The 108,216-nt window shown below is 64.8% G+C and carries 103 protein-coding genes and 2 tRNA genes; 42 read left to right on the top strand and 63 right to left on the bottom strand.

Annotated features, from left to right (window positions below; all coding sequences use genetic code 11):
• The 3 genes from B1C78_RS17735 to B1C78_RS03425 all read right to left on the bottom strand — a co-directional run.
• On the bottom strand, nucleotides 1-736 hold a 736-nt coding region (locus B1C78_RS17735; protein WP_217697991.1), incomplete at its 3' end, for a helix-turn-helix domain-containing protein.
• A gap of 384 nt (nucleotides 737-1,120) precedes the next feature.
• Nucleotides 1,121-1,867: a rhodanese-like domain-containing protein gene (locus B1C78_RS03430; RefSeq protein WP_077277737.1), complete on the bottom strand. Its 747-nt coding sequence runs from the start codon at nucleotides 1,865-1,867 to the stop codon at nucleotides 1,121-1,123.
• A 47-nt stretch (nucleotides 1,868-1,914) separates the two neighbouring features.
• Complete coding sequence (locus B1C78_RS03425) at nucleotides 1,915-2,271, bottom strand: hypothetical protein (RefSeq protein ID WP_077277736.1); 357 nt, start codon at nucleotides 2,269-2,271, stop codon at nucleotides 1,915-1,917.
• A 451-nt stretch (nucleotides 2,272-2,722) separates the two neighbouring features.
• Between B1C78_RS03425 and B1C78_RS03420 the strand changes: the two genes are divergently transcribed.
• From B1C78_RS03420 to B1C78_RS03405, 4 genes are all read left to right on the top strand, one after another.
• Nucleotides 2,723-5,002, top strand: a complete 2,280-nt coding sequence (locus B1C78_RS03420; protein ID WP_077277735.1) for an NADP-dependent malic enzyme — start codon at nucleotides 2,723-2,725, stop codon at nucleotides 5,000-5,002.
• A gap of 241 nt (nucleotides 5,003-5,243) precedes the next feature.
• On the top strand, nucleotides 5,244-6,452 hold the full coding sequence (locus tag B1C78_RS03415) for an efflux RND transporter periplasmic adaptor subunit (RefSeq protein ID WP_077277734.1): 1,209 nt from the start codon (nucleotides 5,244-5,246) through the stop codon (nucleotides 6,450-6,452).
• On the top strand, nucleotides 6,452-9,556 hold the full coding sequence (locus tag B1C78_RS03410) for an efflux RND transporter permease subunit (RefSeq protein WP_077277733.1): 3,105 nt from the start codon (nucleotides 6,452-6,454) through the stop codon (nucleotides 9,554-9,556). Before B1C78_RS03415 ends, B1C78_RS03410 begins: the two co-directional genes overlap by 1 nt.
• Before the next feature lie 167 nt (nucleotides 9,557-9,723).
• Nucleotides 9,724-11,220, top strand: coding sequence for a TolC family protein (locus tag B1C78_RS03405; RefSeq protein WP_425443950.1), 1,497 nt, complete (start codon nucleotides 9,724-9,726; stop codon nucleotides 11,218-11,220).
• Between the two features lie 171 nt (nucleotides 11,221-11,391).
• Here the strand turns inward: B1C78_RS03405 and B1C78_RS03400 are convergent, their stop codons facing one another.
• From B1C78_RS03400 to B1C78_RS03365, 8 genes are all read right to left on the bottom strand, one after another.
• Nucleotides 11,392-11,748 carry a hypothetical protein gene (locus B1C78_RS03400; RefSeq protein ID WP_077277731.1) on the bottom strand — a complete coding sequence of 119 codons (357 nt, stop codon included), beginning with the start codon at nucleotides 11,746-11,748 and terminating at the stop codon, nucleotides 11,392-11,394.
• Nucleotides 11,749-12,146: 398 nt separating this feature from the next.
• A complete protein-coding gene (locus tag B1C78_RS03395) occupies nucleotides 12,147-12,497 on the bottom strand; it encodes a hypothetical protein (RefSeq protein ID WP_139349787.1) in 351 nt (116 codons plus the stop codon).
• Nucleotides 12,498-12,998: 501 nt separating this feature from the next.
• The gene (locus B1C78_RS03390; protein ID WP_175628222.1) at nucleotides 12,999-14,057 is read right to left on the bottom strand and encodes an ethylbenzene dehydrogenase-related protein; all 1,059 of its coding nucleotides are present in this window, start codon (nucleotides 14,055-14,057) and stop codon (nucleotides 12,999-13,001) included.
• 145 nt (nucleotides 14,058-14,202) lie between these two features.
• Nucleotides 14,203-15,207 carry a 4Fe-4S dicluster domain-containing protein gene (locus B1C78_RS03385; RefSeq protein WP_077277728.1) on the bottom strand — a complete coding sequence of 335 codons (1,005 nt, stop codon included), beginning with the start codon at nucleotides 15,205-15,207 and terminating at the stop codon, nucleotides 14,203-14,205.
• Nucleotides 15,207-17,984 (bottom strand): molybdopterin-dependent oxidoreductase, encoded by a 2,778-nt coding sequence (locus B1C78_RS03380; protein WP_077277727.1) that lies wholly within the window; start codon nucleotides 17,982-17,984, stop codon nucleotides 15,207-15,209. Before B1C78_RS03380 ends, B1C78_RS03385 begins: the two co-directional genes overlap by 1 nt.
• 4 nt (nucleotides 17,985-17,988) lie before the next feature.
• Nucleotides 17,989-18,867, bottom strand: coding sequence for a sulfurtransferase (locus B1C78_RS03375; protein WP_077277726.1), 879 nt, complete (start codon nucleotides 18,865-18,867; stop codon nucleotides 17,989-17,991).
• Nucleotides 18,864-19,427 carry a TlpA family protein disulfide reductase gene (locus B1C78_RS03370; RefSeq protein ID WP_077277725.1) on the bottom strand — a complete coding sequence of 188 codons (564 nt, stop codon included), beginning with the start codon at nucleotides 19,425-19,427 and terminating at the stop codon, nucleotides 18,864-18,866. Before B1C78_RS03370 ends, B1C78_RS03375 begins: the two co-directional genes overlap by 4 nt.
• 2 nt (nucleotides 19,428-19,429) lie before the next feature.
• A complete protein-coding gene (locus tag B1C78_RS03365) occupies nucleotides 19,430-19,891 on the bottom strand; it encodes a hypothetical protein (protein ID WP_139349786.1) in 462 nt (153 codons plus the stop codon).
• 161 nt (nucleotides 19,892-20,052) lie between these two features.
• Here B1C78_RS03365 and B1C78_RS03360 point away from each other — a divergent pair, with 161 nt between their 5' ends.
• A complete protein-coding gene (locus tag B1C78_RS03360; protein ID WP_077277723.1) occupies nucleotides 20,053-20,403 on the top strand; it encodes a DsrE/DsrF/TusD sulfur relay family protein in 351 nt (116 codons plus the stop codon).
• A 191-nt stretch (nucleotides 20,404-20,594) separates the two neighbouring features.
• Here B1C78_RS03360 and B1C78_RS03355 read toward each other — a convergent pair.
• The 5 genes from B1C78_RS03355 to B1C78_RS03335 all read right to left on the bottom strand — a co-directional run bounded on the left by B1C78_RS03355 (nucleotide 20,595) and on the right by B1C78_RS03335 (nucleotide 25,433).
• A tRNA-Sec gene (locus B1C78_RS03355) sits at nucleotides 20,595-20,690 on the bottom strand.
• Nucleotides 20,691-20,707: 17 nt separating this feature from the next.
• Nucleotides 20,708-21,730, bottom strand: coding sequence for a selenide, water dikinase SelD (selD, locus tag B1C78_RS03350; protein ID WP_077277722.1), 1,023 nt, complete (start codon nucleotides 21,728-21,730; stop codon nucleotides 20,708-20,710).
• A complete protein-coding gene (selB, locus tag B1C78_RS03345) occupies nucleotides 21,727-23,628 on the bottom strand; it encodes a selenocysteine-specific translation elongation factor (RefSeq protein WP_077277721.1) in 1,902 nt (633 codons plus the stop codon). The genes selD and selB overlap by 4 nt, the downstream gene beginning before the upstream one ends.
• Complete coding sequence (gene selA, locus B1C78_RS03340; RefSeq protein WP_245795284.1) at nucleotides 23,625-25,019, bottom strand: L-seryl-tRNA(Sec) selenium transferase; 1,395 nt, start codon at nucleotides 25,017-25,019, stop codon at nucleotides 23,625-23,627. The genes selB and selA overlap by 4 nt, the downstream gene beginning before the upstream one ends.
• A 51-nt stretch (nucleotides 25,020-25,070) precedes the next feature.
• The gene (locus B1C78_RS03335; protein ID WP_139349785.1) at nucleotides 25,071-25,433 is read right to left on the bottom strand and encodes a hypothetical protein; all 363 of its coding nucleotides are present in this window, start codon (nucleotides 25,431-25,433) and stop codon (nucleotides 25,071-25,073) included.
• Nucleotides 25,434-25,617: 184 nt separating this feature from the next.
• On the opposite strand from B1C78_RS03335, the gene B1C78_RS03330 reads away from it, so the two are divergent.
• Both B1C78_RS03330 and B1C78_RS03325 read left to right on the top strand, forming a co-directional pair.
• Complete coding sequence (locus B1C78_RS03330) at nucleotides 25,618-26,811, top strand: MFS transporter (RefSeq protein ID WP_077277719.1); 1,194 nt, start codon at nucleotides 25,618-25,620, stop codon at nucleotides 26,809-26,811.
• Between the two features lie 117 nt (nucleotides 26,812-26,928).
• Nucleotides 26,929-27,606 carry an ArsR/SmtB family transcription factor gene (locus B1C78_RS03325; RefSeq protein ID WP_077277718.1) on the top strand — a complete coding sequence of 226 codons (678 nt, stop codon included), beginning with the start codon at nucleotides 26,929-26,931 and terminating at the stop codon, nucleotides 27,604-27,606.
• Between the two features lie 279 nt (nucleotides 27,607-27,885).
• On the opposite strand, the gene B1C78_RS03320 is transcribed toward B1C78_RS03325, so the two are convergent.
• From B1C78_RS03320 to B1C78_RS03270, 11 genes are all read right to left on the bottom strand, one after another.
• Entirely contained in the window at nucleotides 27,886-28,890 is a 1,005-nt protein-coding gene (locus B1C78_RS03320; RefSeq protein WP_077277717.1) for an Ldh family oxidoreductase, read from the bottom strand.
• Between the two features lie 180 nt (nucleotides 28,891-29,070).
• Complete coding sequence (locus B1C78_RS03315) at nucleotides 29,071-29,997, bottom strand: hydroxyacid dehydrogenase (RefSeq protein WP_077277716.1); 927 nt, start codon at nucleotides 29,995-29,997, stop codon at nucleotides 29,071-29,073.
• Between the two features lie 3 nt (nucleotides 29,998-30,000).
• Nucleotides 30,001-31,731, bottom strand: a complete 1,731-nt coding sequence (locus B1C78_RS03310) for an L-aspartate oxidase (RefSeq protein WP_077277715.1) — start codon at nucleotides 31,729-31,731, stop codon at nucleotides 30,001-30,003.
• Between the two features lie 42 nt (nucleotides 31,732-31,773).
• A complete protein-coding gene (locus tag B1C78_RS03305; RefSeq protein ID WP_077277714.1) occupies nucleotides 31,774-32,388 on the bottom strand; it encodes a FumA C-terminus/TtdB family hydratase beta subunit in 615 nt (204 codons plus the stop codon).
• 19 nt (nucleotides 32,389-32,407) lie between these two features.
• Entirely contained in the window at nucleotides 32,408-33,283 is an 876-nt protein-coding gene (locus B1C78_RS03300; RefSeq protein ID WP_077277713.1) for a fumarate hydratase, read from the bottom strand.
• Nucleotides 33,284-33,397: 114 nt separating this feature from the next.
• Nucleotides 33,398-34,129, bottom strand: a complete 732-nt coding sequence (locus B1C78_RS03295) for a sulfite exporter TauE/SafE family protein (protein ID WP_077277712.1) — start codon at nucleotides 34,127-34,129, stop codon at nucleotides 33,398-33,400.
• On the bottom strand, nucleotides 34,119-34,463 hold the full coding sequence (locus tag B1C78_RS03290) for a succinate dehydrogenase/fumarate reductase transmembrane subunit (protein ID WP_077277711.1): 345 nt from the start codon (nucleotides 34,461-34,463) through the stop codon (nucleotides 34,119-34,121). Before B1C78_RS03290 ends, B1C78_RS03295 begins: the two co-directional genes overlap by 11 nt.
• A complete protein-coding gene (locus B1C78_RS03285) occupies nucleotides 34,460-34,798 on the bottom strand; it encodes a succinate dehydrogenase (RefSeq protein ID WP_077277710.1) in 339 nt (112 codons plus the stop codon). Before B1C78_RS03285 ends, B1C78_RS03290 begins: the two co-directional genes overlap by 4 nt.
• A complete protein-coding gene (locus B1C78_RS03280) occupies nucleotides 34,795-35,511 on the bottom strand; it encodes a succinate dehydrogenase/fumarate reductase iron-sulfur subunit (RefSeq protein WP_077277709.1) in 717 nt (238 codons plus the stop codon). The genes B1C78_RS03285 and B1C78_RS03280 overlap by 4 nt, the downstream gene beginning before the upstream one ends.
• A gap of 86 nt (nucleotides 35,512-35,597) precedes the next feature.
• A complete protein-coding gene (locus B1C78_RS03275) occupies nucleotides 35,598-36,764 on the bottom strand; it encodes a UxaA family hydrolase (RefSeq protein ID WP_077277708.1) in 1,167 nt (388 codons plus the stop codon).
• A gap of 5 nt (nucleotides 36,765-36,769) precedes the next feature.
• A complete protein-coding gene (locus tag B1C78_RS03270) occupies nucleotides 36,770-37,051 on the bottom strand; it encodes a UxaA family hydrolase (RefSeq protein WP_077277707.1) in 282 nt (93 codons plus the stop codon).
• Between the two features lie 527 nt (nucleotides 37,052-37,578).
• Between B1C78_RS03270 and B1C78_RS03265 the strand changes: the two genes are divergently transcribed.
• The 6 genes from B1C78_RS03265 (at nucleotide 37,579) to B1C78_RS03240 (ending at nucleotide 43,564) form a co-directional block, all read left to right on the top strand.
• Nucleotides 37,579-38,538: a Bug family tripartite tricarboxylate transporter substrate binding protein gene (locus tag B1C78_RS03265; protein WP_175628221.1), complete on the top strand. Its 960-nt coding sequence runs from the start codon at nucleotides 37,579-37,581 to the stop codon at nucleotides 38,536-38,538.
• A gap of 148 nt (nucleotides 38,539-38,686) precedes the next feature.
• Nucleotides 38,687-40,213 carry a tripartite tricarboxylate transporter permease gene (locus B1C78_RS03260; protein ID WP_077277705.1) on the top strand — a complete coding sequence of 509 codons (1,527 nt, stop codon included), beginning with the start codon at nucleotides 38,687-38,689 and terminating at the stop codon, nucleotides 40,211-40,213.
• Nucleotides 40,214-40,220: 7 nt separating this feature from the next.
• Nucleotides 40,221-40,700, top strand: a complete 480-nt coding sequence (locus tag B1C78_RS03255; protein WP_077277704.1) for a tripartite tricarboxylate transporter TctB family protein — start codon at nucleotides 40,221-40,223, stop codon at nucleotides 40,698-40,700.
• A 36-nt stretch (nucleotides 40,701-40,736) separates the two neighbouring features.
• On the top strand, nucleotides 40,737-41,732 hold the full coding sequence (gene cuyA / locus B1C78_RS03250) for a D-cysteate sulfo-lyase (protein WP_077277703.1): 996 nt from the start codon (nucleotides 40,737-40,739) through the stop codon (nucleotides 41,730-41,732).
• A 146-nt stretch (nucleotides 41,733-41,878) separates the two neighbouring features.
• A complete protein-coding gene (locus tag B1C78_RS03245) occupies nucleotides 41,879-42,628 on the top strand; it encodes a GntR family transcriptional regulator (protein ID WP_077277702.1) in 750 nt (249 codons plus the stop codon).
• 36 nt (nucleotides 42,629-42,664) lie between these two features.
• Nucleotides 42,665-43,564 carry an AEC family transporter gene (locus B1C78_RS03240; RefSeq protein ID WP_245795283.1) on the top strand — a complete coding sequence of 300 codons (900 nt, stop codon included), beginning with the start codon at nucleotides 42,665-42,667 and terminating at the stop codon, nucleotides 43,562-43,564.
• A 166-nt stretch (nucleotides 43,565-43,730) separates the two neighbouring features.
• Here B1C78_RS03240 and B1C78_RS03235 read toward each other — a convergent pair whose 3' ends face one another.
• The 4 genes from B1C78_RS03235 to nagZ form a co-directional block, all read right to left on the bottom strand.
• Entirely contained in the window at nucleotides 43,731-44,477 is a 747-nt protein-coding gene (locus tag B1C78_RS03235; RefSeq protein ID WP_077277701.1) for an S-methyl-5'-thioinosine phosphorylase, read from the bottom strand.
• Between the two features lie 96 nt (nucleotides 44,478-44,573).
• Nucleotides 44,574-45,131, bottom strand: coding sequence for a hypoxanthine-guanine phosphoribosyltransferase (locus B1C78_RS03230; protein ID WP_077277746.1), 558 nt, complete (start codon nucleotides 45,129-45,131; stop codon nucleotides 44,574-44,576).
• A 58-nt stretch (nucleotides 45,132-45,189) separates the two neighbouring features.
• Nucleotides 45,190-45,558: a DsrE family protein gene (locus tag B1C78_RS03225; RefSeq protein ID WP_077277700.1), complete on the bottom strand. Its 369-nt coding sequence runs from the start codon at nucleotides 45,556-45,558 to the stop codon at nucleotides 45,190-45,192.
• Between the two features lie 186 nt (nucleotides 45,559-45,744).
• Nucleotides 45,745-46,788 (bottom strand): beta-N-acetylhexosaminidase, encoded by a 1,044-nt coding sequence (gene nagZ, locus B1C78_RS03220; protein WP_077277699.1) that lies wholly within the window; start codon nucleotides 46,786-46,788, stop codon nucleotides 45,745-45,747.
• A gap of 771 nt (nucleotides 46,789-47,559) precedes the next feature.
• On the opposite strand from nagZ, the gene B1C78_RS03210 reads away from it, so the two are divergent.
• Nucleotides 47,560-47,871 carry an Lpp/OprI family alanine-zipper lipoprotein gene (locus B1C78_RS03210; RefSeq protein WP_077277697.1) on the top strand — a complete coding sequence of 104 codons (312 nt, stop codon included), beginning with the start codon at nucleotides 47,560-47,562 and terminating at the stop codon, nucleotides 47,869-47,871.
• Nucleotides 47,872-48,009: 138 nt separating this feature from the next.
• Here B1C78_RS03210 and B1C78_RS03205 read toward each other — a convergent pair whose 3' ends face one another.
• Nucleotides 48,010-49,233 carry a L,D-transpeptidase family protein gene (locus tag B1C78_RS03205; protein ID WP_245795282.1) on the bottom strand — a complete coding sequence of 408 codons (1,224 nt, stop codon included), beginning with the start codon at nucleotides 49,231-49,233 and terminating at the stop codon, nucleotides 48,010-48,012.
• Nucleotides 49,234-49,256: 23 nt separating this feature from the next.
• Nucleotides 49,257-51,278: an excinuclease ABC subunit UvrB gene (uvrB, locus tag B1C78_RS03200; protein WP_077277696.1), complete on the bottom strand. Its 2,022-nt coding sequence runs from the start codon at nucleotides 51,276-51,278 to the stop codon at nucleotides 49,257-49,259.
• Nucleotides 51,279-51,398: 120 nt separating this feature from the next.
• On the opposite strand from uvrB, the gene B1C78_RS03195 reads away from it, so the two are divergent.
• A complete protein-coding gene (locus B1C78_RS03195; RefSeq protein ID WP_077277695.1) occupies nucleotides 51,399-52,580 on the top strand; it encodes a pyridoxal phosphate-dependent aminotransferase in 1,182 nt (393 codons plus the stop codon).
• Between the two features lie 192 nt (nucleotides 52,581-52,772).
• Nucleotides 52,773-52,848, top strand: a tRNA-Asn gene (locus B1C78_RS03190).
• A gap of 150 nt (nucleotides 52,849-52,998) precedes the next feature.
• Here the strand turns inward: B1C78_RS03190 and B1C78_RS03185 are convergent.
• From B1C78_RS03185 to B1C78_RS03120, 12 genes are all read right to left on the bottom strand, one after another.
• Complete coding sequence (locus tag B1C78_RS03185; protein ID WP_077277694.1) at nucleotides 52,999-53,259, bottom strand: hypothetical protein; 261 nt, start codon at nucleotides 53,257-53,259, stop codon at nucleotides 52,999-53,001.
• A 125-nt stretch (nucleotides 53,260-53,384) separates the two neighbouring features.
• Complete coding sequence (locus B1C78_RS03180; protein ID WP_139349784.1) at nucleotides 53,385-55,526, bottom strand: phage tail tape measure protein; 2,142 nt, start codon at nucleotides 55,524-55,526, stop codon at nucleotides 53,385-53,387.
• A gap of 15 nt (nucleotides 55,527-55,541) precedes the next feature.
• The gene (locus B1C78_RS03175; RefSeq protein ID WP_077277692.1) at nucleotides 55,542-55,811 is read right to left on the bottom strand and encodes a hypothetical protein; all 270 of its coding nucleotides are present in this window, start codon (nucleotides 55,809-55,811) and stop codon (nucleotides 55,542-55,544) included.
• 693 nt (nucleotides 55,812-56,504) lie between these two features.
• Complete coding sequence (locus B1C78_RS03165; RefSeq protein WP_077277690.1) at nucleotides 56,505-56,924, bottom strand: hypothetical protein; 420 nt, start codon at nucleotides 56,922-56,924, stop codon at nucleotides 56,505-56,507.
• Nucleotides 56,921-57,952 (bottom strand): phage major capsid protein, encoded by a 1,032-nt coding sequence (locus B1C78_RS03160; RefSeq protein WP_077277689.1) that lies wholly within the window; start codon nucleotides 57,950-57,952, stop codon nucleotides 56,921-56,923. The genes B1C78_RS03165 and B1C78_RS03160 overlap by 4 nt, the downstream gene beginning before the upstream one ends.
• A 68-nt stretch (nucleotides 57,953-58,020) precedes the next feature.
• Nucleotides 58,021-58,404 (bottom strand): hypothetical protein, encoded by a 384-nt coding sequence (locus tag B1C78_RS03155; RefSeq protein WP_077277688.1) that lies wholly within the window; start codon nucleotides 58,402-58,404, stop codon nucleotides 58,021-58,023.
• An 842-nt stretch (nucleotides 58,405-59,246) separates the two neighbouring features.
• Entirely contained in the window at nucleotides 59,247-60,719 is a 1,473-nt protein-coding gene (locus B1C78_RS03150; RefSeq protein ID WP_077277687.1) for a DNA primase family protein, read from the bottom strand.
• Nucleotides 60,720-60,730: 11 nt separating this feature from the next.
• Nucleotides 60,731-60,934 carry a helix-turn-helix domain-containing protein gene (locus B1C78_RS03145; RefSeq protein ID WP_077277686.1) on the bottom strand — a complete coding sequence of 68 codons (204 nt, stop codon included), beginning with the start codon at nucleotides 60,932-60,934 and terminating at the stop codon, nucleotides 60,731-60,733.
• An 84-nt stretch (nucleotides 60,935-61,018) separates the two neighbouring features.
• Entirely contained in the window at nucleotides 61,019-61,528 is a 510-nt protein-coding gene (locus tag B1C78_RS03140; protein WP_077277685.1) for a hypothetical protein, read from the bottom strand.
• Nucleotides 61,525-62,844, bottom strand: coding sequence for a tyrosine-type recombinase/integrase (locus tag B1C78_RS03135; RefSeq protein WP_077277684.1), 1,320 nt, complete (start codon nucleotides 62,842-62,844; stop codon nucleotides 61,525-61,527). The genes B1C78_RS03140 and B1C78_RS03135 overlap by 4 nt, the downstream gene beginning before the upstream one ends.
• A 657-nt stretch (nucleotides 62,845-63,501) precedes the next feature.
• Nucleotides 63,502-64,005 carry a copper chaperone PCu(A)C gene (locus tag B1C78_RS03125; RefSeq protein WP_077277683.1) on the bottom strand — a complete coding sequence of 168 codons (504 nt, stop codon included), beginning with the start codon at nucleotides 64,003-64,005 and terminating at the stop codon, nucleotides 63,502-63,504.
• 118 nt (nucleotides 64,006-64,123) lie between these two features.
• Nucleotides 64,124-64,531 carry a hypothetical protein gene (locus B1C78_RS03120; RefSeq protein ID WP_077277682.1) on the bottom strand — a complete coding sequence of 136 codons (408 nt, stop codon included), beginning with the start codon at nucleotides 64,529-64,531 and terminating at the stop codon, nucleotides 64,124-64,126.
• 301 nt (nucleotides 64,532-64,832) lie between these two features.
• Between B1C78_RS03120 and B1C78_RS03115 the strand changes: the two genes are divergently transcribed.
• A complete protein-coding gene (locus B1C78_RS03115; RefSeq protein WP_245795281.1) occupies nucleotides 64,833-65,579 on the top strand; it encodes an N-acetylmuramoyl-L-alanine amidase in 747 nt (248 codons plus the stop codon).
• On the opposite strand, the gene B1C78_RS03110 is transcribed toward B1C78_RS03115, so the two are convergent.
• Complete coding sequence (locus tag B1C78_RS03110) at nucleotides 65,569-66,957, bottom strand: leucyl aminopeptidase family protein (protein ID WP_077277680.1); 1,389 nt, start codon at nucleotides 66,955-66,957, stop codon at nucleotides 65,569-65,571. The genes B1C78_RS03115 and B1C78_RS03110 overlap by 11 nt on opposite strands.
• A gap of 152 nt (nucleotides 66,958-67,109) precedes the next feature.
• Here B1C78_RS03110 and B1C78_RS03105 point away from each other — a divergent pair, with 152 nt between their 5' ends.
• Genes B1C78_RS03105 through mnmC form a run of 3 tightly spaced genes read left to right on the top strand, consistent with a single transcriptional unit; the run spans nucleotide 67,110 to nucleotide 70,769 of the window.
• Entirely contained in the window at nucleotides 67,110-68,033 is a 924-nt protein-coding gene (locus tag B1C78_RS03105; protein WP_077277679.1) for an ABC transporter ATP-binding protein, read from the top strand.
• Complete coding sequence (locus tag B1C78_RS03100; RefSeq protein WP_077277678.1) at nucleotides 68,030-68,803, top strand: ABC transporter permease; 774 nt, start codon at nucleotides 68,030-68,032, stop codon at nucleotides 68,801-68,803. The genes B1C78_RS03105 and B1C78_RS03100 overlap by 4 nt, the downstream gene beginning before the upstream one ends.
• Nucleotides 68,787-70,769 carry a bifunctional tRNA (5-methylaminomethyl-2-thiouridine)(34)-methyltransferase MnmC2/FAD-dependent 5-carboxymethylaminomethyl-2-thiouridine(34) oxidoreductase MnmC1 gene (gene mnmC, locus B1C78_RS03095; protein ID WP_077277677.1) on the top strand — a complete coding sequence of 661 codons (1,983 nt, stop codon included), beginning with the start codon at nucleotides 68,787-68,789 and terminating at the stop codon, nucleotides 70,767-70,769. The genes B1C78_RS03100 and mnmC overlap by 17 nt, the downstream gene beginning before the upstream one ends.
• Nucleotides 70,770-70,826: 57 nt before the next feature.
• Here mnmC and B1C78_RS03090 read toward each other — a convergent pair whose 3' ends face one another.
• Nucleotides 70,827-71,102, bottom strand: coding sequence for a hypothetical protein (locus tag B1C78_RS03090; protein ID WP_077277676.1), 276 nt, complete (start codon nucleotides 71,100-71,102; stop codon nucleotides 70,827-70,829).
• Between the two features lie 252 nt (nucleotides 71,103-71,354).
• Between B1C78_RS03090 and B1C78_RS03085 the strand changes: the two genes are divergently transcribed.
• Entirely contained in the window at nucleotides 71,355-71,588 is a 234-nt protein-coding gene (locus B1C78_RS03085; protein ID WP_077277675.1) for a DUF1496 domain-containing protein, read from the top strand.
• Nucleotides 71,589-71,719: 131 nt separating this feature from the next.
• On the opposite strand, the gene B1C78_RS03080 is transcribed toward B1C78_RS03085, so the two are convergent.
• Nucleotides 71,720-72,544 (bottom strand): LOG family protein, encoded by an 825-nt coding sequence (locus B1C78_RS03080; RefSeq protein WP_077277674.1) that lies wholly within the window; start codon nucleotides 72,542-72,544, stop codon nucleotides 71,720-71,722.
• A gap of 789 nt (nucleotides 72,545-73,333) precedes the next feature.
• Between B1C78_RS03080 and B1C78_RS03070 the strand changes: the two genes are divergently transcribed.
• The 3 genes from B1C78_RS03070 to B1C78_RS03060 all read left to right on the top strand — a co-directional run bounded on the left by B1C78_RS03070 (nucleotide 73,334) and on the right by B1C78_RS03060 (nucleotide 77,956).
• Nucleotides 73,334-74,935 (top strand): rhodanese-related sulfurtransferase, encoded by a 1,602-nt coding sequence (locus B1C78_RS03070; RefSeq protein ID WP_077277672.1) that lies wholly within the window; start codon nucleotides 73,334-73,336, stop codon nucleotides 74,933-74,935.
• A gap of 211 nt (nucleotides 74,936-75,146) precedes the next feature.
• Nucleotides 75,147-76,031, top strand: a complete 885-nt coding sequence (locus B1C78_RS03065; protein WP_077277744.1) for a diguanylate cyclase — start codon at nucleotides 75,147-75,149, stop codon at nucleotides 76,029-76,031.
• A 203-nt stretch (nucleotides 76,032-76,234) separates the two neighbouring features.
• Entirely contained in the window at nucleotides 76,235-77,956 is a 1,722-nt protein-coding gene (locus B1C78_RS03060; protein WP_077277671.1) for a putative bifunctional diguanylate cyclase/phosphodiesterase, read from the top strand.
• A 273-nt stretch (nucleotides 77,957-78,229) separates the two neighbouring features.
• Here the strand turns inward: B1C78_RS03060 and B1C78_RS03055 are convergent, their stop codons facing one another.
• From B1C78_RS03055 to B1C78_RS03035, 5 genes are all read right to left on the bottom strand, one after another.
• Nucleotides 78,230-78,511 (bottom strand): type II toxin-antitoxin system Phd/YefM family antitoxin, encoded by a 282-nt coding sequence (locus B1C78_RS03055; RefSeq protein ID WP_077277670.1) that lies wholly within the window; start codon nucleotides 78,509-78,511, stop codon nucleotides 78,230-78,232.
• A gap of 585 nt (nucleotides 78,512-79,096) precedes the next feature.
• Nucleotides 79,097-79,447, bottom strand: a complete 351-nt coding sequence (locus tag B1C78_RS03050) for a hypothetical protein (protein WP_077277669.1) — start codon at nucleotides 79,445-79,447, stop codon at nucleotides 79,097-79,099.
• 75 nt (nucleotides 79,448-79,522) lie between these two features.
• A complete protein-coding gene (locus B1C78_RS17730; RefSeq protein WP_077277668.1) occupies nucleotides 79,523-79,753 on the bottom strand; it encodes a hypothetical protein in 231 nt (76 codons plus the stop codon).
• Nucleotides 79,754-79,761: 8 nt separating this feature from the next.
• Nucleotides 79,762-79,995, bottom strand: coding sequence for a hypothetical protein (locus B1C78_RS03040; protein ID WP_077277667.1), 234 nt, complete (start codon nucleotides 79,993-79,995; stop codon nucleotides 79,762-79,764).
• Between the two features lie 43 nt (nucleotides 79,996-80,038).
• Nucleotides 80,039-80,452 carry a hypothetical protein gene (locus tag B1C78_RS03035; RefSeq protein ID WP_077277666.1) on the bottom strand — a complete coding sequence of 138 codons (414 nt, stop codon included), beginning with the start codon at nucleotides 80,450-80,452 and terminating at the stop codon, nucleotides 80,039-80,041.
• Between the two features lie 642 nt (nucleotides 80,453-81,094).
• Here B1C78_RS03035 and queG point away from each other — a divergent pair.
• The 15 genes from queG (at nucleotide 81,095) to B1C78_RS02965 (ending at nucleotide 97,766) form a co-directional block, all read left to right on the top strand.
• On the top strand, nucleotides 81,095-82,165 hold the full coding sequence (gene queG / locus B1C78_RS03030; RefSeq protein WP_077277743.1) for a tRNA epoxyqueuosine(34) reductase QueG: 1,071 nt from the start codon (nucleotides 81,095-81,097) through the stop codon (nucleotides 82,163-82,165).
• 138 nt (nucleotides 82,166-82,303) lie between these two features.
• Nucleotides 82,304-84,934, top strand: a complete 2,631-nt coding sequence (locus B1C78_RS03025) for an EAL domain-containing protein (protein WP_175628220.1) — start codon at nucleotides 82,304-82,306, stop codon at nucleotides 84,932-84,934.
• Nucleotides 84,935-85,199: 265 nt separating this feature from the next.
• Nucleotides 85,200-86,684: an SLC13 family permease gene (locus B1C78_RS03020; RefSeq protein ID WP_077277665.1), complete on the top strand. Its 1,485-nt coding sequence runs from the start codon at nucleotides 85,200-85,202 to the stop codon at nucleotides 86,682-86,684.
• Nucleotides 86,685-87,268: 584 nt separating this feature from the next.
• The gene (locus B1C78_RS03015; protein WP_077277664.1) at nucleotides 87,269-88,501 is read left to right on the top strand and encodes a multicopper oxidase family protein; all 1,233 of its coding nucleotides are present in this window, start codon (nucleotides 87,269-87,271) and stop codon (nucleotides 88,499-88,501) included.
• Nucleotides 88,502-88,569: 68 nt separating this feature from the next.
• A complete protein-coding gene (locus tag B1C78_RS03010; protein WP_077277663.1) occupies nucleotides 88,570-89,034 on the top strand; it encodes a c-type cytochrome in 465 nt (154 codons plus the stop codon).
• A 111-nt stretch (nucleotides 89,035-89,145) separates the two neighbouring features.
• Nucleotides 89,146-89,310, top strand: coding sequence for a hypothetical protein (locus tag B1C78_RS17575; protein ID WP_175628219.1), 165 nt, complete (start codon nucleotides 89,146-89,148; stop codon nucleotides 89,308-89,310).
• Complete coding sequence (locus B1C78_RS03000) at nucleotides 89,307-89,750, top strand: hypothetical protein (RefSeq protein ID WP_077277661.1); 444 nt, start codon at nucleotides 89,307-89,309, stop codon at nucleotides 89,748-89,750. The genes B1C78_RS17575 and B1C78_RS03000 overlap by 4 nt, the downstream gene beginning before the upstream one ends.
• A 278-nt stretch (nucleotides 89,751-90,028) precedes the next feature.
• A complete protein-coding gene (gene cls / locus B1C78_RS02995; RefSeq protein WP_077277660.1) occupies nucleotides 90,029-91,501 on the top strand; it encodes a cardiolipin synthase in 1,473 nt (490 codons plus the stop codon).
• A 387-nt stretch (nucleotides 91,502-91,888) separates the two neighbouring features.
• The gene (locus B1C78_RS02990; RefSeq protein WP_077277659.1) at nucleotides 91,889-92,254 is read left to right on the top strand and encodes a hypothetical protein; all 366 of its coding nucleotides are present in this window, start codon (nucleotides 91,889-91,891) and stop codon (nucleotides 92,252-92,254) included.
• A 129-nt stretch (nucleotides 92,255-92,383) separates the two neighbouring features.
• Nucleotides 92,384-92,515, top strand: a complete 132-nt coding sequence (locus B1C78_RS17925; protein ID WP_281250593.1) for a hypothetical protein — start codon at nucleotides 92,384-92,386, stop codon at nucleotides 92,513-92,515.
• Nucleotides 92,516-92,541: 26 nt separating this feature from the next.
• Nucleotides 92,542-93,531 carry a YncE family protein gene (locus tag B1C78_RS02985; RefSeq protein WP_077277741.1) on the top strand — a complete coding sequence of 330 codons (990 nt, stop codon included), beginning with the start codon at nucleotides 92,542-92,544 and terminating at the stop codon, nucleotides 93,529-93,531.
• Between the two features lie 68 nt (nucleotides 93,532-93,599).
• Nucleotides 93,600-96,137 (top strand): heavy metal translocating P-type ATPase, encoded by a 2,538-nt coding sequence (locus tag B1C78_RS02980; protein ID WP_077277658.1) that lies wholly within the window; start codon nucleotides 93,600-93,602, stop codon nucleotides 96,135-96,137.
• Between the two features lie 5 nt (nucleotides 96,138-96,142).
• Complete coding sequence (locus B1C78_RS02975; RefSeq protein ID WP_077277657.1) at nucleotides 96,143-96,406, top strand: hypothetical protein; 264 nt, start codon at nucleotides 96,143-96,145, stop codon at nucleotides 96,404-96,406.
• A complete protein-coding gene (locus B1C78_RS02970; RefSeq protein WP_077277656.1) occupies nucleotides 96,403-96,879 on the top strand; it encodes a hypothetical protein in 477 nt (158 codons plus the stop codon). Before B1C78_RS02975 ends, B1C78_RS02970 begins: the two co-directional genes overlap by 4 nt.
• A gap of 68 nt (nucleotides 96,880-96,947) precedes the next feature.
• On the top strand, nucleotides 96,948-97,766 hold the full coding sequence (locus B1C78_RS02965; RefSeq protein WP_077277655.1) for a Spy/CpxP family protein refolding chaperone: 819 nt from the start codon (nucleotides 96,948-96,950) through the stop codon (nucleotides 97,764-97,766).
• A 142-nt stretch (nucleotides 97,767-97,908) separates the two neighbouring features.
• Here B1C78_RS02965 and amrS read toward each other — a convergent pair whose 3' ends face one another.
• The gene (gene amrS / locus B1C78_RS02960; protein ID WP_077277654.1) at nucleotides 97,909-99,048 is read right to left on the bottom strand and encodes an AmmeMemoRadiSam system radical SAM enzyme; all 1,140 of its coding nucleotides are present in this window, start codon (nucleotides 99,046-99,048) and stop codon (nucleotides 97,909-97,911) included.
• An 84-nt stretch (nucleotides 99,049-99,132) separates the two neighbouring features.
• On the opposite strand from amrS, the gene amrB reads away from it, so the two are divergent.
• Both amrB and amrA read left to right on the top strand, forming a co-directional pair.
• Complete coding sequence (gene amrB / locus B1C78_RS02955; RefSeq protein WP_077277653.1) at nucleotides 99,133-99,918, top strand: AmmeMemoRadiSam system protein B; 786 nt, start codon at nucleotides 99,133-99,135, stop codon at nucleotides 99,916-99,918.
• The gene (gene amrA / locus B1C78_RS02950) at nucleotides 99,919-100,488 is read left to right on the top strand and encodes an AmmeMemoRadiSam system protein A (RefSeq protein WP_077277652.1); all 570 of its coding nucleotides are present in this window, start codon (nucleotides 99,919-99,921) and stop codon (nucleotides 100,486-100,488) included.
• A gap of 185 nt (nucleotides 100,489-100,673) precedes the next feature.
• Here the strand turns inward: amrA and B1C78_RS02945 are convergent, their stop codons facing one another.
• From B1C78_RS02945 to B1C78_RS02935, 3 genes are all read right to left on the bottom strand, one after another.
• Entirely contained in the window at nucleotides 100,674-101,930 is a 1,257-nt protein-coding gene (locus tag B1C78_RS02945) for an adenosylhomocysteinase (RefSeq protein ID WP_245795280.1), read from the bottom strand.
• Nucleotides 101,931-102,149: 219 nt separating this feature from the next.
• Complete coding sequence (locus B1C78_RS02940) at nucleotides 102,150-102,443, bottom strand: hypothetical protein (protein WP_077277650.1); 294 nt, start codon at nucleotides 102,441-102,443, stop codon at nucleotides 102,150-102,152.
• 382 nt (nucleotides 102,444-102,825) lie between these two features.
• Nucleotides 102,826-104,007 carry an MFS transporter gene (locus B1C78_RS02935; protein WP_245795285.1) on the bottom strand — a complete coding sequence of 394 codons (1,182 nt, stop codon included), beginning with the start codon at nucleotides 104,005-104,007 and terminating at the stop codon, nucleotides 102,826-102,828.
• 192 nt (nucleotides 104,008-104,199) lie between these two features.
• Between B1C78_RS02935 and B1C78_RS02930 the strand changes: the two genes are divergently transcribed.
• A complete protein-coding gene (locus tag B1C78_RS02930; RefSeq protein ID WP_077277740.1) occupies nucleotides 104,200-104,673 on the top strand; it encodes an OsmC family protein in 474 nt (157 codons plus the stop codon).
• A 100-nt stretch (nucleotides 104,674-104,773) separates the two neighbouring features.
• Here the strand turns inward: B1C78_RS02930 and mnhG are convergent, their stop codons facing one another.
• From mnhG to B1C78_RS02900, 6 genes are read right to left on the bottom strand one after another with little or no spacing between them, the layout of a single operon-like run.
• Nucleotides 104,774-105,160 carry a monovalent cation/H(+) antiporter subunit G gene (gene mnhG / locus B1C78_RS02925; protein ID WP_077277648.1) on the bottom strand — a complete coding sequence of 129 codons (387 nt, stop codon included), beginning with the start codon at nucleotides 105,158-105,160 and terminating at the stop codon, nucleotides 104,774-104,776.
• Nucleotides 105,153-105,428, bottom strand: a complete 276-nt coding sequence (locus B1C78_RS02920; RefSeq protein ID WP_077277647.1) for a monovalent cation/H+ antiporter complex subunit F — start codon at nucleotides 105,426-105,428, stop codon at nucleotides 105,153-105,155. Before B1C78_RS02920 ends, mnhG begins: the two co-directional genes overlap by 8 nt.
• A gap of 12 nt (nucleotides 105,429-105,440) precedes the next feature.
• The gene (locus tag B1C78_RS02915) at nucleotides 105,441-105,914 is read right to left on the bottom strand and encodes a Na+/H+ antiporter subunit E (RefSeq protein ID WP_077277646.1); all 474 of its coding nucleotides are present in this window, start codon (nucleotides 105,912-105,914) and stop codon (nucleotides 105,441-105,443) included.
• On the bottom strand, nucleotides 105,911-107,422 hold the full coding sequence (locus B1C78_RS02910) for a Na+/H+ antiporter subunit D (protein WP_077277645.1): 1,512 nt from the start codon (nucleotides 107,420-107,422) through the stop codon (nucleotides 105,911-105,913). The genes B1C78_RS02915 and B1C78_RS02910 overlap by 4 nt, the downstream gene beginning before the upstream one ends.
• A complete protein-coding gene (locus B1C78_RS02905) occupies nucleotides 107,419-107,766 on the bottom strand; it encodes a Na+/H+ antiporter subunit C (RefSeq protein ID WP_077277644.1) in 348 nt (115 codons plus the stop codon). The genes B1C78_RS02910 and B1C78_RS02905 overlap by 4 nt, the downstream gene beginning before the upstream one ends.
• 46 nt (nucleotides 107,767-107,812) lie before the next feature.
• On the bottom strand, nucleotides 107,813-108,187 hold the full coding sequence (locus tag B1C78_RS02900) for a four helix bundle protein (RefSeq protein WP_077277739.1): 375 nt from the start codon (nucleotides 108,185-108,187) through the stop codon (nucleotides 107,813-107,815).
• Nucleotides 108,188-108,216: the final 29 nt, after the last annotated feature.

Below are 108,216 nucleotides of genomic sequence, written 5' to 3'. Positions count from 1 at the left end.
CAGATTTAATTACAGTCCCCAACGGAATCCCCGCAAGGCCAACAGCAACCCATTGCATGGGATCCGGCACCGCGGCGTGCCTGGGCGCAATGCCCCGGTCTGTGCCTGAACCAGCGGGGGATCGGGTGCCGTCAGCCCCGGAGTATATTTCGCATAATGTATAGGCAGTGTTAAGCACGTTCGGCCCGCGTTCCCCGACTTTCGCGGCAGCTTGTCCCTTCGAGGACGCCCGGGCATGGGCTCGGTCTCCAAGGGGGGTCGGCGTGGACTGGCCGACCAGACTCCAGTTCGATCGTGGCCACGAGTCCGATGGTGACTCCGGAGAGGAGGGTGGTAGCCCGTCAGAAGCCTCGGGGGCGGGGGTTGGCGGCAGGGCCTTGCCAATCCCCGCCCCGCAGCCCTTCCGCCGTTCAGCCGCCGTCACAGCCCGATCCGCCAGCAATGAGGACAGCAGCGCCACATGACCCGGCTCATAGCCCCGGGGGTCCTCGCCGTAGAACAGCCGCCCGCGCACAAGGTGGAAGTCCCGCCAGGCCGGATCGATCAGGCCCAGCTCCCCGCCCAGGAGGCGCAGCAGGCGCAATGCCAGCTCGGGAGCCTTGTTCTGCCGCTCCCAGCGCTGGAACACCCGGGGAGACACCCCGCAGCGCTCGGCCGCCTGTTCGAGGTTGAGCCCGAGGTGTCGCCAGCGCAGATCCTTGAGATCCCGGTACTCGGGATGCTGCAGGGCCCGCATCGGCACCCCGCGCAGGCTTTCCGGTCCCCCTGAATTTCCCCTTTGTTTAAATATAGACAAGCCCAGAAGATCGGTGCCGCAAGCGCCTGAAATCCCGGGGGATCGGGTGGCGTCAGCCCCATCGTCTAGTTCGCATAATGTATATTATGTTAAATCGGATATTAAACCAGACAGGTGAGTCGGCAGGCCTCCCCCTCCTCAATGCACGCTCCGTGCTTCATCCGCATTCACTTAACCACTAGGGTTAATAACTTCTCATAGCCTATTGATTAATATTGCACTCTATTTGGTAATTGCTACCAAAACGTGCGCCCCTCCAGCCATGTGGCTGGAGGGGCGCAGCAGGTCATGGGGTTGATGAAAGCGGGTCCCCTGCGTGGGGCTTCACCACTGCGCCACTTCGCTGACATCCGGCAGGATGACGCTCAGACCAAGCATCTGCCAGTTCTGCATCCCGCCACGGTAGTAGTGGAGCTTCTCGGGTGGGTAGCCCAGGTCGACCAGCGCCTTGATCGCCCGTGGAGACTGATCGCACCAGGGACCGTTGCACCACAGGGCCAGTTCCTTGGCCTCGCTGAAGTCCCAGGCACCCTGCTCCGACGCCTCGGCGGACCCGATGATGTTTCGCACCCTGGCCCACAGGCCATTCCACCACGATCGGCTCTGCTCGCTGACGGGTTTCGCCCCCAGCTTGATGAGCAGATCGCGCATTCCGTCGGATTCCGGATCTTCTTCGAAGCGGGTGAAGGGAATGCTGACTGACCCCGGTATGGTGCCGCGTTCGAAGAAGCTGGAGGTGCGGGCGTCAACGAGCAGTCCGCGGCCGGCGTCCACCGTGAAACGGAGGAACTCGAACAGTTCCAACTCGCCCATTGCGTTGACCCCGGGTGCGGGGATCTTCGGGGTGATGCAGAACGGTGGGCACTTTCGTGATGTCCTTGCGAAACCACCGGACAGCTCGTGCTGCTCATCCTGGATACGCTGTACGCGCACCAGGCGATCATTATGTGTTACGTAAATGTAGGGTCTGTCCTCGGTGATGCGCACCTGGTTTCCGGCATGGGTGGCCCCCGAGACACCCAGAATCAGGACAGCTGCAACTACCGGTACGTGCTTCCAAAGCCTTTTCATCGTTCAAGATCCTCTAGTTATCAGTCGCTCCGCCATCAGCCTGTGGCCTACAGGGAGAACGCGACGTTCCTCCGAATGACGGATATCCTGTTATCGTCCTGGTAATCGTTGTAGATGGACTGCTTGGCCTCATCCGACAGCCTTTGATAGATCATGCTGGTCCCGCCGAAGCGCTGATCGAGTTCCCGTTCAAACTCCTCCATGGTCAGGCCGGGCGTCACATACTTGCGCTCCATCACGGCCTCGGATCGGGTTCCTCCTGACGTATCGAGGCGCTCCGCGTTCTCCAGGTGCGTGATGGCCCGGGCCTCGGTCTCGAGTGCATCGAGATACGCATCGCCGGTTCCCTGGGCGTTCACGGCCGTGACGGCCAAAAGCCAAAGGATGAGGATGGCGGATGGCACCCGGGTTCCGGGTCTGTTCCATTTTCTGTAAAGCGTCATCATCATTGTCGTCTCCTACTCCCCTGCTGACGGGCTCCCTTTCCGCCCACCGCCGCTCATACTCCCGTGATTCCCCGACGAACACGCGGCAAGACGGTCATTGGAAGGCCCACTTGGTCCCTCTGAACGGGCGGTTATGGCCTTCCTTGTCTGAGGGAGCCATCACAAAATAGGGTACAAATTGCAGGGATATTGATGACCTGCGTCAATGAATTGAGGCGGGTCGGGACGAGCGGTCAGAACCGGAGGGCGAACGGCATGAATTCGGGCGTCGGAGACCCGTGAGGGGGCTGTGCCCGACCCGACTGCGCCCCCTGACTTATCTAAATCCTTCGGATCACCCATAATGAGGTTCCGGAAGAAGAAAACCGGCCACTTCCAAGTCACGCAATACCGATTCCAAAGGACCCTAATGGACAAGACCAGCCTCGACCAGGCCGCTCTCGACTACCACCAACTCCCCACCCCGGGAAAGATCTCCGTGGTACCCACCAAGGGACTGACCAACCAGCGTGACCTCGCGCTGGCCTACTCCCCTGGCGTGGCGGCCGCTTCCCGGGCCATCGCGGCCGATCCCGCGCAGGCCGCACGCCTCACGGCGCGTAGCAACCTCGTGGGGGTGATTACAAATGGCACGGCTGTTCTGGGGCTGGGTGCGGTGGGGCCGCTGGCTGCCAAGCCGGTCATGGAGGGCAAAGGGGTTCTTTTCAAGAAATTTGCCAATATCGATGTATTCGACCTGGAACTGAGCGAGTCGGACCCGGATCGCCTGGTGGACATGATCGCTGCCCTGGAGCCCACCTTCGGGGGCATCAACCTTGAGGACATCAAGGCGCCGGAGTGCTTCTACATCGAGAGCCGGCTGCGCGAGCGCATGAACATCCCGGTGTTCCATGACGATCAGCACGGCACGGCCATCGTGGTGGCGGCAACGGTGCTCAACGCCATGACCCTTGCCCGCAAGGATCTCTCCCGGGTGAAGCTTGTGACCTCGGGAGCCGGAGCAGCGGCACTGGCGTGCCTGGACCTGCTCGTCACCCTGGGCCTCTCGCCCGAAAACATCTGGGTGACGGATCGCCAGGGGGTGGTCCATACGGAACGATCCGAGGGCATGGACGCGTTCAAGGCACGCTACGGACAGGCCACGGATGCCCGTACGCTGGCGGACGTGATCGAGGGGGCCGACGTCTTCCTGGGCCTCTCCGCGGGCGGGATACTGAAAAAGGACATGGTGGCCCGGATGGCGCCCTCCCCGCTCATCCTCGCCCTGGCCAACCCGGATCCGGAGATCCTGCCCGAGGACGTGGCCGAGGTGCGCGACGACGCCATGGTGGCCACCGGCCGCTCGGACTATCCCAACCAGGTGAACAATGTCCTGTGCTTCCCATTCATTTTCCGCGGTGCGCTGGATGTGGGGGCCCGGGCCATCACCGACGAGATGAAGGTTGCGGCGGTCAAGGCCCTGGCGGACCTTGCCCGGGCGGAGCCATCGGAGCTGGTGGCCAAGGCGTACAGCGACGAGGGCCTGCGCTTCGGTCCGTCATATCTGATTCCCAAGCCGTTCGATCCGCGCCTGATCGTCAAGATCGCCCCGATGGTGGCCAAGGCGGCCACGGAGTCGGGCGTGGCCAGCGCGCCCATCGAGGATCTGCGCAGCTACCGCGATCACCTCAACAACTTTGTCTACCAGTCCGGGTTCATCATGAAGCCGGTGTTTGCCGCCGCCAAGGCGGCGCCGAAGCGCGTGGTGTTCGCCGAGGGTGAGGAGGAGCGCGTGCTTCGGGCCATCCAGACCGTGCTCGAGGAAGGGCTGGCGGAACCCGTGGTGATCGGTCGTCCGGATGTCGTGCAGATGCGCATTGACCGCATCGGTCTGCGGCTGAAACCGGGCGAGGACTTCGAACTGGTGAATCCGGATTCCGATCCCCGCTACCGGCCGCTGTGGACCGACTACCACGAACTGATGGGCCGCAAGGGCGTCACGCCCGAGATCGCCAAGCAGCTCATGCGCAGCGACAACACACTGATCGGGTGCATGCTGCTGCGCCACGGCTACGCGGATTCGCTCATCTGCGGCGTCGCCGGGCGCCACGCAACCCACCTGCAGCACGTCTCGGACGTCATCGGCCTCGCGCCCGGACGGCGGACATTTGCCGCCATGAACGTGCTCATGCTGCCCAGTCGCACGCTGTTTATCTGTGACACCTATGTCAACGAGGATCCCGACGCGGAGACCATCGCCGAGTTCACGATCATGGCCGCCGAGGAGGTGCGCCGCTTCGGCCTGACGCCGAAGGTGGCCCTGGTCTCGCATTCCAACTTCGGCAGCTCCCAGTCGCTCGCCGCGCGCAAGATGAGCCTGGCGCGGGGGATGATTGAACGCATGGATCCGGAGCTGGAAATGGATGGCGAGATGCACGCCGATGCGGCCCTCAAGGAAGAACTGCGCGAACGCATCTACCAAGGCTGCAAACTCAAGGGCGAAGCCAACCTGCTGATCATGCCCAACCTGGGCGCGGCCAATATCTCGTTCAACCTGCTCAAAGCCGCCAGCGGCCAGGGTGTCAGCGTGGGCCCGGTGCTGCTCGGTGCCGCCCGCCCCGTCCATGTCCTCACCGAAACCGCCTCGGTGCGCCGCCTGATCAACATGACCGCGCTCGCCGTGGTGGAGGCGCAAAAGGAAACCGCCTGATCAACGCTGAGCGCACCGGACCGCACTGCTCCATGACGTGCGGGAACTCGCGGCCCCGTGGCGTCTCGAATGAGCATTGGCCCGGAATCCCTTGCCGGCGAACCGGATGGGGTATGAGCGGGCCGCCCGGGGTGCGTGGCCTTCGGCCCCGACCCGATGAGGGGCGGTCAACCCGGCGACGGTCTCACGCGTTTATGTCAGTATCGCCCTTGCGATCCGCACCGCTGCCCACGTATTTCCCATGAATCGATTGCTGCTCCCCCTGATCGTGATTGCCCTTGCCGGCGCGGGGTTGTGGTTGTGGTTGTCGCCGGGTGACGATCCGGCTGTCTCCCCGGCCAACAGCCCCGGTGCGGCGGTCCGGGGTTCGACTCGGGCGGTGGCGGTCACGGTGGCCGAGGTGCAGACGAGGGACATCCGCGAGGCGACGCGTTTCACCGGTTCCCTCACCGCGGCCAGCCGGGTCGAGATAACGCCGCGGGTATCCGGTCGGCTGGATCGGATCTACGTGGACATCGGAGACACGGTGCGCCGCGGAGACCGCCTGGCAAGCCTGGACACGGAGCTTTTCGAACAGGAACTTCAGCAGGCGCGCGCCGAACTGGCTGTCGCCCGTGCCAGTCTGTCGGAGGCGCAGGCGTCCCTGGAGGCTGCGCGGCGAGCCCTGACACGCACCCGGGAATTACGCGAACAGCGCGTCGCCTCCCAGTCCGAACTGGACGCCGCACAAACAGAGGTCCAGGCGCAGGAGGCGCGTGTCGAACTGGCACGCTCCCAGATCGACCAGCGCGAGGCGGCCGTGCGGGGCGCGCAGATCCGTCTCTCCTACACGGAACTGTTCGCCGTCTGGCACGGCGAGGATTCCGAACGGCTGGTGGCCGAACGCTTTGCCGACGAAGGGGCGATCCTGCAGGCCAACATGCCGGTGCTTGCCCTGGTGGAACCCAATCCGCTGCGGGCGGTGGTGTTCGTCACGGAACGTGACTACGCCAGGCTCCGGCCCGGACAGGAGGTCGTGCTCACCACGGAAGCCTATCCGGGAGAAACATTTGCCGGCATCGTCTCCCGACTGGCACCGGAATTCCGGGAAACCTCGCGCCAGGCCCGCGTCGAGATCAACGTGCCCAATCCGGACCTTCGGCTACGGCCGGGCATGTTCGTGGAGGCATCGATACGGGTCCGTCACATTGAAAACGCCACCATCGTGCCGGTGGATGCCCTGGTGGAGCGCGGAGGAGCACCTGGGGTATTCCGCATCATGGATGATGACGAAGGTCCCCGGGTACGGTTCGTGCCGGTGGGCACCGGCGTGCGCGATGGCAACTGGGTGGAGATCCGTTCCCCTGAACTGGATGGCCGCGTGGTGACACTGGGCCAGCACCTTCTGAGCGACGGGAGTCCCGTGCAGCTGGTGGATCCGGAGCAGGTGGATACCGTGGGTGCCCGGTGATGAATATCGCGCAGTTCACCGTTCCCCGGCCCGTCTTCACCGTGATGGTCACCCTGATCGTGGTGACCCTGGGCCTCATGGCGCTGCTGCGCCTGCCCATCGATCTGTTGCCCGATATCACCTACCCCACCATCACGGTGGCGACGCCTTACGGCAATGCCGGACCCGAGGAAGTGGAACAGCTGGTGACCCGCCAGGTGGAGGAAGCGGTGGCGGCGGTACCGGGTGTGCAGGAGATCACGTCCACGTCCGCCGAGGGCAGCAGCAATGTTCGGGTATCGTTCGGCTGGGGCGCCAACCTGGACGAGGCCAGCAACGACATACGGGACCGCCTCGAACGCATCGTCAACAGACTGCCGGACAATGCCGAACGCCCCCGGGTGCGCAAGTTCGACACGGCCCAGTCACCGGTCATGCTGGTGGGGGTGGCCGCACGCATGGATCCCATAGACATGCGCGAGATCATCGACGACCGCATTCGTCCCCGGCTCGAGCGCATACCGGGTGTGGCGGTGGTGGATGTGTGGGGCGGCCTGCAGCGCGAGGTCCGTGTCGAGGTCCTTCCCGAGAGAATGCAGGCGCTGGGTCTGAGCCTGGAGGACATCCGCACTGCCCTGCGCGATGCCAACGTCAGTATTCCGGCCGGTGATATCGCGGAAGGACGTCTGGACCTGCGCCTGCGCACGCCGGGAGAGTTTCAGACGCTGGAGGAACTCCGCAGCACCGTGGTGGCAGTGCGCGAGGGCGCGCCCGTAACGCTTCACCAGGTGGCCCAGGTGCGCGACACCCATCGCCGGATCACACGCATTATCCGCATCAACGGGGAACCGGGCATTCGGCTTGCGGTACGCAAGCAATCCGACGCCAATACCGTCGAGGTGGCCAGGGCGGTGGAGCGCGAAGTGCTGCGGCTCAACGCGGACTTCCCGCAGTTGAGTATCTCCGTGCCCATCAACAACGCACGCTACATCGAGCGTTCCATCGAGAACGTCAGTCGCTCGATACTCTATGGCGGCAGCCTCGCCGTGCTGGTGCTACTGTTCTTCCTGCGCAATCTGCGTTTCACGCTGGTGGCGGCGACAGCCATTCCGGTGTCCGTGATCGCCACCTTCGGTCTCATCTATTTCGGCGGATTCACCCTCAATCTCATGACGCTGGGCGGCCTCGCTCTCGGCGTCGGACTGATGGTGGACAACGCCATCGTGGTCATCGAGAACATCGCAAGGCGGCGCGCTGAAGACCGCCTGGAGCCGGCCGAAGCCGCCGTAAAGGGCACGGGGGATGTTTCCGCTGCCATCGTGGCCAGCACGCTGACCACACTGGCCATCTTCCTGCCCATGTTTTTTGCGCAGGAACTGGCGGGTGTGCTGTTCAAGCAGCTGGCCTTCGTCGTGGCGTTCTCGTTGTTCTGCTCGTTGCTGGTGGCCCTGACGCTGGTGCCCATGCTCATGGGACGCCGCGCCACGACGGTTGCGCGTCCCCTGCCCGCGCCCTTCTCCACGCTGGGGGCTGGCGCGGGGCGCATGGTGGGGGCCCTGGAGTCCGGCTACCTGCGTTTGCTGGACGTCAACCTGCGCCAGCGATGGTTCATCATCGTGGTGAGCATCGGGCTTTTTGCGCTTGCATTGACACTCCTTCCCCGACTGGGCAGCGAGTTCATGCCGCCGACGGATGAGGGTGAAATCAGGGTGGGGATCGAGATGGAACCCGGTACCCGGCTGGAACTGATGGATGCCCAGGTCAGGCGCGTCGAGGGAATCATTGCGGAGCGGGTGCCGGAACTGCGCAGCACGGTGGTGAACGTGGGCACCACCGGGATGTGGGCCACATCGCCGGCGCGGGCGCGCATCCAGATCGCCCTGGCTCCCCTGTCCCAACGCAACCGTTCAAGCGAAGCCATTGCCGCGGATCTGCGGCGCCATCTCACCGCCGTACCCGGAGCCACCGTACGGGTGCGCGCCGGCGAGGGCATGGTCATTCGCGGCCTGGGTGGCGAGGAAGGTGAACGGCTCACCGTGGAGGTGCGCGGTTTTGACCTGCTGCAGATCGACGGGATTGCCATGGAGATCGAGTCCCTGCTGCAGGGCATCGACGGTGTGACCGATGTGCGCCGGGGCCGTGACGATGCCCAGCCTCAGCAACTGGTTCGGATCGATCGGGCACGAGCCGCGGATCTGGGCATCAGTGTCGCTCAGGTGGCACGCACGCTGGAGACGGCACTGAGCGGCGGCGGCGCGGGCGAGTTCCGGGCCGGCGGGACCGAGACCCGTATCTGGGTGCAGCTCCACGACGCCGAAAGATTGTCGCTCAATGACATCCTCGGACTGACCCTTCCCGGGCGCAACGGAGAGCCCGTATCCCTGCGCAATCTGGTGAGTTTCGAGTCGGGCACGGGTCCCGTCACCATCCAGCGCAAGGAGCAGCAACGCATCACCACGGTATCGGCCAACATCGCGGGTCGCGACCTGGGCTCGGTGGTGGCGGACGCCCGGACCGAACTGTCCGAACTGCCTATACCACGCAATGTCGACGTGATCTTTGCCGGCGATGTCGAGGACCAGGAGAGGGCCTTCTCGGAGCTTTCCCTGGCCCTCATTATGGCGATTGCGCTGGTGTACATGGTCATGGCGAGTCTGTATGAATCCTTCCGGGACCCCTTGATCGTGATGGTGTCCGTGCCCCTGGCGCTGATCGGGGTGGTCAGTATCCTGCTGGCCACCGGCTCCACCATCAATGTGCAGTCCATGATCGGTGTGATCATGCTGGTGGGTATCGCTGTGAATAATGCCATCCTGCTGGTGGACCAGAGCGCGCGCCTGCATCGTGGCGAAGGATGGACTGTCGGGGACGCGGTGCGCGAGGCCGCGCGCCGCCGCCTTCGTCCCATTCTCATGACTTCGCTCACCACCATTCTCGCCCTGATGCCGCTCGCCATCGGGCTCGGGGAAGGCGGCGATGCCCAGGCACCCATGGCCCGCGCCGTGATCGGTGGTCTCCTGAGTTCCACGCTGATCACGCTGCTGCTGATCCCCGCACTCTATACGTTGTTCCATCGCGACCGTCCGGAGTCGGTTCAAGGACAGGTGCCATGCGCCAGCAACTGATCCCGCTGTTTGTCACACTGCTGGTCCCTCTTCCCCTCGTCGCCCAGGATCTTCCCACCGGCCCGCGTCCGGGCGACGCAGGACGCAGCCAGCTGGAGACCCGCGAGGTCACTATCGACAGCCGGGGCGCCGAACAGCGGCCCGTGCGGCTCGATGAGCACGCCACAATGCCCGGCGACGGGGAGCGTGAAGCCGGGCTGCGCCTGCAACTCCCGGAGGACTGGGCGCCGGCGGTGACACCGGGCCGGACACTCGAGCTGTCCATCGAGAACGCGGTCTACCTGGCGCTGCGCCACAATCGCAGCCTCTCCGTGGAGCAACTGCGTCCCCTGATCACCGGCACGTTCGAGGCCACCGAGCGGGCACTGTTCGACCCCGTGTTCTTTGCCGAGGCGAGCGTGGGCCGTGAACGTGTGGTCCGACAACTGGAAGAAGTCGGCCAGGTGGATCTCATCACCACCGATCGGGATCTGCTGGAGGCGGGTGCACGGCAGCGCTTTCCCACCGGTACCGAGGTGGAACTCAGTCTGCGCAGCGTGCGTAGCGACTCCACCCGCGTAGAGGAGGAGCAGTTCAGTGCGCGCGCCGGCATCACCCTCACCCAGGCACTGCTGCGCGGTGCACGGGTGGAGTCCAATCTGGCCCGCCTGCGCCAGGCGGAACTGGATACCCTGGCTTCGGAATACGAACTGCGCGGCTTTGCCGAGGCGCTCGTGGCCGATGTGGAGCAGACCTACTGGGAGTACGTACTCGCGGACCGGCGCACCGAGATCTTTGCCGAGGCCCTGGCCGTGGCCGAGCAGCAGCTCTCTGAAACGCGCAGCCGCATTGCCGTGGGCCAGCGCCCGGAGACCGAGGAGACCGCTGCCCTTGCCGAGGTGGCGCTGCGCCGCCAGGGGCTCATCAATGCGCGTGCCCAGAAGGCGGCCGCACGCATGCGCCTCCTGCAGCTGATCAATCCTGCGGGTGCCGACTGGAACACGGAAATTGTCCTCGAGGACACGCCAGAACCGATGACGTTTCCCCTGGATCCGGTAGACCTTCACGTGCGGCTCTCGCACCAGTTGCGTCCGGAACTGAACGAAGCCCGCATTCGCGCCCGTCGGGGTGAACTGGAAGTCATCCGGACCCGGCAGGGCCTTCTGCCCCGCCTGGACCTGTTCATCACCCTCGGGGAATCGGGCTATGCCAGCGCCTTCGGCCGAGCCTGGCGTGACTTGGACGGCCCGGGGTACGACTACCGGCTGGGGCTGCGCTTCGAGGTGCCTTTCGGCAACCGGGCCGCACAGGCCGAATCACGGCGCGCCCGCCTCACCCGGCAGCAGTCACTCGAGGCAGTGGCCAATCTGGCGCAGCTGACGGCACTGGACGTGCAGACAGCCTGGCTCGAGACGGAGCGAACAAGGGAGCAGATCAGCGCCACCCGCGTGACGCGCGAACTGCAGGAAGAGGTGCTGCGCGCGGAACAGGCCCGCTTCCGCGTGGGGACAGGCACCGCGCTGGCCCTTGCCCAGGCCCAGCGGGACCTGCTGGAAAGTCAGCTTGAGGAAGTGGAGGCCGTCATCCGTCACCGCCAGGCCCTGGCGGATCTTTATCGCCAGAGCGGAACCCTCCTGATGCGACGCGGGATCGCCGCGCCCGGTGATGAGGAAGTGGTGCTGTAGTGAGGCATGAGGCGTGAGGCGTGAGGCGTGAGGCGTGAGGCGTGAGGCGTGAGGCGTGAGGCGTGAGGCGTCCAGAGTATCAATCCCCTCCCCCTCATGGGGGAGGGCCAGGGATGGTTTAACGCCTATCACCTATCGCCTCACACATCACGTCTCACGCCTGAACGTCGACTACAGTGAGAAGGCCGCAAGTCGACGGATACCCGCGATGTCGTTGTCGCGCTGGTACTGGGCATAAACCTCCGCCTTGGCCTCTTCGGGGATCGACTGGTACAGCATATGAGTGCCTGCGAATCGCACCTCCAGTTCGCGTTCAAACTCTTCCCGGGTCAGACCGGGCGTCATCTCCGTGCGCGCTTGCTGTGGAGCGGCTACGCGTTCCACCCCTGACGCGGCACCTGCGGACGCATCCATCGCAGCATGCTGCATGGGACCCGTATCCCGCGCATGAATGGCGGCTCCGCCCAGCGCCATGGCGACGGCAACTGCAACTGAAAAGATAATGAAACCCGGCTTCCTTGTGATCATGGCGGTTCTCCTCGGGCGGATTGCCCGAACATGGATTCATGGATCCTGCACTGTTCATCGTCAGGAGGGTCATACCCGGGTGATGGAAATGCCCGTCCACCTCCCTTGCACACCCCCGAACACCAACTGCGCATTCGGCGCGCGGCTGTTGATCATTGAGGTTAGCCGAGTGGCATTTCGGCAAAGGCGGGCTGCCCGGAAAACGGACGAATTTCCGGACGGAGTGCACAGGGCATAGGGATTATGTGATGGGAATCCCGGACATACTGTGACGCCGGCACGGTCAGGAGACGGCCTGAGAAATCGGCCTCTTCCGCGGACCTGCGCGGCGATTCAGGAATCAGGCAACCTGTGGCGTGAGGCGCGGGCAGACACCTCGCCCGCGCCTCACGATTCGATCACATGGCGTAGGCGACTACGCGGCGGATGCTCTCGATCCGATTGTCCTGCTGGTAGTGTTCATACACCTCCATCTGGGCTTGTTCGCTCAGCGCCCGGTAAAGCGTATGCGTACCCACGTAGCGCTCGCTCAGCTCCCTTTCGAAATCGGATCGGGACAGATCAAGGGGCAGCGTGGCGCGTTCCTCTGCACGGCTCACCACCCGCTCAATCTCCTGCACGATTTCCGGTGGCTTCTGGGCCGTCAGATCGGTGGCCGGTGCCGAATCTCTGGCGTGAATGACAGCACCCCCCATGGCAAGGGCGACGGCAACTGAAAGAACAACGAATTCCGACTTCCATGTAATCATGGCGACACTCCCAGGGCTTGCGCCCGAACGTTGTAAAACGACTGTGGGTGTTTCTCTGCCCGGCTCATCGTGCCCGGGATATCGAGACGTTCGTCACATCCCATGTGCACGCAGCCGGTAGGCAACCGTCGACACCTGCGATCGGTTGGTGGAAGGGAGACTAGCTCATAAGAAACCGGAAAAAGTGACACCGAGCGGAAAGCGCACGGATTTCCTGACGAAATGCAGTAAGGCTGCGGGTTCTGTGATGAAACTCGCGATGATAGTGAGACTCCGGCACGGGTGGGTGTAGATGCCGGACATCATCCGACGCTGCTCGGTATAAACTGTTCACCCTGGTGACGTACGCTGGGGCGTGGAGGATGCTCGTGCCGATCAGGGCACACCGTTCGGCCATGCAGTAATCGAGGTACATTGGTCGTCGATCAAAGGTGTCGGGCGTTTTAACCGAAGAGTCCGGCGACATGATCTCGCGATGCCTCACGGATCGCTTATTAAACCTCACTTCCCGACACCCCCCTTCTCGCCAAGTCCGGCAAGCCAGGCGATGATGTGTTCGATCTCTTCGGCGTCCAGTGCCTGGCGCGGCATCAGGGACTGCAGGGTGCCGTCGGCGCCGGGTATCCCGTAGCCCTTGCCCGGCACGATGAAGGCCGAGGGATCCTCGATCATGCGCCGCAGGTAGCCGGGCCAGTGGTGCGCGCCGGCCAAGCGCAGGTCGGGGCCGACGGCCACGTCCGCTCCGCCCGGCACACGGTGGCAACCGATGCAGCCGTGCGCTGTGAACAGGCGGCGCCCCTGGTCGGGATCACCGTCCACCTTCTGCTGCGCCAGCAGCGCTCCATAACGCTCGCGTTCCACGGGGGCCCCCGGCACGTGAACCAGATGCCAGGCGGAGAGGCGCTTGTCGCCGTTGCGCTGGTTGGCGGCGCCGTCCCATACGGCCAGGGCCACGGGCAGCGGTGCATCGGCCAGCGGGCCGCGCAGCACCACCGTCCAGCCCTCGCCGTCATGGCGGGCGTCGTGTTCCGGGGCAGTGCCGGCGGTCTTCTCAAGACTTCCGAAGCCATGCGCCATCAAATGCTCGGCGCCCCGCCCCGCCTGCCAGTACCAGACGGTCACCGGCCGTCCGGGTTCACCCATGCCGATGTAGGGCAGCACCCCGTCCCCTTCAGGGTGCGCAAACTGCACCGAGACGGCATCGGCGAAGTGATCCGTGCGGCCGCCGTCGCTGTGATCCGGGCTCGGATCCTGCCATTGAACCCGTAATGCGATGGATTGCCCGTCGCTGATGGCGCGCAGCTCAGCGGTGCGAGCGGGCACCGGTTCGCTCCCCGGCGTGATGGCGATCTGCGGATGAAGCGAAAGCCGCGCCGCCGCGGCGGCGTCCCAGCGCGGATCGTCCACGGCAAGCGGCGGCGCGCCGGGCCCGGCCACGGAGAGCCGGCCCGCGTCTTGCAGGGCCTGCGCGTCGGGCGGCAGATCCTGCGCGAACGCCGCCGGCAGCATGAACAGCGCAACCAGAATGAAACCGGCGAGCCCAGGGAGGACAAGCGACACGAATCCGTGAAGGTCCGGCGCCGTGTGCCGGATGTTACCTTGCCTTGTTCGCCCTGTAGGTCGGGCTTCAGCCCGACAACGCGGTGCCTGTGGAAGCCACTGTTGCCGGGTTGAGGCCCGATCTGCGAAAAAAAGTGGCTTCGCCCTACGCATCGCCCTGCCCTCCCTGCTGACCGCCCCGGTCGAGGCGGAACATGTCGCCGTGGCGGTAAGCGATCAGAATGTCCAGCACCTCCGATGCCTCGCCGCGTCCCTTGCGCTCGATCTCCGCCTCCAGGGTGGCGAGCGCGTCGTGCACGCCGGGGCCGAACAGTTCCTCCAGATAGTTCTCCGGCAGTCGTGGTTTGTCGCCGGGACGCCCGTCGGCGTCGAACGCCGGCGGGCTCAACGGCGGAACGTAATAGACGTTGGGCTGGGTGCCGTGCTGCGGCAGCAGCGGCAAGGCCACCTTCCATTCATTCACCAGGCGATGGACGGGCCCCTCGCGGTCGTCCAGGTAGGACACATGGCGGGCGCGGCCCACGCACTGGTAGGCGCAGGCCGGCGGCGTGCCCCGCTCGACACGCGGGTAACAGAAGATGCATTTCTCCGACATGCCGGTGGTGGGGTTGAAATAGATCTTCTTGTAAGGACAGGCGGCCACGCAGTAGCGGTAGCCGCGACAGCGGTCCTGGTCGATGAGCACGATGCCGTCCTCCTCGCGCTTGTAGATGGCCTGGCGCGGGCAGGCGGCAAGGCAGGCAGGCTTGGTGCAGTGGTTGCACAGGCGAGGCAGGTAGAAGAAGTAGCTGTTGGGAAACTCCCCGGCGCCCTGATCTTCCTCCCAGTTGGGGCCCCATTGCATCTCCTGGATGGGGCGCAGGGGTTTTTCCGTGGGCTCGAACAGCGCCTCCTCGTAGTTGAACTCGGCCGGGTAGCCGTAATCCTCGTGCAGGCGCGGCAGGCGCCCGGGGCGAAGCTGCTCGCCCTCCCAGCCCCCGCCGGCATTCTTCCAGTCGCGCGGGTAGCCCTTGCCCGGTTCCGTCTCCACGTGGTTCCAGTACATGAACTCGCGGCCGCCCCGGTCGGTCCACTGGCTCTTGCACGCGAGCGTGCAGGTCTGGCAGCCGATGCACTTGTTGAGGTCGATGACCATGGCGAGCTGTCGCATCACTGAACCCCTCCGTCGCTGCGTTCCACTTCCACCGAGGTCTCGAACGCGATCATGTTGCCGTCCCAGTTGGGGCTGAAGGTGAGATGGCCCCAGTCATCCACGAGCTCCACCAGCGACAGCACGCCGGCCACCGCGTTGTTCAGCCCGAGGCGCTTGCGGAACTGGTAGGGCTCCCAGGCGTGGTCCATGACCACGGCCCCCGGCGGCACGCCGGGCACCAGCTTCACCTTGCAGTGGAACTCGCCCACGTCGTTGAACACCCGCACCGGGTCGTCCTCACCGATGCCCCGCTCTGCTGCCGTGTTCGGATTGAGCCAGATGTAGGGCTCGCCCCGTTGCAGACGCAGAAGCTCCTGGTTGCCGCGCCACTGGGAGTGGATGCCGTGGCGGGTGTGCGGTGTGTAGAAGGCCAGCGGGAAGGACGGTGGGCGCAGCGGCCCCATGGCCGTGGGCACGGTGCACCCCAGCTTGCGGAAAGTGGGATGGTCCACAAAGAACTGCTGGCGCCCCGACTCGGTGCTGTAGGGCTCGCGCAGGTAGACGTTGCGCTCGAAGGAGTAGTAGGGCCGGTTGGCGGCCAGCGGTGAAGTGTAGCCGGCCTGCTCGTTGAGGATGACGAATCCGTGCTTTGCCCCGTCCTCCGGTGTCCACGGCGCGATGGCCGGGACGTTTTCCATGATCCAGCGCACCACGGCCTCGTCGTCGGGGAGTGTGCCGCCCAGGGTGAAGTCCTCCTCCAGGCGCGCCAGATCGCGGATTACCGGGGCGGCCATGTCGCCTTCCTGCTCCAGGAAGTCCGGGTCGGCGATCTGCTCGATGCCACGCTGTTTCGCGGCCCGGGCGATGGCCCGGGCGAGACCCAGACAGATCTCCCATTCCGAGCGTGTCTCACCGACAGGGGCCAGTCCTTTCGGCGGCACGGTGATGTTGCAGTAGCGGTGATAACCCAGCTCACCGCGGATGTCCCAGCTCTCGTAGTGGCTCTTGGCCGGCAGCACGTAGTCGGCCCACAGGGCGGTGGAGTCCATGCGGTGGTTGATGTTCACGAAGATGTCCAGCCCGGAGAGCATGGTCTCGCGGTAATGACTCTCGTCCTTGTTGCGCCGGAACATGTTGTCGGCAAAGAGCAGCAGCGCGCTGGGGCGGCCGAAATAGGACGTACCGAGCGCCTTTTTCTCCTCCACGTGCCGGCGCACGTCGTCGCTGTCATACCCGGCGGTCTTGCGCAGGTGCTCATCCGGGTAATGGCGGCGCATGCTTTTTTCCATGTCGCCGTTGAGCCACTCGGTAAAGAACCCTGAACCGAAGCGCGCCGGTTTCGGGTTGGACAGATCGCCCAGGCCCCCGAGGCTCCAGTTGTTCTCGGTGTCCAGGCCGCCCCGGTCCCCGGCATGTCCGGTGAGCGCGCAGGCGAGTGCCGCCGCCCAGCAGGTCATGGTGCCCGAGACGTATTTGTGCATGGCGAAGCCGATGTTGATGATGGCGCGCTCGGCGCCTGCCAGGTCGGCCGCCATGCGCTCCACGAGCTCCGGGTGCACACCGGTTATCTCCCGGGTCTCTTCCGGGGGGTACCTGGCCGCCTCGGCGCGCACCCGCTCCAGCACCGTGGTCACCTCGATGGTTTCGCCGTCGCGCCCCTGCACCTCGAAGGTGCCGCCAAGCGCCGGACGGATGTCGCCCAGGCGCAGGGTCTCGCGGTGGTGGCCGGCGGTGCCGGGCATGGGCACGGCGCGATCGGCGGCCTCGTCCCAGGCATAGAAGACGTTGTCGCGCCCGCGCGGGCGCAGGTCCCGGTGGCGCAGCAGTTCGCCCGTGTCAGTGCGCACCAAAAACGGCAGGTCCGTCTGCTCACGCACGAAGGCCTCGTCGATGTGGTTGTCGCGCAGCAGCACGTGCAGCAGCGACATGGCCAGATACGCATCCGTGCCTGGGCGCACCGGCACCCAGTCAGTGGCGCTGCGCGCGCTGGGATTGTAGTCCGGGGTGATGGTGTAGATGCGCGCCCCGTTGTAGCGCGCCTCGGTCAGGTAGTGGGCGTCCGGGATGCGGGTGACGATCGGGTTCATGGCCCAGAGGAAGATGGTCTTTGCCTCGAACCAGGCGTCCAGAGAATGGCCGATGTTGGTCACGCCGTAGGCGAGGGATGCACCGGTGAACATGTCGCCCACGGCGCTGGCCGGATACATGCGCTGGGCACCGAGCAATGCCCCCAGGCGCAGCGGACCCGCGCGCCGGCCCTGGGAGAGGATGCCGGTGCCGGTGTAGACCATCAGCGCCTCCAGACCCTTCTCGTCCAGCGTCTCGACGACCTTCTCCGCGATCTCCTCGAAGGCCTGCTCCCAGGTGATGCGCTGCCACTGCCCTTTGCCCCGCTCGCCGCCGCGCTTGAGGGGATAGAGCAACCGGTCGCCCTGGTACATCTCCTTGGAATGGATGATCCCCTTGTTGCAGCCGCGCGGGTTGGCGTCGGGGATACGCGGATGGATCTGCGGATAACCGGCCACCTGCTCCTCGCGGGTCACCACGCCGTCCCGGGCGTAGACCTTCCAGGCGCAGTTGCCCTGGCAGTTGGAGCAGTGGAAGGCGAAACCCTGTGCGTCGCCCAGGGTGCCAAGCAGCTCCTCGCGGTAGAGGGCCTCCCAGGCGCGGTCGCCCCGGGCAGCCGCGGCGGCGGCCTGCGCCGGGTTGTTCACGGCCAGCGCCGTCAGCGGCCCGCCGAACATGAGCGCCAGCCCGCAATAGCCGGTGCCCTTGAGAAATTCACGCCGGTCCATGGGATCACCTCGCCACGGGCAGGCGCGGATCGGCCGCCCACTCGTTCCAGGAACCGGGATAGACGATCACGTTCTCGAAACCGAGGCGCGTGAGTGCCGCCAGCAGGAAGGTGGAGCGTCCGAGCCCGGGGTTGCAGTAGGTGACAATGGTCTGATCGGGACTCAGTCCGGCGCGCTCCAGCGCCCGGCGCAGGATCTCGTCGTCGGCGAAGGTCTCCGGCTCGCCGGCCAGCCGGGTCCACGGCAGGCTCACCGCCCCGGGAATGTGGCCCGCGCGGCGCGCGCCGCCGGTCTCCTTGCCGGCGAACTCGGCGATGGAGCGCGTGTCCACCAGCACGGCCTCGCCCCGGTCCAGCAGCTCGCGCAGCCGGTCGGTGGTCAGCTCCCACTCCTTGCGCTCCCGGTCGGGCAGGATGTAGCGCATCTGCTCCACTGCGCGTGCCTGCTGGGTGACCGGATGACCTTGTGCAAGCCACTTGCGGAAACCGCCATCGAGAATGCGCACGTCCTGGTGGCCGATGTAGCGCAGGATGTACCACACGGCGGAGGCTGCGCGTCCGTCGCCACCGTCGTAGACCACCACGGGCGTGTCCACAGCGATGCCGGCTTCACCAAGCCGGTTGGCGGCCAGCTGCGGGAAGATGGGACGCCCGGTCTCGGCATTCTCCTCGGCGTCCTCCAGTTCCATGTGGGGCAGGTTGACCGCGCCGGGAATGTGGGCGCGGGCGAATCGGTCGGGAATCTCGGCATCGATCAGGACCAGCTCCGGCTGCGCCGCCTGGCGCGCCAGCAGGTCCTCAATGGAGATGAGGATCTCGTCGGCCTGGGCGGCGCCCGCACACAGCAGCAGCGCACCGGCCAACAGGACATAAAGGCGCTTCATGGTCTCTCCTCCTCCAGGGTGTCCATGAGGTGCTCGATCAGGCGCCGCACGGGCTCATCGCTCCAGTGAAAGGCGCCGGCCTGGCCGGCCAGCATGCGCCCCCGGCCGTCGAGCACGTAATTGACGGGCACACCGGCCGCGCGATAGCGCTCGGCCACCCTCCCGGCATCGTCGAACAACACCGGAAAGGCGACGTCTTCGGGCAACACGCGCGCCGCATCGCGGGGATCGTCGCGCACCGCCACCATCACCACGGTGAAGCGTTCGCCGCCGTAGTCGTTCTGCAGCTCGATCAGCGACGGCAGCTCACCGCGGCACACGGAGCACCAGCTCGCCCAGAAGGCCAGCAGCACCACCCGGCAGCGGTACTCGGCGATGCCCGCGGTGCCGCCTTTAAGGGTGGGAAGACGGAATTCGGGGGCACGCATGGGGACCGGATAAGCGCGCAGACCGGCGGCCTCGGCCAGGTCGGCGGCACCTCCGCTGGCCTGGGCGGGTGCCGCGGCGAGACAGAGCCACAGCACGGCACCCGCGATCAACGAATGCCGCAAGGCCGCCACGTTCAGTCTCCGCGAATTGCCGCCTTGAGCTTCTCGAAGGGGTCACTCAGCCGGATCAGGAGTCCCTCTTCCTCCTGCAGCGGCACGCCTTCCAGTTCGAGGATGTCGGCCAGTTCGGTGTAATGGACCATGCCGTTGCCGGCACCGCCGTCCACGGTGACGAGTTCGCTGCCGTAATAGACGGCCGGGGCCCGCGCACCGGGTCCGGCGGCGGTCACCGGGATCACTATGATGGGCAGCTTGTAAATGTTGGAGAGTTCCGCGGCCACCTGGATGTTGTTGTTGCAGCGCAAGGCCGGGGGATCACGGCTGATGAGCGTCAGCACCTTGTGGCCGTTGATCTCCGTGGGGCCGGGTGGACCCGCCAGGGCAACACTGCTCCATAAGCCGGTAGAAACCAGCAGGGCGAGCAGCACCAGCCAGGCCATGGGGGTAAACATCGGGGAATGCAGCTTCGTTGTCATTGTCCGTTCCTCCTCGGGTGGTTGTTCGGATACCATCCGTGTGAATAATCATATGATCCTTTGAATATCTGTCAAGTTCTGCTATGTATGGAGGAGAGGGGTTAAACGACTTTTCCGATCAATAGTTGATCTGTGACAACTAACCTTCAGGAGAACCCCATATGGACACACTCTTCATCCTCAACGACGGCCCTTACGGCACAGAGCGCAGCTTCAACGCCCTGCGCATTGCGGGTGCTCTGGCAAAACGGGGCAACGGCACGGTGCGGATATTCCTGATGGGCGATGCGGCCCCTTGCGCCAAGCGCGGCCAAAAGGTGCCGCAGGGCTACTACAACATCGAGCACATGCTGTCGATCGTCACGCGCCGCGGCCATGCGGTGGCGGTATGCGGCACGTGCATGGATGCCCGCGGCATCACCGACGAGGAACTGGCCGAGGGGACACGTCGCGGCACGCTGGATGAACTGGCCGAGTGGACGGAGACCGCGGATCAGGTGTTGGTTTTCTGAGCGCGTCAGGCGTCAGGCGTGAAGAGCGAGGCCCCGGATTGTGTTTCGTTTCATCCGGGTGCGCCGCGAGACAAGCCGACTGCAAGAAAGCCGCCCCAAGGCAGACGGTTCGCGCGGCGTGTGGTACCACCGCTCGTAGCGCCGGGCCGCGTTCAGCCCATCGGGTTCTGCCTTCATGGGGTCTCAGGATATGGCGGAGAGGGCAGGAGTCGAACCTGCCAGGGACGGTTTCACCGCCCCCCATCGGGTTTGAAGCCCGTGAATACCACCGGGTACCATCCTCTCCTCGATTCTATTGCGCCGGCTACACGACCTCGACCAGGCTGTCCCCGTGTGCCGGCAGCACCTCGCCGATGACTGCGGCCTGCGCCTGCCCCCTCGCCGCGAGCTCTTCCACGATGGCCCGCGCGCCATGTTCGTTCACCGCGATGAGCAGCCCCCCGGAGGTCTGCGGGTCGGTCAGCAGCCGCCGCCAGGGCGCCGTGACGGCCGCCCCGAACGCGACGCCACCGGGGGGCCGGACGACCGGCGCGTCGGCGCAAAGGGCCGCCACGCCCGGGAGCAGCGGCACGGTCCGGTGGTCGATACGCAGCCGGCACCGCGAGGCGAACGCCATCTCCCGCGCGTGTCCAATGAGACCGAAACCCGTCACATCGGTGCAGGCGCGGGCATCTTGGGCGATCATCAGTTCCGCCGCCTCGCGGTTGAGCCGGGTCATGCTCCCCACGGCGGCCTGGATCAGGGCCTCGTCGGCGCACTCGCGGCGGATCGCATCCACCACCACGCCCGTGCCGATCGGCTTGGTAAGCACCAGACGGTCTCCCGGGCGGGCGCCGCCGTTACGCACCACCCGTTCCGGGTGGATCAGCCCGGTCACGGCCAGGCCGTACTTGACCTCCTCGTCGTACACCGAGTGGCCGCCCACGAGCGCCACGCCCGCCGAATCGAGCACCTCCAGCGCGCCGCGCAGTATGGCGTGCAGCACCTCGTCGGCGAGCCCGCTGCGGGGAAAGCCCACCAGGTTCATGGCCGTGATCGGCCTGCCGCCCATGGCGTAGACGTCGGACAGCGCGTTGGCGGCGGCAATGCGCCCGAAGGTCCGGGGATCGTCCACCGGCGGCGGCATGAAATCCGCCGTGTTCACCACGGCGAGATCCGCGCCGATGCGGTACACGCCCGCGTCGTCGCCGGTCTCGGTGCCGACGATCAGGTCGGGGTCGGGCCTGCTCGGCAAGCCGCGCAGCAGCGCATCGAGGCGGCCGGCGTCGAGCTTGCCGGCGCAGCCGCCGCAGCGCGCCCAGCGGGTCAGACGCGGCGGCGTATTCATGCGCTGGCCTCCGACCGCGCGGCGCTGCGCAGCGACCCGTGGCGGCGGGTGACGCCGCAACGGTCGAAATGCTCGAGCACCTTGAGCGCGAACTCCCGCCCGACGCCGGCAGCATCGCGAAAGCGCGCCAGCGTGAAACCGTCCCCCTCCTTCGCCAGTTCCGGAACCAGGCGGCGCCAGGTGTCCACGTCGCGCCGTGTTGCGTAGATGTCCTGATCGAGCCGGACCACCTCGCCCGCGTATTCCAGTTCACCGAGAAAGTCTTCCAGTATCGGTTTCGGCATGGACAGAGCCTGCGCCAGATCCCCCAGTCGCGGCGGCGTGCCGCGCCGGGCGTCCAGCAGACGGCCGATCTCGGCCGCCCGGCGCTGCTCGGCGGGGGAGAACTGCTGGCGGTGACCCGGTGTGCGCAGGCCGTCCCCGGCGCGCACGAGTTCCCCGCGCTCGACCAGGCGATCGACGATGCGGCGAAAGACGCGCCGGTCGATCCGCTCCGGGCAGAGGTGGTAGAGGGTTGCCTCGGAGAGGGCCGAGCGGCGCGGGTTTTCCGCGAGCCACCGGCCCACGATCGCCGCCAGTTCCCGGGCCAGGGACTCCACCGCGCCGCGCGGCGCGATCCACGCCCGTACCCCCTCCCCGTGGCGCAACAGGTCCGCCCGGTTCTCCAGTTGCCGCGCCACGCCGTCGGTGGGCCGGGCGAGCTGCTCGGCCAGTTCGTCCAACCGCCATCCGGCGGGGCCGCGTGCCTCCAACCAGCAACCCAGCGCCTCCTCGGCGTCGAACCGGGCCAGGCGGTCGAGCCGTGCCAGCCGGAGGGCGTCGCGCACCTTCCGGCGGCTCGCGAAGGGGTCGAGCACCACGCCACCCGCCACCGTGGTGCCGCCACCATCGCGCAGGATGAAACGGTCGCGGTAGAGCAGCGCGACGGGCTGTTCGAGACGCAACTGGGCCACCGCCGTCTGCCCCGGCCGGGGCGGGGTTCGCAGCCAGAGGGACCGGGCGGCCACCCGCGCCGTGCCGGTGTGCAGGTGCAGCCTGCGGCTGGCCGCCGGGGCCTCTCGTGCATGCCGCGAGAGAGTAACCAAGGCATCGACGGTGCGCGTGGCACGCCGCAGCCCGGGATCGGACAGCACGCAGCCGCGCTCCAGTTCTGCAGGCTCGATGCGCGCCAGATTCACGGCACAGCGTTCACCGGCGCCGGCGCAGCGCGTCGCCCGGTTGTGCTGCTGGATGCCGCGCACGCGCACGATCTTTCCCCCGGGCAGCAGGCGCAGTTCATGGCCCTCGCACACCTCCCCGCCAACTACCGTGCCGGTGGCCACGGTACCGATGCCCGGCAGGCTGAAGGCGCGATCCACCGGCATGCGGAACCATGCATCACACTCGCGGCCGCCGGCCTGGGCGCACGCCCGGGCCAGGTGTTCGCGCAGCGCATCGAGACCGCTGCCGGTACGTGCGGATACCGGCACCACCGGCGCAGCGGCGAGCGCGGTGTCCGCAAGCAGGGCGCGCAGATCGGCGGCGATGCGGCGCAGCCGTTCTTCATCCACCAGATCGGCCTTGTTGAGCGCCACCACGCCCCGGCGGATGTCGAGCAAGTGGACGATATCCAGATGTTCGATGGTCTGGGGCATGATCCCGTCGTCGGCCGCCACCACCAGCAGCACTACGTCGATGCCGGTGGCGCCGGCCACCATGTTGCGCACGAAACGCTCGTGGCCGGGCACATCCACCAGCGCCACCGGCCCGAATCCCGGCAGATCACCATGAGCAAAGCCCAGGTCAATGGTCATGCCCCGGCGCTTCTCCTCCTCCCAGCGGTCGGGATCGATGCCGGTGAGCCGTTCCACCAGGGCGCTCTTGCCGTGGTCGATATGGCCGGCGGTACCGATGATCATCGCGTCACTCCGCGCAGGGCGGCGATCAGGGCGGCCGGTTCGAGCAGTGCGCGCATGTCGAGCAGCACCCGGCCTTTGTGCACCCGGCCGATGACCGGCGGCGTCAGCCGTCGCAGTGCATGGGCCAGCGCGCCTGCGTCGGCGTCCCGGGGCGTCAGGGCCACCAGCGCGGTCGGAAGCCCGGCGCACGGCTGGGCGCCGCTGCCCACCTGGGATTCACCGGTGACGATCTCCACTCGCGCCACGTCACCGGCCCACTCCGCGATGAAGGGCATCATGCGCCGGGCGATCCGCTCCACCGTCTCGCGGCTGCGCCCCAGTATCCGGTAGGCAGGCAAGGCGGCGGAGAGCGAGCGCGGATCCAGATAGGCGCGCAGGGTGGCCTCCAGCGCCGCCAGGCGCAGCTTGTCGCAGCGCAGGGCCCGGCGCACCGGGTTGCGCCGGATGGCCTGCAGATGATCGCGGCTGCCCACGATCAGCCCGGCCTGGGGACCGCCCAGCAGCTTGTCGCCGCTGAAGGTCACCACGTCCGCCCCGGCCCGTACCGTCTCCTGCACCGTGGGTTCGCCCGGCAGGCCGTAGCACGCGAGATCCACCAGCGCACCGCTGCCCAGATCGGCCACCACCGGCACACCGCGGCGGCGACCCAGTTCCACGAGTTGTTCCAGCGGCACTTCCCGTGTGAAACCCTCGATGCGGTAGTTGCTGGTATGCACCTTGAGCAGCACGCTGCCGCCGGCGTCCAGGGCGTTTTCGTAATCGCGCAGATGGGTGCGGTTGGTGGTCCCCACCTCCATCAGGCGGCAGCCGCTGGCGGTGATGATGTCGGGCATGCGGAAGCTGTCGCCGATCTCCACCAATTCGCCCCGGGAGATCACCACGCCGCGGCCCGGCGCCAGCGTGTTCAGGGTCAGCCACAGGGCGGCGGCGTTGTTGTTGACCACGGTGGCCGCCGGAGCCCCGCTCAGGCGGGTCAGCAGGCGGGACACGAGATTGTCGCGGTCACCGCGCCGCCCCGTATCGAGATCGTATTCCAGATTGGTGGTGGCCGCGGCGGTCGCCACGGCCGCCTTCGCCTCGCGCGAGAGGGGCGAACGGCCCAGGTTGGTGTGCAGCAGGGTGCCCGTGAGATTGATGACCTTGCGCAGGGCCGGTTGGCGAAATGCCGAGAGCCGGCCGGCCACCTCCGCGGCCACCGCGGCGGCGTCGGGCGGCGGCGTGCCGTTTGCCAGGAGCACGCCCCGGTGGCGGGCCAGCGCCGCCCGAATCTCCGCCACCACCACCTGATGGTCGGTGTGTTCCAGAAGGCGAATAACGGCCCGTTGCCCCAGGACCTCGTAAACCGCGGGCAGCGCCGCCGCGCCGTCCCGTGTCATGGATTCGGCCATCATCGCCTTTCCCTTGTGGAGTCGGGGCCCCCGCCGGGGGCCGTGGACTCAGAGTCAACCCTTGAAGAAGGTCCTGTCGGGACTGTCCTCCAGGCGGTCCAGCCGCACCGACTGGATCACACCGTCCTCGCGCTCGCCGGTGATGCGCACGAGCATGGTGTAGCTCTCGTCGATGTCCACGTCACGGATGCCGGTGCCTTCGCCGTAACGGAACGGTACCGCGTCGCCGTCCTCCAGCAGCAGCACCGGCTGGTCGACGTAACGAAGCGGACAATCGGCAATACGCAGTTCCCCCGCGCAGGGTCCGCCAACGATCCAGCCTTCCCACGTGGGCATTGTGTCGTCCGCGCCGGCGATCCCGCCCGTCCACAGCGACAGCGCGAGCACGACGCCCGTCATCCACACTGATGTCTTCATCGCCATTGTGTCCCTCCGGGGCCGGTTCCCGGCCAGTACATCAAACCTCGTTTCAATTACTAATATGATCGCTTGAGTTTGTCAACACGATGTCAGCGGTTTCCGCCATCTTTGCCAGCTACCCATTGACAATTATTCTAATATCCGTTTGAGTCTATTCCATTAACACTCATCCGGGTGCCTGATGAAACGTACATTGCTCGGCCACGAGAAGTTCAACGTCCTGCTGCTTGCCATCGGCCAGGCGCTTTTCCTCACCACGGCCGTCACGGTGATGACGCTGAGCGGATTGGTGGGCCAGCGCCTGACACCCTCCCCTGAACTGGCCACGCTCCCCGTTTCGGCGATGATGCTCGGCACACTGCTCTCCACGCTGCCTGCGTCGCTACTCATGAAACGCATCGGTCGCCGGGCGGGCTTTCTTGTCGGGACGCTGGCGGGAGCGGCCGGGGGCGCACTGAGCGTCGTGGCGATCACGCAGTCCGCCTTCTGGCTGTTCGTTCTGGCCAGCCTGCTGCTTGGCATCTATCAGGCATTTGCCATGTATTACCGCTTCGCCGCGGCGGACGCGGCCAGCGACGCCTTCCGCAGCCGGGCGATCTCGCTGGTGCTGGCCGGAGGGGTGATCTCCGCCTTTCTGGGTCCCTGGAATGCGGGACTGTCCGGGGCGCTCATCCCCACGGTTCCGGACCTGGGGCCTTACGTGGTGATCACCGTGCTCGCGCTTCTGGCTTTCGGCCTGCTCACGCTGCTGCGCATCCCCGGCGAGCAGGCGGCCCTGGCCCAGGAGCAGCGCCCGATCGGCGAGATCGCGCAACAGCCGGCCTTTGCCGTCGCGGTGCTGGCCGCGGCCGTGGGTTACGCGGTGATGATCATGCTGATGACCGCGACGCCCCTGGCCATGCAGTCGGCGGGTTTTTCCCGTGGGGAGGCTGCGTTCGTGATGCAGTGGCATGTGCTTGGCATGTTCGTGCCGTCGTTCTTCACCGGCAGTCTGATCGCCCGGTTCTCCGTCGAGCGCGTCCTGCTCGCCGGGGCCCTGATCCTGTTCACTTCGATTGCCGTGGCGGTGAGCGGGGAGACGATGCCCCATTTCCTGATTGCCCTGATCCTGTTGGGGGTGGGCTGGAACTTCCTGTTCATCGGCGGCAGCACCCTGCTGACCACCACCCATCACATGTCGGAACGCGGCAAGGTGCAGGGTGTCAACGACCTGCTGGTGTTCGGCTCGGTGGCAACGGCCTCATTTCTCGCCGGCGCACTGCTCCACACCATCGGCTGGGCCGCACTCAACCTGACCGCCCTGCCCTTTGTCCTCGCCACAGCCCTGGCCAGCCTCTGGCTGCTGCACAGACGGAACCGCGAAGTGCCCGCCTGACCCTGCCGCCTCAGATGACCTTACCGCGTGCCGGGAAACAGGTTCCGATCCGTGGATTCTCTTATAATGAAATGAGAATCATCGCCGTCAACGGCCCTGTGACCCGGAGTATTTGCCATGAAACGGAACAATGCCTCACCCAAGCGGCTCCTTCTTGAACAGTTCGCACGCGTCGCGAAGGCACTGGCCAGCCCGCAGCGTCTGGACCTGATCGAGGCGCTGGCCCAGGGCGAGCGCAGTGTCGATGAACTGGCGCGGGCCACGGGCATGCCCATGGCCAACGCCTCCCATCATCTGCAGGTGCTGCGAGACGGCGGACTGGTGCACTCGCGCCGCGAAGGTGTGCAGGTGTTTTACCGCCTGAGCGACGAGGAACGCATTCTGCGTATCGCGTCGGACATCCAGCACGTGGCGGAGGAACAGCTCGCAGAGGTGGAGCGTATCGTGCGCGAGGCCTTTGACAGCCGCGATTCGCTCACGCCGGTGAGCCAGCGCGAACTGCTCAAGCGCGCGCGTGCCGGTGAGGTCACAGTGATCGACGTGCGACCCCCGGAGGAGTTCAGGGCCGGCCATATCAAGGGGGCTGTCAATGTCCCGGTCAGCGAACTCGGCAAACGGCTCGCCGAGCTGCCGCGTGATCGCGAGATCGTCGCCTACTGCCGCGGCCCGTACTGCATGCTGGCCTTCGAGGCGGTGGAGAAACTGCGCCGCGAGGGCTATCAGGCACGGCGTCTGGAGGACGGTTACCCCCAGTGGCGTGCCGCCCGTCACCCGGTCGAAAAGAAGTCCGCCTGATGCCGGCAGCGGAGCTCCGGCAGAAAGACTTAAAACAGATTTCTCTCGCAAAGCGTGCCAAGTACGCCAAGAAAATCTGGAAATATCACGTAGGTTGGGGTGAGGAACGAACCCCAACATGCAGTGGCGATCCGGGGCAACGGCGTTGGGGTTCGCGCTGCTCACCCCAACCTACGAAATCTCAGGAATTTCCTGGCGTACTTGGCGCGCTTTGCGAGAGAAAGGCCTTGCCTTGAAAGAAAACCCTCGTGTCCTACTTGCGGCGCCAGTGAGTCGCTTTTAGCCCTGTGCCAAAGTCCGGATCTTCTCCAGCAGATTATCGGGAACGTCCACGCCCTGCTCCCGCGCCCCGGCTTCGAGCTTGAAGCGCCGTGCTCCGGGCAGCCGGACGCCCTCGTCTTCCAGCATCTTCATGATCAGGGTCTCGACGCGATCCAGATAGACCGCGCGACCCGCGAGTGCCTCGGGGTCGATGATCAGAAAGGCCTGTCCGATGCGGGGCCGGTTGCCTTCGTCACTGAAGAAGGAATCGGCCTCGAAGCCATAGGCGGCGCCCGTGAGGGCGCAGCACATGAGTTCCACCACCAGCGCCAGCATGGCTCCCTTCACGCCGCCCGCCGGCGCCATGCTGCCCTTCAGGCCCACGTTTGCGTCCGTGGTCGGGTTGCCCTGCGCATCCAGGGCCCAACCTTCGGGAATGGATTCGCCCTTCTGCGCCGCCACCATGATCTTGCCCCGCGCAACCTGTGACAGTGACAGATCCACCATGAGCGGTTCTCCATCCTTGCGGGGGAACACGGCGGCGATGGGGTTGGTGCCGAACAAGGGCGTCTGTCCGCCCCACGGGGCAATCGCCGCAGGCGAGTTGCCGAAGGCCAGGGCCACCATGCCCGCCTCGGCGGCAGGGCGCAGGTGCAGCGCCGCGGCGCCGAAATGGTTGCTGTTGGTGACCCCCACGAAGGCCACGCCGTGTTCCCTGGCGCGGCGTATGCCCTCTTCCACCGCCAGTGCACAGGCCGGATAGGCCATGCCGCAGGCCGCGTCCACCAGACAGGCGCCGCCGCGCTCGTGCACCACTTTTGGTTCGGCCTTGCCGTCGGTGCGCCCGTTCTTCAGGTGCGCGCAGTACAGGGGTGTGCGGGACACGCCGTGGGAGGCAAGCCCCTGGGCGTCGGCATCCACCAGCGCACGGGCCGCGCTGGCGGCCATGGCGGGGTTTGCACCGCACTTCTCAAAGGCACGGGTGACCAGAGAGGTCAGTTCTTGCAGGGCGATCTGTGTCATGGTGTTCCTCGACGTGTCTTAGAATTCTTAAGCCACAGAGGTCACAGAGGTCACAGAGAAATACGAGGTGGAATCTTAGACGACCCTAGATCCAATGCCTGTCTCTGTGACCTCTGTGACCTCTGTGACCTCTGTGGCAAATGTCTTTTGCAGCAGGCTATGTGCGCCAATGGGAGCGGGTCAGCCCAGGGCTTCGGCCACCCGCTCGGCGATGAGGCGGCTGACCCGCGTGTTGGATTCCTCTGTGACACCGGCGATATGCGGTGTCAGGACCAGATTGCGGATGTCGGCCAGCGGACTGCCGGCCGCCAGCGGTTCATCGTTGAAGACGTCCAGGGCTGCACCGGCCAGATGACCCTCCTTCAGCGCACTTGCCAGGGCCACTTCGTCCACGATGCCACCGCGCGCGGAGTTGATCAGCACAGAGCCCTTGCGCATGGCGGCGATGCGCTTCGCATCAAAGAGATTGCGCGTCTCGTCGGTGAGCGGGATGTGCAGGGAGATCACGTCGGATTCCGCCAGCAGGCCGTCCATATCCACCAGACGCGTGTCGGTCTCCTTCAGGGCCGGGGCGTCGGGCTTGAGATAGGGATCGTAGGCCACGGTGTGCATGCCGAGGCCGCGGGCCAGACGCGCCGTCAGCTGACCGATGCCGCCGAAACCGGCAAGGCCCAGCGTCTTGCCGGACAGTTCGCGTCCCTTTGACAGCGCGGGTCGCGGCCATTCGCCTGCGGCGACCTGGTCGCTGGAGAGATAGGCTCCGCGCAACAGCATCATGGCCGTGCAGATGACGTATTCCGCCACCGCCAGGGCATTGGCGCCCGTCGCGGGAATGACCTGCACACCACGCCCCTTGCAGGCCTCCTGATCAATGTTGTCCAGGCCGACGCCGAGGCGTCCCACCACCTTGAGCGCGGGCGCCTTGCCCAGCAGGTCGGGACGCACCTGAGTGCGATTGCGCACGATCAGCGCCTCGCAGTCCGCGAGCAGCGGTGCAAGCTTGTCGGGTTCGTCCACCAGCTTGGGGTCATAGTGCGTCTCGTGACGCCCGGACAGCCACTGGACTGCCTCGGTGTCCATGAATTCGGTGATGACAATACGGGGCATGACTCAGGTTCCTGTGGATTGTTCGTCGTCGAGCAGCGACTGGCCCGGCGCGACGCGGGTGAAGCGTACGGGTTCGGTGTCCATCACGAACTGGTTGTCCCGATATCGGATGCGCGTGAACTCCGAGCCGGCCAGTTCGCCGGTGTCGGTGAAGTCCTCGCGGTAGTGGGCGCCGCGGGAGTCCTCGCGCCGGAAGGCGGCCGTGGCGATGGCCCGGCTGACCATGATCAGGTTGCGCAGATTCATCCAGTCGTGCCAGCTGACGTTGTAGGCGCGGGAACCGGAACCGACGCCCAGATCCTCCAGCCGGGTGGCCAGGTCATCCAGTTCCCCCAGCGCGCGCCGCAGGTCCACCTCGTTGCGCATGATCCCGACACGGTCCCACATGACCGAAAAGAGTTCCTCGCGCAGCGGGCTCAGGTCGGACATGGGACGCCCCAGCGGCCTCATGCACTCCTCGACCACCTGATCGATGACACGGTGGTCCGGATCACGATAGGTACCCTGCACGGGCACCCAGTCGGCCATGGCGTCACCCGCCACGCCGCCGAACACGGTGGAGTTGGCCACGCCGTTGCCGCCGAGTCGGTTCGCGCCGTGCACACCGCCGGTATCCTCGCCGGCGGCGAACAGACCCGGCATGGCGGTGCTGCAATCCGGGTTGAACATCACGCCGCCCATCATGTAATGCGCGGTGGGCACCACTTCCACGAGGCCGCCCGCCAGGTCGAAGCCGCAGTCGGCACAGCGTTCCACCATGCCCTTGAAGCGCACGCGCACGTCGTCCGGACCCAGGTGGCTCATGCGGATGTGCACGCCGCCGTTGGGCGTGGTGCGCCCGGCACGCATCTCGCTGTAGATGCCGCGCGAGACGATGTCGCGGGTGGCACGCTCGCCGCGCGGATCGTAGTTCGTCATGAAGCGCTCGCCGTTACCGTTGAGCAGGTGTCCGCCGGCCCCGCGCAGCCCCTCTTCCAGCACGGTGCCGGTCATGCGCGTGTGATCGCCTGCCAGCAGACCCGTGGGATGGAACTGCACCATCTCCATGTCGCGCAGGGCGAGGCCCGCACGCAGGGCCATGGCCATGCCGTCGCAGCTCTTGTCGCCGCTCGGGGTGTGATACTTGTACATGGTAGGGCCGCCGCCGGTGGCCAGCAGCACCGCCCGTGCCTGCACGAATCGGAACTCGCCGTCGCGCATGTCGATCATCAGCACACCGGCGACGCCGGAGCCGTCGTTGGCGGGCACGATGGCCACTGCCCTGTGCTCTTCCATGCGCTGCACGTCCCGGGCCCAGACCTGCTCCGCCAGCCGGTTGATGATCTCGATGCCGGTGAGATCGCCCTTGTGCACCGTGCGATCGAAGGTCTGGCCGGCGAAGGCCTTCTGGTGCAGGGAACCGTCAGGATTGCGGTCGAAGAAGCAACCCAGCTCGTTCTCCAGCTCATGCACCCGTTCGACGGCGGTGGTGACAAGCTTCCAGGCCAGATCCTGGTCGGGCAGCCACTTGCCGCCCTCGATGGTATCCATGAAATGGCGTTCGATGGAGTCACCCGGCGCCAGGGCCACGTTGTAGCCGCCCTGCACCATGCGCGTGCAGCCGCACTTGCCGAGCAGGCCCTTCACGGCCACCGTGACCGTCAGGTCCGGTGCGGCGCGCTTGGCATGCAGCGCGGCGAACAGCCCGGCCCCACCTGAGCCCAGGATCAGAATATCGGTCTTGACGGTGTCCATGACGGCCCTTCCCGCGGATGCGATTGAGTGAACGAGGTGCGCCTACTTGGCGGCCACGCCCAGCGCGGCGAGCACGTCCGAGCGCCGCCTGGCGCCTTCCTCGCGCACGTGGCTGTAGAGGCTGTCGCCGTGACTGTCCATGGCCACCAGCAGCGGACCGAATCCCTTGATGCGGAATTTCCAGAGTGACTCCGGGTTGAGGTCGTCCAGGTCCACGTCCTCGATGGCTTCCACCCAGGTGGTCTCCAGGGCCGCAGTGCCGCCCACGATGGCCAGATACACGCCACCCAGGTCCTGGAAGGCCTTGAGGGAATCGTCCAGCAGGCCGCCCTTGCCGATGATCATGCGCACGCCGTACTGCTCCATGAGCGGACGCGAGAAACGCTCCATGCGCGCACTGGTGGTTGTGCCGATGCATACGGGGGCGTAGCCCGCCGGGTATTCGTCGCTCTTCTCCACCTTGCGCACGTTGGGTGCGGTATGGATCACCGCATGACCGTTCAGATCGAAGCGCGTAGTACGCCCGCGATCGAACATGTGGATCTGGGTGGCGTCACGGATGCCGAACAACGTGCCGTTGAGCGTGACCGTGTCATTGACCCGCCAGCTCCGAACGGTTTCCTCGGTGACGGGAGTGGTGATGTCATGATGTGCCATGTGTGTTCTCCCCTCTCGATCAGAAGCCGTAGCTGACACCGTCAGCCGTGATCTGTGCCGAGGCGCGCCGCGCCGAGTGACATTGCATGTTCACGGCCACCGGATTCATGGTGATGTGCGTTGCGGCCAGTTCCACGTGTACGGCAAAGGCCGTGGCATCGCCGCCCAGACCCTGGGCACCGACGCCCAGCTTGTTGACCACGGCGGAGAGTTCCTCTTCCAGCTTGCGCCCTTCCGGATCCTCGCAATGGGAACCCAGCGGCCGCGTGGCGGCCATCTTGGCCATGTGCACGCACAGTTCCGAGGTGCCGCCTACGCCCACGCCGACGATGGTGGGCGGACAGGTCTTGCCGCCCGCCTCCAGCACGCAATCCACGACAAAGGTCTTGACCGCGTCGATGCCCTCGGCGGGTATGGCCATGCGCAGCCAGGAGTTGTTCTCCGAACCGCTGCCCTTGGGAATCATCTCCAGGCGGAACTCGTCGGGCTGATCGCTGAAATCAAAATGAATCACCGGCACGCGGATGCCTGTCGAAGTGTGCTCGTTCTTGCGCGTGATGGGATGCACCACGGAGGAACGCAGCGGATGCTCTTTCGTCGCCCGCTCGCAGCCCTTGCGAATGGCCTCCTTCAGGGTCGCGCCGTCGAAGTCCACGTTGCGCCCGATGGTGACGTTGTAAATGGGCACCCCCGTGTCCTGGCACAGCAGATTGTTGGTGTCCTCGGCCACGGCGATGTTGCGGATCATGGTGCCGAGCACGGCCTTGCCCGTCTCGGAGCTTTCGCGTTCGCTCAGCTGGTCGAAACCCGCCTTGATATCGGGGGGAAGCACCTTCAGGGCCCTGATGTAGAGCTCCCGTGCAGCGTCCTCCACAATGTTCGGATCAATGTTCATGACTGTCACTCCATCTGTATCCGGGGCCGTGCCGGGCAATCGGCCCTTCGGTGAGTTCGCCCCGGAGCGATGTGAGTCCGCTCCGGGATTCCGGGAGGCGCCCGATGTCCTGTCTCAGATGAGCAGAAGGACACCCGAGACAATGAAAAGGCCCAGCATCAGGCGCCGGAATCCGGCCTCGCTGGTCCGGTGAAACAGCTGCAGGCCGATATAGCCGCCGGCGGCCACGAAAGGCACACACCACAGGATGTCGTGCAGTGTCTGCCTGCCGAGCGTGCCCGTGCCGCCAAGCCACGCCAGGGTGTAGAGGTGTACCAGCAGCACGTAGGGCTGGAACACGCCCCGCTGCTCCCGCGGGGTCCAGCCGCGAATCCCGCACCAGAGTGTGGGAAAGATTCCGTTCAGGCTGGTGGAACCGCCCATGAATCCGCCCAGGGCGCCGACGCCGGTGTCCATCGTGCGACCGGCCCGGGGCGACAGCGGCAGCACCGGCATGGTCGCCCGGGTGACCATGTACAGACTGTAGACGATGAGCAGTGCACCGACTGTCTGACGGATCACGCCGGGTTCGACATGTCTCAGGGCCGCCACACCCAGGGGCACGCCCACCACCGCACCGACAAGAAACGGCTTGAGGCGCTTCATGTCCACCGAAGACCACAGCCGCCAGATCAGTGCCATGTTCAGCAGGATCGAGCACAGAATGACCAGCGGCACGGCACGGGCCGGAGAGATGGCGTGCAGCCAGATCGCCATGCCCACGAGCCCGAAGGCGAAACCGGAGGCACCGGCTGCCAGGGATGCGGCAAACGCGCCAAAGACCAGTACCCCGATCTCAAACCACATAGGCGAAGACCACACCGGCGATCACCGTCAGGCCGGCGGCCACTGCCAACAGGTCCTTCTGCCAGCCCCGCCAGGCAAGGAATTCCAGGGCCATCAGTCGCAGGCCGCCGGTCAGGTGTGCGGCCAGCAGGATCACGAGTCCCGCCTCGGCCACCTTCACCAGGGGACGATCGGCCCAGGCGAAAAAATCGTCCATCCGGGCGGCGTCGTTCAGGGCCATGCCCAACACCCAGAAATGAAACGGCAGGAACAGGGTGAGCACGATGCCCGAGATGCGGTGCACCAGGAAGGCCCACCAGGCCGGGTGATTGCGGGCGCGCCAGTCGGTCTTCATGCGAACACCGCCCATACGGCGCGCAGACCCCAGAGACCCAGGGCGGCCGCAAGCACCACCAGCAGGATATCAAGCCAGGTGCCCCGCCATCCGAGCCACTCCTCAATGATGGTGCGAAGCCCGATGGGCGCATGCACCACCACGGCGGCGACGAACACAACGTAGAAGACGAACCACGCCCAGTTGCCCTGGGTGCGCTCCAGGATCTCGGCTGCCGACAGTCCTCCGCGCATGGCCACCATGATGGTGATCAGGTGTACGAATACGCAGACACCAAGCACCATGGCGCTGATGCGTTGTGCCGCCCAGAGCCGCACTTCCGTGCGCGTGTTCACAGGTCGCCCCGCAGCGCGGCCTTCATGGCGGCGCGCTTGAGGCCGGCAATGCCGGCCGTGGGCGAAATGTGTTTCGGACAGCGTTCGGTACAGCTCAGGTGCGTGTGGCACGCATGGCAGCCGGCATCGCCGGCCACCGCGCGCAGGCGCTCGGCCTGCGCGCCGTCTCGTTCGTCGTTGACGAGGGTCCAGGCCCGGTTGAGTGCCGCCGGTCCCAGGTAGTCGGGGCGCCATTGCACCACATCGCAGGACGCGTAGCACACACCGCAGCCGATGCACTCAATGCCGGCATCGGCGTTGATGCGCTGCGCAGAGTCCGGTCGGATCCGTGCAAACGGATCCTTGCGGGTTGCGGTGGGGTGAAACTGGCCGCGTGCCCTCGCCCACTTGTCAAAGAACGCCGACATGTCGGTCACCAGGTCGCGGACCACGGGCAGGTGCGCCAGTGGCGCCAGCTCCAGGTTGCCGTCCGCGGCCACCTTGGCGACGTGGGTGCGGCAGGTCCAGCGGGCCTTGCCGTTGACCGTCATGGCACAAGAACCGCACATGCCGACACGGCACGCGAAACGATAAGCCAGCGTGGGATCCAGTTGGCGCTGTATGTGGCTCACCACGTCAAGCACCGTCTGGCTTTCGAGGCGCGGCACCTCAAACGTCTGGAACCCGCCCTGCTCGTCCCCTCGCCAGACCCGCACCGTGAGGAAATCCGACATGGGTGTTCTACTCCGGATGGATTGGAAAACGGCCCTGCACGGGCAACCGGCCCGGCCGAACGCGGCCGGGCCGGTTTCCGTCGGGATTACGCGCTGCGATACAGGCGCGTCAGCACAAACTCGCGATGACCCAGGGCCTCGGCAGCGGTCATGCGGCCGTTGGCCGTGCTGATCATGCACTCGAGGAGCTTCTGGCCCGCGTCTTCCATGTTCATTTCCTTCTGCAGGATGCCGCTCACGTCCACATCGACATGCTCACCCATGGTGCGCACGGTACGCGGATTCGCGGTGATCTTGATCACCGGAAGGATCGGGTTTCCGATCACGTTGCCCTGGCCCGTGGGGAAGAAATGCACCACATAGCCGGCGGCGGCACACAGGGTGACCATCTCCGCAGCGGCGGACGAGGAGTCCATGAAGTACAGGCCCTTGCCACCGGTCGGCTCCTCGGCTGGTTCCAGCACGCCGTCCACCTTGCACTTCTTGCCGATCTTCTGGATGTTGCCCAGCGCCTTCTCCTCGATGGTGGTCAGGCCGCCTTCGATGTTGCCCTTGGTGGGCTGGGAATCGGAGAGATCGTTGGTCTTGTTCTCGTTGATGAAGTCGTTGTAGGCGCTCCAGGTCTCCATGAAGTGCTTGGCAACCTGCTCATTGACGCACCGGTCACGCACCAGGTGCTCACCGCCGGTCAGCTCGGAGGTCTCACCGAACACCAGGGTGTTGCCGTTCTCATAGAGGCGGTCGAACGCGGCACCCACGCAGGGGTTCGCACCCAGGCCGGAGGTGGTGTCGGACTCACCGCACTTGGTGGACACCCACAGCTCGCTGATGGGGCAAGGCTCCTTCTGAAGCTCGCTGGCCCACTGCACGAATTCCTTCGCCTTGCGCGAAGCGGCGGCGATGGTGTTGATGTCCCCGTTCTGCTCGATATGAAAACCGGCCACGGGCTTGCCCGTCTCGGCAATCCCGTCGACCACCTTCCTGGTCCAGTTCGGCTCGATGCCAATGACGATGACGGCGGCGACGTTGGGGTTGCGGCCGGTGCCGATCAGCGTCCGGAAATGGAGTTCCAGGTCCTTGCCGAACTGCAGGCGCCCATAGGGATGGGGCAACGCCATGCAGCCCTTGATGTTGTTGGCCACCGCCTCGGAGGCGGCGTTGGACAGATCGTCCAGGGGAAGGATGATCACGTGGTTGCGAACGCCCACGCGGCCGTTCTCACGGCGATAACCGAGAATAGTCTGATCAAGCATGGCTGTTACCACCGTTTCGTCTTGAGGTTGTGAACATGCACGTGCTCGCCGGCCTTGGCCGGCTGCACCATGCGCCCGATGTCAGTGTTGTACTTCATGACGGTGTCGCCCTCGTTGAGATCACGGATGGCGAACTTGTGTCCGATGGGGATGTCGTTCAGGAGCTTGACCTTGAGTTCCTTGTCCTGGTCCATGATCCAGCCAGTGACTTCCTGGCCGGCCTCGACCCCTTCGACCACCACGACTCCCACGGAGTCATGCTGGTCGTGCACGATGAAGTGAATCATGTTTCCTCCGGTACCTTAGCGTTGTACAGCTGGAACCCTTCCGCACGAAAACCTGCCTTTGGGACCCCGCGGCGACGAGGGCCAGTACCGGTTCGGCGGCGGCACTCGAAATAGCCTAGTACGTCCCTGAGAAAAATTCAACTAGATGACCTAGCTGAGTAATGTGACCTTCCCCGCAGATTGTACCCGCGGCCCCATTCAGGAACTGTTCAGCGATGCACGGAAATCATCCCCGGGCGGTCTACACTCTTAAGGCCGATGGGGAATCCGACACCTGCCAGCCAGGTCCCACTGGTTGACAAAACAACCATATCAACTATATGACCTAGACTTGTTAGATGACTCGTGCTAGGTTCCTGAGACCCGATTTGGCGGGGAGGAAGACTCCTTTGGGAGTACCGAGGATGGATCCAGTGAACGCGGCGCGGCAACCGCCGGGAGTCCCTCCCGGCCCCGCTCCGCAGCAAAACAGCCAATCGTCACGACCGGTTGGCATCTCTTCTTAAAGAAGGTATTGGAGGATGATCATGTTCAAGCTACTGAAACGATCCGCCCTGGTCGGCGCCTGCCTGGCGGGTGCACTGGGCATGGCGGCGGGTCCCGCCGCGGCCTCGTTCCCCGAGCGCACCGTGACCTACGTAAACCCCTTCAGCCCGGGGGGTGAATGCGACATCGTGCAGCGCATGCAGCAGGAACCCCTCAGGAGCGAACTGGGTGTCGATGTAGTCATTGAGTACCGTGAGGGCGGCGGCGGCGCCGTAGGCTGGACCCATGTGAGCCGTCAGCGCGCAGACGGGTACACGTTCGCCTGCTTCAGCATCCCGCATATCATCGCCCAGCCGATGACCCGCAATCCCGGTTATCAGACCGACGACCTGAAGGTCATCTACACCTACCACTCCACCCCCCAGGTCCTGGTGGTGCGCAATGACAGCCCCTTCCAGACCCTCGAGGACTTCATCAATGCCGCCAAGGAAAACCCCGGTTCCATCACCGTGGGTGGTACCGGTACCGCCAGCGGCAACCACCTGGGTGCCGTACGCCTGATGCGGGCCGCCGACATCCGCCTTACCTGGATCCCCTTCCCCGGCTCCGGTCCGACCATTCCGGCGCTGCAGGGTGGCCACGTGGGTGCGCTGATGACCAACTCCACCATGTACGTGCAGAACAAGGACCGGTTCCGGGCACTGGCAGTGTCCACCGAGGAGCGCGTCGACTTCCTGCCGGACGTGCCCACCTTCAAGGAACTGGGCTATGACGTGGTGGAAGCCATCTATCGCGGCGCCCTGGGTCCGGCAGGCATGCCTGACGAAGCCGTTAACCGCATCGCCGAGGCGCTGGACAAGGTCAACCGTGCCCAGGCCGAGCGCAAGCAGGAAATGGGCTTCCAGATGCACTACTACGGCCCGGAGGAAAGCGCCGCACTGGTAGAGCGCCTGAAGGTGGAATACCGCGAGCTGCTCGATGAACTGGGGATGCTTCGGTAATCCTCTGTCCAAGCTTGTGAAAACCGGCCGCTGCATGAAGTCCAATGGCTTCGTGCAGCGGTTTTTTGGACGTGTGTCCATCACGTTCGAAAACTCGATCCCTGTGCGTAGCGATACTTTCCCATCCTGATCCAAGAGGCGAGCCGACGTGTTCGAATCCGTTATATCCGGTCTGATGGCCGTACTTGGCTGGGAAGCCTTGCTGCTGGTCCTGATAGGCACGGTGGTCGGGCTGTTTGTCGGCTCGGTCCCGGGGCTCACGGCCACCATGGCACTGGCCCTGCTGGTTCCGTTCACCTTTACCATGGATCCGCTCAGTGCCATGGTGCTGCTGGGCGCGGTCTACGTGGCTTCCATGTATGGCGGCGCGTTCACCGCCATCCTGATCAATACGCCGGGGACGCCGGGTGCCATTGCCACCAGCCTCGACGGTTATCCCATGGCGCAACAGGGCAAGGCCGAGCTTGCCATCCTCACCGCCACCGTCGCATCGGTGGTGGGCGGCGTCATCAGTGTCATTTTCGTCCTGCTGCTGGCCGCCCCGCTGACCGAGATCGCCATCCGCTTCGGCCCGGCAGAATACTTCTGGGTTGCCGTGCTCGGGCTGAGCCTGATCGGCGCCCTGTCCACCGGCTCCCTGGTCAAGGGACTCATGGGCGGCGCCATCGGCATGCTGATCGGCACTGTCGGCGTCTCCCCGCTGGGCGGCGAATCACGGTTCCTGTTCGGCACCTCCGAACTGCAGGGCGGCGTCAACCTGATCGTGGCCCTGATCGGCATCTTCGCCGTGCCGGAACTCATCCGCCTGTCGGCCACGGCCATGCGCACCGTGAGCATCGATTACTCCAAGGGCGGTGAAAAGCTGTCTCACGTGTTCTGGATCACGTGCGGCAGGCCCTTCAACGTCATACGGTCATCAGTCATCGGCCTGATCGTGGGCATCATCCCCGGTGCCGGCAACAACGTGGCGGGGCTGGTGGCCTATAACGAGGCCAAGCGCGCCGACAGGGACCCCGCCAGCTTTGGCAAGGGCAACGCCCAGGGCGTGGTCGCCTCGGAGTCCAGCAACAACGCCGCCGTCGCCGGCAGCGTGGTGCCCCTGCTGACGCTGGGCGTGCCGGGCTCACCGCCCGCGGCGGTCATGCTGGGCGCCCTGATGCTGCATGGCATACGTCCCGGCACTGCCCTCTTCGTCGAGACCGGCACCCTGGCCTACGGCTTCATCTTTTCACTTGGCCTGGCTGCGCTGGCGCTGCTGATCGTCGGTGTCATCGGCGGCCGTATCATCTGCCGTGCCGTCTGTACCGTACCCCTGGGGTTCCTGGTGCCCACCATCGCGTTCATGACCATCCTGGGCGCCTACTCCATGCGCAACAGCCTGGTGGATGTGTTCATCATGGTCGGGCTGGGTATCTTCGCCTACGTGGTGCGCTATTTCGGTATCCATGCGGCGCCCATCGCGCTGGGCCTCATTCTTGGGCCCATCGCCGAGGACGGATTCGGCATGGCCATGCTCCAGGGAACGGCACGTTTCGGACCGGATCAGGCGGCGCTGGCCCTGTTCGTCAACCCGCTGTCCTGGATGCTCATCGCCCTGACAGTGCTGACACTCGTCTGGCCCGCCATTCAGAACCGCCGGGGCCGCAAGCGCATGACGTCCGGCTCAGTGGAGTGATCTCATCATGAATGCCAAGAACTTCAACACGGACATCATCGCGGGTCTCGGTGCGCTGGGCCTGGCCCTTGTGTTCTGGTTTGCGAGGGAGCCCTGGACACCCCTCAGCGCCCGCTGGCCGAACGCCATTCTCGTGTTCATTTTTGCCAGTGCCGCCTTTCTCCTGGTGCGTGCCTTCATCAGGCCCGAACGGGGCCCGATCTTCGATGAAGGCAGCAAACTCCGGATGCTGATCGCGGCGGCCCTGCTGATCCTCTGGGCGTCCCTGATCGAGCATCTGGGTTTCATGGTCACCAGTGTCCTGGTGTTCTATGGCTTCTGGTGGTACGTGACCCGTGCCGCCAAGAAGGTCGAGGGGGATACCTCCCCCATCAGTCTGTTCGCCTACCTGCGCGCCGCAGTGGTGACCGTTCTGCTGGTGGGCAGTTTCCACTTCATATTCACGAAGTACCTGTACGTGCCGCTGCCACGCGGCATCCTGATGTGATGACCCCTGATCTCTTGACCGAGGAGTAGCCAGTTAATGCACTTGTCCCGATTCCCGCGCCTGCATTTTGCGCACCTCCCCACCCCGCTGGAGCCCATGGAGTCTCTCTCGAAGCTGCTGGGCGGTCCGCGGCTGTGGATCAAGCGAGACGACTGCACGGGACTGGCCACGGGGGGCAACAAGACACGCAAGCTGGAGTTCCTGATGGCCGATGCCCTGGAGCAGGGATGCGACACCGTCATCACCCAGGGCGCGGTGCAGTCCAACCATGCCCGGCAGACGGCGGCCATCGCAACCAGGCTGGGACTCAAGTGCCATATCCTGCTGGAAAACCGCACCGGGGCCTCGGATCGTGACTACCTGGACAACGGCAATGTGCTCCTGGACAGGCTGTTCGGTGCGAGTGTCAGCCTGCGCCCCGGCGGTTCGGACATGGCCAGGGAGATGGACATGCTCGCGGAGCAGCTGCGCGAGGGTGGACACAAGCCCTATATCATTCCGGGCGGCGGCTCCAACCCCGTGGGTGCCCTGGGCTACGTGAACGCCGCCCTCGAACTGCTGGCCCAGGCCAACAGCATGGGGCTGCGTATCGACCACGTGGTGCACGCCACCGGCAGCGCCGGCACCCAGGCGGGGCTGGTCACCGGCCTGAGCGGCGCACGCAGCGGTATCCCCGTGCTCGGAATCGGTGTGCGTGCGCCACGGGAAGCGCAGGAGAAGGCCGTGTTCGACCTGGCCTGCCATACCGCTGATTACATGGGGCTCGGCGACATCATTGCCCGGGAGGACGTGGTCGCCAACTGCGATTACGTGGGCGAGGGATATGCCCTGCCCACCGAAGGCATGGTGGAGGCCGTGAAACTACTTGCCACCAGCGAGGCGATCCTGCTGGACCCGGTCTACTCGGGCAAGGGCATGGCGGGTCTGATCGACCTCGTGCGAAACGGCCGCTTCCGCAAGGACGAGAACGTCGTCTTCCTGCACACCGGCGGCAGTGCGGCGCTATTCGGGTACCCGGACCTGTTCGCTTGAAGCGGATGCTCTGCCGCAGCAGCTGATCTGCGGTCACCTCGGTTTCCACGTATCTGAATGATTCGGGTAACATAGCTGAGTCAGATGGATTTTCCGGTACTTTCCGCAAGACCCATCTCTAACACGGACACGGAGATCCTGCATCGATGAACGGGACGATCAGCGCAGCGGATATCGGTCGGGGGCCCCTCTACAAGCGGGTCAAGAGCCTCCTGACCCAGAGCCTCGCCGACGGCGAGTGGAAACCCAATGAGGCCATACCCAGCGAATCGCGCCTGGCAGAACGTTTCGACGTCAGCATCGGCACGGTGCGCAAGGCCATCGACGAACTGACGGCCGAGCGCATCCTGGTGCGCCAGCAGGGCCGCGGCACCTTCGTGGCCGCGCACACCCAGAGCCGCTTTCTCTATCACTTCTATCATGTTGTCGACGAAGACGGCATCAAGCGATTCCCCACACCGGAACTCCTGCAGTTCCGGCGTATCCGCGCCGAGCAGAACGTGGCGACGCGGCTCGGGCTCGACAAGGGTGCACGCGTGATCCATGCGCGCAACCTGTTGCGCATCGAAGGGTATCCTGTCGAGGTGAATGACATCTACGTGGATGCGGAGGTGTTCGAGGGTCTGGACCGCGACACCTTCAGCAACCGGCCCGGCACCATATACCAGCTCTACCAGGAGCGTTTCGGCCTCAATATCATCCGCACCTCCGAGCAGTTGCGTGCCGTGGCAGTGGACGAGAGCGAGGCAAACCTGCTGGATATCGAGGTCAACGCGCCGGTGCTCCAGGTGGACCGTATCGCCTTCACCTATCACTCCAAGCCCGTGGAGTATCGCCGCTCGCTGGTCAACACCTCCCGCCACGTCTACCAGAGTGACCAGGAAGCCACTGGCTGAGAGGCAAGCATGCCTGCATAGCCGTGCGCGTGGGGGATGCCGCCGGTGAGCGTGGCCTCCCTCCTCGTCCCGACCATCACCCTTGTCCTGATGGGGTACCTGCTGCGCCGCTATGGCGGCTTCAGCCAGTCCTTCTGGTCAGACCTGGAACGGCTCATCTACTACGTTCTGTTCCCTGCCCTGCTATTCGGGGCGCTGGCCAGTCGCCCCCTTCAACTGGATCAGGCCAGCCCGATGATCTACACCGGCGTAACGTTCATCGTGCTGGGGATCGTGCTGGGCTACGGTGCACGTTGGTGGTTCGGACTGTCGGCGATCTCTTTCGCCTCCGCCTTCCAGTGCGCCTTTCGATTCAACGGCTATATCGGCTTTGCCGTTCTGGGCGCGCTCTATGCCCAGGACGGCATCGCAGCCTTTGGTCTGCTCACCGGGTTCATGGTACCGCTGGCCAATGTGGCATCCGTGTGGGCCCTCGCCCATCACGGCGAGGGACGGATGTGGCGGGAGATCATCGGCAATCCGCTGATCCTGTCCACCTTCGCGGGACTGGTCTGGTCAGCGCTGGGCCTGCCGTTGCCCGCCATGGTGGACACGACGCTGGAGTTTCTCGGCTACACGGCCTTGCCCATGGGTCTGATCGCCGTGGGCGCCGGCCTGCGCCTGGTGATTTCCGGGCGCCAGATGGGCGCCGTGGCCTACCTCACGGCCATCAAGCTGCTGGCCCTGCCCGCTGTCGCCTGGTGGGTGGGCGGGATGTTCGGTCTGCGGGCCGAGTACCTGGCGGCTGCCGTCATCATGGCCGCGCTGCCCACCGCCTCCTCCGCCTATATCCTGACCGTCCGCATGGGCGGCGACGGCCCCCTGGTGGCGTCCATCGTGGCCGTCAACATGATCGCGGCGATCGTGACACTGCCGATATGGCTTGCGGTTTTATGAAGTAAGAAGTGTGAATTGGGAAGTGAGAAGTAATGCCGGGGCCTGCAACCACCCGCTGGTAAGAGCCGGACATGGTTTTTCGCTCCCTCTCCCTCAGGGAGAGGGTTGGGGTGAGGGTGGCTTCTATTCCCACTTCCCAATTCACACTTCTTACTTCTTCTTACTTCTACAGCGCTTTGATCGTCGCCTCCAGTACACGGCGCACGTTGGCCATGGCGGCATCCAGGTTTTCCCTCACCTCGTCCATGGTGATGACGCCTTCGCCGCGACCTGCGGCCCAGTTGGCCACCACGGCGCAGGTGGCGTAGGGGAGTTCCAGTTCGCGGGCGAGCACGGCTTCGGGCATTCCGGTCATGCCCACGAGGTCGCAGCCGTCACGCTCCAGGCGATCGATCTCGGCCGCGGTTTCAAGGCGCGGGCCCTGGGTGGCGCCGTAGGTACCCTGTTCAACTGCATCGATCTTGATGGTGCGCGCCGCCTCGATCAGTTTGCGACGCAGATCGGCATCGTAGGGCTCGGTGAAGTCCACGTGCACCACGTGGGTGAGATCCTTGTTGAAGAAGGTGTGTGCACGCGACCAGGTGTAGTCGATGATCTGGTTGGGAAAGACGAGGCGTCGCGGGCGCATCTCGGCGGTGATTCCGCCCACGGCCGCCACCGCCACCACCGCGCTGACACCTGCGTGCTTAAGGGCCCACACGTTGGCCCTGTAGTTCACCTGGTGAGGCGGAATGGTGTGGCTGTAGCCATGGCGGGCGAGAAAGACCACCTCGCGACCGGCGAGTATGCCATGGGTCAGCGGACCGGAAGGTTCGCCATACGGCGTATGCATGACCTCCCGGCGTGAGATTTCCAGCCCCTTGAGCGAGGTCAGGCCGGTACCGCCGATAATGGCGAGGATGGTATCAGTCATGGTTCAGGATCCGTGGGCTGCTTGAGGTGCGGCCGGGCCGGGAGGAAAGGGGATGAGCGGGATAACGCATCCGGCAGACTCCGTTTGCCAGGGTGATTACATCCCCTTCACCGCGTAGATGCCCGGGGCATTGCGGAGGTACTCCTTGTAATCCATGCCGTACCCGAACACGTAGTGGTCATCCACCTCCACGCCGACGAAATCTGCCTGGATGCGCGGGTCGCGCCGCCCATGGTGCTTGAGGACGAGGACCGCGCTGTACACCGAGGCGGCTTCGTGCTGACGGCAATAATCCAGGATGCCCGCCAGCGTCCGGCCTTCGTCCAGTATGTCGTCGATCACCAGGACCGTGCGACCCGCCAGCGGTAGCTGTGGTCTGACCAGCCAGTGAAGCTCAGCGGCACCTTCCACGTCTCCGCGGTAACGCGTGGCGTGCAGGTAATCCACTTGCAGGGGAAACGAAAGGCGTGTGAGCAGATGTCCAGCTGCCACCAGGCCACCGTTCATGACACACAGGACCAGGGGATCGCGTTTGGCAAGGGCTTCGGTGATCTCACGGCCCATGCGATCCAGGGCAGCTTCCACTGCGGACTGATCGTGGAGGCAATCGGCCTCCTGCCAGACCCGGAGTGCCTGTTCGGCGGTGACCGTCACGCGCCCGTCGTCCGCGGACGCGTCGAGAGCAAACACGCTGCGCGGCGAGCAACGCCCATCAGTAGGTAAACGTGACCGTGTCGTCGTCCATGGCCTCACTGATCACGTAAGCGCCGCCAACGGTTTCCTCGATCTCGGGAATCAGATCATCACCCCAGAGATCCAGCGTGGGGGTACATACCTTGAACTTGACCCCGGCCTCCGCGGCATCCTTGATGAACTCGTATACCGATTTGGGGCTGCCTTCCTGTACAAACAGTTTCTCGGCCACGCCCTTTTTGGCGAGTTCCCCGGCACGACCCGTCATCACCACTTCCACCTCGTATTCCATGGCGGCTGCCACCGTGGCCTGGAAAAAGGGCGCACCCAGTTCGGACGGGTTGGTGGGGTCGGTGTTGACCATGACAATCAGCAGCTTGTCAGCCATAGCGGTTCATCTCCGGGAAAGGGTCGTGTCTGAAGCAAAGTGCGGCATTATAGGGGCCTCACAAAACCATGGCCAGTCGCCCGACAGGGCCCGCAGTCGGGGTCACGATGACCCATTATAGCGCGATGGCGCCAAGCCGTTCCGAGGCCCGGCGGACCTCCCTCAAGCCCCGTCGGGCGTGTTCAGTCAGACATCCAGTTCCATCAGCGGTGAATCGTGCAGACCTTCCAGGGTCTCGTGCGCGCGGCGCCAGGCCTCAGATGCGCGCAGCGCCTCCCATCCCGGACTTCTGCGGCCGTGCATTCGCGCGAGGCGCGCGATGGACACGGGGTCCGGGTCCTCGTCCAGGGCGTCCATCACGCGGCGCGCCGCGTCCGGGTGATTGCATACCAGGACCATGTCGCACCCGGCACGCAGTGCGGCCCGGGCCCGGTCGGGATAGTCACCCATGCACTCCGCGCCGGCCATGCTCAGGTCGTCACTGAAGATGACGCCCCCGAAACCCAGTCGGCGGCGCAGGATCTGGTTCAGCCAGTACGGCGAGAATCCGGCCGGATGGCGGTCACACTGCGCGTAGACCACATGGGCGGGCATGATCCCGGCGAGTCCGTAACGGATCATGCGTTCGAACGGGAGGATGTCCGACTCCAGTTCATTCAGATGACGGGAATCCACGGGCAGGGCCAGGTGCGAATCCTCGCGCACGCCGCCATGGCCGGGGAAGTGCTTGCCCACCGCTTCCATGCCGGCGTGCTGCATGCCGCTCATGAAATGGTGGGCAAGGTCCGCCACCACTTCCGGGTCCCGGTGAAAGGCGCGATCCCCGATGACACCACTGATCCCGTGACTCAGATCCAGCACCGGCGCGAAGCTGAAATCCACGCCGGCCGCCCGCAACTCCGCGGCCATCAGCCACCCCGCCATGCGGGCCAGTTCCCGGCCGCGACCGTGATGGGCATCGTACTGCGTTCCCAAACGGGCCGCACTCGGCAGGCGGGTGAAACCTTCCCGAAACCGTTGCACGCGCCCGCCCTCATGGTCCACCGCCACCAGCAGACGCGGTGTACGCAGGGCGTGGATGTCAGCCACCAGTTCAGTGAGCTGTTCGAGGGATTCGAAGTTGCGGGTAAAGAGGATCACCCCGCCCGCCCGCGGATGGCACAGCAGCCGGCGTTCCGCCTCGGTGAGGCAGATCCCTTCGACATCCAGCATCACGGGACCCAGAGACATGGCCGGGTTTCCTGTTGGTCGGGTGTGTATTGCAGCCGATTGTAGCGGAACGCCCGGGCCTGACGCTGCATGTTGCCTTCGAAGCTAGTGTCCTGAGTCAGAGATTCGTTGCATTTCAGAGCCCCGCACAAGACCCAAGGCAAGGCGCGGGCCGAAGGCAATGGCAAGCCCTTGGCAAGGACCGCACCCATCTGCCGGGAGNNTCGCTCGAGCGCCTTGCCGCGCATCCCGTACAGGCCCGCTGAAATGCAACGAATCTCTGACTCAGGACACTAGTGGACCCCTCGATGCCTGAAGCCATCAAACGGCTGTCACGCGCATTGATGCCGACAAGCCCTGGAGCGGAAAAAAAAGGGGTGCCGGTGGCACCCCAAGAGCAGGAGGAGTCTTGAAACATGGCCGACAGCGTGCGAATCACAAGCCATCGGACACACGTGTTGGCACGTGCATAAGGCGTACCAAATCCATTTTCTCCTTTTTTTCATACAGTTATGACTGACCATGTTGTCGTCGATGCACCACTGTCAGGCAGGCATACACCGGCATGTGCAGCGCTGGTGCATGATCACTGACAGCTGACGGCTGAGAGCTGAAGGCTCAATCCGCGTTCGAAGTCGTGACCGTGTTCCGGATTGTGACACGGGCCGTGATGGATATTGTTTACAGACCGCGCGGTCCTGCTAACATGATGAGTGCAAGGGCGCTTCCTTGCCGGTTTCCCGGTTCGGATCGTCCGGCACTTTCCCCCAAACCCATTTCAGGGAGTCTCCAATGACCAATACCATCAAACGAGTCAGTGCATTCTCGGCCCTGGCCCTGGCCCTTGCCTTACTGGGCGGCTGCGCCTCGACGGCGGATGTCCAGGAGGCTCGCACGTCAGCGGATGAGGCCGCTGCTGCCGCGGCCCAGGCTCGCACCGAGGCAGGCCAGGCCCGTACGGCTGCGGAACAGGCCACGCGCACGGCCAACGAGGCGCGCAACATGGCTGCTGAGGCCAATCGCAAGGCCGATCAGGCGCTGGAGGAGACCGCGCGTTTGCGTGAGGCGATGGAGCGCATGTACGAGCGGGGTGCCGTCAAGTAACACCGCGGCATTGGTGCTCAACTGAGTGGACAACGGGCGCCTGAACCGGCTGCCCGTTGTCCCGAAGACGCCGGAATCCGGGCAAACGGACTCGCCCGGCATCCGGACACTTGCGATTCAGGACGTGCAGCAATCCCTTCAGTGCGCAGGGCGAGCCATGCGCACGAGGTGGGCTTGCTCATTCACCACCTTACGAACTTCCTCAAGCAGGGCCTGCGCCTCCGTCGCATGGGCGGCCGGGCCTGCCAGCACTCGGGTCATGTCCTGGCCCTCGCGACGGTAACTCTCTATCCGCACCTCAAAACCGGCCTGCTCCATGCGCTGGGCAAGACGTTGCGCGTTGTCGGCGTTGCCGAAACTGCCCAGCTGCACGTACCAGTCAGCGGGGTCGGACTGCGCGGCGTCTTCCAGGGGTATCGGCTCACCGGGGTCGATGTCGGCCACAACCGGTTCCTGCGGTACGTAGGTGCCCACGGGTTCGGGGATGCCCCTGCTCTCCCTGACGATCCGCTTCACCGCATCCCAGTCCACATTGGCCGCCCGGGTTTCCGTGGCGGCCACCACGGCCCGCACCGCGGGCGTCAGATTGCTGGATTCCTCGAGTTCATCCAGGAACGGATGGGCCTCCATATAGAGCGTATCGCCTGACCATCCCGCCTTGACCGGCTCGTTCACGATATGCACGTCGGTACCCACGGGTACGCGACTGAAGAGGTGTTCGATGTCCTCGGGACCCAACCGGATGCAACCGTGCGTGGCGCGCATGCCGATGCCCAGCGGCCAGTTGGTGCCGTGGATCAGGTAGCTGGGGTTGCTCAGGCGCATGGCGTATTCGCCCAGGGGATTGTCAGGCCCGGGCGGGACGCGCGCCGGAAGCGGCTCGCCCCGGGCGGCAAAGGCTTCGCGGATCGAGGCAGGCGGGTGCCATGTGGGTTGTTCCCGCTTCTCAATGACCCTGAGCGTGCCCAGGGGCGTGTTCCAGTCCATCTGGCCGATGCTGACCGCGTAGGTCATCAACCGGTCGTCTCCCACGGTGAAGTCGTAGAGCCGCATTTCCGGGAGATTGATGACAATGCCGGAGCGATGCGCCCGGGGCAGAATATGGCGTCGCGGCAGCACGATCCGTGTGTTCTCGCCGGGCAACCAGGCATCCACACCCGGATTTGCATTGCGGATGGCGTGGTAACCGAGCCCGTGGGCCCGTGCGATGTCAATCAGCGTGTCCTCATGACGCGAGTGTATTGTCATGAGTTCGCCCACCAGTTCCGACTCCGGATTCACCATGCGCAACGCAAGGCTTTCGGGGTCGGCGGTAACACCGGACGCTCCTGCCAGCAAGCCGCCAGCGATGACGGCTGACATCATCGATTTCAGGAGACACTTCATCAGGTACTCACCTCCGGCATGCCCAGGCTGCCTTTGCGCAGGTGTTCGATATGGTCGCGCAGCCGTGCAGCCTCTTCGAATTCCAGGTTTCGGGCGTGTTCAAACATTCGCGCCTCCAGCCTGGCGATCTCCCGGACTGCCTGTTCGGGCGAAAGGGCGTACTCCAGTTCCTCTTCCGCGACCCTGGCGTAGCGTCCGGCTGAGGCCATGGTACCACCGGCATAGGCGCCTTCCATGATATCCGCCACACGTTTCTCGATACTCTTCGGCGTAATGCCGTGCGCGGCATTGAATGCCAGCTGCTTCTCCCTGCGCCGTTCGGTCTCCTCCATGGCACGCGCCATGGAGCCGGTCACCGTATCCGCATACAGGATAGCCTTGCCGTGCACATTGCGCGCGGCGCGTCCGATGGTCTGTATCAAGGAACGGTCCGAACGCAGAAATCCCTCCTTGTCGGCGTCGAATACCGCCACCAGGGAGACCTCCGGCATGTCCAGACCCTCGCGCAGAAGGTTGATGCCCACCAGCACGTCGAACTTGCCCAGGCGCAGGTCACGGATGATCTCCACGCGTTCCACCGTGTCGATGTCGGAGTGAAGGTAACGCACGCGCACGCCGTGCTCATGAAGGTACTCGGTCAGGTCTTCCGCCATGCGCTTGGTCAGCGTGGTAATCAGCACCCGCTGGTCCGCGGCCACCCGGAGCCCGATCTCGGAGAGCACGTCGTCCACCTGGGTGCCCGCCGGGCGCACCTCCACCTCCGGGTCCACCAGCCCCGTTGGCCGCACCACCTGCTCCACCACCTGCCCTGCGTGCTCCAGTTCATAAGGGCCCGGCGTGGCGGACACGTAGATGGTCTGTGGCGCCAGGGCCTCGAATTCCTCGAATTTCAGGGGCCGGTTGTCCAGCGCCGAAGGCAGCCGGAAACCGTACTCCACCAGGGTCTCCTTGCGGGACCGGTCGCCCCGGTACATGCCGCCCAGCTGCGGGATGGTCACGTGGCTCTCGTCCACCACCAGGAGCGCCCCTTCGGGCAGATAATCGAAGAAACACGGTGGCGGTTCTCCGGCCTTGCGCCCGGACAGGTAACGGGAGTAGTTCTCGATGCCCGAGCAGTAGCCCACCTCCAGCATCATCTCGATATCGAACAGTGTGCGCTGTTCCAGGCGCTGGGCCTCCACCAGTTTGTCGGCGGCGCGCAATGCCTCCAGGCGTTCGCGCAACTCCGCCTTGATCTGCTCTACCGCACTGAGCAGCGTCTCACGGGGCGTGACGTAGTGTGTCTTGGGGTAGATGGTGAGCCGGGGCACCCGGCGCAGCACCTCTCCGGTGAGGGGATCGAAATAGGACAGCTGCTCCAGTTCATCGTCAAACAGTTCCAGGCGCACCGCCTCGCGTTCCGATTCGGCCGGATGGATGTCGATCACCTCGCCGCGCACCCGGTAAGTGCCGCGCCGAAGCTCCATGTCGTTGCGCGTGTACTGCAGTTCCGCCAGGCGACGCAGGATCTGTCGCTGATCCACCCGGTCGCCTCGCTTGAGGTGCATGACCATGTTCAGGTAGGCGTTCACGTCGCCCAGGCCGTAGATGGCCGACACGCTGGCCACGATGATGGCGTCCCGGCGCTCCAGCAGGGCCCGGGTGGCCGACAGGCGCATCTGCTCGATATGGTCGTTGATGGAGGCGTCCTTCTCGATGAAGGTGTCCGAGGACGGCACGTAGGCCTCCGGCTGGTAATAGTCGTAATAGGAGACGAAATACTCCACGGCGTTGTCCGGGAAAAACTCCTTCATCTCCCCGTAGAGCTGGGCCGCCAGGGTCTTGTTGGGGGCCAGGATGATGGTGGGCCGGTTCGTGCGCTGGATCACGTTGGCGATGGTGAAGGTCTTGCCGGAGCCGGTCACCCCCAGCAGCACCTGGTGGGCCAGGCCGTCGCCGAGGCCCTCCACAAGCCGGTCGATGGCCTCCGGCTGGTCGCCCGCCGGCGTATAGGTCGTCTTTAGCGAAAATTGGTCCCTCATCGGGCTTATCTTAGCAGCCGTCTTTGCGTATCATTTAGAACGTTTTGCGCCGTGTTCCGGCCCTGCTCCGGCACGGTCCTGTCAACCGCCCGATTCACAACCTGACTACCGGATACTACCGTGGACATCAAGCTCTCCACCCGCGTTCAGCGCATCAAGCCCTCCCCTACCCTGGCGGTGACCGCCCTCGCAGCGCAGCTCAAGGCTCAGGGCCGGGACATCATCGGCCTTGGCGCCGGCGAACCGGACTTTGACACGCCCGAGCACATCAAGGAGGCGGCCATCACCGCCCTGCATGCCGGCAAGACCAAGTACACCGCCGTGGATGGTATCCCCAGCCTGAAGCTGGCGATCATCGACAAATTCAGCCGCGACAACGGGCTGACCTACGAGGCGGACCAGATCCTGGTCTCCTGCGGCGGCAAGCACAGCATCTTCAACCTGTTCGAGGCGCTGCTGGACGAGGGCGACGAGGTCATCATCCCCGCGCCCTACTGGGTCTCCTACCCGGACATGACCCTGCTGGCGGACGGCAAGCCCGTGATCGTGACCACCGACCAGGCCCAGGGCTTCAAGATGAGCCCCGAGCAGCTCGATGCGGCCATCACGGACCGCACCCGTCTGCTTATGCTGAACAGCCCTTCGAACCCGACTGGCGTCGCGTACTCGCGCGACGAGCTGCGCGCACTCGGCGAGGTGCTGCTGCGCCATCCGCACGTGCTGGTGGCCACCGACGACATGTACGAGCACATCCTGTTCGGGGATCGCAGCTTCAGCAACATCCTGATGGCCTGTCCGGAGCTCTATGACCGCACCATCGTGCTCAACGGTGTCTCCAAGGCCTACTCCATGACCGGATGGCGCATCGGTTATGCGGGCGGTCCGAAGAAGCTCATCGGCGCCATGAAGAAGATCCAGTCCCAGAGCACCTCCAACCCGACCTCCATCGCACAGGCGGCGGCCGAGGCGGCGCTCATGGGCGACCAGAGCTGCGTGGCCACCATGTGCAGCGCCTTCCAGCAGCGTCACGACTATCTGGTGGAGGCCCTCAACGCCATCCCCGGCGTGGACTGCCTGCCCGGTGACGGCACCTTCTACTCCCTGCCCAGCGTCAAGGGCGCCATGGAGTCCCTGGGTCTGGAGACCGACACGGCCTTCTCGGAACGCCTGCTGGAGCACGGCGTTGCCCTGGTCCCCGGCTCCGCCTTCGGCGCCGACGGCCACGTGCGCATCTCCTTCGCCACCAGCATGGACAACCTCAAGCAGGCCGTGGCCCGCATCCGCCAGGCGGTGGAAAGCTGAAGACCGAAACACCCCCCTGTAGGTCGGCCTTCAGGCCGACGTGGGTGGCTCCGCTGGCCACGATCGTCGGGCTGAAGCCCCGACCTACACGGGATGCATCTGAAGGCCGTGCCAGCGGCATTGCCCTAACCAAGGACCGGGCCTCTGCCTTGACCCTGGCAGATGCCATCCATTAAGATTCGCGGCTTCCATTCCCCGGTAGCTCAGTCGGTAGAGCGGGTGACTGTTAATCACTAGGTCGGCGGTTCGAGCCCGTCCCGGGGAGCCAGAAAAACAAAGACTTAGGCCAGTTTATTGACTGGCCTTTTTCGTTTCAGGGTCTCAAATACCATAGAAATACCAGTCCCTGCGGCGGCCACAAAAAAGCCCCGCGCGGGGCGGGGCTCGGGTTCGTCACTTGAAACGGATTCAAGTGAGCTCAGGCCGCTTTCGGTTTCGCTGCGGCATCGATCAAATTGCCCAGAATATCATGGGCTTCATCCAGGTTGGATTGCGCGTCACGAGCAATGGTTGCGATGACGTGCAGGACCTCGTCGTCTTCTCCGTCCATTAGCCGGTACGCGAGCTTTTCAAGCGAAGACAGCACCACAAATGCGGCTTGGATCTTGATCGCCGCATCGGTCATTCCTTCAGCATCTGCTTTCTGGGCAGCGCGCGGGATAGAATTGGTGTCGCTCATGGTGGAACCTCCTAGTCAGGTTTTGCCGTGGGAAGTGCCGGGGGCGGCCTCATCCGCTCCCGGTGCGCTTTGAGTATAGCGCGCCTTTTGTCAAGTGTGCTTGACACGACTCGGAACAGGCGCGCTCACGAAAGCACCTGCTTGACCGCCATGCGGTTGCGCTGGACCGCCTGCACGATGGCCCGCTCCCCGTCGGCCGTGCCCAGGTAATCGGCGATGTTGCTGCGATCATCCACCAGCACCACGCGCACGCCGGCGCCGGCGTTGTCGCGGTGGCGCGGGTTGTCCTGAGTCAGGACCTCCTCGCCGCGCTTGAGGATGGCGAACTCCTCATCACCCGCAATGCCCCCACTGTGGTAGCGGGGGGCATCCAGAAAGGACGTCAAGGGCACCCGACGCACCGGTGCGGATTCGCCCGCCACGCCACCATCATGAAATACGCTGGCCAGGACGCCGCCGACAGCGCCGCCGAGCTGGCCCGTCCCGCCGAAATCCCCGAACAGCCGCGCGCCCAGCTGCGCGGCGATGGCCTCCGAAGCCATGCGCCGCAGGATGTCGACGAAGCCACGCAGCATGCCCTGCAACCCCTGCTCGAACGGATCGAACAGGAAGTCGGCGAATGCGGACTGGATGTTGCGCGCGCCCTGGATGGCGAACTGGGATGAAGCCGTCACCGCCTCTTCGGCGGCGCCTTCGAACTTCTCCTGGGCGTTGAACACGGCGCGGGCATAGGTGTCCCAGCTCAGCGCGCCGGCGTCGAGCAGTTCGTTGAGGTGCTCGATCTCGGCAGCGAGCTGCTCGGCAGGTGTGCGGGTGGCCTGGTAGATACGCTGGGCCTCGGTGGCCATGCGCTCCTGTGTCTGCACGCGCTCGCGCTCGGCCTCCGCCAGGGCCTCGACGGCGTCCAGCTCCCGGGCGTATGCCAAAAGCTGCTGCTGGCCTTGCTCCGTGAACTCCCGATAATTGCCGCGGCGGATCTCGTAGAGGATTTCCTCCTCCCTGGTGACGTGCCCGATGGTCTCCACCTGGCGGCGCATCCCCTCAATCGCCTTCTGCTCGGCGTCCGCGCGCTCCTGTGCTGCGCTTCTCGCGGCGTCGGCGCCCTCACCGAAGATCGCCTGCAACCGCGCGTTGAGCTTCTCGATCTCTGAGAGGCGCTCAGCGGTCTTTTCGGTGACATCCTCCGTGCCTTCGGTGGCGCGCTCCTGGGCGTTGTAGAGCGCGTCGTAGAATTCGACCAGGTTCTGCAGCGGCCCCTCGAAAGCCTGCGTCGCTTCCATGTGCTCGCGGATGGCGCGGGCGCCCTCGCGGTTGCCCCGGGCCAGCTGCTCCACGTATGCGATGCCGCCACCGATAGCCTCGCCCATGGCCTCGAGCGGAACGATGGCTGTACGTGTGCCCAGGGCAACCCACTTGATTAACTGATTGACGACCTTACCCAGGTTCTGGGCGAGCCCGTCCGCTTCGGTTGCGGAGTTACGCATCTCCTTTGAGATGACGAGCAGCGACGGGAGCATCTGTCCGACAAAGCCACGGGACGCGCCGCCGACGGCGCCCCGCAGCTCGTTCATGGTGTCGTTGAACTCGCGGGCAGCATCGGCCGTGTGCATATCAATCTCGCGCCCGTAGTCCCGGGCGCGCTGCTGCAGCTCGCGGATCCCGTCGGCGCCCTCGTCGAGCAACGGGATCAGATCGCCGGCGGAACGGCCGAAGATCTTCGTGGCCAGCGATGACTTGAGCGCCGGGTCCTCCACCATGGATAGCCGGTCGGCGGCATCAAGCAAAATCTCGCTGAAGGGGCGAACCTTGCCTTCGGCATCGAAGATGTCGAGGCCAAGCGCGCGCGCGGCGCGCCCCGCCTTGCCGCTGCCTTCACGGAACTGGTCAAGCCGGCGGATGAAGCCGTCATACGCGCGGCCGATGGAGTCGATGTTAGTGCCGGACTGCTCGGCCGCGAAGCCGAGCGTGCTGACGGTCTCCGCGCTCTCGCCGATACGCCGGGCCATCCTCCCCGCGGTGTCCGCCGCGGTGATCTGTGAGCGAATCAGGGCCCCCATGGAGGCGGCGCCCGCCAGGCCTGCGATGATGCCGGTAAGCCGGCGGGCCGTCATGGATACACGCCGCATCTGCTGGTCGGCAGGCTCCAGGCCGCGTTGCATCCGACGCCCGCTGTCGCGCATGTGTCGGGCGCTCTTCTCCATCTCCGTGCGCAGCGGCCCACCATCGCCTCGCAGGATCAGATTCAGGAAGGTGTCGCGCATTGACATTTATTGAATCTCCCGTCAGGTTTTTGGCCGCCCCAGGCTTGGGAAACGTGCCAGGACGCATTCGCGGGCTATGCGCTCCGCTTCTGGTGTCGGGGCGGGGAACTGGCTTGACAGGGTGTCTGCCCAGTGCCAATCGGGATTGAACAGCTTCAGGAGGCTGTCGATCTCCAGAAGGGTGTTGCGGAAGGCGGTGAGCTCTTCGGCACACTGGGCCGCGATCTCCTCCGCCAGCTCAGCCGCCAGCTTCGCCTGGCCGCGCTCAAGAGCGGCGATGCGCTCACGCATGGCTTGGTCAGTCACGCCGCCCCCCTGAGGAAATAGGTGGCACCGTCCCGCGGTGAGGATGCCCGCGGCCGGAGGTGCCTCGCTCCGGGGGAACCCCAACCCCCGAAGCCCGGTGCCATACTCGGCAAAACCCCGAGTCCGAGATGGCTTTACAACACAGTGTCTGCGCTGTCGCAGTGTCGCACTCGCCATGGGCGGCGATGACTGCGGCAACGCGACGAATCCACGCCCAGTGATCCTTCGTCAGGGCGTCGGCCATGGTCCAGGCGCGCCACATCGGCCGTATACGCTCATCGGGCCACGCGAACCGCAGCCATATGCGAGCGCATCGCGCGTCTTCCGAGCCGTTGATAGCGGAAGGGGGGCCGGAGACCTGATCCGCGAAACCGTGAAGGCGAGCCTCGGCGGCGTATCCCGCCAAATAGGTGGCTGCGCGCAGCGTGGCCAGGTACTGAAGCTGAGGGTGGATTGGCACGGCTACCGGCGCCAATGCCTCCTCCAGGGTACGCGTGGGCGGTGGACCCGGAACGGCGGGCTCCACTTGGCCGCCCGCGCCGTCGTCCGTGTCGTATACCACCGCTCGCCGATCCTCCTGCCAGCTGGAGGTCACAAGGCCCACCACCAGGTGCGCAGCTTCGTGGACGGACAGCGTGTGCCGGTCACGCGCATACTCAGGCCAGGCACGCCATTCGTTCACCACAACCGCTCCTCGGTGCGGTCCAGTGCGCCGCACTCCGGCGGCTCGCTCGGCACGTCTCCGTCAAGCTCCGGCTCTGGCGCGTTGCCCAGCGCCTCGAAGATCGGCGGCCACCACGGGATCAGATCGCCGGCGGCTCTACGCTCGGCCCGATACCGCGCGGCCAATGGCGTGGCCACGGCGATCAGCTCGCGCAGGGTCTCGCCGGCACGCTCACGCCAGTGGGCCCGCACGGCCGCAGCCATCGCATCGTAGGCTGCGGCCGTCGCGCGCTCGGCGTCGATTACCTTGCGGCGGGTCTCGGCCACCCGGGGCGCATCGGAGGCCTCCCGGGCCGCCTCCAGGCGATCCATGAGGCGGTCCAGCTCGCGAGCGTGCTTGTCCAGCTCGCGAGCGGCGCGGCGATAATCACTCATGCCGGACCACCGCGCAGCGCGCCGATGCGATCGATGACCACGAAGCCGACGTCAGCGCCGACCTGGAGCGCCACGCCATCGAACCCCCCAGGCCGGGGTTTCTGTTCGACTCGAACCGGGGGCGCGTTGCGCAGCTGCAGGCGGCCGACCACAGGCGCGGACTCGTAATCGGCGAACAGATACCAGCGGTTCTCCGGCAGGAACGGCGAGGCGATCACTTGCAAACGATCGCCCATCTCGCGTACCAGGCGCAGCGCCAGGCCCTCAAGGCGCGGCTCAACCGCCAGCACCGCCGCACCATGCCCGACGGGCTCATCCGGCCGGCGCCCCTGCAATCGCAGCAGGCCCATGGCTTGGTCCAGCGCGGTGGCACTCAGCTCATCGGCGAGGGCGGTCTGGGTGTCCGCGTGCCACATCGGCGCATCGTCGGAGAGCGTCGGATTGGACTCCAATAGGCCGTACAGAAGCCGCGCCTCCAGTCGCGCCGCGTTGCGCCCCAGCGCGGCGAACACGCCCGCGATCACAGCCCACTGATCGTTGATCAACGTCATGCGATGGATGCGTGCCAAGCGAACATACGACTGAAGCGCGCCGGTCTGACCGTCAAGGATCGACACCAAGTCGCCCTCGGCCACCTCGCCATTCTCGCCGGTCAACGGCAGGCCCGGATTCACGTCTACGGTTCCCAACGTGATTTCGCGAAAGTCGGTGACTTCTACCGGCTGGGTGATCAGGCGATGATCGGCGTTTGCGTTGTATCGGCGCACCGCCAAGTGGCCCAGGCCGCTGGCGAAGCCCGCGCCGAAGTCCTCGGTGGCGAGGCCACGCGCCATCGCATGGCGCGGGTTATGACGAAGCGGCGGGTGCGGATCGTTCGCGATGGCGGCCTCGCCGATGGTCGAGGCGAGCACGTCCAGGCTCATGCCGGCCACGCGCTCGGCGTCAGGATGCGCGCCGGCAACGTCGTAGCCCGAGCGTAGCAACAAGCCGTCGCTGATGGCGTCGCGGGAGAGAGGGATACGGGTCATGTGGTGCTCCGATATGTGTGCTTGATTGCAAGGTATCATCCAAATCGCTGACGATTCGCCGCGTGGCGTCAGCGCAGAAAATCGTAGAGCCGCCTTTGGCTCTGTGGCACGCGGCAGCCGCTCGCAAAGGCGCGCTGCAGCGTCTCGTCCAGGGGCGAGAGTTCGGCGTAGGGGTCACGGCGTAGCCGCCGAGCCACAACCATCAAGAAGTGATCGATGGCGCGTGCCATGCGGCCGGCCAGTTGCCACGGCGTCAACTCGCCGCCGGGGTCAAGCAAACTCGCGGCCTCGAGCAGGGCGCGATCTCTCAGAGCGGCGGCATCGTCCGGGTGCACTTCCAGGCGCCACACAGCATCGAGCAAGACACGCAGGGCGTCAGGCTCGACGCCGAGGTCAGTACCGACGCGGCGCAGCGTCTGGATGGTCACGGCGCGAGTGGCGGCGTCCATCATGATGCACAACCAAGAATCAACAACTCACCCTCAAAAAAGAAAATTGACCCCAGAAGACGCCCAACCAAGAATCAACAACTTAACGCTAGGTAAGGAAGGCTAACTACCTGAAATATCTTCAAAAAAAACGGGGATCGAATTACCCGTGTCAGACGTCTCGCGGAAGTACCTTCGTCGCTCGTTCTTGGCTCGGTGTCGGCACAAACTAGAGCAGTACTGCTGCCTTGGTTTTGCGCGCGTGAACACCTTCGAGCACCAGGCGCAGGAAGCCCTTTCCGGCACACCGGCCCAGCGCGCAGCTTTTTGCTTGGCACGGGCTGCCGCATCGGCTCGCGCCTTCATCTCCGGTCGGCATGTAGGGCAGTACTTCGGGCGAGCCCCTGCGGCCCAGAACACGAAGGCCTCACTGCATTCGGAGCAATGCGCGAAACGCTTCTCGCGCCGCGCCGCCTGGACGGTGTCGCTGCGGGAGCTGCGCGCTAAGTTGGAACGCCTACAGTCCAGCGGATCCGCGTTAAGGAATCGGACATCGCCGGGCTCTCCCGGCCCAAGCCCCATGACGAAGCGGTGCAACCGCACCATGCCACCAGGGGTGCTGCGCACCGCATAGATCCGGCCGCTGGCGGATGGTTTCGCTTTCCAAGACCAGCCGGCCACCCGGTAGTAATCCTCCGGGTCAACCATCGCATACCGGTGCTCACCAACTGCGTGACGGCCAGATAGCTCCACGAGCATGGGCCGCGCTGGTCCGCGTACCGGACATTTGTATCTATATCTATTCATACCCATATCCTTTCCCACGCGTGCAATAGAAAGGGACGCGGACCACCGTGGACCACGGGTCACGTACACCAGCCACAACCATCACCACTGCACCGCACACAGTCTGTCCGCCTCGGTCCGCGCGCGTCTGGAGCGGCAGCAGGCCGGTCGGCGGACGTGGCAAGGCGCAAGCCCCGGTAGACGCGGATACGGGAGCCATCGACGCGAGGGCGTGAGACCCCGATGCCAGGCACAGCGGCACGCAGATCTCGGCCAAAAGTTTGTTCCGTGCCTGGATGCGTTCGGCCGTGTTCTTCGCACCAGGTTTTCCACGTGTCGTAGATGTCCCCGCACGCCACTTCGCACCCGGCCTCCACCACGCAGCGCTCGCGGACGAACGCCCCCACGGGCGAGCTCAAGTCATGGATCTCCTCAATGGTGGCGACAGACTTCGACGGGATCTCGAAGCGGCCTCGCTCCACCAGGCGCCGGTAGCCGGCCATCGCCCAAACCAGGATGCCAGGCAGCTCCTGCACTAAGTGATCAATCAACTCAATGTCCTCGCGGCCAAAGAAGCTCTTCTCCAAGACCACGGGAACGAAGCGGCTTGCGAGGGCGCCGCTTGTATCATGCAGTCGCGGGACTTCGTTCGTAGCAATGACGAAACGTGCGCCCAACTGTGCAGTGAAGTCGGGCAAGAACTTTCGAGCGATCGCGACGTAATCCTGGCCGGACACTGACAAGAGACGCTCAGTGATCGCAGATTGGTCGGCGCGCCCGCCCAGCCGCGCATCCGAAATCGTGGCGAGCGCCTTTGCGATTAGCGGCTGCAAGCCGAACGGTTGCTCAAGCGATGAAAGCGTGACCGCGGCGGTACTGGCGCGGCCGATCAGGCGGGTTAGCACTCGCAGGATCGTCCCCTTACCGGAGCGCTTCGGGCCGATCAGAAGGAAAACTTTCTGAAGCGCGGTCTCGAGCGAGACCACATAGCCAAAGATCTCCTGGAGTGTGTTCATGGATTCCGCGTCCTCGCCGAAAACAGAATCCAGAAAATCCTCCCACTCAGGTGCCGTGGCCGCCGGGTCGTATGCCACCTCGAGCGCCGAAAGCGTGAACAAATTCGGATCCGGCGGGTCCAGTTCGCCCGTATCCATATTCAAGATGCCATTGGCGCATGCCACCAGGCCCGTGGCCGGCGGCGCGCCCGTTTCCAGCCAGCACGGGGGCTCGACGTCATCACCGATGAATGCGACGGCGCGCAGCGCATCCAAGACGTCACTGACGCGCGACCTCGTGGCCTTTAGCCCGGCAACCTCGAGGTGCGAATAAACCGAGGTGCGCACAGCATCGTCGCTGAGCGCCCGATATGCGCCGCGACGCCAGGCGAGGAATTCGCCTTGCCAGCGCACCAGGTGCCCGCCCCACATGAGAAGCTGACATTCTCGGGCCAGGTCGAGGGGTGCCGCATCAGAAGCCTCGGAGAGGCGCTTCGCGGGATCGGTCGAAAACACTTGGCGCATAGGCGGCACGCCGTTGGCGTCGTCGTCAGCCATGAGCGGCCAGCTCAGCGCGCGACCTGGTCGCGGGGCATGTCGTAGGTGTGCCGGTCGAGCCACGCATCCAGGTCATGCAGCCTGTACATGACCTTCCTCCCAGCACGCACCACGGGCGGGCCCCGGCGCTCGACGCGCCAGCGAATCAGGGAACGGCTCGACAGCCGCAGATAGTGAGCGGCCTCTTCGGTTGTGAGGAGTTTTGCTTCTGTCATTGCTGTCATCCATCGTCATCGACGGTGACAGCATGGCTTCAGTTGGCCGTAAAGTGTATAGAAATCAGCGGCCTATAAATCGGATTATTTTACGGTGCCCTTCATGTACATCTGATACGCGCGGTCCGCAGTACCCTCAGAACAGTGAGCCTCTTCGGCCACCTCGGAAAGTGCGCGTTTGAATCCTCCCCGTCCGTACTCGTCGATCTTGCGCGCGACCATCATTCCAACCCTGGCAAGCCTCTGATGGTCGGAGGCGGTCAACTTTGGCCTTCCCCGCTTGCCGCTACCCGTGCCACCACTGAGGTTCAGTGCGGCGGCCGGGTCATCGCCCTGCAGTATCTTGGTGAAGCACGCTGCCAGGTACTCCATCAATTCGGTGCGTGGTGGGGGCTCCGCCTCACTAATAACCGTTATTAGTGAGGCGCGGCGGCGGGATACGTCATTGCAGAACCACGCGAGCAGTTGTTTCGCGGCGTAGTGATCGCCACGCTCTGCCAACTCGATCAGGCCGGGGATCGAGCGCAGCTTCTCGTTGGCCTCCCAGACCTTGCGTATCGGATGATCGGACGGGATCTTGGGATCGTCTGTCATGCCCTTGCCCCCAGCGCCACCACCTTGCCGGCCTTCTTCTTCGGCGCCATGAGGCCCGCCAGGTGGCGCTCCCACTTGCGCAGCGCCTCGCGCTTCTCGGTCGTGTAGGCGTGCCGGTCGTAGTGCTTGTCCTGCAGGCCTCCGATGCCGTGAGAAAGCACGTGCGCCCGGATGTCCTTGCCGATCCCCAGGCGGGCCATCTCGGTCTCCACGGTGCGGCGCACGTCCCGGAGATTGAAGGACGGCCAGCCGTTCGCGTCGATCAGCTCCCGCAGGTACTTCCCCGGCTCGCCCGGATACATCGCGGCGCCTCGACTGGCGAACAGGAACGGGGGTCCCTGATCCTCACTTTCATCCGATGACAGTGAGCGGGCTCGCTCCACCAGCCCGCGGACGATGGAGGCGGCCACGGGTCCCAGGGGCAGGACGTGGACGCGGGGTTGCGCCCGCTTGCCCTTGCCGTCGTACAGGGTGAGGGTCTTGTGTTCGGCGTCGTAATCCGAGAGCTTCGCCCTGAGCAGCTGGCTCATGCGCTGGCCGCCGGCGTACAGGGCCAGCTTCAGCGCCTTTTGCTGCAGGTCCTCGCCCTCGATGGCGTGCAGGTAGTTGACCAGCTCCTTGCGCGTGAGCACGCGTTCAGACGTACGCACCGGGATCACGGCAATGGGAGCGGTTGGGTCCGACTGGACCCCGTAGTCCTTCAGCTCGGCGGGCAGGAGTGGATCGTAGGGCGCCCGCATCGCGATTGAGTACGCCGCGCGCAGGTAGGCGCGCACCTGGTCGGCCGTGCGCTCCTTGCCCTCCCCCGCCACCTTGCGGATGATCGTCATCACGTCATCGGGCACGATCTCCCGGGCCGGCTTCTTCGCCAAATCCGGCTGCGCGTCGATCACATGGCGCTTCAGTCGGCGATAGGCTTCCCCGGCGCTTGGCTTGCCCCGCGCCTTCAGATAGGCGTGATAATCGCCGATCAGGGCCTCCAGGGTATTGCGCCCTTCCCGGGTATCCCTGCGGGCCTGCTTGGCGGCCTCGATGGCAGCGCGGCGCTCGGCTTTCAGGTCCCGGCCCTGGGCGAAGGCCTTGCGCATGTCCTCGGCCTCCAGCCTGGCGGCGGTCAGCGACCAGTCGGCCACCTTGCCGATCACAGCCCGCTTGTCGATGCCGTTGTACGCGTAGCGCACGAAATAGGACTTTACCCCCTTGGGGGACACCGTGACGCCAAATCCGGACGGCGCCTTCTTGTCGTCGTCGTAGATCACCTGCAGCTTCCCGGTGGCCGGGATCTGCTCGATAAAGGGCTTCGTGAGCTTCGCCATGTTTCACCAAATACCAGTCCAAATACCACTGGCAATGTACAACTTGCGGCATCCTATGTCACTAGGCGGCATTTAATGGCGAAGGAAAACGGCGCGTAAGCCATTGATGAAAAAGGCTTGATTCCTGTAAGTGCCTGATGGTATTTGATAATCCGGAACCTGGTGGACCGGCCATGGCCGGGACTGTTAATCACTAGGTCGGCGGTTCGAGCCCGTCCCGGGGAGCCAGGCTCCACAGAGAATGCCCTGACAGTATCTGTCGGGGCTTTTTCATTTGAGGGGCTCCGAACGGGCTCTCACCGCCTTCGGGGTTGATCCGCGCCATCCATGGCGCGGCCCCTTCGGGCGCGCTTCACGCGTCCGGAGCCGTTCCCGACGGATCCGTCGAGCCCGTCCCGGGGAGCCAGATTCTGCAGAGAATGCCCTGACAATCTTGTCGGGGCTTTTTCGTTTCCGGGGTTCCGAACGGGTCCTCACCGGCTCGGGATTTATCCAAGCCATCCCCGGCGTGGACACGAAGTCGTCCAGACGAAACGGGGGACAGACACGGAACCGTCGTCTGTCCCCCGTTCCCCCTTCCAGAGATTGAGCGAGGCGGACCGGGCGCCCAGGATCCTTCACGATTCCTGTTGAGGTCTGCGGACAGCGCCCGATCACTCAGTGATGATGGTGGCCGTGTCCATGACCCTGGTGGCCGCCCGGCGCCTGACGATGTACCTCGGCTTCCAGCTCCAGGTGGCTGCCGTCATCGAATTCCAGCGTGAGGGATACGGAGGCGCCCGGCTGGAGATCCTGCTTGAGATTCATGATCATGAGGTGCAGTCCGCCGGGGGCGAGTTGCACGGTTTCTCCCGCGGGCAGCTCGATGGACTCCACCTCACGCATCTGCATCATGCCGCTCTCACGGTCGTGGATGTGCGTGTGAAGCTCCACACGGCCTGCCACCGGTGAGGCAGCCGCCACGATGTGGCGTGTTTCACTGCCGGTATTGCGGATCGTCAGGTAGCCCGCGGTGATATCGCGGTTTGGCGGGGTGGCGCGCACCCAGGCCGCTTCGGTGATCTCCATGACTTGGGCCGCGCCGGAATCTGCAATGGCAGGCATGGCCGCGAGCGCGGATATGCACAGTACAAGGCAGGCAAGAACAATTCGATTCTTCATGATCTGATTTCCCGTTGCTTGATTCAGTATCGTCCGTCGATCCTTGTGGCCCGGTGGGGGCGGGATCGACGGTTGTCGCCGCGGCGTCGCAGACGCGGCGGGCATGTCTGTGGGGTGATTACAGGAACCGGTTCGAGGGGGGCGCACGCGCGGGGGGACGGGCGAATACGGGAGCCGCAGAAGCCGCGGCATACCCCGGCGGAGGAAGCGGCTCGACCGCTCCCTCGGGAAGTTCCATGGCGATGAATCCCGGTGGGGCGCCCGTGTGCATCACCTTGCAGGTGAGACACTCACAGTCCATGAGCCGGTGCGGATCGAAACCCTCGGCGCCGTCGTCTGCAAACCTGCCCGGCTCAGCGGCAAGGCACAGTACGCCGTGCAGATGCGCGGGAATCAGAGGCTCGGACGGCCCGGCATGCTGGGCATGCAGAACCGGCATCCAGAGATGGGCCAATGCGGCAAGCGCCGCCAGCCATACTCCCCGGTAGCGTCGGTTGCCTGCCCGATCCGCCTTGCGTACAGACATGCTCTGATCTCTCCAACCCGGACGCGTACCCGGACCACGGATTCACATGCCCCAATTAGAGCCCATGTTGATGGACATGACCAGTGCTGCTCCAGCTGTGCCTTGCGCGGCGTCAACCAAAAACACCGCCAGGGTACTATCCTCAGGGCGCACACAACCAACGCGTCATGGCACCCCCGGGCGGGAAGCCAGTCATCAACAATCATCCAGGGAAGCGAATATGAGGATCAAAAGGCATCGTCTTTACCTGAATGACGACACCCCCTGCGAATATCAGAAGAGCCCGTGCCGGGGCGGCCGAATGACCCCCCGCCTGCTGGTGATCCATTACACGGCAGGCGCCAGTGCCCGGTCCTCCATCAACTGGTTCATGAACCCGGACGCCCGTGCCTCGGCGCACCTGGTCATCGGCCGCGACGGGGCCATTACACAACTCGTGCCCTTCAATACCGTGGCATGGCATGCCGGAGCGAGCCAGTGGAATGATCTCTCGGGGCTCAACCGGCATTCCATCGGCATCGAACTGGACAACGCGGGGCGCCTGCAGCGTCACGGTAACGGCTGGCGCTCCTGGTTCGGGCGGGATTATTCCGCGGATGAGGTCCTGGAGGCACGTCACCGTCACGAGACGGAGGTAAGCGCATGGCACCTGTTCACCGCCGAGCAGATTGAAACCACCGTTGAGGTGGCCACCGTGCTGTTCGGGCACTACGGGCTGGAGGACGTAGTCGGACACGACGACATCTCGCCCGGCCGCAAGGCAGATCCGGGACCGGCCTTCCCGCTGGCCGCGTTGCGATCACGGCTGCTGGGTCGGCGCGAGGATCAGCTCCCGCGCATGGTCACCACTACGAGTCTCAACATCCGGAGCGGACCTGGCGTGGAGCACGCCACCCTGAACGGCGGCCCCCTGCCGACGGACACGCCGGTGGAGATCATGGCCGAGGACGGGGTCTGGCGCCGCGTGACGGCCCTGTCTCCCGTCAACGGCATCGCGGACCTGGAGGGCTGGGTGCACGGGCGCTACCTGAAGGCGCCTATCGGCTGAAGCGTTTCCGGATCACCTCGAACATGGCCCGCATTCCCATGGCCTCGCCCCCTTTCGGGCGCCCCGGCCGGGTGCGGGTGTTCCACGCCATGATGTCGAAGTGAATCCAGGGCACGTCGGGCTCCACGAATTCCTTCAGGAAAAGCGCGGCGGTGATCGCGCCGCCGTAGGAACTGCTGCCGCAGTTCGCGATGTCGGCAATCTGGCTGTCCAGACCGCTGCGATAGGGTGCGTGCAGCGGCAGGCGCCAGACCGGGTCACCGGACTCGACGGCTGATTCCTGCAACTCGCCGAACAGTGCGTCGTCGTCCGTGAAGCAGGCCGCGATCTCGGTGCCCACGGCGACTCGCGCCGCACCCGTCAGGGTGGCGAAGTCCACCAGCACCGCCGGCTTCTTCTTCCCTTCGCAGGCAGCGGTCAGCAGGTCGCAGAGCACGAGACGGCCCTCGGCGTCCGTGTTCTCGATCTCGATGCTCAAGCCCTTGCGCGAGGCGAGCACGTCACCCGGCCGGAATGCATCGCCGGAAATCGCATTTTCCACCGCACCGATGAGTACCCGCAGCCGCACCGGCAGTTTCGCCGACATGATGAGTTGCGCCAGGCCGAGCGCATGGGCCGCACCCCCCATGTCCTTTTTCATGTGACGCATGCCGCCGGCCGGCTTGATGTCCAGGCCGCCGCTGTCGAAACACACCCCCTTGCCCACCAGGGTGACCACCGGGTGCTTCCTTGACCCCCAGGTGAGTTCCACCTTGCGGGGAGTATGCTGGCTCGCCCTGCCCACCGCGTGGATGCAGGGATAGCGCTCATCCAGCAGCGCGTCGCCTTCCACGGTGCCGAACTCGGCATCGTAGGCATCGGCCAGCATGCGCGCCGCCTCGGCGAGGTGCTCCGGCATCATGTCCTGCGCCGGTGTGTTCACCAGGTCCCGGACCAGGGCCGTGGCATCCACCTGTCGCATGATCTCGTCCGCATCCACGTCATCCGGCAGATACAGCGCCGGTTGCGGCTTGTCCGAGGGCTTGTAGCGATCGAACCGGTAGGCGCCCAGCCCCCAACCCACGGAAGCCTGTGTGCGCCAGGCCGCATCCCGGTCGGTATCCAGTCGATACACGCCGGATGTGAGCTTGCGTGCCGCGCCGGCCAGCGTCCACACGACCGCCTGGTCCTCATCGACACCCACCAGAACACTCTGAACTTGCCCCTGTTCGTCGGGGATGGAACACACGCTGTGGCTCTTGGCCTTGAAGCCGGTGGCTTCCACCCACGCCCGTACGCGTTGCGGCTGTCCTTCCAGCCATCGGGAAAGGGTGTCGGAGGTGACGGGGATCAGGGCCGTGGCCTGATCCCCGGGGTCACGTACGAAGCATTCGCGCATGGTGGTACCGATTCAAGGTTCAAGATTCAATGTTCAAAGGGGTGAGGCGACGCCTTCGCGTTTCCCTGGTCCAGCGCCCGGGTCACCCGCATGGGACGGCGTCATGGTATCATCTGCAGCCTTCGCATTCTCTTAAAAACCCCTGAAAAACAATGCCCAAAGCCCTTTCGCTGCGCAATGTCACCAAGGTCTACCGCAACGGTTTCGAGGCGCTCAAGGGCATCGATCTGGACGTTGAACCGGGCGACTTCTTCGCCCTGCTCGGCCCCAATGGCGCGGGCAAGTCGACCACCATCGGCATCGTCGCCTCGCTGATCAACAAGACCGGCGGATCGGTCTCCATCTTCGGCCACGACCTGGATCGTGAGAAGGACGCCGCCAAGGCCTGCCTCGGGCTGGTGCCCCAGGAGGTCAACTTCAACGGCTTCGAGCCCGTGGTGGAGATTGTGGTCAACCAGGCCGGATATTACGGGATCCCCCGCAGGCAGGCCTTCGAGCGGGCCGAGCACTACCTGCGGGAGTTGGGTCTGTGGGAGAAGCGCCGCGACATGGCGCGCACGCTCTCCGGCGGGATGAAGCGCCGGCTGATGATCGCCCGTGCCCTCGTCCATGAACCCCGGTTGCTGATCCTCGACGAGCCGACAGCGGGCGTGGACATCGAGATCCGGCGCTCCATGTGGGCCTTCCTGCGCAGGATCAATGCCGAGGGACGAACGATCATTCTGACCACGCACTACCTGGAAGAGGCGGAGAGCCTTTGCCGAAACATTGCAATCATCGACCAGGGGGAGATCATCGAGAACACCTCCATGAAGCGGCTGCTCGGCAAACTCAACGTGGAGACCCTCGTGCTGGATCTGGCCAAGCCGCTGGCCCATCTGCCAACTCTGCCCAATCACACGGTCCGGTGGGTGGATGAACTGACGTTGGAGGCGGACATCCGCAAGGAGGACAGCGTCAACCAGTTGTTCACGGACCTGGCGACCGCGGATGTGCAGGTACTCAGCCTGCGCAACAAGAGCAACCGGCTCGAGCAGCTGTTCATGAACCTGGTCAGGGAGAACCGTCCTTCATGAGCCTGCGCCGCAATCTGATCGCCCTGCAGACCATCGTCATCAAGGAGGTGCTGCGTTTCAGCCGCATCTGGCTGCAGACGGTGTTTCCGCCCATGATCACGACGGCGCTTTATTTCATCATCTTCGGCGGCCTGATTGGCGCGCGGATCGGTGAGATGGACGGCCTGCGGTACATGGACTTCATCGTGCCCGGTCTGATTATGATGGCGATCATCACCAACTCCTACGCCAACGTGGTGTCGTCGTTCTACGGCTCCAAGTTCCAGCACCACATCGAGGAGATGATGGTGGCGCCGATTCCCAATTACCTGATCATCCTGGGCTTCGTGGCCGGCGGCGTGGCCCGCGGCCTGACCGTGGGCGTGGCGGTGACCATTGTCTCCCTGTTCTTCAGCCCGTTCAGCATGCACAGCCTCGGGGTGACGCTCTCGGTGGTGGTGCTCACCTCCACGCTCTTTGCCCTCGCCGGCCTGATCAACGGCATCTTCGCCAAGAGCTTCGACGACATCTCCATCATTCCCACCTTCGTGCTCACGCCGCTGACCTACCTGGGGGGCGTGTTCTATTCCATCTCCCTGTTGCCGGAGTTCTGGCAGGGGATGTCGCATCTCAATCCGATCCTCTACATGGTCAACGCGTTTCGCTACGGCCTGCTGGGTGTGACCGACATCAACCTGTGGCTCTCGTACGCGATCATCCTCGGCTTTATTGCCGCCCTGTTCACGTTCAGTCTTTACCTGCTCAACAAGGGGCATGGCATCCGCAACTGACAGCCCCGCCGGGTTTCGACCGCTGGACCCCGCTCCCCTGACACTCAGGGACGGCTCGCCCTGGTGCGCGCGCTATGGAGACGTCTACTACAGCCCCGGCGAAGGTGCACAGGAATCCGCCCAGGTGTTTCTCGCGGCCAACGGCCTGCCGGAGCGCTGGCGCGATGGCGAGCGTTTCACGGTCGGGGAGACCGGTTTCGGCACCGGCCTGAACTTTCTGCTCACATGGGATCTGTGGCGATCCCGCCCGGGCCGAGGGTGGCTGCACTACCTGAGCACCGAACTCCATCCCTTCACGCCGCCCGACATGGCCCGCCTGATGGGCGCCCTGCCGGCCGGCCTGCGGCGCCTCGGCGAGCAGTTGCTTGCGCAGTACCCCGAGCCCGTGAGCGGGTATCACCGGCTGGTGTTCCCCGATGATCGCGTGAGCCTCACCCTCCTGTTCGGTGATGCCACCGAGACGCTGGCCGGTTGTCACGCCCGCGTGGATGCCTGGTACCTGGACGGATTTGCCCCGGCCCGCAATCCGGGGCTCTGGAATGAGGCGCTGTATGCCCAACTGGCGCGGCTGACACCGCCCGGCGGCACCCTGGCCAGCTTCACAGCGGCAGGCCATGTGCGCCGCGGTCTGGAGGCAGCGGGATTTCGCATCGTGCGCCAACCCGGCTTCGGCGCCAAGCGGGAGCGCATCACGGGCGTGTGCGAGTCGCTGCCGCAAAGCGTGGACGTTCGTCCGCCCTGGCTGCGCTGGCCCGAGGGCGCCGACGTTTCCGAGCGTCGGGCGGCGGTGATCGGTGCCGGGCTGGCGGGGACGTCGACGGCGCTGGCACTGTCACGCCGCGGCTGGGATGTCACGGTGCTCGATTCGGGCCCCGGCCCGGCGGCCGGCGCCTCGGGCAATCCCGCGGGCATCATCATGGCCCATCTCAGTGCCGACCACGGCGTTGTCAGTCGTTTCACCCTTCAGGCAGCGGAGTTTGCGTGGCGCTGGATCGAGTCGGTGGCGGCTTGCGGACATCCCATTCCCCGTGATCGCTGCGGTGCCCTCTGGCTGGCGGACGGTGAGCGCCTGCGCCTTCGCCTCGATCGCATCGCTGAACGGCTTGCGCTGCCTCACACCCTCATGCAGCGCGTGGATGCGCCGCAGGCCGCCGAACTGGCCGGCGTACCGCTCACCCTCGGCGGGCTTTACCTGCCCCGCGCCGGGTGGGTGGACCCTAGCGCCCTGTGTCGGGGGCAACTGGAAGCGGCCTCAGCGAGGCTGGTCACCGGTGTTCAGGTGTCCAGCCTGCGTCGTACGGGGGACGCCTGGCATGTGCTGGATGCGAACGGCAAGTCCGTGGTGGAGGCCCCCCAGGTGGTGCTGGCCAACGGGCTGGGCCTGCCGGCCCTGCATCCCGGTATCGAGACAAGACCGCTGCGCGGTCAGCTGGGCATCATGAGCCCTGCGCCGTCCACGCAGGGGTTGCGGCGGATTCTGTGTTACGAGGGCTATGTAACGCCGGCCACGCCGGCAGGCCATGTGTTTGGCGCCACCTACGTGCGGGGCGATACGGGCACCGATCTGCGGGCCGGCGAACATGCCCGGAACCTGTCAGACCTGGCCCGGGTATGGCCTGCGGCCCTGTCGAATGGTGCGCCAGCCAACGCCGGCCGCGCTGCCGTGCGCTACAACGCGGCAGGTCGTCTTCCGCTGGTGGGCCCCCTGCCCCGCATGGATGCGTTCGAGGCAGCTTATGCGGATCTGCACCATGGCCGCAGCTGGGACCATTACCCGGATGCACCCTGCCTGCCGGGCGTCTACGCCACCCTCGCCCACGGGTCCCGCGGCCTGACCACGACGCCATTGGCCGCGGAGGTGCTGGCCAGCCTGATGCACGGGGATCCCCTCCCCCTGTCCCTGGATCTGGTGGAGGCCCTGCACACGGCCCGGGAACGCGTCCGTCAGCTCAAGCGCAGGCCGTGATTGGGTGGTCCTTCGATGATGCCGGCTAAAGCAAACCGCGAAGGGCGCGAGAGAGTGTCAGGACAACCAGGGCTCCTTGTTCTCCTCCGGGCTGCCGCGCGATTCGGCGCGCTTGTATGCCTCGATGGCGCGCACCAGTTCCGCGTGATTGTGTTCCGCCAGGCCGGAATGCAGGTAGCGGTCGGCCGCGTGAAGCACGTGTTCGAGGTGCCCCAGGCGGTAATGCAGGTTCAACAGGCTCTTGGCCATGAAATGCGGGTCTTTCCCGTGTTCCCGCATGTGCGCGGCCTGATCGAGCGCGGTTTTGAGTTCTTCGTCCGTGGGTTTGCCCATTAGGTGTACCTGCTGACATTCGTGTGACTATCCCGGTGCTGGCGCCCGCCGGCCCGGAAACGGGATGTATCCGTTGGATCATTGTAAACTTTCGTCCCGCGCCGAAGATGCTCAAACGTGCCCGCCCGACGGTGAAATGGTGCCGATCGAGGGGGATGATGGCAGTCAACGCATTCCGGGGCGGGTTGGGTCATACTTATTAAAAGCACGCATCACTTCCGGTGCGTGATCGACTGAACGAGGAGTCATTTCATGAAGGAAAGCGGCAGCGTGCCACACGTGGGCGCACAGGATCCGGAACTGCAGAACTCACCGATCGCCATGGAGGCGGATGAGGAGATGGACGTGCTTCGCCAGGAGGTGCCCGGAGAACCGGTGTGCTACTTCAACAACGTGGCCTTCACGCACGGCGATCTGGTGGACAGCGGAGGAACGCTGCTGCGTTGCGACTACGGCATCTGGATCTCCGCCAGCACCACTGACTGATTCCTGCGGGGGTCTGTCCGAGTGATCTGCGCGTCGAATGGCGAGTGGGGAATCGAAACGGGATGATTGATCGTTTCCAGCGGCGATAACCCGTGGCGAGAGCGGACCGAGAAGGCCGACCGGTGAGGCTTCTACAGTATGGCGCCGCGCTCCTCCAGCGCGTACTTGCTGAGGTGACTGACGAGGAATTCGTAGGCATCGTCCACCGAGTCGGTTCGGAACATAAGATCCACGTCCTCCGCGTCGATGGTCCCGTGGCGGATAAGGGCGTCGAAATTGATCACTTCGTCCCAGTACTGCGTGCCGAACAGCACCACCGGCAGGTGTTTACGGATCTTGTGGGTCTGGATCAGGGTCAACAACTCGAACAACTCGTCCAGGGTACCGTAACCACCCGGGAACACTACAACCGCCTTGGCCAGGTACGCAAACCAGAACTTGCGCATGAAGAAATAGTGAAAATGGAATGACAGTTCGCGTGTAACATATCGGTTGTCGAATTCCTCCATCGGAATGGAGATCGTCAGGCCGACATTCATTCCCTTGGCCTCCGAGGCCCCGCGATTGGCGGCCTCCATGATTCCCGGTCCGCCGCCGGTGCACACCACGAAGCGGCGCCCCTCGTCGCTGAGTTGCTTGGACCATTCCGTGATGCGATGCGCGAGTTCTCGGGCCGCCTCGTAGTATCGGGACATTTCCATCCGTCGGCGGGCGCGTTCCACCGTAGCGCGGTCCGTGCCGCTGTCGGCCTCAACCTCGCCCAGTTCCTGCTCGGCCTGCTCGCGGGACACAATGCGCGCCGACCCCATGAACACCACGGTATCCTCGACCTGGTAGTGGTCGAACCGACTTTCGGGTTCGATGTATTCGGACAGGATGCGCAGCGAGCGCGCACCACGGCTGTTGAGAAACTCCTGGTTGTGGTATGCCTCGATCGAACGACGTTTGGTTGTCATGGTCTTGCTTTACGTAGGAAGCGCTTCGGGCTGAGCACCCGGCTCGGCGAGGCTGTCGTTAACGTCGGAGCCAAAGGCCGGCGGGTGACGAAGCGGGTCATCAAGGGGGACGCACCGCTCGATGACCGCCTCCCTGCATTGTCGTGGCAGACCGTTTCGGACGCAAACATTGTCTCGTGCAGGGCGGCCGGCGATACCGGCGTTATCGGGCAAGGCATGCACGTTGAGCGTGGCAGCGATCTAGCCCGCATATCTCACCACCCTTCTACTGCGGCCGCCGATCTGCTCGCTGTGACGGGGCGTCTGCTGCGCTGCGCAGTCCCTGCTCCGCTGGCAGTCCAGGGCGTGCGTCCTGCACGCCCGCTCGGCGGACTGCGAAGGTCCACCGGACCTTCGGTTCCGCCTCGCCCCTCCAGCCGGCTTGACGTAGTGTCGGCTACGCCTGCGCCGTCTTCCGGTCCGCGCGCCCCGTCACAGCGACATCTCGACGCCCTCGCGACGAACGGTGGTGAGATATGCGGGCTAGTTGTGATCTCTCAATACGTTGTTCATCCGGGGTGAGCTGCTGGCAGGCAGGGCCGGTTGTAGGAGCCCAGCCCTCTGGGCGAACGCAACACTGGCACAACGCCGGTTCGCCCAGAGGGCTGGGCTCCTACAACGAGCATCGCAGGACATGCTTCGCTCCTTCGCGAGAGCCTCATACGCTTCACCTGTGAACAACCTGTTGGGGTAATACAGCTAGTGAGCTGGCTATACTGTCCCCGGATACCACGCGAGGAGTCGACCACCGTGCAAGCCACCAACGAAACGCTCCGGACCTGGTCATACACCGACGTTCGCGCCGCACTGCTCGAACACCGGGAGATCGCGCTGCTCGACGTTCGGGAAGAAGACCCTCATGCGCAGGCCCACCCCCTGTTCGCCGCGAACCTGCCGCTCGGCCGGATCGAGCTCGATGCCTATACCAAACTGCCGCGCCGCGATGTCCCGATCGTCACACTGGACGACGGCGAAGGACTGGCCGAACGTGCCGCACGCCGCCTCATCGAGTTGGGCTACAGCGATGTCGGGGTGCTGGCCGGTGGCGTGAGCGGCTGGCGCGATGCCGGCGGAGAACTGTTTCGTGACGTCAACGTACCCAGCAAGGCGTTTGGTGAACTGGTCGCAGCCCGGCGCCACACCCCGTCGTTGTCCGCCGAGGAAGTAAAGTCCCTGATCGATGCCGGCACGGACATGGTGATCGTCGATGCCCGACGCTTCGATGAATACCGAACCATGAGCATCCCGACTGCCGTCAGCGTGCCCGGTGCCGAACTGGTTCTGCGGGTGCCGGACCTTGCCCCGCGCCCCGAAACCCGGGTCATCGTCAACTGTGCCGGACGCACCCGCAGCATCATCGGCACCCAGTCACTGATCAATGCCGGACTGCCCAACCCGGTGGCTGCACTGCGCAACGGCACCATCGGCTGGACGCTGGCGGGTCAGACCCTGGAACACGGCTGTGACCGCCGGTTCGGCGAGACGCCGGATGCGACTCGCGAGCACGCGGCACAGTCGGCCCGCTCCGTGGCGGATCGTGCGGGGGTTCGGCGGGCCAGGCCCGACGAGGTGTCCGCCTGGCTAACGCAGGATGGTCGAACGACCTACGGTTTCGACGTGCGTACCCCGGAAGAATATCGGTCGGGCCATCTGCCGGGATTTCGATCGACCCCCGGGGGTCAGCTGGTCCAGGAGACCGAGATGTTCGCGCCGGTTCGCGGCGCCCGCATCGTGTTGGCCGACTGCGACGGCGTACGCGCCAACATGAGCGCCTCCTGGCTGGCCCAGATGGGCTGGGAGGTCTACGTGCTGGATGGCATCGACCCTGCCGATTTGCGTGAAGCCGGCGACGCTGTGGCACCGCTGCCGCCATTACCTGAAGTGCGCCGGATTGAAGCTCAGGAGTTGCAATCCGGGCTGCAGCAGCCCCAAGAGGTGACGGTAATCGATTTCGCCACCAGTGCCGAATACCAGCGCGGACACATACCCGGCGCCTGGTTCACACTGCGCTCGCAACTTGCCGAGGCGGTGTCCCGCCTGCCCGCGGCCCGGCGCTATGTGCTGACCTGCCCCGACGGCAGACTCGCGTGTTTCGCCGCCGCCGCGTTGCAATCCCTGGTCAACGGCGAGGTCGTGGTACTGGAGGGTGGCACGGCCGGCTGGATTGCGGCCGGCTTCGAACTCGAAACCGGCCCGACCCGTATGGCCTCCCCGCCGATCGACCGCTATCGGCGGCCCTACGAGGGTACCGACAACCCGCACGAAGCGATGCAGGGATACCTGGATTGGGAGTACGGCCTGGTCGCTCAGCTGGAACGCGATGGGACGCACGGGTTTCGGGTGATCGACTGACGCTGATGGGAATCGAGGGGACAAGAGGTAAAGTCCAATAACCTCGAGCTTCGCCTATCCTCAAGCCCGGCGATGCATGGTCATCAATGCTTATTACTAGAATTGAGCCCATGTAACCCCGTGTATGTGTTTCGTAAGCACGGAGGTGTGGGAGGAAGGGCGTCGTAAGGCGTCCCCCTATCCCTATCAGACGTGGAGTGAGGTCACGATCATGACTTCCCTAAGTGATCAGCAATTGCAGTCCGTTATCTCTAATCTGGAAATGGCTTATCGCTGGCACGACCAGTGGTATAAGAACCTGCTAAGAACATTCATTGCGCGAATACCACCAAATCCCAGTGATCTGACACCTGATTCACATCTTCGGTGTTGTTTCGGGCAGTGGTATCAAAGGGCCCCCATTGAGCTACTGGATGATCAGCCGAGTTTCTCAGAGCTTGGAGCGAAGCACGAAAAGATGCACAGTCTAGCGACAGGCCTGCTTCGAAGGATATCGGATGATCGCACTATTGCACTGAGAGACTGGGATCAGTTCCAAAGTGCGGTAGATGACATGCGTACAGCACTGCAGTTGTTGCAAAAGGAGTTTGCAAGAATGGCTCAGGGGCGTGATCCACTTACTGGCGCTCAAAACAGGGCCATTATGAGGTCAGATCTTCTCGAGCAACATGCGCTTGTCCAGAGGGGGGTAACGACCTGCGCACTCGCAATGCTTGATCTAGACCTTTTCAAATCCATTAACGATAATCTCGGTCACCCTGCGGGTGACGCGGTCCTTGTCGCTACAGTCCAATGCGTAAAAGCCGTTGTTCGGCCATATGATCGGATTTATAGGTATGGAGGTGAAGAGTTCTTGATCTGTATGCCTGGCGTAAACAGCGATCAGTCACGCGAGCTGGCAGAACGAATACGCGAGGCAATCGCTGCTCAGAAAATTCAGTTGGAAGATGTTGGCCAATGTGTACAGGTCACAGCGTCCATCGGGGTTTCAATGCTTTCGCAATCCCGGTCTATTGAAGAGTCAGTGGGCCGCGCGGACAAAGCGATGTACAAAGCGAAGGCAGCGGGCCGCAACCTTGTTGTGGTCGATGTGTGACAATTGCATCAAGATCGGGCGGACTCAACTTCCAGGCTCTACTCTGTCGATACCTGCGTGGCAGCACAGCTATCCTACCGCCTGTTCCTCAAGATGTTCCTTCTATTCCATTTCCGGTGGACGACGGTCAGGTGTGCGTTTACACACCTAAAACGTGAGTCCCCGGCACGGCACTGCGTCCGTGTGGAAAACGAAGAAGACAAATGGACATCTCCTCGGTTCAACGTTTGCTGCCGCCGGGATGGCTGGAATCCGCCGAGCAGCGTCGTAATCTCGCCGCATGTGGTATTGCGGTGTTGCTCCTCTGTGCCGCGGCGCTCGTCTACCTCACTGGCGGAACCCGCTACGCCTACCTCCACACAATCTATCTCCCCATTATCCTTGCGGCTGTGGTGTTCAAGATCCCCGGCGGCGTATTGGCCGGCGTAGCGGCGGGACTTCTGGTGGGCCCCTTCATGCCCATCGATACCGCAACCGGGCAGGCGCAACAGGCGGTCAACTGGCTATCGCGCCTTGCGGCCTTCATGGTGGTGGGTGCGTTCACCGGCTGGGTCGCGGGGCGTCTCATGGAGCAGATTCGATCCCTGCGCTGGTCGATCACCCATGACGTCGACACGGGCCTGCCCAACCGTCATGCCCTGTCTGAAGCCTTGCGGCCGATGCTCGCAAGCGCCGAGGGTCATGGCAGCGCGCAGCTTCTGATGCTCCGCATCGAAAATCTCAATGAGATACTCAACACTCTGGGCTATCCGGTTTCGCAGGCATTGCTGCGGGCGGTTGCCCAGAGGCTCGAAGAGGTCACGCCCGACGGTTCACGGGTCTATCAGGTGGACGCCGATCGCCTCGCAGCGCTCGTTCCCGCAGGCCCCTGGGATGCCAGGTCACTGGCTCGTGACGTGCTGTCCGCCATGCGCCGGTCGGTGCCCGCCGGAGGAGTCAATGTCCACGCCTCGGTGGGTCTGGGCGTCGCAGAACTGCATGACGCCGAAGGGGATCCCGATGCGCTGATCCGCCGTGCGGATATCGCCTTGTACGCAGGGCTGCAGCGCGGCGCCCGCTTTGCGGTCTACGATATCGCAGCCGACCGCACCAGCCGTGAGAATCTCGCCCTGGTGGGCGAGGTGCTCGACAGCATCCGGGAAGAGCAGTTCATCCTGCACTATCAGCCCAAGCTCAACCTGGCCAATGGGAAGATCGAGGGTGTGGAGGCGTTGGTACGCTGGCAGCATCCGGTGCGCGGCATGGTCCCGCCGGGTGACTTTATTCCCCAGGTAGAGAGTACGGACCTGATCTTGCCTCTGTCGCGATGGGTGATCGAGGCGGCCATTCGGCAGCAGGCCGAGTGGCATGCATCGGGACTGAAGCTCACCATGGCGGTGAATCTCTCCGTCACGAACCTCTACGATGAGTCCCTGCTCAAGGATGTAAGGGCGTTGCTGAAGGCATACGGACTGCGTGCCGAATCGCTCGAGTTTGAAGTGACTGAATCGGCCATCATGGCGGATCCCGTACGCGCACTGGAGGCCCTGCGCGCGGTCCGGGATCTGGGCATTCATCTCTCCATCGACGATTTCGGCACTGGATACTCATCCTTGTCCTACCTGCACGAGATCCCGGCGGATATCGTGAAGATCGACCGGTCCTTCGTCACCCGAATGAACGACAACGAGAAAGTAGGTCGTATCGTGGAGTCCACGATCGCCCTGTCGCATTACCTGAACATGGCGGTGGTGGCCGAAGGCGTGTCGAACCGGAGGCACCTGGACACCGTGGCCGCGTATGGCTGCGATGCTGCACAGGGGTTTCTCATCGCCCGCCCCATGGAGGCTTCGGCGATCGAGGACTGGCTCAAAAAAGCAGACTGGCCGCGCCCGGAGGACACCGCTTCCATCGGTCCGGTCTGGAGTCAATCCGCAGGATTCTGACACCAGAGAACTTGGGATCGGGTCGGACCACCCCAACCCTTTGAAGCGCGGAAGAATCATGGGCCACCAGAGCCCGAATCCGGCATTGAAGGGCTGTCTCCGGCCGCGCAATCCTGCCGAAAACAGCGGGAACCGCGCTCTGGTAACCGATTCTCTTGGAGCGCCGGTTTTGGGCCAGAAATTGCCACTCCAAGGCCCGATTTTATGCAATCTACAGGCACTTCTTGCGGCCAATCATGCAGTTGCCGTGGTCCGACCCCGTCATCTCGACTTTCACCGACCAAGACCTTTCAGAACTCGCGCCCGGGCCTCCCTGTGGGGCACGCCCTCACCCGCCGCGAGTTGTTCCTCAGCGCGATAGATATCCTCCAGGATCTCCAAACGCTTCTGCATCAACTCAAACTCATGCACATCCATCAGAACGGCAACCCCGCGTCCCCGCTGGGTCAGTACCATCGGCCGACGGGTCTCATGAACATGCTTCACAAAGGACGCGACACCGGCTCTGAACTCAGACAGCGGACGGATATCTTCATCGACTCTCACTTTGGACATGGCGACCCCGGCGTACGTTAGACTGTACGCTTAAACGTACTCCCCGGTTGGGTACGCGGCAAGCAAGCCTCAAGGCCGGGTTCCCTGGAGACAATGCGTAGCTCAGCTGCGACGCGAAGTGAGTTCAGTTGGAGCTTCTGAAATTCCGGGAGCGGGCCGGATCACGCCAACCCTTGAAATCCCAGGAGCGGGTCGGACCACGCCAACCCTTTGACGTGCGGAAGAATCAGGGGCCACCAGAGCCCGAAAGCCGTCTTAAAGCGCTGTTTCCGGCTGCAAAATCCTGCCGATAACGGCGGGAACCGGGCATTGCCACCGATTCCCTTAGAGCACCCGTTTTGGGCCAAAAATTGCGACTCCAAGGCCTGTTTTCAGGCCGTATGCAGCCACTTCTTGCTGCTAATCAAGCAGTTGCCGTGGTCCGACCCCGTCATCAGTCATCAGACTCAATCAGCTTTTTGTGTTCGTAATTGTGCAACCTTCTCTCCTGTCACTCGACCTCGGTGCGCTTGGCGTAACGACGCTTGCTTTCGCCACCATGACGCCCAACGCCGCAATCACGCGCCTGTCGCGTGCATTGCCTTGTTAACGATTACCCTCGGTCAAGCCACGCAGCTCATTAATTTGTTTTTCCATTCTTTCTTGCTGCTCTGGTGTAAACATTTGACCAAAGGCTCCTGAAGTAATCTCAAGCTCGAGCAAACGACTTTCCGCCATCACATGATTGACTTTATTCAACTGGTTCACTGCGCTTTCACCTTCGTCGGCGATCTTTCCCAAGCGAATCTTTACCGGCCCGATTTCTGCTTCGCTATCAGATCCGTTCCCAAATCGGTCGAGAACTTTCAGGATTGGTCGATGGAACATTGCCAAGAAAACTAAAGCCACGACTGGCCATGACAACAGTAACTCTCCAGCCAACTTGACCCACTCCATTCGCACCTCCTCGTTGTACGTATCGTTAACGCCCGGCTTCAGCGGCGCGAATTTCGCGTCCGATGGAAGCCGTGGTTATGCCGCTTTGATTACGGCTTCTTCTACATTCTTTGGCAGCGATACAGGGATGAAGTAATCCTGGGGATACAGATAATCTTCCCCGGATTCGTCTATCACCCGGATCTGGCCATGTTTCTCTGCCGCCTTATCTGGGATTGCTTCATATATCTTCCGTTTCTCCAGCGACGCTGGATAGTCTTCGTTCTTTACACATATGACGAGTTGATGTGATGCTGTTGAAGTCATAGCTGCTCTCAATCTATATAACGTTTAATCTTAAATTCCTTCTTCCCGATGCCGGTTGCCTCGTACCAGTGTAGTTCGGCGCGAACTATTGATCCATCGGATAATTTTACATCCGCGATTCCTTTGCGTTTTCTCCATTTCCCTTTCCCGTAGATCCGTTGCAACCGCGACAGCTCCCTGATGCCTTTGCCGGTTGCGAACGTTTCCGAACTCTCAATATCGCTTAAGATCTCGAAATCCATGCGCGACTCTTCCTTGTGTCATTTTGCGGCATAACGCTGGCGCTCAGCCGACAGCAAGCCGCGCAGCGGTTTGCTGGTCGGCTGGAGCGTCTTGTTGGGCCTCACCGAAAGCCAAATTCATGCCACCGATAGCAATGAACACAGCAACCACGAAAACGGAGACACCAACGAAATGACCAAGCCAAGGCTTGGAAAGCGCCGCTCGAGCGGCTTTCCACGCTCCCACCCCTACAAGGACTATCAGAAAAAATGTACCAATCAATGCGAGTCCGCCAATAACCCGCCCGAGCCATGGCCCACCAGGAAGTCTGTTCGCGTGCAGGAGCAACCCTATCGAGCCGGCGAAGACGATACCCACAGCGCCCAGTCGTTCAACATGCCTGATGAACGTGTCGAACATCTCGTCATTAAAGTTTCCGAGCATCTTGTCAAGTTTCCGCAGGATTATGTCTAGCACGGGATACTCCTTGTCAGGCTCAACTATAAGTATGCGGCCTAACAACCGCGTAACTCCCCCGTCCGAAACAGCCAGAAATGCTTTTCTGCGCAAGATCAGGGTCTTGTGCTTTGCACGCCGGGCTCGCCGGTTGGGCGCTATCCCGCGAATGCGCAACGTAACTCGTTATGCGCCATACCCACCGCATAATACCTCGCCCGGTCCGGGCGGATCCGGCAGTGAATCGGAGCGTTCCATCGACTCGACGCCGGTGGTGGGTGCAGAACGGGATCGCACTCGCCGGAATCAGGGCGCGACGATGTGCACAGCGATGGATGCGCTGTGTGGGGAAAAGGTTCGGGCGCCGGTGACACAGGATGCGCCGCCGGGCACGTCCGCCCGTGGGCGGGGCGAACGGACATGAACGGCCTTTGGTGTTCGAGGACAAGGCGACCCGGGCCGGCCATGGTCGGGCACGGGCCTCTCCCCGGCCGGAGCGCCGGGGCGGGGATTGTTCTTCCGGATACCGCATTATGCTCGCGGCTCTTCTCCCTGGATGCTCGGTTCATCCTACAGAAAGCCCGGGATTGGGCCAACTTCAGGCAAGCCGTTCGTGGACTCCCGATGTTTTCGGTATGTACGGCATCCGCATAAGCTATGCACATGCCTCGCGCCCTATCCAGTACCGATGCCCGTGACCTGGCCGAACAAGTGAAGGCCTGGGGTCGTGAACTGGGGTTTCAGCAGGTGGGCATCACCGACACGGACCTGCAGGCGCACGAAGCGCGCCTGCTCGGGTGGCTGGAAGGCGGGCGCCACGGCGAGATGGACTACATGGCGCGCCATGGGACGAAGCGTGCGCGCCCGGCGGAGCTGGTGCCCGGGACGTTGCGCGTGATTTCGGTGCGCATGGACTACCAGCCGCCCGATGCCCGCGAATCCTGGTCCGTCATCGGCGATCCGTCGCTGGGATTCGTTTCCCGCTATGCGCTGGGCCGCGACTATCACAAGCTCATGCGCAATCGGCTGCAGAAGCTGGCCTCACGCATCGAGGAAGTGATCGGACAGTTCGGCTACCGGGCCTTCGTGGACAGCGCGCCGGTGCTGGAAAAGGCACTGGCGGAGAAGGCGGGGCTCGGCTGGATCGGCAAGCATACGAACCTGCTCTCGCGCGAGGCGGGGTCGTGGTACTTCCTGGGGGAACTCTACACGGACCTGCCGCTGCCCGCGGATCCGCCCGGCGATGCCCATTGCGGCACCTGCACTGCCTGCATCGACGTCTGTCCCACGCGGGCGATCGTGGCGCCGTATCAACTGGACGCACGCCTGTGCATCTCCTACCTGACCATCGAACTCAAGAATGCCATTCCCGAACCGCTTCGACCGCTCATCGGCAATCGCATCTACGGCTGCGACGACTGCCAGCTGGTCTGCCCGTGGAACCGGTTCGCGGGGCTCGCCGCCGAACCCGATTTCCGCGCCCGCCACGGTCTCGATGCACCGGACCTGGTGGACCTCTTCAACTGGGACGAGAAGACGTTTCTCAACCGAACCGAAGGCAGCGCCATCCGGCGCATCGGACACGAGCGCTGGCTGCGCAACGTGGCGGTGGCCCTGGGCAACGGGCCGTCCCGGCCGGAGGCGATCGCCGCGCTGTCGACACGCATGGATCATCCGTCAGGGCTGGTCCGGGAGCATGCCGGGTGGGCGCTCACGCGCCTTGGTGCGCGTTGATCGAACCGACTTCCATTGCCGTTCGTCAGCGTCCGCTCGCCTTCGATCCCGAAGCTTTGTGACACATTTCTCACCCGGCCCTAAGATCGTTCGAATACTCCCAACGGGCCATGCAGCCCCCTGTTTCGACGACACCCGATGCGCGAGCCCCAAGAGCCACATTCCACACGCCGAAACGGTCGTGCCCTCGCGGGTGCGCTCGCGGCGTGTCTGCTCTGGCTTGCATTGGTGCCCATGTCCGCGCCGGCGGCGGGTGCGGAGCCCCTCATCGTCTCCCAGGACCATGCGTGGCCACCGTTCGCCTTCCGGGACGAGCAGGGCAGCCCCCGGGGGCTGCTGGTGGAGTTCTGGGAGCTCATCGGCGAAGAGCTGGGCCGGCCGGTGGAGTTCGCCCTGACTGACTGGGACGACAGCCTCGCACAGGTGCGCGACGGCCAGGCCCATGTCCACGGGGGGCTGTTCCGTTCGCCGGAACGCGAGAGGTTCCTGGATTTCGGCAACGAGATATTTCCGCTGCGCACCGCCATGTTCGCATCGGGCGCGTTGACCTCGTCGCAGGTATCCGATCTGGCTGACATGCCCGTGGGCGTGACACGCGGGGGATTCGAATCCGAGTATCTGCGCACGCATCATCCCGGACTCAACCTGCACTATTACGACAACAACGAACGCCTGATTCGGGCCGCCACGCGCGGTGAAGTGGAAGCCTTCGCGGCGGACTACCCGGTAGCCATGTACCTGCTGGATCGCCACGCCAGCCCGGAACAGTTTCGCGTCATCGAAGTGCTCTACGCGCGCAACCTGGCCTTCGCGACAGCCCGGGGCGAAACCGCGCTGCTGTCCGAACTCAACAACGTCATCGCCCGGCTCGATCCCGATGAACTGTCGCGCATCACGCAGAAGTGGATGCACAGCGAGGCCGTCCACCGGCTGCCACCGGGCTTCTGGCTGGGCCTGCTGGCCGGCATACTGACCCTGCTGCTGGGCAGCCTCATCATCTACAGCCGCCTGTTGCGGCGCCAGGTGGTGCTGCACACACACCGCCTGCAGGAAACCAATGACAGCCTGCGCGCGGAGCGCGACTTCTCGCGTTCCGTGCTGGATGCCTCCCCGGCCTTCTTCGTGGCGCTGGACAACCAGTACCGCATCCGCATGATGAACCCGACGATGCTCACCAGGCTGGGATACACCGCCCAGGAGGTCATCGGTGAGGATTTCGTTCAGCTGTGCACGCCGGAATACGAACATGAATCGCTGCAGACCCTGTTTCACCACATGCTCGTCAGCGGCAAGCCGATACACCACGAGAGCCATGCCCTGACCCGCTCGGGGGAGGAACGCCTGGTGGAATGGCACGGCAACTCGGTGGCGGGACCTTCAGGGGAACCCGAGTTCTTTTTCGCCATCGGTCTGGACATCACCGACCGACGCCGGGCGGAAACACAGCTGGAACATATCGCGCACTTCGATCCCCTCACGGGGCTGCCCAACCGCTCCCTGCTCCAGGTCCGCCTGAATCATGCCCTGGACATGGCCCGCAGGCGCAACCGGCGGGTGGCCGTGCTGTTCCTGGATCTCGACCGCTTCAAGGTGATCAACGACAGTCTGGGCCATGCCTACGGCGACGAGGTGCTGCGCACCATCACCCGGCGACTGCGCGGACGGTTGCGCGAGGAGGACACCATCGCCCGCTGGGGCGGCGACGAGTTCATCGTCATGCTGGAAGAAGTGGCCAACGCACCCGACGTCTCCACCATTGCCGGCGACATTCTCAAGGAACTCGCCCTGCCCTGCACGCTCAGCAACGGTCAGGACGTGTACGTGGGCGGCAGCATCGGCATCAGCCTGTACCCCGAGGACGGTGACAACGCCGAACAGCTGATCATGCGCGCCGACACGGCCATGTACCAGGCCAAGGACCAGGGGCGCTCCACCTACCAGTTCTATACCAGCGCTCTGACCCGGGCGGCACACGATCGCCTGGCCCTGGAGACGAGCCTGCGCCACGCGCTCGAACGAGAGGAGTTCACGCTGCATTACCAGCCGCAGGTGCGTGTGGCCGACGGTGCCCTGATCGGCCTGGAGGCCCTGGTGCGCTGGCGCCATCCGGAGCGGGGCCTCGTGGCGCCCGACGAGTTCATCCCCCTGGCCGAGGAGACCGGCCTGATCGGGCCCCTGGGCCTTTGGGTCATGCGCACCGCGTGCCGCCAGGCGAAGATCTGGTCCAGCCTGTTCGCCCGCCCCCTGCATATGGCCGTGAACGTGTCCGTGCGGCAGCTGCGTCACCCCAATCTGCTGGATCAGGTGCGCAGCATCCTGCAGGAGACCGGCCTGCCCGCCCAGAGCCTGGAACTGGAACTGACGGAAAGCACCCTCATGAGCCGCGAGGAGCGGACCGAGCAGACGCTGCGCAATCTCAAGGAACTGGGCGTGCGTCTGTCCATCGATGACTTCGGCACCGGCTACTCGTCGCTGGCCTACCTCAAGCGCATGCCCATCGACGTGCTCAAGATCGACCGCAGCTTCGTCAAGGACATCCCGGAAGACTTCAGTGACATGGAGATCGCCGCGACCATCATCGCCATGGCCCGCACCCTGCGCCTGCAGGTGGTGGCCGAAGGGGTCGAAACCCCCGCGCAAATGGACTTCCTCAGGGAGCGCGGCTGCGACAGTTACCAGGGTTTCCTGCTCACCCGTCCCATGGATGCCGCGGCCATGACGCGCTGGATCGACGAGTATACGGACACGCGGCTGAGGGCGGTCCCGTAGGAGCGGCGACCCCGCCGCGAACAATGCCCATGCCTGATTGATCCGCCTCTCGCCGTTGGCGTGCAGTAGAAGCGTATCCGTAGGTCGGCCTTCAGGCCGACGGCAGAGGCTTCGTTGAATGCAGCCTGTCGGGCTGAAGCCCGACCTACGGTTCCGGTTGCGGCAGACGATACAACCCGGGCATCCGGATCTGCCGGCGGCTTGGACTTGGTGCGTCTCCTGACGGCAGAATGCAGGTCGGTCCAACCGGCTGCCCGAACACCCCATGAGCGACGCCTCGAGCACACCGCCCCCTGCGGAGACCCCGCCGCCGCCACCCTGGCGTCAACGGCTCGGACTGGTGCTCGGACCGGCCCTGGTCGTGATCATGATCTGGACCGGACCGCCGGGGGAGGTCCCCCTGCCGGCCTGGCAGGTGGCGGGGCTCACGGTGCTCATGGCCACCTGGTGGGTCACCGAGGCGGTACCCATTCCCGTCACCGCCCTGCTGCCGGTGGCGCTGCTGCCACTGCTGGGCGTTTCCGACATCGCGGAGGCGGCCGCGCCCTATGCCAATCCCCTGATTTTCCTGTTCCTCGGGGGGTTCGTCATCGCCCTGGGCCTGCAGCGCTGGAACCTGCACAAGCGCATCGCGTTGTGGATCCTCGGCGCCACGGGCCAGCGTCTGGATCAGCTCGTGGGCGGCTTCATGGCGGCCACTGCCGGGCTCAGCATGTGGGTAAGCAATACCGCCACGGCGGCGCTCATGCTGCCCATCGGCATCTCGGTGCTGGTGCTGCTGGAGGACCAGGGCATCACCGAGGCCGAGGGTCGCAACTTCGCCGTCGCGCTGCTGCTCGGCATCGCCTTCGCCGCCAACATCGGCGGCATGGCGACACTCATCGGCACGCCCCCCAACGCATTGCTCGCCGGCTACCTCAACGACCATCACGACATGAACATCGGCTTCGTGCAATGGATAGCGGTAGGGCTGCCCGTCTCCCTCCTGCTGCTCGGCATCTGCTGGTGGGTACTGTGCCGGTGGGCCTTCCCGCTGGCGCGCCGGCGCGTGGATGGCATCGACAGTCTGATACGCCATCAGCACGAAGCCCTGGGCCCGGTGTCCGGCCCCGAGCGCCGCGTGGCCGTGGTGTTCGCCGCCGTGGCACTGGCCTGGCTGACGCGTCCCCTGCTGGACAAGGCTATCCCCGGACTCTCGCTCACCGATCCCGGCATCGCGATCCTGGGTGCGCTGGCGTTGTTTCTGATACCGGCGGGCGGCGGACGACGGACGAATCTCCTGGACTGGGAGGCGACCCAGCATCTTCCCTGGGGCGTCCTGGTGCTCGTAGGTGGCGGCCTGAGCCTGGGCACAGCCATCGGCAGCAGCGGCCTGTCAGACACCGTGGCCGTGGCCCTGGGCGGCCTGGCAGGTTTCCCCGTGGCCATCGTGGTGCTGATGGTGGCCTTGTCCGCCATGCTGCTGAGCCACGTCACCAGCAACACCGCCACTGCCGCCACGCTGCTGCCGCTGGCGGCGGCGCTTGCCCTGACGCTCGGACAGCATCCGGTGCTGCTGACGGTGCCGGTGGCGCTGGCCGCCTCCTGCGCCTTCATGCTGCCCGTGGCCACGCCGCCCAATGCCATCGTGTTCGGCAGCGGCCGCATCACCGTGCCGGACATGGTGCATGCGGGCTGGCGACTCAGCCTGCTGTCGCTGGTGGTGGTGACGGTGGCGGTGCTGGTGCTCGCCGAGTGGATTCTGGTCTGACCCGGAACCCGTGGCTCCACCCCGGGGTCTGACTGTGCTAGCCTTCTGGACCGAGTCCAGATGTGACAGACAGGGAACCGGATAGCTTGCACGCCCACCCACGACAACTCCTCTGCCTCTTGCTGGCCGTCGTGCTCGCCCTGCTGCCGGTGAGCGGCCCGCTGCTGGCGGCCATGGCAGATGGAGATGCACCCGGGCATCCCGAGGCGCACCTGCACGCCGGACATCACGGGACGGTCACCCACGCGGTCGAACACCACGAGGGGGAAATGCACGGCCCGAACGCAGACAGTGATGCGGCCCTTGCGATGCAAGACTGTGCCAACCTCCTGTGCGGCGGCCCTTGCAGCGGCTGCAGCGGTTGTCACGCGCCTCCCACCCGGGCGGGCGCTCAAGCGGCCGGAGCGCCCATCCTGACAAGCCTTCCCTCCCCGCTTCGTGCAACGCCTCCCCCGGGCGTGGTGTTTCGTCCACCCATCTCTGCCTCCGCCTGATCCGGGCCCCTCGGGGCCTCCTGAAGCAAGCGTTTCCGCGCAGGCACTACCGCGCGGAGACCGGCACGATCCAGCAGTGGAGACAGAAACATGAAAGACAAGCGTACACGTACCCCGGAGAACTCCGGCCGACGCCAATTCCTGCGCACAGGCCTCGCCATGGGCGGCCTGGCCGTCTCGAGCGCCTCGCTCCCCGTCCTTGCCCAGTCCGCGCGCGATCACGGGGACCACGACATGCACCAAATGCACGAGCAGATGCACGGCAACGGACACGCCGGCCACGACGCTCACGGCGAGGTGGATGCCAAGACCCTGCGCGCCATGATGGGCTACGACCGCGTGGAGGACATTCCGCTGCGCGGCCCCGCCGATGCGGTCGCACGGCTGCCGTACACGGAACGCGACGGCGTAAAGGAGTTCGAACTCACGGCCGAGCCCATACGCTGGGCCTACGCGGAGGGGAGAACGATCCTCGCCTGGGGCTACAACGGCCAGGTGCCCGGACCCGAGATCCGTGCAACCGAGGGTGACAGGGTCCGGATCAGGTTCACCAACAACCTGCCCGTGCCCACCAGCCTGCACTGGCACGGCCTGCACGTGCCTTTCGCCATGGATGGGGTACCGGGGGTCACCCAGAAGGCGGTCATGCCCGGCGAGACCTTCGTCTATGAGTTCGATGCCGTTCCCGCGGGTACCCGCTTCTACCACACCCACGGCTCCCACCACGGGGACGAGTCGGTGCAGATGGACATGGGCCTGTCGGGGTCGTTCATCGTGGAACCGAAGGACGGCAGCCGCAGCTTCGACAAGGAGATGACCCTGCTGCTGGGCGAGTGGCAACTGGGTGCGGAGGGCATGAACCAGGTGGTGGCCACCGGCGGCCACGAGCACGAGATCGGCGGTGACCACGCCACCGGCGGCTACAACCTGTTCACCCTCAACGGGCGAAGCTACCCGGACGTGCCTTCACTTAAGGTGCGCGAGGGCGAGCGGGTGCGCATCCGCATGATCAATGCCGGCTCCATGAGCATTCATCCCATGCACATCCATGGACACTCCTTCGAGGTGGTCGCCATAGACGGCAATGCGGTACCCGAGGCCGCGCGGCAGATGCGTGACGTCGTGACACTGGCGCCCGGCGAACGCTTCGATGTGGAGTTCACCGCCGACAACCCGGGCATCTGGGTGCTTCACTGTCATGAACTGCATCACGCCGCCATGGGTATGATCATGCTCATCGAGTATGAAGGCTTCGAGGCGGAGGCGAAGGCACCACCCCCGGCCACGGCGCCGGCCGGACATGCCGGCCATCACGGCCACTGATCCCCGGGCGGGCGCCGACAGATGCCGGCGCCCGCCCGGCCCACCTGATGGAACACTGGAGACACGACATGAACATCCGCATCCCCCTGATCACCGCACTTCTGGGCCTGGGACTGCTGGCCGGGTGCGGGGAATCCCCCGAAACCGCGCAGCCATCGGAGCCACCCGCGCGCAGCGAGGCAGCGCCCAGCCAAGCACCGGCGCAGGCCGTCACCCCCCGCGAGGACTTCCGCATACCGCCCGAGGGGTTCCAGACCGACGTGCGCCGCGGCCGTGAACTCTTCCAGGCCAACTGCATGGAGTGCCACGGTGCCGATGCCCTGGGCACCGACCAGGGTCCGCCGCTGATCCACCGGATCTACGAGCCCTCACATCACTCCGATCTCGCCTTCTACATCGCCATCGCCCGGGGCACGCACCAGCATCACTGGGAATTCGGCGACATGCCGCCGGTCCCCGCCGTGGACGGCGAGGACGCCGCACACATCATCGCGTGGATCCGACAGGAGCAACGCGAAGCCGGCATCGAATGAACGCAAGGCCGAAGGCTGAACGCTGAGTGCTGAGTGCTGAGCGCTGAATGCTGAACGCTGAACGCTGAACGCTGAACGCTGAACACTGACCCACGAATGGATGCAGCAGACATGACCCATGATCCCGGCATGACCCTGGAACACTGGCTGCTCTGGCACTGGCTGCCATGGCAGGGCGTACCCTCGCTGGTCGTGGTCTCCCTGCTGGCTGTCGGCGCAGGCGTGGTCGTAAGCCGCCTGATGCGCAGGCACATGCGGAGGAGGAAAGAACCATGATCTCCTTCAACGGCAACCGATCCTGGCTGCACGTCCTTCGCCGATACCTGCTGTTCATCGCGGTCGGCAACCTGGTGTGGGAATTCGCCCACATGCCGCTCTACACCCTGTGGGAAACAGGCACCACGGAGCAGATCATTCTCTACGGCCTGCACTGCACGGTGGGCGATGTCCTCATTGCACTGAGCGCGCTGGTGATCGCGCTGTTCGTGTTCGGCACGCCGGCGTGGCCGGCGGACGGCTATGTGCGTGTGGGCATTGCCGCGGTGATCCTGGGCCTCGGATACACCATCTTCAGCGAATGGCTCAACGTGGAAGTACGCGAGGCCTGGGCCTACCGTGACATTATGCCGATCGTGCCGCTCGTCAATGCGGGCCTGACGCCGATGCTGCAATGGATTGTGTTGCCGATCTTCGGGCTATGGTTGGCGCGGCGTTGAAGCCTCTGGCTGTGACAAGCCACCGGGTTCTCCACGGACAGGGTACCGGGGTCTCTCGCACGGGCGCGGGATACGCGAAGCACGATCCTTGCGGGATGTGTAACCCGGATGGATCATCGGAAGACCCGGGCGGGAAACTCGGAGCTGTAGGAGCCCGGCCCTCCGGGCGAATATTCCACCTACGGTCGGTTCGCCCGGAGGGCCGGGCTCCTACGCGAACACCCTTGGGTTTCAGTCCCCCGTGTGAACAACGTACATAGAGATCGCACCCACCCCTCATGACAGGCGATACTCCCCTTGCGCAGACACCGGCAGCGCCCCGGCGTCGGCGATGGCGCTGGTGGGCGGCCGTCCTGATCGTCGCCCACCTGCTGGGCTTTGCCTCCTCTATCGATGCACTCATGTCCACCCGCACGCCCCAGGGCACGGTGGCCTGGATCGTCTCCCTCAATGCGGTGCCCTACGTGGCCGTGCCCGCCTATTGGGTTTTCGGCCGCGACCGGTTTCAGGGCTACGTGATCGCCCGCCGGGACGTGGACTCCGCCCTGGCGGCGGCGCTCGCACCCAAGACAAAGGAACTCCTGTTTCACCGTTTCGAACCCGACACACCGGACAAGCATCTGTACGGAGTGGAGGCGCTGGCCAAGTGGCCCATCCTCGGCGGCAACGACGTGCACCTGCTGGTGGATGGCGAGGCGGCCTTCGAGGACATCTTCACCGGCATCGACGCGGCACAACGCTACCTGCTGGTGCAGTTCTACATCGTGCGCGCGGACGGGGTAGGCCTCGAACTGCAGCGCCGGCTCATCGAGCGGGCCCGGGCCGGCGTGGAGGTGTACTTTCTGTACGACGAGATCGGCAGCTACCGCCTGCCCGCCACTTACCTGGACACATTGCGTGCGGCGGGCGTTCGCGTGCATCACTTTCATTCCACGCGCGGCTGGGGCAACCGCTTTCAGCTCAATTTCCGCAACCACCGCAAGATCGTCGTGGCCGACGGGGAGCGCGCCTGGGTGGGTGGCCTCAACGTGGCCGATGAATACCTGGGTCGCAACGTACGCATCGGCCCATGGCGCGACACGCACCTGCGGATCGAGGGCCCGGCCGCGCTCGCCCTGCAGGCGGTGTTCCTGGAAGACTGGCACTGGGCGACCGACGAGATCCCGGACCTGCCCTGGGAACCGCTGAGGCGCACTGGCCACGGCGTGCCCGTGCTGATCCTGCCCTCGGGCCCCGCCGACCGCTTCGAAACGGCGAGCCTCATGATGCAGCAGAGCATCCACGCCGCCCACCATCGTGTCTGGATCGCGAGCCCCTACTTCGTGCCCGACGAGGGTGTGCTCGGCATGCTCAAGCTTGCAGCCCTGAGCGGCGTGGACGTGCGCATCCTCATCCCGGAGCGTCCGGACAACATACTCACCTATTACGCCGCCTACGCCTTTATCGGACCGCTTCTCGAGGCAGGCGTGCGCATCTACCGCTACCAGGACGGCTTCCTGCACGGCAAGTCCTTCGTGGTGGACGAGGTGGGTGGCGCAGTGGGCACGGTGAACCTGGACAACCGATCCTTCCGGCTCAACTTCGAGGTGACCGCGATGGTCCTCGACAGCGGGTTCGCGGCCGAACTGGATACCATGTTCGAGGCGGACTTCGCCCGTTCCCGGGAGATGACCTTGGAGGATCTGGAGCGGCTTCCGCTCTGGCACCGGGTGGCCTCGCGGGCGGCTTACTTGCTGGCGCCGGTGCTGTAAGGAACCTGCCCAGGGAATCGTGTCGCTGTTGCGGCCTCTCGGCCTGTCTCGCCGGCTTGCAGGTCGGGCTTCAGCCCGACTTCGGTGTCTGGCGGGCCACGGTTGTCGGCCTGAAGGCCGACCTACGGCTACTCTTCTGGTGGAAAACCATCGCGCGAGACAGGCTCGCAGACCCGACAAGGCGTAGCCGCAACCTGTGTCCCGGATGCAGGCCCGGCGGATGCGCTTCGCTAAACGCCCTACTCCAGGAACCCCGACAGGCGCCTGTCGGTGATCTTCCGACACACCTTGACCTCAATCATGCATCGGACCATACCGGCTCGCATGTGGGCCCACAGTTGCTACACTCGTATTTCAGTTTTCCGCCCAAGCGAGACCCCGCCTGACATGGACGCCCCCCTCCGCCGCCTTCTGACCCTGCTGATCGCCGTGTCGCTGATCATGGCGCCGGTCGGCAGCGCCCTGGCCATGGTGGGCATGGCGGGTGAGCATGCGGTCTCGGTGCATTGTCCCGAGTCGGGCACAGCGCCCGCCGACGGCCTGCACACCGATCAGGCGGATGCGGATCAGTCCCGGGCGGACGGCACCTGCTGCGATGCCCCCTGCCTGATGAAGTGCGGTCACGGTGCGACCGCCCTGCCCTCTCCGGTGGTCACGTTCTCCCTGTCCGACACGGACCCTGCCGTGTCTTCTGTCGCCGCACTCGCTGACGTGCACTTCCCGCCTCCGGGACACCCCCCCAAAGTCCGCTGACCTTCCGGTAGTCGACGGCCGGCTCCCGGCCGCCCGCCCCGTGCCGTTGATCCGGCATGAGGCCAATCCTGACGACACCATCGCGCACGCACCGATGACGCACTGCGCAACTGTTTCCGGAGGACTTCCATGATGCACGAACAAGGCACCGGCTGGATGTGGGGTTTCGGCCTCGGACACTCGCTGACCTGGGTACTGATCCTTGCGCTGATCGTGCTGGGACTCGCAGCCCTGATCAAGTACCTGCTCAGCGACCGATGAACCTGCGCAACCCCAAGGAGACCATCATGTTTAGACCCGTTCGCACGACGATCATCCTGGCGGCGCTTGCCTGGCCGATTGGCGCCATGGGCGGCCCCACCGTCTACATCCCCCTGGGGGCGGGCAACCAGGTGATCGCGGTGGATGCGGCTACGCATCGGATCACGGCGCGCTACGAGGGTGTCGAGAACCCCCACGGGCTCGTGGTGACACCGGACGGCGAATATCTGATCGCCGGAAGCCTGGCGGAGACAGCGGCGCCTCCGGGCGCCGCCCACGAAACGCCCACGAGCCGCCTGTACCTGATCCACCCGGCACACGGCCACGTGATGCTCACCATCCCCGTGGCCGGCTGGACTCATCACCAGGCCATCACCCCCGACGGGCGGTATGTAATCTCCACGCACACCACCCGGGGCGATGTCAGCGTGCTCGACCTGACGAGCAACACGATCATAAAGCGCGTCGCCACCGGCCCGGCGCCCAATTACGCATTGATCACCCGGGAAGGAGACCGTGCCTACGTCAGCAATAGCGGCAACAACACGATCACCGAAATCGATCTGGCGACCTGGACGCCGTTGCGCACCCTGGAGGCCGGCCCTTCGCCGGAACACATGGTCTTCTCATCGGACGAGCAAACCATTTATGTGACCAATCCACGGGCCGGCACGGTGTCGGCGGTGTCGGTGGCCAGCGGGAAAGTGGGCACGACCTATGAGATCGGTGCCAACGTACACGGTCTGGACATGGGCGACGACGGAACAACCCTGTTCGTGAGCAGCCAGCAGGGGGAGACCCTGACCGCAGTGGATACCTCGAACGGGAAGATGCGCTCTGTGCCGCTGGCGCCCGCGCCCTATCACCTCAACACCATCCCCGGCACCGGTGTCGTGTACGTGTCCAGCCGCAAGGACCCGGTGATCTGGGTGATCGACCAGGCGTCCCTCGAGGTCATCGCGACCATCGCACTGCCGGCGGGTGAAGGCCACCAGATGGCCGTGGCAGCGGATTGAACCCGGCGAGACCCACAGGATACCCACACACCGAACCGCTCAATGCAATGCAACGGGAGCCCGCTTGAATGAACAGATCTGATCAGACTGCCCATGCAGCCGGTGCCGAGCCGAACGACGCCGTCAACGCGCTCGAATCAGCCACGCTCACCGTGCCCGGCATGGGTTCCGACCATTGCGCCGGGATCGTCTCCTCCTCATTGCGCCGGCTGCCGGGTGTGGGCGAGGTGCGCACCAACATCACGAACCATCGCGTGGACGTCGAGTTCGATCCCGCCCGCGTCGACCGCGGCACGCTTCGCAAGGCGGTGGAGCGTGCCGGTTATGAAGTGGCCGCGGACTCCGGTTCCGGCCAGGCAGCATCTTCCCTCGCCGAAGTCCGGCTGGTCGTGCCCGGCATGGGCTCCGACCACTGCGCAGGTCTGGTCAAGGACTCCCTGCAGCGCCTGGCTGGCGTGGGGGAGATCCGTACCAATATCTCCAACCATCAGGTCATCGTGAAACCAGCCGCCGACGGACCCGCGCCAGAGGCACTGCGGGCCGCCGTGGAGCGGGCCGGCTACGAGGTGGCCTCGGTCTCGACCGAAGCACCCGACGAAGAGGCGGACGTGGAGTCGGCCTACCTGACCCGTGCCTGGCGGCGCTTCGTGATCGCGGCGGTACCCACCACGCTGATCATGGTGCTGATGATGGTGCACATGTTCGTCGCACCCATACCCGCCTACCTGGCCGTGATCGCGGCGCTGGCCTTCCCCGTGGTGTTTCTCTACGGCGGCTGGGCCACTCACGTCTCCGCCTGGCGCTCGCTGACCAACCGCACCGCGAACATGGACGTGCTCATCTCCATGGGCAGCCTGCCGCCCTATCTCATCGGCCTGGTGGGCTTTGTCTACCCCATGACCTCGTTCATCGAGATGGCCGCCACCATCATGACTTTCCACCTGCTGGGGCGGTATCTGGAGAACCGCGCCAAGGGCCGCGCATCCCAGGCGATCCGCAAGCTGCTCACCCTGGGGGCCAAGACGGCACGCGTGGAACGCGACGGCGAGGAGGTGGAAGTACCGGTCAAGGCACTGTCCATCGGCGATGTGATGATCGTGCGTCCGGGCGAGAAGATCCCCACCGACGGAGAAGTGGTGGAAGGCGACAGCCATGTGGACGAGTCCATCGCCACCGGGGAGTCCATTCCGGTGGAGAAGTCCCCCGGCGCCCCGGTACTGGGGGCCACCATCAACAAGGAGGGCCGACTCAAGATCAGGGCCACCCGGGTGGGCGCAGACACCTTCCTTTCCCAGGTCATCAAACTGGTGGAACAGGCCCAATCCTCGAAAGTGCCCATCCAGGAGTTTGCCGACCGGGTGACGGCCCGCTTCGTACCGGCGGTGATCGCGATCGCGCTGGCGAGTCTTTTTGCCTGGTTGCTCTTTCCCGAACCGCTGCGTCCGATCCTGGACTGGGGCGCGGGCTTCCTGCCATGGGTGAACCCGGAGGCCGGGCCGGTGATCCTGGCGCTGCTCGCCGCCATCGCGGTGCTGGTGATCGCCTGTCCCTGCGCCCTGGGGCTCGCCACGCCCACGGCTCTGATGGTGGGTTCGGGGCTGGGTGCCGAACGCGGCGTGCTGATCCGCTCCGGCGAGGCCATCCAGACGCTCAAGGACATCCGCATGGTGGTACTGGACAAGACCGGCACCATCACCCGGGGCGAGCCGGAACTCACTGACGTGGTGGCTGCCGACGGGGATGAGCAAGCGGTGCTGCGGCTTGCCGCCGCCGTGGAAAACGCCTCCGAGCATCCCCTGGCCCGCGCCGTGGTGGACGGTGCGAAGGGCCGCGGCGTGGAGATCTCCCCGGTGGAGAGCTTCCGATCGGTTACGGCCCGGGGGGTCGAGGGCACCGTGGAGGGCGCGCGGGTCCTGATCGGCAACCGGCGCCTGCTGGAGGAATCCGGTGTGCAGGGGCTGGAGGCGCTGGACGAAGACCTCGCCCAACTGGAATCCAGGGGCCGCACCGCGGTGCTGGTGGCGCGCGACGGGCAGGCCGTTGGCATCGTCGCCGTGGCCGACACCCTCAAGCCCGAATCGAAGCGGGCCATCGAGGCCATGCACGCCCTGGGGCTCAAGGTGGCCATGGTCACCGGCGACAACGAGCGGGCGGCGCGCGCCGTGGCCGAGGAGGTAGGCATCGACGAGGTGCTCGCGGGCGTCCTGCCCGAGGGGAAGGTGGACGAAATCCGCAAACTCCAGGAGCGCTTCGGCCCCCACGTGGCCATGGTGGGCGACGGCATCAACGACGCCCCGGCGTTGATGCAGGCCAACGTGGGCATCGCCATCGGCGCCGGCGCCGACGTGGCCATCGAGGCCGCCGACGTGACCCTGGTGTCCGGCGAGTTGACCAAGGTGGTGGAGGCCATCCGGCTCTCGCGCCTGACATTCCGCAAGATCGTGCACAACCTGTTCTGGGCCTGGTTCTACAACGGCGCCGCAATCCCCATCGCCGCCGTCGGCCTGCTGCACCCCATGATCGGCGTGATTGCCATGACCGCCAGTTCGCTGTCGGTGATCGGCAACTCGATGCTGCTCAAGCGCGCAAAACTGTCGACAGGGTGATTCCCATGCCTTCGATGCGCACCGTCAACAAAGCCGTCTGTCTTGTGCTGATGCCCGGTACCGCGGCGCTGGTGGTGTGGTGGTGGGGCTGGTCGCTCTGGACCCTGCTCCTGGTCGCCGTGATGCTGTCTTGCCCGTTGATCCTGTTGTACCTGTGGTACGAGTCGCATCGTTCAGAAGCCGCCCTTCGCTCCGCCGCGACTTCCCTGCGCGACAAGGAAAGCACGGGCCGGCGCAACGGTTCCGGAACGTCGAGGAGGGCACTATGAAAATTCGGCATGTCATGTCCAGCATGATCGCCGTGTCACTCGCAGTGGCCATGCTGGGTTTCAATACAGCCGCAGCGGATCCCGAATACCGGCAGGTGGCGAACGGGGTTGTCGTGTACCTGGGGGTGCTGCCGGCGGCGATGATTCAAGGCCGTCACGAGGGCGACCCCGAGGAAGTGATGCACAACGGCATCCCGCGCGGCCGACACGCCTTTCATGTAATGGCAGCGGTGTTCGATGAGGGAAGCGGAGCCCAGATCAAGGATGCGCGGGTCGAGGCACGTGTCGCAGCTGTGGGTCTGGCCGGCGTGACCCGACCACTCGAGACCATGCGCATCGACGACACCGTCACCTACGGCAATTACTTCACCTTGCGCGGCGAAGGCCCTTACGACATCCGGATCACGGTCGCGCGGCCCGGCATCGATGCGCCGGTGAGCGCGAGGTTTACCTATGTTCATCCCCCGAGGTGAGCAATCTGACCGCCGGTGGCGCACCCACCGGCGTTCCTGACATTCCCGACACGAGAGGAGATCTCAACATGAAGACGACCCGACAGATCAGAAACCTGGCCGCCAGCGGCCTGCTCGCGCTGACACTCGCACCGGCGACGGCGCTGACCGCCCAGCATGGCATGCCCATGGATGAGCGTGACGACATGCCCATGATGCAACAACAGCAACGCGGCGGCATGGGCATGATGCCCGGCATGCAGGGCGGCATGGGCCCTTGGGGCCCCGGCTATGGCATGGGCATGATGGGCGGATGCCCCATGATGGGCGGCATGATGGGTCCCGGCATGGGCATGGGCATGGGCATGGGACCCGGCATGGGTATGGGCTACGGCATGGGCATGGGACCCGGCATGGGCATGGGACCCGGTATGGGCATGATGGGACCCGGCATGGGCATGGGACCCGGTATGGGCATGATGGGACCCGGTATGGGTATGGGACCCGGCATGGGCATGATGGGACCCGGTATGGGCATGGGTTACGGCATGAACCTGACCGATGAGCAAAAGACCGAGATGCGCCGCATTCAGCGGGAGTTGCGCCGCCAGAACTGGGAGAACATGGGCCGACTGATGGAGGTCAAGGAGGACATGCACGAACTGATGGCCTCCGAGGACCCGGACCCGGCTGCAGTGGGCGAGGCTCACGCCCGCATGGCCGAGCTCAAGCGCCCGATGATCGAGGCGCGCGTGCGAGCCATGAATGAAATGCGCGGCGTGCTGACGGAGGAACAGCGCGAGCAGATGCGCACCGCCCCACGCGGCCCGGGCATGATGGAGCGTGGTCGCGGCATGATGGACGGTGAGGGCCGCGGCATGATGCGGGACGGCATGATGGGCCGCTAACCGGGATATTGCATAGGCTCCTAGAGCAGGCCATGTGCATAGGGCGGCCCGTGGCCGCCGACGCGTGTGACCCTTGGGTACCGCCCGGCGGCCACGGGCCGCCCTATGACCTTGAGATCGCCAGCGCCGTCACGCCTCGCGGTCAGATGCCCTGCGATCGCTCCGCCGCGGCGAGATCCCGCAAACGCACCGGCATGCGCCGGCTGCCCCAGTGGCCGGGCTCGGCCTGGAACACGCCAGCGCAGGGGGTGTTGCAGAAACGGCAGTGCCCGTCTGCGGTGAGATTCCACTCCCCCAGTTCGTAGCCGTCGCGCTCGATCAGGCGTTCGCCGCACTGGTGGCAGTACGTGCTCTGCCCGGCGGGGTCGTGGACGTTGCCGGTATAGGCATAGCGCACGCCGTTGGCGAGCGCGATCTCTCGCGCCCGCGTGAGGGTGGCGCGCGGTGTGGACGGGCGGTCCAGCATCTTCCAGTCCGGATGGAAGGCCGTGAAATGCATGGGTACGTCGGGGCCCAGTTCACTGACCACCCAGCGGGTCATCTGGTCCAGCTCCTGGTCGGAATCGTTGAGGCCCGGGATGAGCAGGGTGGTGGTCTCCAGCCAGACGCCGGTCTCGTGCTTGAGATACTTCAGGGTGTCCAGCACCGGCTGCAGATGACCGCCGGTCACCTTGTGGTAGAAGTCCTCGGTGAACGCCTTGAGGTCCACGTTGGCGGCATCCATGTATTCGTAGAACTCGTTGCGCGGTGCCTCGCACACGTAGCCGGAGGTGACCGCCACCGACTTGATGCCCCGTTCGCGGCAGGCCTTCGCCACGTCGATGGCGTACTCATGGAAGATGATGGGATCGTTGTAGGTGTAGGCGACGCTGGCGCACCCGAGCTGCTCGGCCGCACGCGCGATGGTCTGCGGATCCGCCCGGTCCATGAGGGTGTCCATCTCCCGGGACTTGCTGATGTCCCAGTTCTGGCAGAACTTGCACGCCAGGTTGCAGCCCGCGGTGCCGAAGGACAGCACCGGGGTACCGGGCAGGAAGTGGTTGAGCGGCTTCTTCTCGATGGGGTCCACGCAATAGCCGCTGGAGCGCCCGTAGGTGGTCAAGACCACCCGTCCGCCCATGTTGGCGCGCACGAAACACAGGCCCCGCTGGCCCTCGCGCATCTTGCAGTAGCGGGGACAGAGGTCGCACTGCACGCGCCCGTCCTCCAGGACGTGCCAGTAGCGGGTGTCGACGATGCTCTCCGGATCCACGTGACCCAGAACGGGTTTTTCCTGCTGCATGATTCACCTCACCGGCACCGCGCTTCGGCACCTCGTGCTGCTATGATCGTCTAACCTGATACTAGTTCATGCACGGGGTGTCCCATGAGCAACGTGCGCGAGCCGGCAGTGGCCGGCCTGTTCTACCCGGACAATCCTGAGGAACTCCGCGGCCTGTTGGCCGGCTACCTGCGCGATGTCGCTCCCGACGGGCCACCCCCCAAGGCGCTGATCGTGCCCCACGCGGGTTACCCCTACTCCGGTCCCGTGGCCGCCTCGGCCTACACCCGCCTCATGTCGATGCGCGAGACGGTGCGCCGGGTGGTGCTGCTCGGACCCTCGCACCGGGTCCCCTTGACGGGGCTGGCCACCTCCAGCGCCGGGCACTTCCGCACCCCGCTGGGGGACGTGCCGGTGGACCGCGCGGCCGTGGTGGAGATTGAGCAATTGCCCCAGGTGCGTTGCCTGGACGAGGCCCACCGGCAGGAACACAGCCTGGAAGTGCACCTGCCCTTCCTGCAGACGCTGCTGGCGGACTTCACGCTGGTGCCGCTGGTCGCGGGCAACGCCCCGGCGGCGCAGGTGGCGGAGGTGCTCGAGCGGCTCTGGGGCGGCGCCGAAACGCTCATCGTGATCAGTTCGGATCTCTCTCACTTTCACGATTACGACACCGCCAGACTGATGGACGGCCGCACCTCCCGCGCCATTGAGCAACTCCAGTGGGAAACGATCGATTTCGAGGACGCCTGCGGCCGGGTGCCCATCAGCGGCCTGCTGGAGGTGGCCCGCAGACGCGGCATGCACGTCACCCGCGTCGACCTGCGCAACTCCGGCGACACGGCCGGACCGCGGAACAGCGTGGTGGGATACGGCGCGTATCTGGTCCACTGAATGACGCTCCCGGACGAAGCCCTGCGTGAACGGCTGCTGGAGGTGGCCGAGCAGAGCATCTGGCACGGCCTGAACCACGAGCGGCCGTTGCCAGTCGATCCGGCCGCGGAACCCGAGGCACTGCGTGAGAAGCGGGCCAGTTTCGTCACACTGAAGCGCCATGGCCTGCTGCGCGGCTGCATCGGTGCGGTGGAGCCCGTCCGGCCCCTGGTGGAGGACGTGGTGCACAATGCCTACGCCGCAGGCTTCCGGGACCCGCGCTTTCCCCCGCTCGATGAAGCGGAGCTGGACGGTCTCGAACTGCAGATCTCCCTGCTCACGCCCCCTGAACCCATGCATTTCAACTCCGAGGCGGAACTGATCGAGCAGCTCCGCCCGGGCGTCGACGGGCTGATCCTGAAGGACGGAGGACATCGGGGCACCTTCCTGCCGGCCGTCTGGGCTTCGGTCCCCGAGCCGCGGGCGTTCCTGCGCGAGCTCAGGATCAAGGCAGGCCTGCCACCGGACGGCTGGTCGGACACGTTGCAGGTGGAGCGGTACAGGACGGAGAGCTTCGGCCGACGGCTGTGATTCCTTGGGTGAGGCGGGAGGCGTTAGGCGATAGGTGGGCCAACAGCGGGGACTCGGCGGACGAGGGGGCCGAACTCGGCCGCAGCTCATTTCTCCCAATGATTCAGCCATAATCCCCTCCCCCTCAGGGGGAGGGCCAGGGTGGGGGTGGTTTCACGCCTATCGCCTATCGCCTCACCCAAACCTCACGTCCCCTCGCCCCAACTGGAAAGGTATTCCCGCTGCTGGTCGGTCAGGCTATCGATATGCACGCCGAGCGCCGCAAGCTTCAGTGCGGCCACCTCCCGGTCGATCTCGTCGGGCACCGGATGGACCTGGGGGGAAAGGCCCCGGCCATCCCGGGCGAGCCAGGCGACGGCAAGGGCCTGATTGGCGAAGCTCATGTCCATCACCGCAGCCGGGTGGCCCTCGGCGGCCGCGAGATTCACCAGCCGCCCCTCGCTCAGCACGCGGATGCGTCGCCCGTTGGCCAGGCGGTACTCCTGCACCTCGGGGCGCGGTCGCGTACACTCCACGGCCATCTCCGCCAGCGCCTCCAGGTTGAGTTCCACGTTGAAGTGACCGGCGTTGGCCAGCACGCAGCCGTCTTTCATCACGTCGAAATGGGCGCGGTCGATGGCATGCTTGTCACCGGTCACGGTGACCATGAAGTCGGAACGGGCCGCGGCATCCATCAGCGGCATCACCGTGTAGCCGTCCATGACGGCCTCCAGGGCCCGGAGCGGCTCCACCTCGCAGACCACCACGTGCGCCCCGTGCCCCCGGGCACGCAGGGCCAGACCGCGCCCGCACCAGCCGTAGCCCACCACAGTGAAGGTGCGCCCAGCCAGCAGGATGTTGGTGGCGCGGATGATGCCGTCCAGGGCGCTCTGCCCGGTGCCGTAGCGGTTGTCGAACAGGTGCTTGGTGTGCGCGTCGTTGACGGCCACGATGGGATAGCGCAACGCCCCCTCCCGGGCCATGGCGCGCAGCCTGATCACGCCGGTGGTGGTCTCCTCGGTGCCGCCGACAATGCCCTCCAGCAGTTCGGTGCGATGCTTGTGGAGCTCCGAGACCAGATCAGCGCCGTCGTCCAGAGTGATCTGCGGGCGGTGGTCCAGGGCGGCGGCGATGTGGCGGTAGTAGGTTTCGGTGTCCTCGCCGCGGATGGCATGCACGGGGATGGCGAAGTCGCGCACCAGTGCGGCGGCCACGTCGTCCTGGGTGCTGAGCGGATTACTGGCGCAGAGCACCACCTGTGCACCACCGGCCTGCAGCACGCGGGCCAGGTTGGCGGTCTCGGTGGTGATGTGCAGGCAGCCGCTGATCCGCAGGCCTTCCAGCGGTTGTTGTGCGCGGAAGGGCTCATGCAGCCCCAGCAGCACCGGCATCTCCGCCCAGGCCCACTCGATTCGGTTGCGGCCGGCGTCGGCCATGGTGATGTCGCGGATGTCGGCAGGCACGGACAGGGCATACCTCCTCAGGAACGGTAAAGCGACTGCCTCGCGAAGGCGCAGTCAACCGGGAGTATAGCCCGGACATTGCACCAAGGCGGCCGACGGCTTCGTGCAACCTTCTGAATGAGCGGCATAAATCGGCGTATCTGGCTGAAAGGCCGCGTTGACAGTTTGTACCTCGCCGCCGGCCGCCTTGGTGCAATGTCCGGGATAGGCGGCCCGGGATCAACCGTTCCCGGGAGTGCCGCCGGATTTCTTTGCCCTAGGCAGAAGCCCCGGCGGCGCAGCACCGCCATCCGCCTCCACGCAGACGCGCGCCGGGACAATGCGGGACGCGAGCAATGCCTGCGGCGTCCGTCCGAAGTAGGCCGCCAGCAGGTCGAGGTTCGCGTAGAGATACTCGGATGCCTTCTGCGGAAAGGCGCACGTGCTGATACTGCCCACATGCGCCAGGTTGACGGCGCCGCCGTGGTACTGGCCGCTGCGCCAGTAGAGATCGTCACGCCCTGGCCCGCGCACGGACTCCAGCANNCCCTATCCGAATCCCCGCGCACGGACTCCAGCACCAGCATGTGGGGGTAGGCGCGCTTGGGCGGATGCGGGTGCGCGCGGGGATTCGGATAGGGGACTACATCCAGCAGGCGGTATGCCTGCCCTTCCTTGCGGAAGGACCCGTTGAAGGAGACCACGGAAATGTGGATCTCCTCCCCCACACGCCGCTGCAGCGATCTCACCAGCCGGTGGTAACGGGGCGAGGGCCACAGGTCGCCATCCGTCCCCTGTGCCTGCCGCACGTTTTGTAATGACCGATCGGACATGTGCTGACTCATGTCTGACAGATACGGATCCATGCTTCCCATGGCCGCCACACCGTGCCACCCGGCGGCGGGCGCGGCCCGCCCTATGTGGCTCGCCTTCTCAACCACAATACCGCAAACAGCACCACGAGCACGAACGGCATCATGGTGAGGTTCAGCGTCGCCCAGCCCACCTTGTGGATGAGCACGCCGGAGAGAAGCGAACCGGCGGCGACCACGGCAAAGATGGTCAGGTCGTTCACGCCCTGGGTCTTGCCGCGCTCCGCGGGTGTGTGGGTGAGGGTCAGGAGATGGCTGCCGCCCACGAACAGGAAGTTCCAGCCAATGCCGAGCAGCAGCAGTGCAGACCAGAAATGGGGGAGTGTCTGACCCGACGCGGCGATGAACCCGGCCGCGCCCAGCAACACGGCACCGGCGGTGAGGATGTTGAATACACCGTAGCGGGCAATCAGGTGCCCGGTGACAAACGAGGGCGCAAACATGCCGAGCACATGCCACTGCATGACGAACGCCGCCTCGTTCATGCTGAAGCCGGCGCCGCGCATGGCCAACGGCGTGGCCGTCATCACCAGCACCATGATGCCGTAGCCCAGGGCCCCGCAGATCAGCGCCACCACGAACGCCGGCTGGGCCGCGATGACCGCCAGCGGGCGCCGGGGGTCGTCACTGTCGGGTTCACGGATCGGCGGCACGCGCAGGTTCACCAGCAGCAGCACCGCCAGCGCCGCGAGCACGGCCACCACGGCATAGGGGCCGGCATTGGGCAACCCCGGCAGCAGGTCCGTGGCCCGGCTGGCGTTGATGGGCCCCAGAAACGCCGCCACCACGCCGCCCGCCAGGACTAGTGAGATGGCCTTGCTGCGCCACTGCGGTCGCGCCACGTCCGCGGCAGCGAACCGGTAATACATGGCGAAGGCCTGGTAGAACCCGAACAACATGCTGGAGACGCAGAACATCCAGAAGGATTCGATGCCGATGGACCAGACGCTGAGCAGACCGCCCAGACCACCCAGGGTCGCACCCACCAGGAACCCCGTGCGCCGCCCCACGCGCTGCATGAACAGCGAGGCGGGAAGCGTGGCGAACAGCGTGCCCAGCATCATGAAGGACACCGGCAGCGTGGCCAGCGCGGGATCCGGGCTCAGGTGCAGGCCCACCAGACCGCTCAGGGTCATGACCGTGATCGCGGTCATGTTGTAGAAGGCCTGGCTGCCGGCCAGGATGCCCACGTTCAGCCCCTGGCGGGCGAACGGGTCGTTACTCACACGGTTCAATGGACGTCTCCCAGGGATGAAGCGGATGGCCGCGGATCCCGACCGGCGCGTGAGTGGCAGCATACGGATCGGGACCACATCAATTTACCGAATCCCGCCCCGGATATCCCATTCAGATTGAGTGGTATATCCCTTTCAGGCAGTTTCGCCAGGCCGGAACGGGTTCTAGCCTCTGGAATCATGATGGATACGGACCTCCTCAGCCGGCCCGCTTCCCGCACTCCGCAGGCCACCTGCCCCATGGCGTCGCCGGGTAACGGCTCCGCCGGTGAGGGCGTACTCGTCTTTCACCGCCACCCGGACGGCCGCCTGGAACTGGCGTCAAGCTGGCCGGATTCCGACGAGCAAGGCCCGTTCGGCCTGCGCCCGGTGGAACACCTGGCCACGGCCCTCGCCGGCTGCCTGTCCGAGTTCGCCGGCCGCTTCCTGGAGCGCCGCAACCTGCCCACCGCGATGCGCATCGATATCGACTGGAAAGTGAGCATCCAGCACTGCGCCATCGAACACATGAACGTCACCCTGCACATCGCCACCCCGCTGGACGAAATGGCCCGCCAGACCCTGCGCCGCATGCTGGATCTGTGCCCGGTGCACAAGGTGCTGCAGGGGAACGTGGAAGTGGGGGTCGAGGTGGTTGAATCAAAGGTTGAAGGATGAAGGTTGAAGGATGAATGAAACCACCCCGCCCTCACCGTGAGGGGAGGAAGTTCCGGCGTTACATTCTGCCTTCATCCTTCATCCTTCATCCTTCCAAAGGCTATCCTTCATCCTTCGGCTGCTGCGCAGCCGTCGGCGGGCTCGCCAGGGTATGCGTGTTCTCGTCGTATTGCCCTTTCAGTTCGTCTTTGAGTGTGTGCTCCCACAGAGGCACGCCCACGAAATAGCCGGCACGTCCGATCATGTGGGCGGCCACGGGGGCGGTGAGCATGAGGAAGCCGATCACCGCGATCACGCGCACGAGCACATTGACCTCCCAGAAGTACACGCCCACACCCACCAGCATGAGGCCCGCGCCCAGCACGCCGGCCTTGGTGGTGGCATGCATTCGGGTGAGCAGGTCCGGCATGCGCCAGACGCCGAGGCCGGCCACCAGCATGAAACCCGCGCCGACGATCAGGAAGAAACCGGTGACGAATTCAATCATCTTCGCGATGCCCTCCCTTCTCCAGGTACCTGGCAAACCCGATGGCGGCCAGGAAGGCGGTCAGTGCGAGCACCAGGGCCACGTCCAGAAATGCGGTCTTGCCGCTGGTGATCACGTACACGGCAATGAAACCCACCGTGAGCGATGCGATCAGCTCCAGCGCCACCACACGGTCCGGCAGGCTGGGTCCGCGCACCAGCCGGATCAGGCTAAACAGCAGCGCCAGGCCGAGCAGAAGGTAGGCGATGATCGCGGCAACAGTGAGCATGATTTCTCCGGGTCAGCGCAGCACTTCCAGCATCCGGGTCTCCATGTAACGGATACTGGCGTGCACTTCGGCCTCGTCGTCGAAGTACATGACGTGGATGTAGAGCACCTTCCGGTCACTGGAGACATCGAGGCTCAGCGTGCCGGGGGTGAGCGAAATCAGGTTGGCCAGGATGGTGATCTCTCCGTCGCTCTCGGCTATCAATGGAAAGGCGATCACCGCCGGGCGCATGTGGTGAGTGGGTGTGAGCACGTCATGGGCCACGCGCAGGTTGGACTTGACCAGCTCCTTGATGAAGAAGCCGACGAACCGCACGAAGCGCGGTCCCTTGCGCGCATAGTTGGCGAACACGGGCAGGTCGCGCAGGGCATAGGCGAGGATCAGGTAGCCCAGTACGAAACCGATCAACAGGTTGATGGCGGTGAAGTGACCTGAGAGGGACACCCAGATCAGCGCCAGCACGATGTTCCAGGTGAGCGCAATCATGAGCCCTGCCCTCCCAGAACCGCCTCGATGTACAGCGAGGGATCAAGCATCTCCATGGCGGCACGCTCGGCCAGCAGATAGATGGGCTGACCGTAGAGACCGATGAAAAGCGTCAGCAGGGCGAGACCGGCAATGGGCACCACCATGAGCCACAGTCCGCCGCCCTGCACCGGTGCGGCCACGGCCTTCACGTCAGTGTTCTCCGGTTGCGCCTTCCAGAAGACCTCCGCCCAGATCTTGATCATGGAATAAAGCGTCAGCAGACCCACCAGCAGCGCCACGCCCACGATCCACCAGGACTGCACCTCCACACCCGCACGAATAAGAATGAACTTGGCAAAGAACCCGGACAGCGGCGGCATGCCGGCCAGCGAGAGGGCGGGCACCATGAACAGCACACCCAGCCATGGATGGGTGCGGTACAAACCGCCCAGCTGCTTGAGTTCGTGGGTACCCTTGAGCCGATGCACCACGCCGCTCACCAGGAACAGGTTCGCCTTCACGATGATGTGATGCATGATGTAGAAGACGCCACCCACGATCGCCAGGGGCGTGAACAGTGCAAGCCCCAGGATCATGTAACCGATCTGGCTGATGATGTGGAACGACAGGATGCGCCGCATCTCGAACTGCGCTGCCGCCCCGAGCACGCCCGTGAGCATGGTCAGCCCCGCCATCCACAGCAGCAGCGTATGCGTATAGCCCACGTCCTGGTCGAAGATCAGCGAAAACGCCCGGAACAGAGCATATACCCCCACCTTGGTGAGGAGGCCGGCGAACAACGCCGACACGGCCACCAACGGCGTGTGATAGGAGGCCGGCAGCCAGAAGAAGAACGGAAACGCCGCCGCCTTGATGCCGAACGACACCATGAAGAGCATGGCGATGACCGTGATGATCCCCGGGTCCTCCACGTCGCGCAGCTTCACGGCCAGATCGGCCATGTTGAGGGTGCCGGTCAGGCCGTAGAGCAGCCCGATGCCCGAGAGCAGCAGGACCGAGGACAACAGGTTCAGGGTGACGTACTTGATGGCCCCTTCCATCTGCGCGCGCTCGCCGCCCAGGATCAGCAGCGCAAACGAGGCCACCAGCATGACCTCGAACCACACATAGAGGTTGAAGATGTCGCCTGTCAGGAACGCGCCGTTGACGCCGGCGAGCAGCAGGTGCATCAGCGGGTAATACCCGAAGTGCTCATGACGCGCGCTCACGCCGGAGAGCGAATAGATGGCGACCGGGAGCCCGATGATGGCGGTGAGCACCACCATGATGGCGCCGAGCATGTCGGACACCAGCACGATCCCGAACGGGGCCTGCCAGCCCCCCATGTGCATGACGAGGATGCCTTCGCGCCAGGTGGCGAGCAGGAGATCCACCGACACCCACATAAGCGCCAGCGTGCCGATCACGCCGATGACGCGCTGGGCCATGCGCGACTGCCACAGGGCCAGCGATACGGCGCCCGCAAGCAGCGGAACGATAACCGGCAATGCCACCACCGTGGTCATGTGTCGGTATCCTTCATCTGGTCCATATCATCAGCACCCACCACCTCGTACGCCCGGTGGATGAGCACCACGGCAAAAGCCAGCACGCCAAAACCGATCACGATGGCGGTGAGAATCAGCGCCTGCGCCAGCGGATCCGCCACCGGCCCATCGGGCACCAGCGCCCCCTCCGGCACCAGCGGCGGAAGCCCCCGGTCCATGCCCGCCGCCGTGAAGATCAGCAGGTTGGCGGCGTTGGACAGCAAAATGAGCCCGATCACCAGCTTCACGATGGAGCGGCGCAACATCATGTAGATAGCGGCGGCATAGAGGCCGCCGACGGCGAAGGCCATTAGCGTTTCCACAGGAGGGCTCCTGTGGAAGGATGAAGGATGAAGGATGAAGGATGAATCAACCCGCGGGCCCCTTCGCCTTCATCCCCGATCTGTGTCTTGCGTTCTTGGCGCATTGCGTCAGTATCGCTATCAACTCGTCTGTTTCCTGAAGAAATGTCTTCAGGTGGCTGGACGGCAGCTCGCAGGCCTCATCCAGCAATTCACACCAGTATCGCGTCTCTTCCAGTTCCTGGAGCCCACCGCCGATCTTGGCGACGAACTCCGCGGTCGACCTCGCCCGCTTTGCTTCGCGGTAGTGCGCGCCCACCGAGGTCCCGGAACGAAGCAGCTGCCGCCCCAGCACCCGCCCCACCGAATCACCGGGCAGGCGCCGGTACACACGGATCGCCGCTAGCGCATAGCGCTTCGTTCGACTCTCCAGATCCTCCATGATCCGACCTCCATTCATCCTTCATCCTT

Source organism: Thioalkalivibrio denitrificans (genome assembly GCF_002000365.1).
Taxonomy (GTDB): Bacteria; Pseudomonadota; Gammaproteobacteria; order Ectothiorhodospirales; family Ectothiorhodospiraceae; genus Thioalkalivibrio_A; species Thioalkalivibrio_A denitrificans.
This window is presented reverse-complemented; position numbering and strand designations above follow the sequence as displayed.

Bases quoted from the DNA above. Each gene is read 5' to 3' on its own strand.
- B1C78_RS03430 (WP_077277737.1), bottom strand. From the start codon at position 1,867: ATGAAAAGGCTTTGGAAGCACGTACCGGTAGTTGCAGCTGTCCTGATT.
- B1C78_RS03420 (WP_077277735.1), top strand. From the start codon at position 2,723: ATGGACAAGACCAGCCTCGACCAGGCCGCTCTCGACTACCACCAACTC.
- B1C78_RS03415 (WP_077277734.1), top strand. From the start codon at position 5,244: ATGAATCGATTGCTGCTCCCCCTGATCGTGATTGCCCTTGCCGGCGCG.
- B1C78_RS03410 (WP_077277733.1), top strand. From the start codon at position 6,452: ATGAATATCGCGCAGTTCACCGTTCCCCGGCCCGTCTTCACCGTGATG.
- B1C78_RS03405 (WP_425443950.1), top strand. From the start codon at position 9,724: ATGCCCGGCGACGGGGAGCGTGAAGCCGGGCTGCGCCTGCAACTCCCG.
- B1C78_RS03400 (WP_077277731.1), bottom strand. From the start codon at position 11,748: ATGATCACAAGGAAGCCGGGTTTCATTATCTTTTCAGTTGCAGTTGCC.
- B1C78_RS03395 (WP_139349787.1), bottom strand. From the start codon at position 12,497: ATGATTACATGGAAGTCGGAATTCGTTGTTCTTTCAGTTGCCGTCGCC.
- B1C78_RS03385 (WP_077277728.1), bottom strand. From the start codon at position 15,207: ATGCGACAGCTCGCCATGGTCATCGACCTCAACAAGTGCATCGGCTGC.
- B1C78_RS03380 (WP_077277727.1), bottom strand. From the start codon at position 17,984: ATGGACCGGCGTGAATTTCTCAAGGGCACCGGCTATTGCGGGCTGGCG.
- B1C78_RS03375 (WP_077277726.1), bottom strand. From the start codon at position 18,867: ATGAAGCGCCTTTATGTCCTGTTGGCCGGTGCGCTGCTGCTGTGTGCG.
- B1C78_RS03365 (WP_139349786.1), bottom strand. From the start codon at position 19,891: ATGACAACGAAGCTGCATTCCCCGATGTTTACCCCCATGGCCTGGCTG.
- B1C78_RS03360 (WP_077277723.1), top strand. From the start codon at position 20,053: ATGGACACACTCTTCATCCTCAACGACGGCCCTTACGGCACAGAGCGC.
- selD (WP_077277722.1), bottom strand. From the start codon at position 21,730: ATGAATACGCCGCCGCGTCTGACCCGCTGGGCGCGCTGCGGCGGCTGC.
- selB (WP_077277721.1), bottom strand. From the start codon at position 23,628: ATGATCATCGGTACCGCCGGCCATATCGACCACGGCAAGAGCGCCCTG.
- selA (WP_245795284.1), bottom strand. From the start codon at position 25,019: ATGATGGCCGAATCCATGACACGGGACGGCGCGGCGGCGCTGCCCGCG.
- B1C78_RS03335 (WP_139349785.1), bottom strand. From the start codon at position 25,433: ATGAAGACATCAGTGTGGATGACGGGCGTCGTGCTCGCGCTGTCGCTG.
- B1C78_RS03330 (WP_077277719.1), top strand. From the start codon at position 25,618: ATGAAACGTACATTGCTCGGCCACGAGAAGTTCAACGTCCTGCTGCTT.
- B1C78_RS03325 (WP_077277718.1), top strand. From the start codon at position 26,929: ATGAAACGGAACAATGCCTCACCCAAGCGGCTCCTTCTTGAACAGTTC.
- B1C78_RS03320 (WP_077277717.1), bottom strand. From the start codon at position 28,890: ATGACACAGATCGCCCTGCAAGAACTGACCTCTCTGGTCACCCGTGCC.
- B1C78_RS03315 (WP_077277716.1), bottom strand. From the start codon at position 29,997: ATGCCCCGTATTGTCATCACCGAATTCATGGACACCGAGGCAGTCCAG.
- B1C78_RS03310 (WP_077277715.1), bottom strand. From the start codon at position 31,731: ATGGACACCGTCAAGACCGATATTCTGATCCTGGGCTCAGGTGGGGCC.
- B1C78_RS03305 (WP_077277714.1), bottom strand. From the start codon at position 32,388: ATGGCACATCATGACATCACCACTCCCGTCACCGAGGAAACCGTTCGG.
- B1C78_RS03300 (WP_077277713.1), bottom strand. From the start codon at position 33,283: ATGAACATTGATCCGAACATTGTGGAGGACGCTGCACGGGAGCTCTAC.
- B1C78_RS03295 (WP_077277712.1), bottom strand. From the start codon at position 34,129: ATGTGGTTTGAGATCGGGGTACTGGTCTTTGGCGCGTTTGCCGCATCC.
- B1C78_RS03290 (WP_077277711.1), bottom strand. From the start codon at position 34,463: ATGAAGACCGACTGGCGCGCCCGCAATCACCCGGCCTGGTGGGCCTTC.
- B1C78_RS03280 (WP_077277709.1), bottom strand. From the start codon at position 35,511: ATGTCGGATTTCCTCACGGTGCGGGTCTGGCGAGGGGACGAGCAGGGC.
- B1C78_RS03275 (WP_077277708.1), bottom strand. From the start codon at position 36,764: ATGCTTGATCAGACTATTCTCGGTTATCGCCGTGAGAACGGCCGCGTG.
- B1C78_RS03270 (WP_077277707.1), bottom strand. From the start codon at position 37,051: ATGATTCACTTCATCGTGCACGACCAGCATGACTCCGTGGGAGTCGTG.
- B1C78_RS03265 (WP_175628221.1), top strand. From the start codon at position 37,579: ATGTTCAAGCTACTGAAACGATCCGCCCTGGTCGGCGCCTGCCTGGCG.
- B1C78_RS03255 (WP_077277704.1), top strand. From the start codon at position 40,221: ATGAATGCCAAGAACTTCAACACGGACATCATCGCGGGTCTCGGTGCG.
- cuyA (WP_077277703.1), top strand. From the start codon at position 40,737: ATGCACTTGTCCCGATTCCCGCGCCTGCATTTTGCGCACCTCCCCACC.
- B1C78_RS03245 (WP_077277702.1), top strand. From the start codon at position 41,879: ATGAACGGGACGATCAGCGCAGCGGATATCGGTCGGGGGCCCCTCTAC.
- B1C78_RS03240 (WP_245795283.1), top strand. From the start codon at position 42,665: ATGCCGCCGGTGAGCGTGGCCTCCCTCCTCGTCCCGACCATCACCCTT.
- B1C78_RS03235 (WP_077277701.1), bottom strand. From the start codon at position 44,477: ATGACTGATACCATCCTCGCCATTATCGGCGGTACCGGCCTGACCTCG.
- B1C78_RS03225 (WP_077277700.1), bottom strand. From the start codon at position 45,558: ATGGCTGACAAGCTGCTGATTGTCATGGTCAACACCGACCCCACCAAC.
- nagZ (WP_077277699.1), bottom strand. From the start codon at position 46,788: ATGTCTCTGGGTCCCGTGATGCTGGATGTCGAAGGGATCTGCCTCACC.
- B1C78_RS03210 (WP_077277697.1), top strand. From the start codon at position 47,560: ATGACCAATACCATCAAACGAGTCAGTGCATTCTCGGCCCTGGCCCTG.
- B1C78_RS03205 (WP_245795282.1), bottom strand. From the start codon at position 49,233: ATGTCAGCCGTCATCGCTGGCGGCTTGCTGGCAGGAGCGTCCGGTGTT.
- uvrB (WP_077277696.1), bottom strand. From the start codon at position 51,278: ATGAGGGACCAATTTTCGCTAAAGACGACCTATACGCCGGCGGGCGAC.
- B1C78_RS03185 (WP_077277694.1), bottom strand. From the start codon at position 53,259: ATGAGCGACACCAATTCTATCCCGCGCGCTGCCCAGAAAGCAGATGCT.
- B1C78_RS03180 (WP_139349784.1), bottom strand. From the start codon at position 55,526: ATGTCAATGCGCGACACCTTCCTGAATCTGATCCTGCGAGGCGATGGT.
- B1C78_RS03175 (WP_077277692.1), bottom strand. From the start codon at position 55,811: ATGCGTGAGCGCATCGCCGCTCTTGAGCGCGGCCAGGCGAAGCTGGCG.
- B1C78_RS03165 (WP_077277690.1), bottom strand. From the start codon at position 56,924: ATGAGTGATTATCGCCGCGCCGCTCGCGAGCTGGACAAGCACGCTCGC.
- B1C78_RS03160 (WP_077277689.1), bottom strand. From the start codon at position 57,952: ATGACCCGTATCCCTCTCTCCCGCGACGCCATCAGCGACGGCTTGTTG.
- B1C78_RS03155 (WP_077277688.1), bottom strand. From the start codon at position 58,404: ATGATGGACGCCGCCACTCGCGCCGTGACCATCCAGACGCTGCGCCGC.
- B1C78_RS03150 (WP_077277687.1), bottom strand. From the start codon at position 60,719: ATGGCTGACGACGACGCCAACGGCGTGCCGCCTATGCGCCAAGTGTTT.
- B1C78_RS03145 (WP_077277686.1), bottom strand. From the start codon at position 60,934: ATGACAGAAGCAAAACTCCTCACAACCGAAGAGGCCGCTCACTATCTG.
- B1C78_RS03140 (WP_077277685.1), bottom strand. From the start codon at position 61,528: ATGACAGACGATCCCAAGATCCCGTCCGATCATCCGATACGCAAGGTC.
- B1C78_RS03135 (WP_077277684.1), bottom strand. From the start codon at position 62,844: ATGGCGAAGCTCACGAAGCCCTTTATCGAGCAGATCCCGGCCACCGGG.
- B1C78_RS03125 (WP_077277683.1), bottom strand. From the start codon at position 64,005: ATGAAGAATCGAATTGTTCTTGCCTGCCTTGTACTGTGCATATCCGCG.
- B1C78_RS03120 (WP_077277682.1), bottom strand. From the start codon at position 64,531: ATGTCTGTACGCAAGGCGGATCGGGCAGGCAACCGACGCTACCGGGGA.
- B1C78_RS03115 (WP_245795281.1), top strand. From the start codon at position 64,833: ATGACCCCCCGCCTGCTGGTGATCCATTACACGGCAGGCGCCAGTGCC.
- B1C78_RS03110 (WP_077277680.1), bottom strand. From the start codon at position 66,957: ATGCGCGAATGCTTCGTACGTGACCCCGGGGATCAGGCCACGGCCCTG.
- B1C78_RS03105 (WP_077277679.1), top strand. From the start codon at position 67,110: ATGCCCAAAGCCCTTTCGCTGCGCAATGTCACCAAGGTCTACCGCAAC.
- B1C78_RS03100 (WP_077277678.1), top strand. From the start codon at position 68,030: ATGAGCCTGCGCCGCAATCTGATCGCCCTGCAGACCATCGTCATCAAG.
- mnmC (WP_077277677.1), top strand. From the start codon at position 68,787: ATGGCATCCGCAACTGACAGCCCCGCCGGGTTTCGACCGCTGGACCCC.
- B1C78_RS03090 (WP_077277676.1), bottom strand. From the start codon at position 71,102: ATGGGCAAACCCACGGACGAAGAACTCAAAACCGCGCTCGATCAGGCC.
- B1C78_RS03085 (WP_077277675.1), top strand. From the start codon at position 71,355: ATGAAGGAAAGCGGCAGCGTGCCACACGTGGGCGCACAGGATCCGGAA.
- B1C78_RS03080 (WP_077277674.1), bottom strand. From the start codon at position 72,544: ATGACAACCAAACGTCGTTCGATCGAGGCATACCACAACCAGGAGTTT.
- B1C78_RS03065 (WP_077277744.1), top strand. From the start codon at position 75,147: ATGACTTCCCTAAGTGATCAGCAATTGCAGTCCGTTATCTCTAATCTG.
- B1C78_RS03060 (WP_077277671.1), top strand. From the start codon at position 76,235: ATGGACATCTCCTCGGTTCAACGTTTGCTGCCGCCGGGATGGCTGGAA.
- B1C78_RS03055 (WP_077277670.1), bottom strand. From the start codon at position 78,511: ATGTCCAAAGTGAGAGTCGATGAAGATATCCGTCCGCTGTCTGAGTTC.
- B1C78_RS03050 (WP_077277669.1), bottom strand. From the start codon at position 79,447: ATGGAGTGGGTCAAGTTGGCTGGAGAGTTACTGTTGTCATGGCCAGTC.
- B1C78_RS17730 (WP_077277668.1), bottom strand. From the start codon at position 79,753: ATGACTTCAACAGCATCACATCAACTCGTCATATGTGTAAAGAACGAA.
- B1C78_RS03040 (WP_077277667.1), bottom strand. From the start codon at position 79,995: ATGGATTTCGAGATCTTAAGCGATATTGAGAGTTCGGAAACGTTCGCA.
- queG (WP_077277743.1), top strand. From the start codon at position 81,095: ATGCCTCGCGCCCTATCCAGTACCGATGCCCGTGACCTGGCCGAACAA.
- B1C78_RS03025 (WP_175628220.1), top strand. From the start codon at position 82,304: ATGCGCGAGCCCCAAGAGCCACATTCCACACGCCGAAACGGTCGTGCC.
- B1C78_RS03020 (WP_077277665.1), top strand. From the start codon at position 85,200: ATGAGCGACGCCTCGAGCACACCGCCCCCTGCGGAGACCCCGCCGCCG.
- B1C78_RS03015 (WP_077277664.1), top strand. From the start codon at position 87,269: ATGAAAGACAAGCGTACACGTACCCCGGAGAACTCCGGCCGACGCCAA.
- B1C78_RS03010 (WP_077277663.1), top strand. From the start codon at position 88,570: ATGAACATCCGCATCCCCCTGATCACCGCACTTCTGGGCCTGGGACTG.
- B1C78_RS17575 (WP_175628219.1), top strand. From the start codon at position 89,146: ATGACCCATGATCCCGGCATGACCCTGGAACACTGGCTGCTCTGGCAC.
- B1C78_RS03000 (WP_077277661.1), top strand. From the start codon at position 89,307: ATGATCTCCTTCAACGGCAACCGATCCTGGCTGCACGTCCTTCGCCGA.
- cls (WP_077277660.1), top strand. From the start codon at position 90,029: ATGACAGGCGATACTCCCCTTGCGCAGACACCGGCAGCGCCCCGGCGT.
- B1C78_RS02990 (WP_077277659.1), top strand. From the start codon at position 91,889: ATGGACGCCCCCCTCCGCCGCCTTCTGACCCTGCTGATCGCCGTGTCG.
- B1C78_RS17925 (WP_281250593.1), top strand. From the start codon at position 92,384: ATGATGCACGAACAAGGCACCGGCTGGATGTGGGGTTTCGGCCTCGGA.
- B1C78_RS02985 (WP_077277741.1), top strand. From the start codon at position 92,542: ATGTTTAGACCCGTTCGCACGACGATCATCCTGGCGGCGCTTGCCTGG.
- B1C78_RS02980 (WP_077277658.1), top strand. From the start codon at position 93,600: ATGAACAGATCTGATCAGACTGCCCATGCAGCCGGTGCCGAGCCGAAC.
- B1C78_RS02975 (WP_077277657.1), top strand. From the start codon at position 96,143: ATGCCTTCGATGCGCACCGTCAACAAAGCCGTCTGTCTTGTGCTGATG.
- B1C78_RS02970 (WP_077277656.1), top strand. From the start codon at position 96,403: ATGAAAATTCGGCATGTCATGTCCAGCATGATCGCCGTGTCACTCGCA.
- B1C78_RS02965 (WP_077277655.1), top strand. From the start codon at position 96,948: ATGAAGACGACCCGACAGATCAGAAACCTGGCCGCCAGCGGCCTGCTC.
- amrS (WP_077277654.1), bottom strand. From the start codon at position 99,048: ATGCAGCAGGAAAAACCCGTTCTGGGTCACGTGGATCCGGAGAGCATC.
- amrB (WP_077277653.1), top strand. From the start codon at position 99,133: ATGAGCAACGTGCGCGAGCCGGCAGTGGCCGGCCTGTTCTACCCGGAC.
- amrA (WP_077277652.1), top strand. From the start codon at position 99,919: ATGACGCTCCCGGACGAAGCCCTGCGTGAACGGCTGCTGGAGGTGGCC.
- B1C78_RS02930 (WP_077277740.1), top strand. From the start codon at position 104,200: ATGGATACGGACCTCCTCAGCCGGCCCGCTTCCCGCACTCCGCAGGCC.
- mnhG (WP_077277648.1), bottom strand. From the start codon at position 105,160: ATGATTGAATTCGTCACCGGTTTCTTCCTGATCGTCGGCGCGGGTTTC.
- B1C78_RS02920 (WP_077277647.1), bottom strand. From the start codon at position 105,428: ATGCTCACTGTTGCCGCGATCATCGCCTACCTTCTGCTCGGCCTGGCG.
- B1C78_RS02915 (WP_077277646.1), bottom strand. From the start codon at position 105,914: ATGATTGCGCTCACCTGGAACATCGTGCTGGCGCTGATCTGGGTGTCC.
- B1C78_RS02910 (WP_077277645.1), bottom strand. From the start codon at position 107,422: ATGACCACGGTGGTGGCATTGCCGGTTATCGTTCCGCTGCTTGCGGGC.
- B1C78_RS02900 (WP_077277739.1), bottom strand. From the start codon at position 108,187: ATGGAGGATCTGGAGAGTCGAACGAAGCGCTATGCGCTAGCGGCGATC.